The 115,343-nt window shown below is 62.6% G+C and carries 94 protein-coding genes (2 of these 94 cut by a window edge); 34 read left to right on the top strand and 60 right to left on the bottom strand.

Annotated elements, in window-relative coordinates; genetic code table 11:
• From JM946_RS22135 to JM946_RS22060, 16 genes are all read right to left on the bottom strand, one after another.
• Positions 1-609, bottom strand: partial view of a histidine kinase dimerization/phosphoacceptor domain -containing protein gene (locus tag JM946_RS22135; RefSeq protein WP_203169554.1) — the 5' portion only. Its footprint begins 444 nt before the window's first position; only the first 609 of its 1,053 coding nucleotides appear in the window; it begins with the start codon at positions 607-609; its stop codon lies off the left edge, out of view.
• A 6-nt stretch (positions 610-615) separates the two neighbouring features.
• Entirely contained in the window at positions 616-2,385 is a 1,770-nt protein-coding gene (locus JM946_RS22130; RefSeq protein WP_203169553.1) for an ATP-binding protein, read from the bottom strand.
• Entirely contained in the window at positions 2,382-3,377 is a 996-nt protein-coding gene (locus JM946_RS22125) for an ATP-binding SpoIIE family protein phosphatase (RefSeq protein ID WP_203169552.1), read from the bottom strand. Before JM946_RS22125 ends, JM946_RS22130 begins: the two co-directional genes overlap by 4 nt.
• Positions 3,378-3,782: an ATP-binding protein gene (locus JM946_RS22120; protein ID WP_203169551.1), complete on the bottom strand. Its 405-nt coding sequence runs from the start codon at positions 3,780-3,782 to the stop codon at positions 3,378-3,380.
• On the bottom strand, positions 3,772-4,155 hold the full coding sequence (locus JM946_RS22115; RefSeq protein ID WP_203169550.1) for an STAS domain-containing protein: 384 nt from the start codon (positions 4,153-4,155) through the stop codon (positions 3,772-3,774). Before JM946_RS22115 ends, JM946_RS22120 begins: the two co-directional genes overlap by 11 nt.
• Before the next feature lie 4 nt (positions 4,156-4,159).
• The gene (locus JM946_RS22110) at positions 4,160-5,032 is read right to left on the bottom strand and encodes an STAS domain-containing protein (protein ID WP_203169549.1); all 873 of its coding nucleotides are present in this window, start codon (positions 5,030-5,032) and stop codon (positions 4,160-4,162) included.
• Between the two features lie 198 nt (positions 5,033-5,230).
• On the bottom strand, positions 5,231-6,775 hold the full coding sequence (locus JM946_RS22105; protein ID WP_203169548.1) for a putative bifunctional diguanylate cyclase/phosphodiesterase: 1,545 nt from the start codon (positions 6,773-6,775) through the stop codon (positions 5,231-5,233).
• Positions 6,776-6,921: 146 nt separating this feature from the next.
• Positions 6,922-7,566 (bottom strand): biliverdin-producing heme oxygenase, encoded by a 645-nt coding sequence (locus JM946_RS22100; RefSeq protein WP_203169547.1) that lies wholly within the window; start codon positions 7,564-7,566, stop codon positions 6,922-6,924.
• Positions 7,556-9,955: a hybrid sensor histidine kinase/response regulator gene (locus tag JM946_RS22095; RefSeq protein ID WP_203169546.1), complete on the bottom strand. Its 2,400-nt coding sequence runs from the start codon at positions 9,953-9,955 to the stop codon at positions 7,556-7,558. The genes JM946_RS22100 and JM946_RS22095 overlap by 11 nt, the downstream gene beginning before the upstream one ends.
• 2 nt (positions 9,956-9,957) lie before the next feature.
• Positions 9,958-10,428, bottom strand: a complete 471-nt coding sequence (locus JM946_RS22090; protein ID WP_203169545.1) for a response regulator — start codon at positions 10,426-10,428, stop codon at positions 9,958-9,960.
• Positions 10,421-12,652: an ATP-binding protein gene (locus JM946_RS22085; RefSeq protein ID WP_203169544.1), complete on the bottom strand. Its 2,232-nt coding sequence runs from the start codon at positions 12,650-12,652 to the stop codon at positions 10,421-10,423. The genes JM946_RS22090 and JM946_RS22085 overlap by 8 nt, the downstream gene beginning before the upstream one ends.
• A 95-nt stretch (positions 12,653-12,747) precedes the next feature.
• Complete coding sequence (locus JM946_RS22080) at positions 12,748-13,197, bottom strand: GNAT family N-acetyltransferase (protein ID WP_218043052.1); 450 nt, start codon at positions 13,195-13,197, stop codon at positions 12,748-12,750.
• Positions 13,198-13,266: 69 nt separating this feature from the next.
• Positions 13,267-13,620, bottom strand: a complete 354-nt coding sequence (locus JM946_RS22075) for a DUF2934 domain-containing protein (RefSeq protein WP_203169542.1) — start codon at positions 13,618-13,620, stop codon at positions 13,267-13,269.
• Positions 13,621-13,828: 208 nt separating this feature from the next.
• A complete protein-coding gene (locus JM946_RS22070; RefSeq protein WP_203169541.1) occupies positions 13,829-14,452 on the bottom strand; it encodes a hemerythrin domain-containing protein in 624 nt (207 codons plus the stop codon).
• 64 nt (positions 14,453-14,516) lie between these two features.
• Entirely contained in the window at positions 14,517-16,649 is a 2,133-nt protein-coding gene (gene mdoH, locus JM946_RS22065) for a glucans biosynthesis glucosyltransferase MdoH (RefSeq protein WP_203169540.1), read from the bottom strand.
• Entirely contained in the window at positions 16,634-18,154 is a 1,521-nt protein-coding gene (locus JM946_RS22060; protein WP_203169539.1) for a glucan biosynthesis protein, read from the bottom strand. Before JM946_RS22060 ends, mdoH begins: the two co-directional genes overlap by 16 nt.
• Before the next feature lie 367 nt (positions 18,155-18,521).
• Here JM946_RS22060 and JM946_RS22055 point away from each other — a divergent pair, with 367 nt between their 5' ends.
• From JM946_RS22055 to JM946_RS22035, 5 genes are all read left to right on the top strand, one after another.
• Positions 18,522-19,538: a sugar phosphate nucleotidyltransferase gene (locus JM946_RS22055; protein ID WP_203169538.1), complete on the top strand. Its 1,017-nt coding sequence runs from the start codon at positions 18,522-18,524 to the stop codon at positions 19,536-19,538.
• A gap of 39 nt (positions 19,539-19,577) precedes the next feature.
• Positions 19,578-21,371, top strand: coding sequence for a malto-oligosyltrehalose trehalohydrolase (treZ, locus tag JM946_RS22050; RefSeq protein ID WP_203169537.1), 1,794 nt, complete (start codon positions 19,578-19,580; stop codon positions 21,369-21,371).
• Positions 21,368-24,217, top strand: a complete 2,850-nt coding sequence (gene treY, locus JM946_RS22045; RefSeq protein WP_203169536.1) for a malto-oligosyltrehalose synthase — start codon at positions 21,368-21,370, stop codon at positions 24,215-24,217. Before treZ ends, treY begins: the two co-directional genes overlap by 4 nt.
• Positions 24,218-24,351: 134 nt before the next feature.
• Complete coding sequence (locus JM946_RS22040) at positions 24,352-24,738, top strand: hypothetical protein (RefSeq protein ID WP_203169535.1); 387 nt, start codon at positions 24,352-24,354, stop codon at positions 24,736-24,738.
• A gap of 133 nt (positions 24,739-24,871) precedes the next feature.
• The gene (locus tag JM946_RS22035) at positions 24,872-25,351 is read left to right on the top strand and encodes a pyridoxamine 5'-phosphate oxidase family protein (RefSeq protein ID WP_203169534.1); all 480 of its coding nucleotides are present in this window, start codon (positions 24,872-24,874) and stop codon (positions 25,349-25,351) included.
• Positions 25,352-25,379: 28 nt separating this feature from the next.
• Here JM946_RS22035 and JM946_RS22030 read toward each other — a convergent pair whose 3' ends face one another.
• Complete coding sequence (locus tag JM946_RS22030; protein WP_203169533.1) at positions 25,380-26,279, bottom strand: DUF4382 domain-containing protein; 900 nt, start codon at positions 26,277-26,279, stop codon at positions 25,380-25,382.
• Positions 26,280-26,646: 367 nt separating this feature from the next.
• Between JM946_RS22030 and JM946_RS30055 the strand changes: the two genes are divergently transcribed.
• The 3 genes from JM946_RS30055 to JM946_RS22020 all read left to right on the top strand — a co-directional run bounded on the left by JM946_RS30055 (position 26,647) and on the right by JM946_RS22020 (position 29,456).
• Positions 26,647-26,916 (top strand): hypothetical protein, encoded by a 270-nt coding sequence (locus JM946_RS30055; RefSeq protein WP_218043051.1) that lies wholly within the window; start codon positions 26,647-26,649, stop codon positions 26,914-26,916.
• 142 nt (positions 26,917-27,058) lie between these two features.
• Entirely contained in the window at positions 27,059-28,108 is a 1,050-nt protein-coding gene (locus JM946_RS22025) for an FAD:protein FMN transferase (RefSeq protein ID WP_218043050.1), read from the top strand.
• Positions 28,109-28,187: 79 nt separating this feature from the next.
• Positions 28,188-29,456 (top strand): amidohydrolase, encoded by a 1,269-nt coding sequence (locus JM946_RS22020; protein ID WP_407700590.1) that lies wholly within the window; start codon positions 28,188-28,190, stop codon positions 29,454-29,456.
• Here JM946_RS22020 and JM946_RS22015 read toward each other — a convergent pair whose 3' ends face one another.
• The 4 genes from JM946_RS22015 to JM946_RS22000 all read right to left on the bottom strand — a co-directional run bounded on the left by JM946_RS22015 (position 29,457) and on the right by JM946_RS22000 (position 32,906).
• Complete coding sequence (locus JM946_RS22015) at positions 29,457-30,197, bottom strand: SIR2 family NAD-dependent protein deacylase (RefSeq protein WP_203169530.1); 741 nt, start codon at positions 30,195-30,197, stop codon at positions 29,457-29,459. It lies immediately after the preceding gene.
• Between the two features lie 127 nt (positions 30,198-30,324).
• A complete protein-coding gene (locus tag JM946_RS22010; RefSeq protein WP_203169529.1) occupies positions 30,325-30,858 on the bottom strand; it encodes a glycine zipper 2TM domain-containing protein in 534 nt (177 codons plus the stop codon).
• A gap of 186 nt (positions 30,859-31,044) precedes the next feature.
• On the bottom strand, positions 31,045-31,977 hold the full coding sequence (locus tag JM946_RS22005) for a serine protease family protein (RefSeq protein ID WP_203169528.1): 933 nt from the start codon (positions 31,975-31,977) through the stop codon (positions 31,045-31,047).
• A gap of 308 nt (positions 31,978-32,285) precedes the next feature.
• Positions 32,286-32,906 (bottom strand): energy transducer TonB, encoded by a 621-nt coding sequence (locus tag JM946_RS22000; RefSeq protein WP_203169527.1) that lies wholly within the window; start codon positions 32,904-32,906, stop codon positions 32,286-32,288.
• 139 nt (positions 32,907-33,045) lie between these two features.
• Between JM946_RS22000 and glnE the strand changes: the two genes are divergently transcribed.
• The 4 genes from glnE to pap all read left to right on the top strand — a co-directional run bounded on the left by glnE (position 33,046) and on the right by pap (position 38,944).
• The gene (gene glnE, locus JM946_RS21995) at positions 33,046-35,949 is read left to right on the top strand and encodes a bifunctional [glutamate--ammonia ligase]-adenylyl-L-tyrosine phosphorylase/[glutamate--ammonia-ligase] adenylyltransferase (RefSeq protein WP_203169526.1); all 2,904 of its coding nucleotides are present in this window, start codon (positions 33,046-33,048) and stop codon (positions 35,947-35,949) included.
• Positions 35,950-35,980: 31 nt separating this feature from the next.
• Complete coding sequence (locus tag JM946_RS21990) at positions 35,981-36,181, top strand: zinc-finger domain-containing protein (RefSeq protein ID WP_116809467.1); 201 nt, start codon at positions 35,981-35,983, stop codon at positions 36,179-36,181.
• Between the two features lie 181 nt (positions 36,182-36,362).
• Entirely contained in the window at positions 36,363-37,496 is a 1,134-nt protein-coding gene (gene aguA, locus JM946_RS21985; protein ID WP_203169525.1) for an agmatine deiminase, read from the top strand.
• 2 nt (positions 37,497-37,498) lie between these two features.
• Positions 37,499-38,944, top strand: a complete 1,446-nt coding sequence (gene pap / locus JM946_RS21980; RefSeq protein ID WP_203169524.1) for a polyphosphate:AMP phosphotransferase — start codon at positions 37,499-37,501, stop codon at positions 38,942-38,944.
• 11 nt (positions 38,945-38,955) lie between these two features.
• Here the strand turns inward: pap and JM946_RS21975 are convergent, their stop codons facing one another.
• From JM946_RS21975 to JM946_RS21945, 7 genes are read right to left on the bottom strand one after another with little or no spacing between them, the layout of a single operon-like run.
• Complete coding sequence (locus tag JM946_RS21975) at positions 38,956-39,990, bottom strand: DUF3187 family protein (protein WP_203169523.1); 1,035 nt, start codon at positions 39,988-39,990, stop codon at positions 38,956-38,958.
• Positions 39,990-41,171 carry a DUF3570 domain-containing protein gene (locus JM946_RS21970; protein ID WP_203169522.1) on the bottom strand — a complete coding sequence of 394 codons (1,182 nt, stop codon included), beginning with the start codon at positions 41,169-41,171 and terminating at the stop codon, positions 39,990-39,992. The genes JM946_RS21975 and JM946_RS21970 overlap by 1 nt, the downstream gene beginning before the upstream one ends.
• An 8-nt stretch (positions 41,172-41,179) precedes the next feature.
• The gene (locus JM946_RS31020; RefSeq protein WP_203169521.1) at positions 41,180-41,416 is read right to left on the bottom strand and encodes a DUF4266 domain-containing protein; all 237 of its coding nucleotides are present in this window, start codon (positions 41,414-41,416) and stop codon (positions 41,180-41,182) included.
• A 12-nt stretch (positions 41,417-41,428) separates the two neighbouring features.
• A complete protein-coding gene (locus tag JM946_RS21960; RefSeq protein ID WP_218043049.1) occupies positions 41,429-41,923 on the bottom strand; it encodes a TlpA disulfide reductase family protein in 495 nt (164 codons plus the stop codon).
• A 57-nt stretch (positions 41,924-41,980) separates the two neighbouring features.
• Positions 41,981-42,688, bottom strand: coding sequence for an outer membrane beta-barrel domain-containing protein (locus JM946_RS21955; RefSeq protein WP_203169520.1), 708 nt, complete (start codon positions 42,686-42,688; stop codon positions 41,981-41,983).
• Entirely contained in the window at positions 42,655-43,440 is a 786-nt protein-coding gene (locus JM946_RS21950; RefSeq protein WP_203169519.1) for an outer membrane beta-barrel protein, read from the bottom strand. The genes JM946_RS21955 and JM946_RS21950 overlap by 34 nt, the downstream gene beginning before the upstream one ends.
• Complete coding sequence (locus JM946_RS21945; protein WP_203169518.1) at positions 43,440-46,226, bottom strand: HzsA-related protein; 2,787 nt, start codon at positions 46,224-46,226, stop codon at positions 43,440-43,442. The genes JM946_RS21950 and JM946_RS21945 overlap by 1 nt, the downstream gene beginning before the upstream one ends.
• Before the next feature lie 480 nt (positions 46,227-46,706).
• Between JM946_RS21945 and JM946_RS21940 the strand changes: the two genes are divergently transcribed.
• The 4 genes from JM946_RS21940 (at position 46,707) to JM946_RS21925 (ending at position 52,829) form a co-directional block, all read left to right on the top strand.
• Complete coding sequence (locus tag JM946_RS21940; RefSeq protein WP_203169517.1) at positions 46,707-47,915, top strand: hypothetical protein; 1,209 nt, start codon at positions 46,707-46,709, stop codon at positions 47,913-47,915.
• 59 nt (positions 47,916-47,974) lie between these two features.
• The gene (locus JM946_RS21935; RefSeq protein ID WP_203169516.1) at positions 47,975-50,470 is read left to right on the top strand and encodes a LamG domain-containing protein; all 2,496 of its coding nucleotides are present in this window, start codon (positions 47,975-47,977) and stop codon (positions 50,468-50,470) included.
• An 11-nt stretch (positions 50,471-50,481) separates the two neighbouring features.
• Positions 50,482-52,023: a hypothetical protein gene (locus JM946_RS21930; RefSeq protein ID WP_203169515.1), complete on the top strand. Its 1,542-nt coding sequence runs from the start codon at positions 50,482-50,484 to the stop codon at positions 52,021-52,023.
• Positions 52,024-52,232: 209 nt separating this feature from the next.
• Entirely contained in the window at positions 52,233-52,829 is a 597-nt protein-coding gene (locus JM946_RS21925) for a Uma2 family endonuclease (protein ID WP_203169514.1), read from the top strand.
• Here the strand turns inward: JM946_RS21925 and JM946_RS21920 are convergent.
• Both JM946_RS21920 and JM946_RS21915 read right to left on the bottom strand, forming a co-directional pair.
• Positions 52,814-54,910 carry a TonB-dependent receptor gene (locus JM946_RS21920; RefSeq protein WP_203169513.1) on the bottom strand — a complete coding sequence of 699 codons (2,097 nt, stop codon included), beginning with the start codon at positions 54,908-54,910 and terminating at the stop codon, positions 52,814-52,816. The two genes, JM946_RS21925 and JM946_RS21920, sit on opposite strands and share 16 nt — an antisense overlap.
• Before the next feature lie 25 nt (positions 54,911-54,935).
• Positions 54,936-56,945: a pyrroloquinoline quinone-dependent dehydrogenase gene (locus JM946_RS21915; protein WP_203169512.1), complete on the bottom strand. Its 2,010-nt coding sequence runs from the start codon at positions 56,943-56,945 to the stop codon at positions 54,936-54,938.
• A 56-nt stretch (positions 56,946-57,001) separates the two neighbouring features.
• On the opposite strand from JM946_RS21915, the gene JM946_RS21910 reads away from it, so the two are divergent.
• Positions 57,002-59,251, top strand: coding sequence for a patatin-like phospholipase family protein (locus tag JM946_RS21910; protein ID WP_218043047.1), 2,250 nt, complete (start codon positions 57,002-57,004; stop codon positions 59,249-59,251).
• A gap of 8 nt (positions 59,252-59,259) precedes the next feature.
• Here JM946_RS21910 and JM946_RS21905 read toward each other — a convergent pair whose 3' ends face one another.
• The gene (locus JM946_RS21905; protein WP_203169510.1) at positions 59,260-59,502 is read right to left on the bottom strand and encodes a hypothetical protein; all 243 of its coding nucleotides are present in this window, start codon (positions 59,500-59,502) and stop codon (positions 59,260-59,262) included.
• 521 nt (positions 59,503-60,023) lie between these two features.
• Between JM946_RS21905 and JM946_RS21900 the strand changes: the two genes are divergently transcribed.
• Positions 60,024-60,971 carry a helix-turn-helix domain-containing protein gene (locus tag JM946_RS21900; RefSeq protein ID WP_203169509.1) on the top strand — a complete coding sequence of 316 codons (948 nt, stop codon included), beginning with the start codon at positions 60,024-60,026 and terminating at the stop codon, positions 60,969-60,971.
• Positions 60,972-61,035: 64 nt separating this feature from the next.
• Here the strand turns inward: JM946_RS21900 and JM946_RS21895 are convergent, their stop codons facing one another.
• Positions 61,036-62,046, bottom strand: a complete 1,011-nt coding sequence (locus JM946_RS21895; RefSeq protein WP_203169508.1) for an NADP-dependent oxidoreductase — start codon at positions 62,044-62,046, stop codon at positions 61,036-61,038.
• A gap of 231 nt (positions 62,047-62,277) precedes the next feature.
• Between JM946_RS21895 and JM946_RS21890 the strand changes: the two genes are divergently transcribed.
• A complete protein-coding gene (locus JM946_RS21890) occupies positions 62,278-62,769 on the top strand; it encodes a Rid family hydrolase (RefSeq protein ID WP_203169507.1) in 492 nt (163 codons plus the stop codon).
• Positions 62,770-62,804: 35 nt separating this feature from the next.
• On the opposite strand, the gene JM946_RS21885 is transcribed toward JM946_RS21890, so the two are convergent.
• Positions 62,805-65,177 carry a DUF11 domain-containing protein gene (locus JM946_RS21885; RefSeq protein WP_203169506.1) on the bottom strand — a complete coding sequence of 791 codons (2,373 nt, stop codon included), beginning with the start codon at positions 65,175-65,177 and terminating at the stop codon, positions 62,805-62,807.
• On the opposite strand from JM946_RS21885, the gene JM946_RS21880 reads away from it, so the two are divergent.
• The 3 genes from JM946_RS21880 to JM946_RS21870 all read left to right on the top strand — a co-directional run bounded on the left by JM946_RS21880 (position 65,176) and on the right by JM946_RS21870 (position 66,815).
• Entirely contained in the window at positions 65,176-65,412 is a 237-nt protein-coding gene (locus tag JM946_RS21880; protein WP_203169505.1) for a hypothetical protein, read from the top strand. The two genes, JM946_RS21885 and JM946_RS21880, sit on opposite strands and share 2 nt — an antisense overlap.
• 24 nt (positions 65,413-65,436) lie before the next feature.
• Positions 65,437-66,069, top strand: coding sequence for a peptide-methionine (S)-S-oxide reductase MsrA (gene msrA, locus JM946_RS21875; RefSeq protein WP_203169504.1), 633 nt, complete (start codon positions 65,437-65,439; stop codon positions 66,067-66,069).
• A gap of 62 nt (positions 66,070-66,131) precedes the next feature.
• A complete protein-coding gene (locus JM946_RS21870) occupies positions 66,132-66,815 on the top strand; it encodes a hypothetical protein (protein ID WP_203169503.1) in 684 nt (227 codons plus the stop codon).
• Between the two features lie 354 nt (positions 66,816-67,169).
• On the opposite strand, the gene JM946_RS21865 is transcribed toward JM946_RS21870, so the two are convergent.
• From JM946_RS21865 to JM946_RS21835, 7 genes are all read right to left on the bottom strand, one after another.
• The gene (locus JM946_RS21865) at positions 67,170-67,976 is read right to left on the bottom strand and encodes a sulfite exporter TauE/SafE family protein (protein ID WP_230979935.1); all 807 of its coding nucleotides are present in this window, start codon (positions 67,974-67,976) and stop codon (positions 67,170-67,172) included.
• 83 nt (positions 67,977-68,059) lie between these two features.
• The gene (locus JM946_RS21860) at positions 68,060-68,263 is read right to left on the bottom strand and encodes a tyrosine-type recombinase/integrase (RefSeq protein ID WP_203169860.1); all 204 of its coding nucleotides are present in this window, start codon (positions 68,261-68,263) and stop codon (positions 68,060-68,062) included.
• 366 nt (positions 68,264-68,629) lie between these two features.
• Positions 68,630-70,231 (bottom strand): ATP-binding protein, encoded by a 1,602-nt coding sequence (locus JM946_RS21855; protein ID WP_203169501.1) that lies wholly within the window; start codon positions 70,229-70,231, stop codon positions 68,630-68,632.
• A complete protein-coding gene (locus JM946_RS21850) occupies positions 70,231-72,153 on the bottom strand; it encodes a TonB-dependent receptor plug domain-containing protein (RefSeq protein WP_203169500.1) in 1,923 nt (640 codons plus the stop codon). Before JM946_RS21850 ends, JM946_RS21855 begins: the two co-directional genes overlap by 1 nt.
• 221 nt (positions 72,154-72,374) lie before the next feature.
• Positions 72,375-73,106, bottom strand: a complete 732-nt coding sequence (locus JM946_RS21845) for a response regulator (RefSeq protein WP_203169499.1) — start codon at positions 73,104-73,106, stop codon at positions 72,375-72,377.
• Positions 73,107-73,820: 714 nt separating this feature from the next.
• Positions 73,821-74,306, bottom strand: a complete 486-nt coding sequence (locus JM946_RS21840; protein ID WP_203169498.1) for a hypothetical protein — start codon at positions 74,304-74,306, stop codon at positions 73,821-73,823.
• Between the two features lie 350 nt (positions 74,307-74,656).
• Complete coding sequence (locus tag JM946_RS21835; protein ID WP_203169497.1) at positions 74,657-76,663, bottom strand: hypothetical protein; 2,007 nt, start codon at positions 76,661-76,663, stop codon at positions 74,657-74,659.
• 398 nt (positions 76,664-77,061) lie between these two features.
• Between JM946_RS21835 and JM946_RS21830 the strand changes: the two genes are divergently transcribed.
• The 3 genes from JM946_RS21830 (at position 77,062) to JM946_RS21820 (ending at position 79,689) form a co-directional block, all read left to right on the top strand.
• Positions 77,062-77,625 (top strand): hypothetical protein, encoded by a 564-nt coding sequence (locus JM946_RS21830; RefSeq protein ID WP_203169496.1) that lies wholly within the window; start codon positions 77,062-77,064, stop codon positions 77,623-77,625.
• A 119-nt stretch (positions 77,626-77,744) separates the two neighbouring features.
• Positions 77,745-79,088 (top strand): NADP-specific glutamate dehydrogenase, encoded by a 1,344-nt coding sequence (gdhA, locus tag JM946_RS21825; protein ID WP_203169495.1) that lies wholly within the window; start codon positions 77,745-77,747, stop codon positions 79,086-79,088.
• A 130-nt stretch (positions 79,089-79,218) separates the two neighbouring features.
• The gene (locus tag JM946_RS21820; RefSeq protein ID WP_203169494.1) at positions 79,219-79,689 is read left to right on the top strand and encodes a hypothetical protein; all 471 of its coding nucleotides are present in this window, start codon (positions 79,219-79,221) and stop codon (positions 79,687-79,689) included.
• Positions 79,690-79,697: 8 nt separating this feature from the next.
• On the opposite strand, the gene JM946_RS21815 is transcribed toward JM946_RS21820, so the two are convergent.
• The 7 genes from JM946_RS21815 to JM946_RS21785 form a co-directional block, all read right to left on the bottom strand.
• A complete protein-coding gene (locus tag JM946_RS21815) occupies positions 79,698-80,330 on the bottom strand; it encodes a hypothetical protein (RefSeq protein ID WP_203169493.1) in 633 nt (210 codons plus the stop codon).
• Positions 80,331-80,349: 19 nt separating this feature from the next.
• The gene (locus JM946_RS21810; RefSeq protein ID WP_203169492.1) at positions 80,350-80,934 is read right to left on the bottom strand and encodes a hypothetical protein; all 585 of its coding nucleotides are present in this window, start codon (positions 80,932-80,934) and stop codon (positions 80,350-80,352) included.
• Between the two features lie 936 nt (positions 80,935-81,870).
• The gene (locus JM946_RS21805; protein ID WP_203169491.1) at positions 81,871-84,546 is read right to left on the bottom strand and encodes a kelch repeat-containing protein; all 2,676 of its coding nucleotides are present in this window, start codon (positions 84,544-84,546) and stop codon (positions 81,871-81,873) included.
• Between the two features lie 131 nt (positions 84,547-84,677).
• Positions 84,678-88,334 carry an AAA domain-containing protein gene (locus JM946_RS21800; RefSeq protein ID WP_203169490.1) on the bottom strand — a complete coding sequence of 1,219 codons (3,657 nt, stop codon included), beginning with the start codon at positions 88,332-88,334 and terminating at the stop codon, positions 84,678-84,680.
• Positions 88,335-88,441: 107 nt separating this feature from the next.
• Positions 88,442-89,254, bottom strand: coding sequence for an endonuclease/exonuclease/phosphatase family protein (locus JM946_RS21795; protein ID WP_203169489.1), 813 nt, complete (start codon positions 89,252-89,254; stop codon positions 88,442-88,444).
• A gap of 114 nt (positions 89,255-89,368) precedes the next feature.
• Complete coding sequence (locus JM946_RS21790; protein WP_203169488.1) at positions 89,369-89,848, bottom strand: YbhB/YbcL family Raf kinase inhibitor-like protein; 480 nt, start codon at positions 89,846-89,848, stop codon at positions 89,369-89,371.
• A 108-nt stretch (positions 89,849-89,956) separates the two neighbouring features.
• A complete protein-coding gene (locus JM946_RS21785) occupies positions 89,957-91,171 on the bottom strand; it encodes a nitrate/nitrite transporter (protein WP_203169487.1) in 1,215 nt (404 codons plus the stop codon).
• 31 nt (positions 91,172-91,202) lie between these two features.
• On the opposite strand from JM946_RS21785, the gene JM946_RS21780 reads away from it, so the two are divergent.
• Entirely contained in the window at positions 91,203-92,993 is a 1,791-nt protein-coding gene (locus JM946_RS21780; RefSeq protein WP_203169486.1) for a bifunctional protein-serine/threonine kinase/phosphatase, read from the top strand.
• Positions 92,994-93,157: 164 nt separating this feature from the next.
• Positions 93,158-93,742 (top strand): mechanosensitive ion channel family protein, encoded by a 585-nt coding sequence (locus JM946_RS21775; protein WP_203169485.1) that lies wholly within the window; start codon positions 93,158-93,160, stop codon positions 93,740-93,742.
• 2 nt (positions 93,743-93,744) lie between these two features.
• Here the strand turns inward: JM946_RS21775 and JM946_RS21770 are convergent, their stop codons facing one another.
• Entirely contained in the window at positions 93,745-94,566 is an 822-nt protein-coding gene (locus JM946_RS21770; RefSeq protein WP_203169484.1) for a helix-turn-helix transcriptional regulator, read from the bottom strand.
• A gap of 111 nt (positions 94,567-94,677) precedes the next feature.
• On the opposite strand from JM946_RS21770, the gene JM946_RS21765 reads away from it, so the two are divergent.
• Positions 94,678-95,652 (top strand): alpha/beta fold hydrolase, encoded by a 975-nt coding sequence (locus JM946_RS21765; protein WP_203169483.1) that lies wholly within the window; start codon positions 94,678-94,680, stop codon positions 95,650-95,652.
• A 24-nt stretch (positions 95,653-95,676) separates the two neighbouring features.
• On the opposite strand, the gene JM946_RS21760 is transcribed toward JM946_RS21765, so the two are convergent.
• From JM946_RS21760 to JM946_RS21730, 7 genes are all read right to left on the bottom strand, one after another.
• Positions 95,677-96,279, bottom strand: coding sequence for a cell wall hydrolase (locus JM946_RS21760; RefSeq protein WP_203169482.1), 603 nt, complete (start codon positions 96,277-96,279; stop codon positions 95,677-95,679).
• Positions 96,280-96,332: 53 nt separating this feature from the next.
• Positions 96,333-96,971 (bottom strand): VWA domain-containing protein, encoded by a 639-nt coding sequence (locus JM946_RS21755; RefSeq protein ID WP_407700589.1) that lies wholly within the window; start codon positions 96,969-96,971, stop codon positions 96,333-96,335.
• A 5-nt stretch (positions 96,972-96,976) separates the two neighbouring features.
• On the bottom strand, positions 96,977-98,410 hold the full coding sequence (locus JM946_RS21750) for a hypothetical protein (RefSeq protein WP_203169480.1): 1,434 nt from the start codon (positions 98,408-98,410) through the stop codon (positions 96,977-96,979).
• Between the two features lie 177 nt (positions 98,411-98,587).
• Positions 98,588-99,985 (bottom strand): hypothetical protein, encoded by a 1,398-nt coding sequence (locus JM946_RS21745; protein WP_203169479.1) that lies wholly within the window; start codon positions 99,983-99,985, stop codon positions 98,588-98,590.
• A gap of 89 nt (positions 99,986-100,074) precedes the next feature.
• A complete protein-coding gene (locus tag JM946_RS21740) occupies positions 100,075-101,103 on the bottom strand; it encodes a hypothetical protein (RefSeq protein ID WP_203169478.1) in 1,029 nt (342 codons plus the stop codon).
• Positions 101,104-101,205: 102 nt separating this feature from the next.
• The gene (locus tag JM946_RS21735) at positions 101,206-101,943 is read right to left on the bottom strand and encodes an SDR family NAD(P)-dependent oxidoreductase (protein WP_203169477.1); all 738 of its coding nucleotides are present in this window, start codon (positions 101,941-101,943) and stop codon (positions 101,206-101,208) included.
• 105 nt (positions 101,944-102,048) lie between these two features.
• The gene (locus JM946_RS21730; protein ID WP_203169476.1) at positions 102,049-102,966 is read right to left on the bottom strand and encodes a LysR substrate-binding domain-containing protein; all 918 of its coding nucleotides are present in this window, start codon (positions 102,964-102,966) and stop codon (positions 102,049-102,051) included.
• Between the two features lie 79 nt (positions 102,967-103,045).
• Here JM946_RS21730 and JM946_RS21725 point away from each other — a divergent pair, with 79 nt between their 5' ends.
• Positions 103,046-104,413 carry an MFS transporter gene (locus JM946_RS21725; protein ID WP_269141068.1) on the top strand — a complete coding sequence of 456 codons (1,368 nt, stop codon included), beginning with the start codon at positions 103,046-103,048 and terminating at the stop codon, positions 104,411-104,413.
• On the opposite strand, the gene JM946_RS21720 is transcribed toward JM946_RS21725, so the two are convergent.
• Complete coding sequence (locus JM946_RS21720; protein ID WP_203169474.1) at positions 104,352-104,849, bottom strand: putative toxin-antitoxin system toxin component, PIN family; 498 nt, start codon at positions 104,847-104,849, stop codon at positions 104,352-104,354. The two genes, JM946_RS21725 and JM946_RS21720, sit on opposite strands and share 62 nt — an antisense overlap.
• 124 nt (positions 104,850-104,973) lie before the next feature.
• Here JM946_RS21720 and JM946_RS21715 point away from each other — a divergent pair, with 124 nt between their 5' ends.
• On the top strand, positions 104,974-105,606 hold the full coding sequence (locus JM946_RS21715) for an HD domain-containing protein (protein WP_203169473.1): 633 nt from the start codon (positions 104,974-104,976) through the stop codon (positions 105,604-105,606).
• Between the two features lie 93 nt (positions 105,607-105,699).
• Positions 105,700-106,440, top strand: a complete 741-nt coding sequence (locus tag JM946_RS21710) for a carbon-nitrogen hydrolase family protein (protein ID WP_203169472.1) — start codon at positions 105,700-105,702, stop codon at positions 106,438-106,440.
• A gap of 236 nt (positions 106,441-106,676) precedes the next feature.
• Here the strand turns inward: JM946_RS21710 and JM946_RS21705 are convergent, their stop codons facing one another.
• Positions 106,677-108,704, bottom strand: coding sequence for an alpha-amylase family glycosyl hydrolase (locus JM946_RS21705; RefSeq protein ID WP_218043045.1), 2,028 nt, complete (start codon positions 108,702-108,704; stop codon positions 106,677-106,679).
• A gap of 62 nt (positions 108,705-108,766) precedes the next feature.
• The gene (locus JM946_RS21700; RefSeq protein WP_203169470.1) at positions 108,767-109,978 is read right to left on the bottom strand and encodes a multidrug effflux MFS transporter; all 1,212 of its coding nucleotides are present in this window, start codon (positions 109,976-109,978) and stop codon (positions 108,767-108,769) included.
• Between the two features lie 177 nt (positions 109,979-110,155).
• On the opposite strand from JM946_RS21700, the gene JM946_RS21695 reads away from it, so the two are divergent.
• Together JM946_RS21695 and JM946_RS21690 are read left to right on the top strand one after the other, a co-directional pair.
• Positions 110,156-111,013 carry a helix-turn-helix transcriptional regulator gene (locus JM946_RS21695; RefSeq protein ID WP_203169469.1) on the top strand — a complete coding sequence of 286 codons (858 nt, stop codon included), beginning with the start codon at positions 110,156-110,158 and terminating at the stop codon, positions 111,011-111,013.
• 54 nt (positions 111,014-111,067) lie between these two features.
• The gene (locus JM946_RS21690) at positions 111,068-111,541 is read left to right on the top strand and encodes a VOC family protein (RefSeq protein ID WP_203169468.1); all 474 of its coding nucleotides are present in this window, start codon (positions 111,068-111,070) and stop codon (positions 111,539-111,541) included.
• Positions 111,542-111,575: 34 nt separating this feature from the next.
• On the opposite strand, the gene JM946_RS21685 is transcribed toward JM946_RS21690, so the two are convergent.
• Complete coding sequence (locus JM946_RS21685; RefSeq protein ID WP_203169467.1) at positions 111,576-112,004, bottom strand: organic hydroperoxide resistance protein; 429 nt, start codon at positions 112,002-112,004, stop codon at positions 111,576-111,578.
• A 107-nt stretch (positions 112,005-112,111) separates the two neighbouring features.
• Between JM946_RS21685 and JM946_RS21680 the strand changes: the two genes are divergently transcribed.
• On the top strand, positions 112,112-112,942 hold the full coding sequence (locus tag JM946_RS21680) for an AraC family transcriptional regulator (protein ID WP_203169466.1): 831 nt from the start codon (positions 112,112-112,114) through the stop codon (positions 112,940-112,942).
• Positions 112,943-113,035: 93 nt separating this feature from the next.
• Here the strand turns inward: JM946_RS21680 and JM946_RS21675 are convergent, their stop codons facing one another.
• Positions 113,036-115,343 carry the 3' portion of a LysM peptidoglycan-binding domain-containing protein gene (locus JM946_RS21675; protein WP_203169465.1) on the bottom strand. Its footprint extends 1,220 nt past the window's final position, so the window shows 2,308 of its 3,528 coding nt (coding positions 1,221-3,528); the start codon falls outside the window, past its right edge — the gene reads right to left on this strand; the stop codon is at positions 113,036-113,038.

The raw sequence follows: 115,343 nt of genomic DNA, 5'->3' as shown, positions 1-115,343 counted from the left end.
GATGCTGAGCGGATCGTTGTCTTGATAAAGCCGCTCGTGAATCGAAGCGATGGCGGTCACGCGCGCAATGGCTTTGGCGAAGATTTCTCTGGCGCCGGCCTCTCGAAATTCGTTGCCTTGCAGGCTCAACATGCTGAGCACCAGCTGCAAGCTGTTCTTCACGCGATGATTGACTTCGCGCAATAACAGTTCGCGTTCGGCCAATGAGCGACGCAGCTGCGCCTCAGTGCGATGCAGACGAAGCAGTGCGCGCGCCACGGCTTCCAACTCCTCGGGCTCGACCGGTTCGATCAGGAAGCTGTCGGCGCCGGCCTGTAACGAAGACACCCGATCCAGCAAAGCGACATTGGTGGCGGAGACCTGCAGCACCATGATGCTCGCCGTATGGGGATCGGTCTTCAGCTGCCGGCAGACTTCGATGCCGTTCATATCGGGCAGGTTCACGTCCAGGATCACCAGCTGCGGCGAGGCGCTGCGCGCCAGACGCAATGCTTCCGAGCCGGTGCCCGCTTCGATCACCTGAAAGCCGGCGCGACTCAGGATGCGCGTGGTCGCGTACCGCCCCGGTTCGTTGTCGTCGACGTTCAGTATGATTTCAGTGTTTGACATGCTGGCTTACTCCCGACTGCCGACGCGCCGGATCACGGCCGCGACCGACTCGCGTGACATCTCGCTCTTCAACAGTAATGCGCTGGCCGCAGTCGCCGATTCTGCGGGGATATCGTCCGCGCGTTGCGAGGTGAACAGGATCACCGGAATGTTTCGAGTCTCCTCGATGGCCTTGAGCATCTTGAGCACTTCCAGGCCGTGCACGTCGGGCATGGCCAGATCGAGGAAGATCAGATCGGGGTGCGATTGCCGCGCCAGCCGCAGGCCCTCGTAACCGCCGCTGGCCTCGATGACTTCGAAGGTACGGCTCGGCAGGAACTGGCGCAACGCATAGCGCTCGATTTCGCTGTCGTCGACGATCAGCACGCGCTGCGCTTCGCGGGCATGGGGCGTTGACGGCACGCCAAGCGGCGCCGAAGTGGCCAGGCGCAGAGGAATGGCCAGGGAGAACACCGAACCTTTGCCCAGCTCGCTGGCGACATCGATACTGCCGCCGAGCAGCCCGGCCAGCCGCTGCGACAGGGGCAGGCCCAGACCGGTGCCTTTCGCATGCTTTTGCAGCGGGTTCTCGACCTGTGTGAACTCGTCGAAAATGCGCCGATGATTTTCCGGCGCGACGCCGATGCCGGTATCCGCCACCGAGAACACGATCATATCGGTGTCGGCGGCCAGTCGTGCGGTCACGCGCACCGAGCCGGCTTCGGTGAACTTCAGCGCGTTGGAAATCAGATTGCGCAGAATCTGCGAAACCTTGCCCTGATCGGTATGCAGCTCGGGCAACGCGCCATTTTCCTCGAACGTGAGCGAGACGGTGTCCTTGATGCTGAGCGGCTTGAACATGCCGCGCAGCGCGCCGAACAGATCGGTGACAGTGAACGGTTCGACGCGCAGCTGCAGCTTGCCCGATTCGACTTTGCGCAGGTCGAGCAGGTCGTCGACCATGGTCGAGAGTTGCTCGGCGGCCTGACGGATGTACGTGACCTGTCTTTCCTGCTCGGCTGTAAGATCGCCGTCCAGCCGATGCAACAGGATCTTGGACAACGCCAGGATGGAGTTCACCGGCGTGCGGAACTCGTGACTCGCGGCCGACAGGAAGCGGGTCTTGGTTTCATCGGCCAGCCGCAGGTGTGCGGCTCGCTCTTCGAGCTCCGCATACAACGCCATTACGCCGCGGTTGGTGTCTTCGAGCTCGGCGTTCAAGCGCGCCAATTCTTCTTTGCGCAAGCGCAGCTCTTCCAGGCTGCGCAACAGCTCGCGATTCTGATATTGAATCTCGGTGGTCGGATCGGTGGGCCCGTCCGCCGCCAGCTGCGCGACGATGGCGGCGGTGCGCGCGGCAGTAAAGCCCTCGGTGCGGCGAGGCACGAACTTGCCAAGCGTGATGGTCGTGCCGCGTCCTTTGCCGGAATAAACATCGAAGGTATCCATGAGGCGCCGGGCCGCCACCAGTCCCAATTTCACTTCACCGTTGCCGGACTCGTTGATCGCGTCGTCCAGATTGGAGATGCCCGGTCCGTGGTCGCTGATAACGATCTGCAGCTGCGGGTTGCTGATATGCAGGGAAGCGCGCGCCGGCGCTTCCGCCAGGATGAATTCGATGGCCCCGCCGCCGGCGTGGCGCATGGCGTTGCGCGCCAGCTCCGAAACGGCAGTGGCGATGCGAACTTGATCCTGAGAGTCGAAACCGAGCAGGGCGCTGACCTGGCGCGCACGTTGCCGGGCCGTGACGATGTCGCGATCCTGGGCGAGCTCCAGTCGCAGCAGAGAACGATTCATGACGGCGTGCGTCGGATGACAACGACCAGACTGTCGTCGCGGCCACGCCGGAAGTCCCGATGTAACACGCCCGCGATCAGCGCCGGATGATGCTGCGTCAGGCCAGGGTAGCGATCCAGCTGCCAGCTCGAGGTCAGGCCGTCCGAATGCAATATCAGCAGTGAGTCGGGCTTACAGGGATGCTGCAGCTCGCGGGGCCGCGCAATCACATGACCGACAATGCCGTTGTCGGACGCGATCCTTTTGACTTCGCCGTCATTGACCAGCGCGGCAGTCACATTGCCCACCGCCACGCTAGTGGCGCGGCCGGCATCCCAATCCACTTCCACCAAGGTGATGGCGGCTCCACGCGTCGGGCGCAGCGCTTCGTGCAGCATCTGCATGAGACGTAGCACCGGGCGATGGTTCTCGGCGTCGAATACGCGACAAGCTTCGATGGCGGCCTGCTGAGCGGCGAAGCCATGACCCAGCCCGTCGATGCCCACTACCAGAACCCCTTCGACGCGCTCGTGATAGCACCACGAATCGCCGCAGGAGGTCTCGCCCGGCTTGGGCACCACGAGTGAACCGATCTGCACGCGCGGCTCGGCCGGCGCACGTGAGTCCGGCCACAATTGCGCCAGCACCGCGGTGCCTTGGCCAGGCCGGGAATAGATTTCGAAACGCTCCGACATGCGCTCCATCGCACCCAGTCCGGTGCCCGGACTGCCGCTGGTGGAATAGCCGTCGCGCAAACACTTGGCCACGTCGTCGATGCCGGGCCCCTTGTCCAGCCCCAGCAGTTCCAGACCGCTGCGGCCGGCGTGCGAAATCCGTTGCGCGATCAGTTCGCCGCCGCCGCCGTGCTTGACCAGGTTGGTGCCGATCTCGGTCGCAACCAGCGCTGCACGGCCGGTGTCTTCGGCATCGAAACCCAGCGAGCCGGCAAGCGTATTGATGCCGCGCCGGGCAGGCGCGACGGCGCTGGGGTCGCCAATGGAGAACTGTTGCATCTACTTCCAGCGAGTAATGGTCACACGCGTGCCGACGCCGGGCTGTGACCATATATCGAATTCATGGGAAAGCTTCCTTGCGCCGTTGAGCCCCAGGCCGAGACCGGTGCCGGTGGTGTAACCATCGGTCAGGGCCAGCTCGATATTGGCGATGCCGGGGCCGCGATCCTCGAACGTGAGGCGCACGCCGCTGCGCTTCGGGCCCTGGTTCAAACGTTCGATGCGGACTTCGCCGCCGCCGCCATAGGTCAGCGTGTTGCGCGCCAACTCGCTTGCTGCGGTGATGACTTTGGTCTGATCCACGAGGCTGAAGCCCAGATCCATGGCCAAGGTGCGAACAGCTTGACGGACCTTGACCACGTCTTCGCCGGAACGCACGGGCAGCGTCGTTGGTTCAATCGACATAGCCGCCTTCGTCGCCCCGGTCGAGCGCACGCCGCAGCAACGCGAGGCCTGCGTCGACATTCAATGCGGTGCGAATGCCAGGCAGCGACAATCCAAGCTCGACCAAAGTGATGGCGACCGCGGGCTGCATGCCGACCACCACGGTTTGCGCATCGAGGATGCGCGACATGGAGGCGATGTTGCCCAGCATGCGGCCGATGAACGAGTCGACCATCTCCAGCGCGGAAATGTCGATCAGCACGCCGCGGGCCTTGGTTGCGACGATTTTGTTGGTCAGATCGTCCTGCAGGCTCATGGCCAGCTCGTCGTGCATGTCGACTTGCACCGTGACCAGCAGACAATCGCCCAGGCGCAGAATCGGGACGCGATCCACCGCGTTATCCTCGAGCCGCGGCGGTGCTGGAAGTCACCGCCAGGCCGCGCCGCTTGAGTGCGAGCGCGAACGCGTCCGACAGGCTGGCTTTGGTGGCGACCGCCGACAGGTCGATGCCGAGGTGCACGATGGTTTGCGCGATCTGCGGACGGATGCCGCTGATGATGCAGTCCGCGCCCATGAGCTGCGCGGCCGAGACGGTCTTGAGCAAGTGTTGTGCAACCAGTGTGTCGACGGTCGGCACGCCGGTGATGTCGATCACCGCGATGCTCGACCCGGTGGCGACCAGCCGCTGCAGCAACGTTTCCATCACCACCTGGGTGCGCTCGCTATCCAGCGTACCGATCAGCGGCAGCGCCAGGATGCCGGGCCACAGCTCGACCACCGGTGTGGACAGCTCGATGAGTTCCTCCTGCTGGCGGGAAATCACCGCTTCACGCGCCTGCTGATACACCTCGGTGGTGTACAGGCCGAGCGCATCCAGCAGCGTGTTGATCTCCCACATGGCGTCCGCCAGCGCCTCGGGCTCCTTGGCCAGGGCGAGGCGCAGGCGTCCGAAGATCGGCTGCTTCAGCGAGAACACGAAGGTAGCCACTTGCGAGGGCGAGAAGCCCTGGGTGGCGCGGCTGCGGGACAGCTCGCTCAGAAACTCGCGAAGCTCCGCCCACTGCGCGTTGCGCGCGTCGAATTGAACTGTGTTCTGAAGGGTGCCGGCGAGCAGGCCGATGAACTTTTGCGACTCGTCCCGGAGCTGCGATTCCTGTAACCGGCCGGCGCGCCAGTTACCGGATTCCAACTGAAGTCTGACCCATTCGGCGAGAATTTCTCGTTGATGCTGCTCGACAATGGCCGGCAGTCGACTTGCCAGTCGGTTCATCCGCGACTCCTGTGTGTGGCCCGCGCGAGGCCCGATCGAAAGTAGCTTGAGAGTGGCTCGCTCGCGGAGCCTTCATTGCAACGGGGGTGAGGGACGTCTACCGCTGGCGACGCCCGACGAGGCGATACGCACGGCGCGTTTCGACGGTTCCCGGTTCTTTGAAAAATTTTCTTTCGAGGCAGGACCGCGTTCGGGCGACTAGGCGCTCACCGCTTTGAGCGGCTCGGCGTCGAAGTCCGCCTGGGCGAGCGGGCTGCCCTCCAGGAATTCCCGGCACCGTTCCGCCGGCGCCGCTTCGGCGAACAGGTAACCCTGGGCGTAGCGGCAGCCCAGTTGGCGCAGCGTTGCCAGCTGCGACCAGCTTTCTACGCCCTCGGCGATCACCTTGATGCTCAAGTGCTGGGCCATCGCTACCATGGCCGCGACGATGGCGTGATGGTTGCGGTCGGTGGCGAGGTCCTGGATGAAACTGCGATCGATCTTCAAGGAGTCGACGCGCCAGCGCAGCAGAGAGCTCAGCGACGAATAGCCGGTGCCGAAGTCGTCGATGGCCACGCGCACGCCGAGCGCCCGCAACGCCTCGATCGCCTCGGCGCCCACCCGGTCGAACATTGCGCCCTCGGTGAGCTCGATCTGCAGCAGCGCCGGGCTCAGCCGGTTGGCCTGGGTCAGCTCGGCGATGCGTCCACGCAGGTCGCAGCGGGCCAGCTGACCGGCGGAGACATTGATAGCCACCGGCGCCAGCGCCGCGTGTCCGGCTTTGCGCCAGCGGGCCATGTCGGCGACCACCCGCTGCAGTACAAAGTCGCCCAGTTCGCCGATCAGGCCGGTCTCCTCGGCAATGGGAATGAAACGTAGCGGTGAGACATGGCCCTCGCTGGGATGTTTCCATCGCACTAGCGCTTCCAGCGCAACCACGCGACGCGTCTCGAGATCCACCAGCGGCTGATAGTGCACATCCAGCTGCGTCTGAGTTGCCAGCGCCGTGCGCAGACTGGTTTCGATGGCGAGGCGCTCCTTCAGCTGCCGGTCCATCACCGGGCTGAAGACCTGGAAATTGTTCCGGCCACATCCCTTGGCTCGATACATCGCTGTGTCGGAGTGGCGCAGCAGGGCGCCCACGTCCTCGCCATCGCGCGGGAACATGCTCGCGCCGACGCTCGCCGTGGTGACGAGCGGCTTGCCATCTATCTGCAATGGGGCGCCGAGTGCAGCGGTGATGCGTGCAGCAGTCTCGTGAACCTGGTTGTTGCTCCTGACGGAATTGAGCACGACCACGAACTCATCGCCACCCATGCGCACCACGAGGTCTTCGCTGCGCACCGCGTCGGTGATTCGTTGCGCCACCGATTGCAATAGCCTGTCGCCGACCTCGTGGCCGTGCGTGTCGTTGACATGCTTGAAACGATCCAGATCGACGAACAGCACGGCCAGCGCGACTTTATTGCGGCGGGCATCGGCGATGGCTGCGGGCAGATGCGCGGCAAGAAACAAACGATTGGGCAGGCCGGTCAGCTGGTCATGATGTGCGAGCCGGTCGAGTCGTTGTTGGTTCTCCAACAGCTGCGCTTCGATCTTGCGTCGGACCATGCCGCCATGTTCCACCTGCTCGATGAATTCCCGATGCTGCGCTTCGGCTTCGACGATTCGTGCATCCAGTTCGCGCAACCGGCGCTGGAGCGAGAATGCCCAGGCTGCAACCGCACACAGCGCGACCCAAACACAAACGACGAGATAAGACATTGATCCACGTACTCACCAGGACGTGGCCGCAGTGTCGCCAACTGCCGTCACAGGACACGCGATGTGGCGCACAGTTCCAGTGCGCCGAACGCGTTGGCGCGCAAAACCTGCGACGCAGGACCGTGTGAGTTAACGTTTGCTGCGGCTCAGGCCGCTGGTGCAGTGCGCAAACTCAGCTCGTTGGCCGCTCGGCCGAACGAGCGAATAAACATCGTGAACGCATAGACGGCGCCCGATACGCTCTGTGTCTGATCGTCGGCCGCTTCGTTGGATTCCAGCTGCTCCAGGAAGCTGCGCCACAAGCCGACGCTTTGCACTCCGTCCTGGCCGAGCGTCGGCTGGCCATGACGCAGATAAGTAGATGCGTTACGAACCCTCTCGTCGCTGCTGGTCATGACTTGCTCCAGCTGTACGCGCGCGCCGAGACGTGAGCCTTCCAATACATACAGAACACCGAACATTTCCGGCGGCGTCGGCGCCGCCCGCCGCAACGCGAACGGTTGCACGTCGGAGCCGAGGCTGTGCAGATCGGCAAGGATGGCCGAGCGCCGCGAACGTTGCGGCCAGTCGGGCAGCAGTTGCGCGACGCCCGCGCTCTCGAGCAACTGCTCGATGGCGATCAGCGCGGTGGCGTTGGCCTGCAGGAAACGCCGGTAATGCGTGATATCCGCCAGATTGAAAGCGGCCGCCAGTCGATCGAGGTCGCGATGCAGATGATCGGTGGCTCCACGCAGGGAATTGCGGCGATTGGTGGAGGCGAGCAGAGTGTCGGGCGTAGCTTCAATTGGCATGTCGTGCTGAGTCCTGACCCTCCAGCACGCTACGAATGCGCGCCGCCAGGTCATCGAAGGCAAAAGGTTTGGTGATCAACTGCACGCCCGGATCGAGCCTTCCATGATGCACGATCACATCGCGCGCATAACCGGTCGCGAACAGAACTTTCAAGCGGGGATGGAGCAACAGGGCCTGCTGAGCCAGTTGCTGGCCATTCAAGCCTCCCGGCAACACCACGTCGCTGAACAACAGATCGATGTCGCCGGCAGGCGTCTGACGCAGCAGGTTGAGCGCAGTGACGCCATCGCGCGCTTCCAGAACATCGTAGCCAAGCTCACCCACGGTCTCGACGGTAAAAGCGCGTACGTCGGGATCGTCTTCGACCACCAGAATGGTTTTTCGTTCGACCGCCAGTGGCGGCTCGCGTGCGTCGTCTTCATCGGGCAGCTGCGCGTCCGGCCGGGCCGCAGGCAAATAGATGCGAATGGCAGTGCCTGCACCATCCGTCGAAGCGATCCGCACCTGTCCGCCGGATTGGTGAACGAAGCCATACACCTGCGACAGGCCCAGGCCGGTGCCTTGGCCGACGCTCTTGGTGGTGAAGAAAGGTTCGAAAGCGCGCGCCAGCACTTCGGGCGGCATGCCCGTGCCGGTGTCGCGAACATTGAGCACAACGTACTCGTTGCGGGGCAGACCTTCCGCATCGGCGAGCAGGTCCTCGCGCAGATCCAGATTGAATGTTTCGATGCGCAGCTTGCCCCCGTCCGGCATCGCGTCGCGCGCATTGACGGCAAGATTCAACAGCGCGATTTCCAGCTGATTGCTGTCAATCTCGACGTGACGCAGCTCGGGCGACAGGACCGTCTCGACTTCGATCAGCTCGCCCAGCGTCCGTTGCAACATCTCCGACATGCCGGCGACCAGTCGATTGACGGCCACCGGGCGCGGATTCAACGGCTGTCTGCGTGAAAACGCGAGCAGGTGTTGAGTGAGATTGGTCGCGCGCTGCGCGCCGGCCATGGCGTGATCCGCGGCGCGTCGCAAGCGATCCAGATTGGGCGGCAGCTTACGTTGCAAGGTTTCTATGTTGCCGACCACGATCTGCAACAGGTTGTTGAAGTCGTGCGCCAGGCCGCCGGTGAGCTGGCCGACCGCCTCCATCTTCTGCGCCTGCCGCAGAGCTTCCTGCGCGTGCTCCAGTTTGAGCTGCGCAGCTTTGTCCTCGCTCACGTCGCGGCCCACCGCGTAGATGCAGCCGTGCCCGAGCGCCGTCGACCACGAGATCCAGCGAGGCTGACCGTCGCGACACAGGAATCTGCATTCGAACGGCCGCTGACTTTCCAGCGCGGCGTGCGTGACCGCCTGTTGCACGATGGCGGCGTCGTCCGGATGAGCAAACCTTGCCAGATGCTCGCCGACCACTTCGCTGGTGCCGTGGCCGAGCGCTGCCTGCCATGCCGGATTGACTTCTATCAGCGCGCCTGCCGGCGTCATCACCGCCATCAGATCTTTCGACAACTGCCACAGATGATCGCGCTCGGCGGTCTTGTGAGCGACGCGCAAGGTCAAGGTCTGATTCAGATCATGCAAAGCCGTCTCGGTTTGTTTGCGCTCGGTGATGTCGTTGACGATGCCGATCAGTCGCGTGCAGGCGCCGCGGTCGTGAAATGCCCGTCCGGTCAGAGCAATCCAGCGTTCCTGTGCGTCGCCCGGGCGAACGATCCGGAATTCGGTCGAGACGTTTGCGTTGGGAGCTTGCAGTGCCGTGCGCAACAGGGTTTCGATGCGCTCGCGGTCGCCGCTGTGACAACATCTCAGGAACGCTTCCTGGTTGGCGCTGGCGTCGACCGTCAGGCCGAACAACTCCCGGCAACGCGCATCGAGATCGAGGATGCCGGTGACCGGGTCGAGCTCCCAACGACCGAGACCCGCGGTTTCGATGGCGAGTTGCGCGCTGGTCTCGCTGATCCGCAGCGCCTGCTCGGCTCGCACGCGATCCTGCCGCTCGCGCGCTTCGGCGACCGCGCGATCCACCGCCGCGGGCAATCGACTCAGGCCACGCTTCATCACGTAGTCGGTGGCGCCCCGGCGCAATGCATTGATGGCGAACTCTTCGCCGACCACGCCGGAGACGAAGATGAAAGGCATGTCCGGCCAGAGTTCGCGCACCATGTCCAGCGCCGCCAGTCCGTCGAAGTCCGGCAGCGAATAATCCGCGAGCACCACGTCGTAGCCGCCGCTGCCGAGCTCGCGCACGAAATCGTCGCGACTGGCGACCCGCTCGATGCTGCTGCGAGTTTCCGCCTTCGACAAATGGGTGATGGCGAGCTCGGCGTCGATCTCGCTGTCCTCGAGCAGCAGGATGCGCGCGTGCGTGTTCGAGCGGGGTGCAAGCTCGGCGGCCATGACTAGGTCTTTCTCTCCAGGCGGGGCGCCGGCACGCTGCGCGGCGGGGTCTCGTTCAGAACGCCCCAGAACATCCCCAGGCCCTGAATGGCTTCGAAAAACGCGTTGAAGTCCACCGGCTTGACCACGAAGGCGTTGACGCCCAGCTCGTAACTGCGCACCAGATCGCTTTCTTCGCGCGAGGAGGTGAGCATGACCACTGGCACGGCGCGTGTGAGTCCATCGGTTTTGAGTTTGGCGAGCACTTCCAGGCCGTCGACCTTCGGCAGCTTCAGGTCCAGCAGCACCACCGCCGGATCGCCCGGCGGGCGGTCCTGGTATTGGCCGCGGCAATACAGGTAGTCGAGCGCCTCGGCGCCATCGCGCGCCACCACGATGTCGTTGGCGAGCTGACATTTCGCCAGCGCCGCCAGAGTCAGCTCGATATCTTTCAGATTGTCTTCGACCAGCAGAATGGGCCGCAGATCAGCCATCGACATTGTCTCCTTGGCGAGGAATGCCAAAACGGAATTCGGCGCCGCGGTCGATGGCGCCACGCGCCTCGATCCAGCCGCCATGCCGTTCGACGATTCGCTGAGTCAATGCCAGGCCGATGCCGGTGCCGGCGAAATCTTCCATGCGATGCAGCCGCTGAAACACGCCGAACAGCTTGTGCGCGTACGCCATGTCGAAGCCGACGCCGTTGTCGCGCACGATGTAGATACTTTCGTTCGGCCGCTGCTCGCCGACGATCTCGATCACCGCCGGCGAGCGGTCGCGACTGTACTTGAGTGCGTTGTCGATGATGTTGAACAGCGCCTGGCGCAATAGCGCGGCATCGCCGGTGGCCGGCGGCAACGATTGGATGCGCCATTCGATCTGGCGATTGCGCACGTCGGGCTCGACCGAGCGCACGATTTCCTGCACCACCTTGTGCATGTCGACCGGGCCCATCGATAGGGCCGTGCGGCCGAGTTGCGAGAAGGCGAGCAGATCGTCGACCAGCTGGCCGGCCGAGGCGGCGGCCTCGTTGATGCTGTCGAGATAATGTTGCGACTGTTCGCTCAACGACCTCTCGCGATCGCGTAACAACTGCGTGTAGCCGACGATGTGACGAAACGGCGCGCGCAAGTCGTGGCTCACCGAGTAAGAGAAGGACTCCAGCTCGCGGTTGGAACGTTGCAATTGGCTGGTGAGCTCGGCTCGTTCCTCGGCGCGACGGAGCACGAAGTTGATGATGGCGTTACGAAACTCGAGCGCACCGTCGAGCTCCGCCTGCGACCAGGGCAGGGCCCGATTCTTCACTCGTTCCTTCCAGCTCGCGAACGAGTGGCGTGGCGTGAGGCGCTCGTTCTCCTCTTGCCTGGCTGCGCTGGGATCGCCGGCCCACAACACGGTTCGTTGCACTTCCGGACGAAACCACAGGATATAACTGGGATGCAGCTGGGAGATGGAGATGGCCAGCACGCCGCTCGCCACGTCGACGATGTCCTCGAACTCGGGCCACTGTCGCACCAGGCTGTCGGTGACGAAGTGATCGGCGGTTCGCTGCTGCAGTTGTTCGGCCAGCGCGCGCAGGCGATCGGGGGCGGGCGTTACTCCGGCGGTGAACAACGTGTCGTCATGCAGGACCGCTGCGCCGGTGGCGTCGGCGATCTTCAACCAGATGTTCGCGTTGGCGGCCAGCCCGCTTTGAAACGAATCGTTGGCGGCGATCCTGGCGAGCAGCTCGCTTTCGATCCGTTTCACATCGATGCGCCGGGCCGCATAGGCGCCGCGGTCGCGAGCGCCGATGTGTTGTGACAAAACCTTGCCCAGCAGATCGCATGCGGTACGCGCCTGCGCATTCACCCGGCGCGGCGTGGCGTTGTGACAGGACACCAGGCCCCACAGCCGATCGTCCACCAGCACCGAGATCGACATGGACGCGAGCGTGCCCATGTTCCGCATGTATTGCAGATGGACCGGCGACACGCTGCGAAGCGCGGCGAAACTCAGGTCCAGCGGTTTGCCATCGGCGGGATGCAGTGACGGCTCCATCGGCACAGGCGTGTAGTTCGCATCCGGGATCACGCGAAGCCGGTTGAGGCGATATAACTCTCGGGCCTGCGCCGGGATGTCGGTGGCGGGAAAACGCAGCCCGGCGTAGGACGGCAGCACGCCGTCGCCATCCTCGGCCAGCACTTCGCCGTTCCACTGCTCGTCGAAGCGATAGATCAGAACTCGATTGAAGCCGCTGATCTGGCGAAACTCGCGCGCCGCCGCTGAACAGAGCTCGGCGACGTTCTCGTACGCCGGCAGGTCTTCCATGAAACGGCCGACGCGCGGGTAATAGGCTTCGAGCGTTTCACCTTCGGACGCCGGTGGCTGCTCGAATTCGAGAATGATCCCCTGAGGCGTTTGATGGCGAAGCACCTGCAGGCGTCGACCGTTCACGTCCAAAGTACGCAAATAGCTGCTGTCGGGATTGGCCAGCCAGCCGTGGATTTGATCTTCCGCCGATTCACCGACCAGCTCGGCCAGCGATAAGCCGAGCACGCTCGAACCACGGTCGCGGCCGAGCAGCGCCTTTGCATTGGCGCTTGCCTGCACGATACACCGATTGAGGGGATCCACCACCACGAGCATGCCATGCGGCTGAATGCTGCCCGGGGTCCGGATAGGTTCTTGCGCGCATAAGTCGAGGTTGAGATCGGATGTTAAAGCCGCTGACACCATCCGCAACTCGTCGAGCTTTGTTTCCAGCGCGACTCAATGCCCCACCGCCGTAAAAAGTTCCGGACGAAATTACCGGACGCTTTGTGCCGGATCGTTCAGGGGCGGCGGCGAAATTGCAGAAACGGCGTCAGGTAACCGACTTGGTTGTACAGAATCTGCGCACGGGCGTTGGTGTTCTCCGTGTGCCAGTACACGCGCGTCGCACCTCGTTCATCGGCGGCCCGGTACACCGCTTCGATCAGTGCGCGGCCGACGTGACGACCGCGACTTTGCGGATCGACGAACAGATCCTCCAGATAGCAATAGCCGGCGGGCGACCAGGTCGACACATGAAACTGGTAGTGCGCGAAGCCGACCATCCGGCCCGTGTCATCGAGCCCGGCGAGGCCCCATAGCTCGTGACCTTCCATCAAGCGCTGCCAGGTGAGGTCGGTGGTCGATTGCGGCAGGGTCTGCTGATAAAAGGCGAGGAACTGCGACCACAACTGGTCCCAGCGTGGCCGATCTTCAGCAGTGAGTGCGCGAGTGCGCGCCAGAGTCGTCATGCCCATCCCCATACTTCCTGTGTGAGCAGGAAGTATAAGGGTGGGCCAAGGGGTGACTAGTGAGATCGACTACTTGCGCTGCTCGCTTTGATCGATTTCGCGCTCGGCGCTCAACCAGTCTTCCAGCTCGTGACCCGGCGCAAACCCCCGGCGCTCGGCGCGCCAGTAGGCGGCTTCAGCAATGCGCGCCTCACGACTGTCCGAGAACGATGGAATCTCTCGCTGCTCGAGCTTGCTTTCAGTGATCTTCACATCGTGCGGGGCCGCCTCGCCTACGACGCCGTCGGCGGCGCGATTCTCCACGGCATCGGTGTCGGCATCGGCCAGCTTCTGCTCCTCGTTACTGACGGTGGTCACCGGCGGCAAAGTACGGGTCGATGACTTCTTGGAGCGGGGGGTCGTACCTGAGGGGCGGCTCGCCATGTGGATCTCCGATCGGCGGTGGAAAGGCAGTGACGGATTCAAATTGACGACGCCGCAAATTGTTCCAAGAACTACACGCTGCATGCGAACGCCGAGCGTAGTCGCTCGTCGGACTCACTCCCCTGGCCCGGCAATTCACCGACGAAAAAACTGACGGCGACGGCTCGCGAAGAGTCGCCGCCGTGTTTCAGCGTGTCATTTACAAAGGTTAGTGACGGGCGCGACTGCCGCTGCTGCGTGCGGATTTGCTCCGGCTGCCGGCGCGAGCCTGGCCACGCTTGCTCGCCGAGGTGCGGCTCGATTTCGATCCCGAAGCGCGCTTGCGCCGGGGCGCAGGCGGCTCTTCGGCCTCGATGCCCATCTGCTCCATCAGCTCCATCTTCCGATGCGCCAGCTGGCGGCCCAGCTCCTTCAAGTCCAGCTCGGTCTCCTTGAGCGAAGGGAACATCTCCTTCTCTTCTTCCTTGACGTGATGTTTGACGTACTCGCTGAGCACTTTGACCAGCGGCTTGAATTCCGGATCCTCCGGGGTGCCGGCTTCGATCTTGGCGATCAGCTCCTTGGCGGAGCCGTGCTCGATCTCGGCCTCGTACACCTTCTCGTCATCCTCTTCGCCGAAAGCTTCCTTGGCCTGCGGGTATAACAGCTCTTCCTCGATCTGCGTGTGCACCGTCAGCATCTGACAGATGCGAGTGGCGAGCTCGGACTGTTCGCTCTCGTCCGCCTCTTCGAATTCCTCGAACAGCGCCTCGACGGTGCGATGGTCCTGTTTGAGCAATGCGATCGCGTCCTGGGGCGCGTCCATCGAACGGGTGGGGGTGGCTCGTGCCATATGCTTGCTCCTCGAATGTGGCTGGCTCCAGGAGCAATGGGCTGCATGGAAACGAAGTTCCTGGTCAGCTCTCGGGCAGCTCCGCCAGCCGTTCGAGCAGGCGAGGGTCGCCGGCCACGTGAACTTTCTCCGCCGGTCCGAGCCAGGACATGGCTTCGTTGAGGGTGCTAGCGTCCCGCACCTTTTGCTCCGCAGTGAGGCGATGCGGATCGGGATGACCGCGCGATTCCGCCGGCCGCGGCAGGTTGCCAGTGATATGCGCGTAACGCGCCTGACGATCGGCGGCGAGCAATCGCAAAGCGTCCTTCGCGGGCTGCTGAGCCTGCGCGAGCAGTTCGTCCCGACGACGTATCACCGCCGGCGCATGCTTTTCTTCCGGCGTGCGCAACAGGCCCAGCGAATGCAACACGCGCCCGGCGAGTACGCTGCCGCTCATCTTGGACAGGGGGATCGCCAGCAACAGGCCCGCCAGGGTCGGTGTGAGCCAGGCCAGCAGGGTGGGCGAGATCAGATACGCAATCACGCCGGTGAACACGCCGATGACCATGTGCCCCCAATGCATGCGGGCCGCTTCGCTCCAGGCCGTGGCGTCGGCGCGTCGGCGCTGCGCATTCCAGCCCGAATCGCGACCGGTGAATATTTCGATGACGTGCTGGGTCTGCACCAGCATCATCACGGGCGCATACAAAGCCGACAGCAAGGTTTCGAACAGGGTGCTGAAGATCACGCCGAGCACGCCGCCGCAGCCCTTGCGAACCTTGTTGTTGAACAACGAGCGCAACATGCCCAGCAGCTTGGGGATGAACAGCACCGCCATGGTGAAAATGAACAGCGCGGTCATGCGCTGGGCGTCGAACTTCGGCCAATCCGGGAACAGCTGGAAGCTGCGGCTGAAATATTCGGGACGGATCAGGGTGGCTTGCAGGGTCAGGGCAAAGCCGACCATCAGCAGCAGCAGCCACAGCGGCGAGGACAGATAGCTCATGATGCCGATGAAAAAGTGACCTCGGCTCACCGTGGACAGGCCGTCCGCGCCGATGATCTTGGAGTGTTGCAGATTGCCTTGCGCCCAGCGCCGGTCGCGCACGGCGACGTCGATCAGCGACGGCGGACTTTCTTCCCACGAGCCATCCAGGTCCGGAGCCATTCGCACTTTCCATCCGGCCCGACGCATCAGCGCGGCTTCCACGAAATCGTGCGACAGGACGTGGCCGCCGAACGGCTTGCGTCCCGGCAGCTGCGGCATACCGCAGGCTTCGGCGAACGCCGCGACCCGGATGATCGCGTTGTGACCCCAATAGTTGCCTTCGTTACCGGACCACGCCGCGACACCGCGCGCGATCACGCCGCCGTACACACGGCCGGCGAACTGTTGGATACGTGAAAACAAACTGTAATGACCGTGCAACATCGGCACGGTCTGCAGAATGCCCAGATGCGCATCGCCCTGCATGCGACGGACCAGCTCGATCAATGTTTCCGCCGACATCAGGCTGTCGGCATCGAGCACGATCATATAGTCGTAACGTCCGCCCCAGCGCTTGACGAATTCCTCGACATTGCCGGCTTTGCGGCCGGTGTTGTGCCAGCGCCGGCGATACCACACCGGCATCACGTCGCGCAGTTCGCGTCGCAGACGATCGATGGCCAGCGACTCATTGATCCAGGGATCGACCTGGGTCGAGTCCGAAATGATGACGATCTCGAAGTGTTGCGCGGCCCCGGCCTGAGCCAGAGCTTCCGCCATCGCCTGCAACGCCGAGGTCGTGTGCGTCGGGTCCTCGTTATATATAGGCATCAACAACGCGGTGCGCGAGCCGGCCAGCGTCGCGTTGGTTTTCGGTTTATGCAGGGGCACCAGCAGCCCGGCGACGGCCGACGCGGCGGAGAAGGCGATCCATCCCAGCGTGATGCTGAAGAAAAAGATCATCACGCCTTGCAACACCGTCATTTTCGAGAATTCGACGATGCCCAGCATCTCGTACACGCCATAGCCGGTGATGCCGAGCGTGCCGAGGATCACGATCGCGCGCGCCAGAATCGCTCTGGCCGGCGCTGGGCCCAACGCGCGTACCACTTGCGGCGCGTTGCGCAGATCCTGCACTGGCATGTCGATCGGCCGTTCGAACGGCATGGCGCCGCGAACTACATCGCGGCCTTCGGGAGACGAAGTCGGGGATTTCAGCTGGCCGTCCATCGATAAAGCCAGGTTTCGGTAATGGGACGATTGGCGCGCAGCAGGCGTAACCGCAACTCGACCAGACTGGCGCCGGCGGGATCCAGTTCGAAGCTCGCGCGCACGCCCTTGGTCAGGGGATTGCGATGCAGGACGGGGTGCGACACCTTGCCGGCGGACGCGCCGACATCGAGCGTCAGCCCCTCGATGTTACGCCCGGCGCCGAAGAAGTCGATCACGAAGATGCGACGCTTGCCGTCGATGGTCGGGCCGGTGCGCGTGGCGGTGACCCGGCCCAGCGACGGCGTCAGCCGCGGCATGTTGTTCCAACGCATGCGATACGAGCCATGCCAGGGCTTGCCGGCAGGAATCACGTAATGCGGTCGGAAGAACGCGACGATGTTGTCGTTGGTCTCGTTCTCGGTGGGGATTTCGACCAGATCGACCGAGCCCTTGCCCCAGTCGCTGGTCGGCTCGATCCAGACGCTCGGGCGCAACTCGTACTTGGCTTCGAAATCGCGATAGTCGCTGATGCGCCGGGACCGCTGCACCAGGCCGAAGCCCCGCGGCGCTTCGGCCGTGAAGGCCGACACTTGCAGATCGGTAGGATTGCGCAGTGGTCGCCATAGGCGCTCGCCCGAGGCGGTGACCACTTGCAGGCCGTCGGAGTCGTGCACCTCGTCGCGGAAGTCGTCGATACGAGTGCGTTCGGATTCATCGAACAGAAACATCGAGGTGAGCGGTCCGAGACCGATGTTGTCCAGATCGACGCGCGGGAACAGCGTCATGTCCACGTCCATGACGGTCTCGGTGCCCGGCTGGATCGAAAAGCGATACCCGCCGGTCACCGAAGGGCTGTCGAGCAGGGCGTGCACCACGATGCCCGACGCATTGGCGCCGGGACGCTCCACCCAGAACTGGGTGAACGCCGGGAACTCTTCTCCGGAGGGATGCGCGGTTCGAATCGCCAGGCCACGCGCCGATATTCCGTACTGGCCGCCGCGAGGCACGGCGCGAAAGTAGGTCGCACCCTGGAACACCATGAATTCGTCCCACACCGAGCGCGAATTGAGCAGCGTGCGCACACGAAAGCCCGACAGCGGCAACGTTTGGTTGGCGAGCAGCTTGGCCACGTGCGGCCCGAGCGCAAACAGATTCGGCGTGCCGACCAGGTCGCTGGCCATGCCGCTTTCGACCATCGACACCTTTACCGGTGTTTGAAACAAAAAGCCGGCCGGCAACAGCTCGACCCGGAACGGCACTTGCTCGTTACGCCATAGCGCCATTTCGGGTTTGAAACGAATGTCGCGATATTGATCGTAGCTGAGCTGCTGAAGCGCGGGGTTGCCTTCCAGGCGGCGCGGCGTATACGCCGATGCGGCGGTCCGCCTGGCGAGCTCCACCACGGTGGCGGGCGTGAATTTGTAACGTGACGGGCCAGCGGTTTCCGGCGCCGATTTGGTCGATGCGGCGCCAGCCACGCATGAAAACGTAATGGCCAGCATGACCAGCCAGTAACGACGCATGGTTTTCTGGGACGACCGCTGCGGCGGCAGGGGTGGTCTGGATCGGGGTGGGGACGAGGCGCCGACGCCCCGTGGATTTGCTGACTCGCCTGAATTCATCCGAATCGATCGTTCCTGGTTCAAAAGCCGCTGCGGGTGCTCGTGCGTAGCGGAAGCGACCCGATTCGCTGCGCATCATGGCGCGAGGAAGCTTTCAGGTCTCAGGTCTACGCATGTCACAACGCCGCAGTTCCAGATTTCATCACTGTCGCGGAACCGCGTCGCTTCGCCGCGTATTAGGCGCAGCGATGTTCGATCGTGGCATCACCACAACATCGTCACTCTACCAGCCTACACCGTTCTCACTGCATTCTTGTTGGAGACCAGCATGATCGACGTGTCGCATAGCCAGCCGCATCAATGGGCATTGGTTCTGGCGGCAGGCGAGGGTAGTCGTTTGCGGGCGTTGACTACCCAGCCATGCGGCACGCCCGTCCCCAAACAATATTGTTCGTTGAGCGGCGGTCCGTCGTTGCTCGAAGACGCCCTGGGCCGTGCCCGTGCGCGGGTCGCCCCGGAACGGGTCTGCGCCATCGTGGCCCAACAGCATCATCGCTGGTGGTCGAACATCGACACGCTGACCTGTCTGCCGCAGCCCAATCTGATCGTTCAGCCACGCAACCGAGGCACCGCCATCGGCATCCTGTATTCGCTGGTGCATATTTTAAGCCAGGATCCCGAGGCGCAGGTGTTGATGTTGCCCTCCGATCACTATGTGGCGCAGGAAAGCGTTCTGCAACGCTCGCTGGCGGCTGCCATGGAGCATGTCGCGCGCTGTCCTGATCGCCCGGTGTTGCTCGGTCTGCGTCCGGATGAACCGGACAGCGAGTTGGGTTACGTGGTCCCGGGTAACGGCGACGGCTTCGGCGGCCAGACTGTGGCGCGGTTCGTGGAAAAGCCCGAGCTCACCGTGGCAGCCCAGATCGTGCGCACTGGCGGTCTGTGGAACACATTTATTATTGCGGCCTCCGCGCGCGCCCTGCTGCATCTGTTTCTGCCGCGCTTCGCGTCCATCGTCATGGAGATGCAGGTCATTGTCGGCAACGCGCTCCAGCAGCGTCCGGCGCTCGGCTGGCCGGCCATCGTGGATATGTATACACGTCTGCCCGATCTGGATTTTTCACGCGACGTGCTGGAAGGTCGCGAAGCCTCCTTGAGCGTGCTGCCGGTGCCGCCGTGCGGCTGGAGCGATCTGGGCACGCCGCATCGGGTCGGCGAGACGCTGCGCAAGCTGCCCGGCGAGCGGATTTCGCGTTCCGGCGCTCTGTCCGGTCAGATCGATCTGGTCAATCTCGCCGCACAGCATGCTCATTTCGAGCGCGCCATGTCCGGCGTGAGTCTGTAACCTGTTTCCGCGTGCCGCCGAGCAGGGAAGGTGAGTGTTGTGAGCATCGATGTCTCGTCGCATTTCGGTCCGCAGCTCACCGCCGACGGCACTCAGTTTCGTTTCTGGGCCCCGTCCGCGCGGCGCGTCGAGCTGCTCGTCACGGCGCGGGACGGGCGATCGCTACGGCAGGAGTTCACTGCGACGCGTGACGGCTGGTATGAAACGTTCGCGCGCGGCATCGGGCCTGGAGCGAGATACCGCTTTCGAATCGATGACGAGCTCGACGTGCCCGACCCGGCGTCGCGTTTTCAACCCAAAGGCGTCGCCGGGCCGTGCGAAGTGCTCGATCGTCGCGGCTTTGCCTGGCCGCATTCCGAATGGCGCGGTCGTGAATGGTCCGAAGCGGTGCTGTATGAATTGCACGTTGGCGCGTTCACGCGCGAAGGCACCTATGCCGCCGCAATCTCCCGCCTGGACGAGCTCGCCCGCATCGGCATCACCGCCATCGAGCTGTTGCCGCTGAATACGTTTCCGGGGCGCTGGGGCTGGGGTTACGACGGTGTCTTGCTGTATGCGCCGCATCCCGCCTATGGCCGACCTGAGGATCTGAAACGTTTCGTGCACGAGGCGCACCGGCGCGGTCTGATGGTGCTGCTCGACGTGGTCTATAACCACTTCGGGCCGGAAGGCAATTATCTGCACCGTTATGCCGCGGACTTTTTCACTTCCGCGCATCACACTCCCTGGGGCAGCGCCATTAACTTCGCGCATCCAGTGGTGCGGCAGTTTTTCATCCAGAACGCGCTGTACTGGCTGAACGAATACCGCTTCGACGGTCTGCGCATCGACGCCGTGCACGCCATGTTCGACGATGGCGAAACGCATTTCATCGACGAGCTGGTGGACGAGGTGCAGCGCGGCCCCGGAAGCCAGCGGCACGTGCATGTGGTGCTGGAGAATCATCACAACGAAGCGCGACGCCTGGGCATCAAGGGTCGCTCGATGGTGGCGCAATGGAACGACGATGCGCACCATGCGCTGCACGTGCTGCTCACCGACGAGACCGACGGCTACTATCGCAACTATGCCGAGCGGCCGGTCGAGCATCTGGGGCGCGTGCTCGCGGAAGGTTTTGCATATCAGGGCGAGGTGTATCCCACCGACGAACACGAGCGCGGCGAGCCCAGCAAGCACCTGCATCCCACCGCGTTCGTCAGCTTTCTGCAGAATCACGATCAGATCGGCAATCGCGCCTGCGGGGACCGGCTCACCCAGCTGGCCGCACCGGAGCGCATGCGAGCGGGACTTGCGATTCTGTTGCTGTCGCCACAGATCCCGATGCTGTTCATGGGTGAGGAATACGGCGCAGTCCAGCCGTTCCTGTATTTTTGTGACTACCAGGGCGAACTGGCCGAGGCCATCAGGGAAGGTCGTCGCAACGAGTTCGCGGGATTCGGTGCATTCGCAGGCGAGCGGCGCGAACAGATTCCCGATCCCAATGCCCCGGATACGTTCCGCGCAAGTCAATTGCACGAGTCGGATCGCGAACGCTCGCCTCATCGCGAATGGCTGGCATATACCAGTGAGCTGCTGAGCCTGCGTGCACAGAAGATCGTGCCGCTGCTGGCGGGTATCAGTGCCGGCGCCGCCAGCTATCAGACCGACGATCGTCTGCTCACGGTGAAATGGCCGATGACGGGCGGCAAGGCGCTGGTGTTGCAAGCCAATCTCGGCGACCGGCCGAAAGCGGCGCCGTCGGCCGGCGAGCTTTGGTATTCCAGCGCCAGCGCGGAGGCGCGCGGCGAACAACTAGGCGCTTGGGAAGTTCGCTGGTCAGTGGACATGCCATGACCGCGTTGGTACCGACCGAAGCGGGCTCGAAATTCAACATCCCTCGCGCCACGTATCGGCTGCAGTTCAACAAGGATTTCACATTCAACGATGCCGCGCGCATCGCTCCTTACCTGGCGCGGCTCGGCATCAGTCACGTCTATGCCTCGCCCATTCTGAAGGCGCGCCCGGGCAGCATGCACGGCTACGACGTGGTCGATCATTCTCAGCTCAATCCCGAACTGGGCACGCGCGAGGATTTCGATCGTCTGGTGCAGATCCTGCACGAGCACGGTCTCGGCCTGATCGTGGATATCGTGCCCAATCATCTCGGCGTGATGGGCGACGACAACGAGCGCTGGCTGGACGTGCTGGAGAACGGCCCGGCGGCGCGCTATGCCTGTCACTTCGATATCGACTGGCGGCCGGAGCGTCGCTCGATGCGAGATCGCATCCTGGTGCCGGTGCTTGGCGACTCCTACGGCAAGGTGTTGGAGCGCGGCGAGCTGCAGATCGAGTTCGATGCCGTCAATGGCAGCTTCTCGGTGCGCTACTTCAACCATCGGATGCCGATCGATCCTCGCGAATACGCGCGCATCTTCGCCGAGCCGATGCCTGAAGAGCTGTTGCCCATGGACGACGCGCATCGCGCCGATTTCGAAAGTCTGCTCAACAGCTTCAGCAACCTGCCACCGCGCGACGATATTTCAGCCGAGGCGGTCGCCGTTCGCTATCGCGACAAGGAGGCGCACAAACGCCGCCTGGCGCGGTTGATCGAGCGTAGTCCGGAGGTCATGCGGCACATCAACGACAGTGTCGCGAGACTCAATGGGAACCCCGAGCAGCCGGAGAGCTTCGACGCGCTCGATGCATTGCTGGAGGCCCAGGCCTATCGACTATCGTTCTGGCGAGTGGCGGTCGATGAAATCAACTATCGCCGCTTCTTCGACGTGAACGATCTGGCGGCGCTGCGCATGAACGAGCGCAGTGTGTTCGAGGGCACGCATCAGCTGATTTTCGAGCTGATCGACGCCGGCAGCATCGACGGCCTGCGCATCGATCATTCCGACGGCCTGTACGATCCGGAGGAATATTTCCAATGGCTGCAGGAGCGTTTCGGCGGCGGGCAGGGGCGACGACCCTTGTATGTAGTCACCGAAAAGATCCTGGCCGCGCACGAGCGCTTGCCGGAAAGCTGGCTGGTTCACGGCACCACCGGTTACGACTACGCGGCCCTGCAGACCACCTGGCTGGTGTGCGGCGACGAAGAGTCGCGCATGACCCGGCGCTATCGGCATTTCACCGAGAACGAAGCGTCGTTCGAAACGCTGATGTACGAGAGCAAGCGGCTGGTGATGCGTTCGTCGCTGGCGGCGGAAGTGGAAGTGCTGGCGACGCAGCTGGATCGTATCGCGCATCTCGATCGGCACACGGCCGATTTCACCCGGGCGGCGTTGCGCGAGGCCATCCGGGAAGTCATCGCATGCTTCCCTGTTTATCGCACCTATATCTCGCCGCGCGGCATCGGCGAAGAAGATCGCAGGATCATCCACTGGGCGACCGGGCTGGCGCGACGGCGGAGCACGGGCGCTGAAGTGAGCGTGTTCGATTTCCTTCGTGACGTGCTGCTCGGCACGGCCGCAGAAGGGCGCTCACCGTCGCATCGCCAGGCCATGCTCGAGTTCGCCATGAAATTTCAGCAGGTCACCGCCCCGGTCACGGCCAAGGGGGTCGAGGATACGGCGTTCTACCGTTACAACCGGCTGATCTGCTTGAACGAAGTGGGCGGAGATCCGAATCGGTTCGGAGTGTCGTCGACGGCCTTGCATCAGGCCAATCTGGAGCGCGCCAAGTTGTGGCCGCACTCCATGCTGGCCACCTCGACGCACGACACCAAGCGCAGCGAGGATGTTCGTGCGCGCATCGCGGTTCTGAGCGAGTTGCCGGAGCTGTGGAAGCAGCACCTCTCGCGCTGGTCTCAGCTCAATCGCAACAAACGTCGGCAGGTGGAGGATGCGGCCGCGCCGAATCGCGAAGACGAATATTTGCTGTATCAGACGCTGGCCGGGTTGTGGTCGCCGGAGCTTGCCACCGAGCAGTTGATCGAGCGCTTGCAGGCGTACATGGTCAAAGCCGGGCGCGAAGCGAAACGCTCCACGTCCTGGATCGATCCCAATGCCGACTATGAAACCGCAGTCGGCGAGTTTATCGCGCAACTGCTGAACAATCCGGAGCGCAATGCTTTCCTGCGTGACCTCTCCGCGTTCGTCCCCACAGTGGCGTTCTTCGGTCGCATCAATTCTCTGGTGACGACTGCATTGAAAATCACTTCGCCGGGCGTGCCGGATTTTTATCAAGGCACGGAGCTGCCGGCCTTTACGCTGGTCGACCCCGACAATCGCGCACCCGTGAATTTTGCAGCTGCCGCGGTGCAACTCGAAGCCCTTGCAGATGTGAACGACCTGGGCACGTTGCTAACGGACGGCAACGGCGCATCGGCCAAGTTGTTTGTGACCGCGAAGCTGTTGCGCCTTCGGGCGGACGATGCTTCGTTGTTCGCGTTGGGCGGCTATCAGCCACTACAAGTCGAGGGGGAGAAGAAGGATCACGTGTTCGCCTTCGCGAGGAGCCACGAAGGTCGCCAATGTGTGGTGATCGTGCCGCGCTGGCCGGCGAGGCTCATGGGAGGCGTCTCTGAATTGCCGTTGGGCGATGTCTGGGGCGACACGCGAGTGCAGCTCGGCGAAGCAGCTGCGACAGAGCTGCGTGATGTGTTCACGGACGAGCGTCCGCGTGTGCAAGGCGAGGAGATGCGGCTCGCGGACGTATTGTCGCGATTCCCGCTCGCGGTACTTCGCTCCGCGTGACTGCGCGCGCGATGGCGCGCGGAGCGCAGTCAAAATAAAAATGTGCGATCGTGGCTGTTTATATATACAGCCGCGAAATCTCTGCGTAGCATGGGCTCACTCGATTCAAGTCCGACCCAACGCAGGAGAATGTCATGGCTCCAGACGAACCCTCCGTTCCACGCCGTCGCCGCCGTTCCTCACCCGCGCCGCTCGCCGAGCCGACCGACACGGCGATCACATCATCCTCGCTGGCCGATCTGATCGAGCAGGAGCGCAGCGAGCTCATGCAGATTCACGCCATGCTTCGGTGTTTGCGGGGCGTGCTGCTGTATGCGGACGACGGTGATTCGCCGCTGCATGCGGATGTGGCGCAAGTGATCGCGCGTTTGTTAGATGAGTCGCTCACACGCCTGGAAGCGCTGCGCATGCGCGTGGCGCAGTTGGAAGCAGCCTTCGAGGAGCGCGCGGCGGAGATGGCTTCCCCACCGTGTCAAGTTCGGGAGCCGCGCGTAACGTATATGCGCCTGGCGCTCAATTGATGTCCGCAACTGGACGACGCGCGTACGGCTGCGGCCGACAATGGCCCGTCAAGCCGCAGCCGTATGCGCCGTGTCGGAACCTTGGCTTAGCATGCGCGATTGCTTGGATGTTGTGCGGACAGGAGAGCGACCCATGCAAGCCGAGTTCGAAAAATTGGGAGAGCTGATCAAGGATATCCGGATCGCCATGGTGACCACGGTCGAGCCGGATGGAACGTTGCACACCCGGCCGCTGGCGTCGCTGGCTTATGAGAACGATGGGCAGCTGTGGTTCTACACCGCCATCGACTCCGCCAAGGTGAGCGAAGTCATGCACGACGTGCGCGCCAGCGTGGCGTTCTCCGACACGAGCAAGGATGCGTATGTAGCGGTGTCCGGCACCGCGGATATCGTCCAGGATCGGCAGCGTATACAGGAGCTGTGGACGCCGTTCGCGAAGCCCTGGTTTCCCAATGGTCCGGACGATCCCAATCTCGCGCTGCTGAGAGTGCATGTCGAGCGCGGCGAGTACTGGACGTCCGCCGGCAAGGCGGCCTATCTGTTCGGCGTGGCCAAGGCCGCTATGACCGGCAAACGCACGGAGATGGGCGAGAACCGTAAGCTGCGTATGTAACTTGCCGCGCGGCCGTGCCGTCGCCTGCCTACGGCAGGTCGAGCCTGATGGTTTCTGCTTCGTCCAGATCTATGTTGACGATATTGCGGAATTCCAAATCGTCGTCCACCGCCGGGTCTTCATCGTTGCCGATGCATGTGACCGCGAGCGTGTAGTCGCCGGCAGGTAAATAGCGCAGCGAGTAAAAGAGCGAAGCGCCGCCCTGGCTCGTAAACACCGGGGTGGTGGCGAACGGCTCCACGCCTGCGCCATCGATATCGTCCGGCGTGACATCCCGGCCGGTGAACAAATAGATGGCCCCTTCACCCAGGTCGTCACCGGCGGGGCAGGTGATACTGATATCGCCGTCGATGCGGCTCATATCTTCCGTGTCCACGGCGCGTATCGTGGGGGTAAGCGTGTATTCGCGCCGGTCGTCATCGAAGCGCAGCGCCTTGCGCAGATCCAGCAGCAACGTGAACGAATCGGAGCTGCTGTCGTTGTCGTCGATGCTGAAGCTCAACGGCGCATAGTCGCTCTCGGCAAGAATCAGCGGAAACTCTCTGCCGTCCGAGGTGGTGACGAATGCGTCGTCGGCGCGATCTTCATCGAACAGCAGGCGCACGCCGGTGTAATTGCCCTCGGACAACTCCTCGCCGGTGAACAGCCGCATAACGCCGTTATCGGTGGCCAGAGCGATGAAGTCGACGGGCTCGCTATCCCGAAACTCCAGCGTCTCGGTGCCGCCGCCGCTGGTGGTGAATTCCACGCCGCGGACGTCGGCGACCACCTGGGTGATGGCCGGATCGGAAGGCAGTTCGGTGGCGAGATCCATGGTGACTTCGCCCTCGCAGCCGGCGAGGAGTCCCACTGAAGCCAGCAGCGCCGCGCGCGCCGGGCCGCGGCCGAAGATGAATCGCGACCAAGCTGAAAGTTGCGTTGAAGCCATGAAGTGCACCGAAGTCCCTGCGCAGTTGCGGCAGCGTCCCGCCATCCCGAGCTTGGGCACGGGCACTGCGGGTAAAGTTCCGGCGCTATGTTCTCATGAATCGCGAGCCTGGGTGGGCGCGGGTGCCTCGTCGTGGTGACTCCACGTCGCCGCGAGCCGCGCGAATGCCGGTGCACGGACGTACGGCGGGCTGCCGCTCCAGGGACGGCTGGTTGAGATGTTCTGCTAGTGGGTTCCCGCAATTCGCGGCGGCCGGGGCCGTGGCTGCCCGAAAGGACACATCACAGCTGCATGACCCGCCCCTACTCTGCGCACGGACGAGTGCGGTCGACAGAGCGTTGCCCCCGCCCGTCAGCGAGGGAGCATTGTGGAGCGAGGTGTCGTCGTCGGCGGGCTGATGATCTGCGGCAGTTTTCTGCTGGCGGCGATGCTCAACCGTTCCGCAATGGAAGAGGTGCCCGCGCCCGCCGCAACACCTTCCGCCGTCGTTCCGCCCGTCGTGGCGCCGGCGGCCGCCGCGACTCCCGTCGACTGCACCGATGCAGCAGGTTCGACCCACCCCGATGTTCCGCCCGAACCCACGCCAGCGACGGATTCTGACCTTATGGTCAATGGGACCGAGCGCTGCCCGCGCTGACAATCGATTCCATTTCCGCGATTACGTCGAATCGATTTGAAGCCGCGGCTGGTGGCATGCCACCGCAAATGCGCGCGGTCCGTTCTCCTCCCGTTCGGACGCTCGTCGCCGCCGGCCGCGGCTTCTCCTGCCTGCTGCTACCATGCGCGCCTGTTCATCCTCGGGGCGGCGTGTGGTTGGAGCGAACCGGGCATTCATCACCCTGCTGGCGCTGCTGGCCGCCGGCTGTGCGCGCGCTCCGCAAGAGCTCGCTATCAGCGGCCCGACCATGGGCACGACTTACTCCATCAAAGTCGTGTCGGCTCCCGACGACCTCGATGCAAATGCCTTGCGGCGGGCGGCCGATGAAGTGCTCGCGCGCATCGATCGAAGCATGTCGGGATACCGTCCCGATTCGGAGATCTCGCGATTCAATGCTTCGCTCTCGACGGACTGGTATGAGGTGTCCGCCGACCTCGCTATCGTCGTGGACTATGCGCTCCAGGTGAGTCGTCAGTCAGGCGGCGCGTTCGACATCACGGTCGGGCCGCTGGTGGCGGCTTGGGGTTTTGGCGACGAAGGAGAGCCCGTCGATCTGCCTGATGACGCGCAGCTCGCCGAGCTGAAGGCGCGGGTGGGTTACGACAAGCTGCAGGCGCGGCTCGATCCGCCGGCGCTGCGGAAATCCAAAGCAACCTTGAGCGTGAATCTCAATGGCGTCGCGCCGGGATATGCGGTGGACTTGATGGCGCAGCGGCTGCGCGACCTGCACGTGAGCCATTTCATGATCGATATCGGCGGCGAAGTGCTCGCTCGAGGCGACAACGCTCGTGGCGAGCCTTGGCGGATCGCGGTGGAGCAACCAGTCGATGCGGAGCCCGAGCCGTACGCAATCGTGCAGCTCAAAGATGCGGCGGTGACGACTTCGGGGGAGTACCGCCATTACTATGATCGCGATGGGCATCGCTACTCGCACACTATCGACCCGCGCACCGGGCGACCGGTGGAGCACAGCCTTGCATCGGTCGTTGTCATCGGTCCCACATCGATGCATACCGACGCTTGGGCGACGGCGCTCAACGTGTTGGGCGTCGAGGCTGGACGCGAGCTCGCCGTTCGGCTCGCCATGCCCGTAATGTTCATCGAGGCGCGCGGCGCCGAGTTGCACTCGGTTGTCACGCCGCAGTTCGAGCCCTACGTGGTCGTTCCCTGACCGCGGCCTTGTCATCGTTCATACCGACGGGAAACAAACTATGAAGTGGATGATTCCGACCAGCCTCGCCGCCACCGCCATGCTCGGCGCCGCCACCGCCGGCGCTCAAATCTCACCCGCGCAACTCGACGGTGCTGCCAGCAAAGTGCAGTCGAAGGTGATCGACTGGCGGCGGGACATCCATCAGCATCCCGAGCTCAGCAATCGCGAGACCCGCACCTCGAAGCTGGTGGCCGATCACCTCAAGAAACTGGGACTGCCGGTGCGCACCGGCATCGCGCATACGGGTGTGACTGCCGTTCTCAAGGGCGGCAAGCCGGGCCCGGTGATCGCCTTGCGCGCCGACATGGATGCGCTGCCGGTGACCGAGCAGGTGGACGTGCCGTTCAAGTCGACCGTGACGACTGAATTCCTGGGCAAGAAAGTTGGCGTCATGCATGCCTGCGGCCACGACGCGCACGTCGCCAACTTGATGGGCGTGGCCGAGATGCTGGTCGGCATGAAACAGGATCTGCCGGGCACGGTGCTGTTCATTTTCCAGCCGGCGGAAGAGGGCGCGCCGGAAGGCGAGCAGGGCGGCGCATCGCTGATGATCAAGGAAGGCGTGTTCGACCAGGTCAAGCCTGAGGCAGTGTTCGGCCTGCATGTGACTTCGACGCTCAATAGCGGGGTGCTGGGCTATCGCTCGGGGCCCTTCATGGCAGCCTCCGATTCGTTCCGCATCGAGGTGCTCGGCCGGCAATCGCACGGTTCGCGGCCGTGGTCCGGAGTGGATCCCATCGTCGCGGCTTCGCAGATCGTGATGGGGTTGCAGACCATCGTCAGCCGTCAGATCGATATCACGGAGCTGCCGGCGGTGGTGACCATCGGCAAGTTCGATGGCGGCGTTCGTCACAACATCATTCCCGATAAGGTCGAGATGCTGGGCACGTTGCGCACGTTCGACAAGGACATGCGCGCCGACATCATGAAGCGCATCGAGCACACCGCGACCAGCGTGGCTGCTTCCAGCGGCGCGCAGGCCAAGGTTGCGTTCAGCCCCGGCAACAATCCGGTGGTGATGAACAACCCGCAGCTCACGCAGCGCGTGCTGCCGTCGCTGAAGCGCGTTGCTGGCGACGACCGCGTGGTGGTGCTGCCGTTGATCACCGGCTCGGAAGATTTCGCTTATTACGCCGACATGATTCCCAGCGTGTTCTTCTACGTCGGCGTCACCCCTCCCGGCCAGGACGCCCTAGCCGCTCCCAGCAACCACTCGCCGTTGTTCTACATCGACGAGCCCAGCCTCAGCTTCGCCACCCGCGCCCTGGCGTCAGTCGCGGTGGATTATCTGCAGGGCGCGAAGTAGTCAGCGCAGGTCCGCCAGGGCGGCTTCCATGGTGTCGCCGATCCCGTCGTGGATGACGAGGTCGGCGATGCCGTCCAGCGGCGTGGGGTCGCGGTTGATGATGACGAGAGTGGCGCCCCGTTGTTTGGCGCGGACCGGGAAGTCGGCGGCCGGGAAGACGGACAGCGAGGAGCCCAGCACAAGGAACAAATCGCACGCCTGGGTTTCCGCGTGCGCGCGCCGCATGGGCAGCTCGGGCATCTGCTGGCCGAAGGAAATGGTGGCGGACTTGACGATGCCGCCGCAATGCTTGCACGGCCCCACCGTGCCGGACTCCTGAAACTCGCGTTCGATGTCGACCAGCTCAAGGCGAGTCTGGCACTTCAAACATTTGGCGTACGTCGAATTGCCGTGCAGTTCGATGACTTGCTCTTCGGGCACGCCAGACTCTTGATGCAGGTTGTCGACATTTTGCGTTACCACCGCCCGGGCGCGACCGGATCGAATCAGCTCGGCGACGGCGTAGTGGCCGCGATTGGGCCTGGCGCCGACCCAGCCATCGGCATTGCTGAAGCGTCGACGCCAGGCTTCACGTCGCACCGATTCGGAAGCGACGAAGTCCTGGAAATAGATGGGTTGCATCTTGCTCCACACGCCGCCCGGGCTGCGGAAGTCGGGGATGCCGGATTCGGTGCTGATGCCCGCACCGCTGAAGACGAGAATGCGCTCGCTGGCGCGAAACAACTCGGTGAGCTGGGTCATGGGGTCAGCGGTGAGACGGTGGAACGACCGGTTAAGAGGTGGGAGGAAAGGATCTCCTCTTTATACTCTCACCTGCCATTCGTTCCGCCTACCGCCAACGCCGATAAATAAACGTCCTGGAACGGCTTTAGTTCGCCGCCAGTTGCAACTGTCCGTTTTCCACCGGGATACGCGGTCCCGGGTCGCGGTCCATACGGATGGTGTCTTCCCGATCGCCTAAGCGATAGCGCACATCGTAGCCGACAATCTTTTCGTTGCTGTCGTACACAGTCTCACAACGTTTTTCGGTGGTGGTGTACGTGTTCCCGTTCTGCATACGCTGCTGGACCTTGTTTCCGGCATAGCCGCCCGCTGCGGCGCCAGCGGCGGTCGCGATCTTCCGCCCGCTGCCATCGCCGACCTGATTGCCGAGCACGCCGCCGACTACCGCACCGATGACGGTGCCAGCAATGCGCTTCTCGTCCTTGACCGGCGCGGTATGCGTGACGACGTGATCGCTGCAAACCTCCCGCGGAGTGCGAAACGTTTCTTTCACGGCGTCCACTTTGAGCACTTCGGCAAACTTCGGGCTGCGATCGAAGATATCCAGATTGGCAACTGCCGCACCGGTCGTTACGACCGCCGCGCCGATGACCAGACCTGTCACCAACGATTTGTTCATTGATCTCTCCTGTCGTTCTGCGCCGACAATCACGCGCAGTGTGTAGGACAAAGCTTAAACGAAAGGACTACACGGTCGGTTCCCGTCGCCATCCGGCGTCACTTCCGATCCTGCGGCGCTGCCGGAAATAAAAAGGGGCGCCCACGAGAATTCGCGCGGCGCCCCGGCAAAAGGTTGAAGCGGTGATTAGTTTGCGCGCGCTTCTCGCTGCTGTTCAGGCTCGCTCGGCTGTTTCATTTCGCTGCGCAGAGTCGACTCCAGCCAGTCGTTCATGGTGATCATGGTGTTGCGCGCCGAGTGCGCGTGAATGCCGATGATCACACCGGTGGACTCGTCGATTACCGGGGCGCCAGGCGCGATGTCTCGCGAGTCCATGTCGTGAGTGAAGCCGCCTGCGCTGGCGCTGACGATGCCGTTCGCATCTCGCTCATACACCATGCCGCGCGCCTTCCGTTTGACGCTGTCGGAGTCGATGTCGCTCTTGTAACCGACCAGCATGGCCGACACAGCGGCGCCCGAGAAGCGGCCCAGTGGCAGCGTCCGCTGCGCGTATCGCGAAGGCTTGCTCAGACGCACCACGGCCAGGTCCTTGCTGAGCTGACCGGCCGCGCCCGCTTCATCCCACTGCGATTTCACATACGACACCGGGATGCGCTCACGCACCTGGCCGAGCGAGTCGAGACTGTTGTAGGTGCAGTCGGTGGGCTCCTCGCCGCTGGAGGTCCGTTGGAAGGTGTGGGCCACCGTGACACCGAGATCGAAAGCGCCGACCAGGAACGCGGTCGAGGTGCGCTGCTTGCCGCCGACGTTACAGGAGATCACGCCGACGCCGCTGAACGAAGGATAGTCCTTGGGCGACACTTCAGTCCGACGCAACGACATTTCGTGTTGAGCGGCCTGGTCGTGCGCTATGGAGAAGCGGAAGAAGTGCTGATCCGACGCGGGCGAGGAAAGATGCGGGCCGCATTTGGCGCCGGTGCCGCACAGGGCCGAGTCGGCCTCGGCGCGTTGACTGCCGATCAGTGCCGCCGCCGACATTGCGCCCGCCAGCAGCGCCAGCTTGAGAGCGCTCTTAGGGAAGTTGCTGGCAGCAGGCAAAGAGGCAGTTTGCACGCGCATGGTCACCCTCGACTTCGATGCTTGAGAAGGTCGCATGCCCGGGCGGGATAGGCTTTAGGGCGAAGCCTGAAGCTTCAATCGCCAGGGCCTGTCCGCTGTCTGCGGACTTGGAAAGCTTGTCGACCCGCTCTCCTTGCGACCGAGACTAGGCAGATGAGTTCGCGGCCGGTGTGACGAGGCTCAAATATTCGCGTAGGAAAATGCCGCGAGTCCGAAGGTCCGAGATTCAGGTTTCGAAACTCGCGCCCAATAAGAAGCAGGCCGGCATGGCGCCGGCCTGCGATGCTGTTACTGAACCGACTTCGCGCTCAGCCCGTCGTCAGACGGAAGGTAATGGCGACGTGCGTCCAGGCGCTGATCGGATTGGTGCCATCGGTCGCGGCAACGAAGCGCCACTTCCGCACGGCTTCCATTGCGGCCTGGTCGAGCCGAGCGAAGCCGCTGCTGGTGGCGACCGCCACGTCACGCGGACGACCCTTCTCGTCCACCAGCACCTTTAAGCGCACCGTACCTTCCTCGCCCGCGCGTCGCGAAGACGAAGGATAGGTCGGCTCGACTCGATTGCTGGTCTTGAGGTCCTGCGCCACTGCACCGGTCGCCGCCGTCGCGGCGATCGCATTCTCGGAAGCTGGCATCGGCGTTTCCGTCGGCGGCGCCACAGGTTCATCGAACTGGATCTCCGGCATCGGCTGCTCGGTCGGCACCACCTGATCGATTTCCGGCTTCACCGGCACCGGCGGTTCCGGTTCGCTCTCGGTCTGTTCCGGAATGAACACCGCTTCGATCGGCGCGGCGAACTGAGGAACCTTCACTACGCCCATGGTGGCAGCGAGGCCGTAAATGATCAGGATGTGAATACCGATCACGGCCAGCGCCGGGCCGCTTCGAGACAGAATGCCGTCCTTGCTCGCAGTACCTGGTGCGTACATTCTTACCTCCACTTCTACACAGGCATGACCTGCTTCACTTACATATAAACGTGCGGAATGACGGGAGGGTTCATGTCCAAATGCGGAGGGAGTGTCGGCGAATGACAGCAATCCCGAAAAGTTCCGTACACTTGCCGCCATGACAACAGCGATATCCGACACGGCCCAGCAGCTTCTCGCCAGGACCGAAGCACGTCTGGCCGCCGCGCGTGAGGACAATCCCGAGATCTGGGGTCCCATTCTCGAAGACAAGCGCGTGGTCGAATCATTGCCGCGCGTGTGGACTTGCAGCGAGTTTGTCGCGACGAGTTGCATTCGCTCGCCGGCGCTGCTGTCGGATCTGATCGCGAATGGACAACTGTTCGAGCGCGCGCCCGCCGATTGGCTCGCGCAAGAAATCGAAGCTCGCGTTGGCGCCGAGCTCGGTAGCGATTCGGAAGCCGACCTGATGGAGTTCCTGCGCCGCTTCCGCAGACGAAACATGGTTCGGATCGCGTGGCGAGACATCGCCGGCTGGGCCACCCTCGATGAGACGTTGCACGATCTATCGAAGCTGGCGGATGTTTGTATCGATCTGGTGTATCGACGCATGTACGCCGCGCTGGTCGCTCGCTACGGCACGCCGCGCGGCGCGGAGAGCGGCGAAGCGCAGCCGATGATGATCCTGGGCATGGGCAAGCTCGGCGGCGGCGAGCTGAACTTTTCCTCCGACATCGACTTGATCCTGCTGTATCCGGAGGACGGCGAGACCGACGGCGCCCGCGCCATCGACAACGCCGAGTTCTTTCTGCGCCTCGGCCAGAAAATCGTGCAACAGCTGGCGACGCCGACCGTCGAAGGCTTCGTTTACCGCGTCGATCTGCGTCTGCGACCGTTCGGCGATAGCGGCCGTCTGGCATTGAGCTTCGCCTCGTTCGAACACTATCTGCAGCAACACGGCCGCGATTGGGAGCGTTACGCGTATGTCAAAGCGCGCGCCCTCACATCAACCGAGCAGTTCCCGTCGCTATATGACGAGGTGCTGCGACCGTTCGTCTACCGGCGCTATCTGGACTTCAGCGTATTCGAGTCGTTGCGCGACATGAAGGCGATGATCGCGCGTGAAGTCGAACGGCGCGAGTTGAAGGACAACATCAAGCTTGGCCCTGGCGGCATACGCGAGATCGAATTCATCGTGCAGGCGTTTCAGCTGATTCGCGGCGGCAGCGATCGCCGGCTGCAGGGCAAGGAGCTCCGAATCATTCTGCCACAGCTGGTGGGCCAGCGACTGCTGCGTGAGGGCGCCGTGCAGGAACTGCAAGCCGCGTATGAGTATCTGCGCGTGCTGGAGAATCGGTTGCAGCAATGGAACGATGAACAGACCCATCAACTGCCCGAGGATGCCGAAGCGCGCCAGCGACTGGCGTTCGCGATGAATGTTGGCAGCTGGGACGAGCTGGTTGCGATCACCGGCGCTCACCGGCAGCGGGTCGAACGCTATTTCACCCAGACGGTGTTCGGTCCCGCCGAGCGTACCGATGGCCTCGGTCATGCCGTGGAAACATTCGATGTGGACGCTGACGCGACCGAGCGTGCCCGCATGCTGGAGAGCTGCGGCGTAGCAGAGTCGGAGGCGATCAATGCGCGGCTCGAGGAACTGCGCACCAGCGCCTACTACCGCCGCTTGGATGAAACGGGTCGCCGGCGGCTGCGCGAGCTGCTGGCTCGCATTCTGCCGATGCTGTCGTCGACTGGCGTAGCCACTGCGACGCTCGCTCGCATCCTGCGCATCTTTGAAATGATCGGCGGGCGCACCGTCTATCTCGCCTTGCTCACCGAGAATGCCGCGGCCTTGCGGCGCTTGGTGGAGTTGTGTGCTCGAAGCCAGTTCCTTGCCGATCAGATCGCGGCTCAACCGCTGCTGCTCGATGAGTTGATCGACGAGCGTTTCGTGGAAGAAGCGCCGTCCCGAGCGCAATTCGCCATCGATCTTGCCGCCTCGCGCGGCCGTATGCAGCAGGAGGACCCGGAACGACAGGTCGAAATCCTTCGGCAGTTTCAAGGCGCGGCCACGTTCCGAGTCGCCGTGGCGGACCTGACCGCCGGCCTGCCGCTGATGAAGGTGAGTGATCGGTTGACGGACATCGCCGAGCTCATCGTTCAAGAGGCGTTGTCGCTGGCCTGGGCGCAGATCACGCACAAACACGGTGTGCCGCGTTATGTGGACGAGCAGGGCGAGTCCCGCACGGCCAGCATGATCGTGGTCGCATACGGCAAGCTGGGGGGACTGGAGCTGGGCTATGGCTCCGATCTGGATCTGGTGTTCCTGCACGATTCGAGCGGCGAATCGCAAAAGACCGATGGCGCGCAATCGGTGGAGAACACCGTGTTCTTCCAGCGTCTAGGTCAACGACTGGTGCATCTATTGACTGTGCACACCGCCTCGGGTCGGTTGTATGAAGTCGACACGCGCTTGCGACCCAGCGGGAATCGCGGCTTGCTGGTGCAGTCGCTCGCTGCATTTCGCGAATATGAATTTCACGAGGCCTGGACCTGGGAGCATCAATCGCTGCTGCGTGCTCGAGCGATCGCCGGCGATCGGCGTGTCTGCGAACAATTCGAACAGGCGCGTATCGATGTGCTGCGCAAGGCCGTCAAGCGCGAAGGCCTGAAGGACGAAGTGCGCAAGATGCGCCAGCGCATGCGGGACAATCTGTCCAAGGCGCGGCCGGGGCAGGTCGATCTCAAGCAGGACGCCGGCGGCGTCGCCGACCTGGAATTCCTGGTGCAGTACTGGATGTTGGAATGGGCGGACCGCTATCCGGAGATCGTCACGTTCTCGGATAACATCCGGCAGCTGGAAAGCCTGGGCTCGGGCAATCTGGTGCCGCAGGCGAGGGTGGACTTCCTGGTGGATACCTACCGCAAATACCGCCAGCGGCTGCATCGGCTGGCCCTGGACGGCGCCAAAAACGTGGTCGGCGACACGGAATTCGTGGAGGAGCGGCGCGGCGTCGTGGAAGTTTGGCAAGAGGTCATGCGCGAGGCGGGCGATCTGCGATAATCCGCCCTCTGACGTGTTTGCGATGTTTGCCATGACGACAGAACCCGCCGCCAAACTGATCCAGCCCAACGCCCAGAACCAGTACACCGTGACCGCGGCCGACCTGCCCCTGTCGTGCCCGATGCCCGGCATGCACCTGTGGAACTCGCATCCCAAGGTGTTCCTGCCCATCGAAAAGACCGGCTGGGCCAAGTGCCCCTACTGCTCGGCCGAGTACACCTTGAGCCGTTGATAGCTCGCCGGCCGCGACGCCGCGGATGACAACAATGCGATCCAATGCCTGGGTACATGGATGTACCCCGCCGCCACAGGCGGCGGCGAGAGGCAAAAGTCACGCCTTTCGACTCGCGCGAGGGTCGTGGCAGGATGCCCGATCCCGGGTTTTGTAAGCGCGCATTGGTTACCATGGTCGGATGACAAGAACTCTGGACACCACGCCGGCGGCCGACGGCTTCCATATGCCGGCCGAATTCGAGGCTCACGACGGCTGCTGGATGCTGTGGCCGGAGCGGCCGAGCAATTGGCGGCTGGGCGCCAAGCCGGCGCAAAAGGCCTTCGCCGCCGTTGCCACTGCAATCGCCACCGCCGAGCCCGTTACGGTCGGCGCCTCTCGCGCGCAGTTCGTACAGGCCCGGTCCATGCTGCCCGATGCGATCCGGGTGGTGGAGCTCTCCAGCGACGACGCCTGGATGCGCGATGTCGGCCCGACCTTCGTCGTGAACAAGCGCGGCGAGCTGCGAGGGGTGGACTGGGTGTTCAACGCCTGGGGCGGCATCGCAGGCGGTTTATATTTTCCATGGGATCAGGACGATCTGGTCGCCCGCAAGGTGCTGGAGATCGAAGGCTGCGATCGCTATCGCGCGCCACTGGTGCTCGAAGGCGGCGCCATCCACGTCGACGGCGAAGGCACTTTGATCACCACCGAAGAATGCCTGCTCAGCCCACACCGCAATCCGCAGCTCGACAAGGGCCAGATCGAGATCCTGCTGCACGAATATCTCGGCGTCACCAGCGTCATCTGGCTCGGCAAGGGCGTGATCGACGACGAGACCAGCGGCCACGTCGACAATCTTTGTTGTTTCGCGCGCCCGGGCGAGGTCGTGCTCACGTGGACCGACAACAAACGCGACCCGCAATATCAGGTCTCGCAGGATGCCTTCGAGCGCTTGATGGAAGCGCGAGATGCGCAAGGCCGGCGCCTGAAAGTGCACAAGCTGCACCAGCCGGGGCCGCTCAAGCGCACGCATCAGGAGTCGCTCGACGTCGATGTGGCGGAGAGCGGCGGCGCGACTCGCAAAACCGGCGAGCGGCTGGCGGCGTCGTATGTCAACTTCTACATGGGCAATTCAACCATCGTGATGCCGCTGCTCGATCCCAAGCAGGATGGCGCCGCGACTCGCACGTTGCAGAAGATATTTCCTGACCGCCGCATCATCGGCGTGCAGGCGCGCGAGATTCTGCTCGGCGGCGGAAACATCCACTGCATCACGCAACAAGTGCCGGCTCGCAAAGCAGCGGCACGCGGCAAGGCTCGGCCGAGGAAATAAACATGGCAGCACCCCGCGTCAGCAAGGCCGCGTTCGCTCGAACTCTGCCGAGACTGCGGGACGAGCTGCTGGACCTGCAACTGAAGTTGCACTCGTCCAAAGACTGCGCGGTTGCGATCATCATCGCGGGCACACCCGCGGCGGGCCGCAGCGAGACCGTCAACGAGCTGCTCGAGTGGCTCGATCCCAAGCACATCGGCGTGCATGCGCTCGGCGCTCCCGGCAGCGAAGATCGCAGCTTTCCTGCACTCTGGCGTTATTGGCAGAAGTTGCCGGCGCGCGGCCGGATGACATTCTTTTTCGCCGGCTGGTACGGCGAGTATCTGGGCGGCGTCATCAAGCAGGCCCGCAAGTCCAAACGTCACGACGAGCGCTCGGTCGAGCGGATCCTGCAATTGGAGAAGATGCTGGTGCGCGACCGCGTGCGCGTCATCAAGATCTATCTGCATACCGACGAAGAGACTCAGCAGCGACGTCTCGAGCAGTTGCAAGCCGACAAGCTCACGCGCTGGCGTGTAACCAAAGAGGATCGCTGGCAGGCCCGACATTTCGATCGCGTCAAGCGCGTCTCGGAGCAATGTCTGAAGGCCACCGATCACTCGGCCGCGCGCTGGCATCGAATCGATGGCACGGATGAGGAATATCGGTTGCTGACCGTGGGCAAGCTGCTGCGTGACGAGATCGCAGCGGGATTGAAAGCTTACGGCTCGAACAAAACCAAAAAGCCGCCGAAGCCGGCCAGGGTACATCGGCTTGCGGTGTCGCAGCCGCAGCAGACTCTGGATGGCGACGAGTACGAGCGTCAGCGGGAAACGTTGCAAGGGCGCCTGGCGCGACTGGTGCGCAAGTCGCGGTTTGCCAAGCATGGGCTGGTGCTGGCATTCGAAGGGATGGACGCAGCTGGCAAAGGCGGCGCGATTCGACGCATCACACACGCGCTCGATGCGCGACAGTATCAAGTGGTGCCGGTGTCCGCGCCGACACCTGAAGAGTTGTTATATCCCTATCTGTGGCGCTTCTGGCGTCACATTCCTCCCAAGGGCACGATCGCCATTTTCGATCGCTCCTGGTATGGGCGTGTGCTGGTAGAGCGCGTTCGCGGTATCACGCCCGAAGCGGACTGGCAGCGCGCTTATGCGGAGATCGTCGAGTTCGAGCGCCAGCTCACCGAGCATGGTTTGCTCGTGGCGAAGTTTTGGCTGTCCGTGAGCAAGGAAGAACAGTTGCGCCGCTTCAAGGCTCGCGACGAAGATCCGTTGAAACGTTTCAAAGTGGATCGCGAGGATTGGACGAACCGTCGCTATTACGACGCCTATCAATCAGCCGCCGCGGAAATGATACAGCGCACCGACGCGGACGATGCGAGGTGGACCATTGTCGGCGCGGACGACAAGAAACAAGCGCGACTGACGGTGTTGAAAGCGGTGTGCGAGACGCTGGAGCGCTGAGCGCGCTCCGCCTACCAAGCCTGCTTGAGGCCGATCAGGAACACGACATCGGGCGAGTGCTCGACCGCGAGATCCTCGCTGACGCCCAGATCGAGCTGGCCAAAGGGAAACCGGATGTGACCTCCCACGGTCAGCACCACGGCCTCATTCAGAATGTCCAGCTTGCTGTCATAAGCCGCCGTATGGGCATCGAGCTGCGCCTTCAGCGATAAACCTCCCCAGGTCCGCACGCTCACGCCGGCCATCGCGCTCCATACAACGTCGCGTTGCTCGATCGGCAGCAGGTCGCTCTCGCCGAGCCAGCTTCCCGCCACCTGGCCGAACGCCACCCAGCGCTGGCCGAGGCGACGTTGGGCCGCCAGCACCAACGAAACATCCGTGGCATCGTTGCCGGTGAGCTTGTATTCGTCGCCGGTGGGCAGTTCGACCGCGAGCCAGGTCATGACGTGGGTGTCGGACGAATCGAGAACGGAATAACCAAGCGCCGCCTGAATATCCGCCACGCCGCTCGCCGACGATCGCATGTCGAGCTGCCGCGCGCCCAAGCGTGCGTACACGATGTTTGTTTGATCTCTCGGCAGCAGCGGGCGAGCGCCTTCGGCAAGTCCGAAGAAGTCGTGCCAGCTGTCGATGAAGCTGTCGAGATTGCCGCCGCCAGTGTATCGATAGGGAAGTTGCAGCTGCCAGGCGAAGCGATCCGAAAGCGGGCCTTGCAGCGTCACGCGCGCTTCGCGCGTTTCGGCATCGAGGAGGACGGCCTCATCGCCGACTTCCTGCGTCAGCGCCGTGCTGCCCCAGGAAATATCCAGGCTCGCGCCGAATTCGCGCCCCCTGCGCGAAGGCATGGCGACTGGCAGGCCGAAGCCGGCAAGCAGTGGATTCTGGTCGCGAACCGAGAACGGCGGATCGACGTTCGGCCCGCGCGGCACCGGGTTTGCGACCTCTCCGATATCGAACTCGTCAGCGGCGAGGACAGCCGCCGAGCCCAGCAACGAGCCGATGCTGGCGACAGCTGTGACTACCGACAGGCGCGACTTCGGGCGCACTAGAACCAGATCGACACGAACGCCTGGATCACGTTGGCGCCGAACTCGTACAGCGGTTCGCTGCCCGCGGGACGGAAATTGGGATCGCTCGACGGCAGGCGCGAAAAGCGCGCGTCGCGGAAGTCGTCGTATTTGAACTCGATGCGATCGTAGAACAGGTTCAACGAGCCCCTCTTCACGAAGCGCCAGCCGCTCTGAGCGAACTCGTAGCTCGCGCCGATACGGAACGCGACGCTGTTGAAGGTCGACAGCTCCTTGTCGCGCGCCAGGAAGTTCTGCTGGTTCACGCGGTCGAACAGGTCGGAATAAAAATCCGCGTTGTCCTGCTGGTAGTAACGAACCCGCGCTTCCAAAGTCCACTGCGGCTGGATCGGATGGATGTACCCCAGCTCGAACGTGTCGGCCCGAATGCCCCAGGTGTCGGTGAAGAAGCGGTAGCCGCCATACACCGCCGCGCGATAGGGCAGGAAGTAGCGCGCATTGAGCGCGGCCGCGTTGCTCGTGCGCGTGCGCGGATAGATCTCCTGCTCCAGCACGAACAAACGAGGGTCGGTCGGGTTCACGTACCGATACGAGCGATAGGGATTGTTCAGGAACCCTTCGTCGGTAATCACTTCGAAGTTCAACGAGCTGATCAGCGATTTGGTCAGGATCTGCGACACGCCGACCCGATAGCTCCAGCGATCGATGTCCTCCTCGAAGCTCGGATCGGTGGAGTTGCGCACCTTGTCCGAGCCGCGCGAGAACCCCATGGTGATGGTGGTCAGATCGCCAAACAGATCCTGGCTGAGGCCGAAGCTGGCAGTGTTGGCTTCGTAGTCGTTTTCTTCGCTGTTGGTGTAGCCGAGGTTGTATGTGGTCTTGCCGCGCAGATACTCGAAGCCCAGGCTGTATTGATCGCGCTCTTCCTTATATTCACTCGCGCCGCTCACTTCGACGTCGATGGAGGCGCTGGTGATCATGTCTTGGTAGTAGTTGGCGCTGACGGCGTACTTCTCCGCCATCTTCTTGCGCACCAGCACCGACGGACCTTGAATGGTCACGCCGCCGCCTTCGTAGCGGTGATACAGCGCGTCGGCGCGATCGTCCGGCAGCACGGCAGCCACTGCGCCGACCGGCAGTGCGAACACGGCGGCCGCGCTCAGCACACGCATCGAGAACTTTGCGAACAGCGAGGTCATGCGTCGTCTCAGTTACAACCGCAACCGCCGCCGCCACCGCCGAGCGCGCCACGCGCGCCCTCACGAGCTTCCCAAACGTGATCGATATAGGCGGACGAGATGGGATGAGGATTCGCGACCATGATGGGATCGGCCAGCTGCTGACGCTCGTAGGGCTTCACCCACGGCTCGATGTTGCCGCAGGCGGAGAGGCCAGACACCAGCGCTATTGCCAGCGCCAACTTGACCGCGATTCCTTTTGCCACGGGGGACCTCTACTACTCTTTCAGCAAGGCGCGGATCTGATTCAGATACTCGCCTTCGTCGCCGGGCTTGTAGCCCTTGTGCAGATAACGGATGTTGCCCTTGCGATCGATGAACACCGTGCTCGGCATGGCGTTCACGTCGTACAGCTTGCTGACCTTGCTGTCGCGATCGAACAGCACCGGGAAGGACACCGGCGTGTCCTGCAACCAGCGTTCAGCGTCGGCCGTGTTCGCTTCCACGTTCACGCCCACCAGGGTGAAGCCGAGCGCACTGTAGCGCTTGTGCATCTGTTCGAGAAGCGGCATCTCGGTGCGGCACGGACCGCACCAGCTGGCCCAGAAGTTCAGCATCACCACTTTGCCCTTGAGCTGTTCCAGCGACACATTGTCGCCAGCTCGCGACGGCAGGGTGAAGTTGGGAGCGACGCTGGAGCTGGCGCTCACCAGCGAAGACGCGACCAGCGCGCCGCACAGCGCCGCCGCGCGAATCCATTTGCCCATCGACATCAGTGACGATCCTCTATGACAGCTGTGACAAAACAATGTCCCAGGAGATATCGTCGCTCAGAAGAAAATCGACAAACCGAGATGCGCTTCTAGATTATTGACGATCTTTTTTTCGCCCAGGATGTCGATGTCGTAGATGTGGTCGCGCACGTCGAAGTGCACCGCTATCCAGTCCGCCGGCAGCACGCGGTAGCCGAAGCCGCCGTTCACGGTGAAGCGATCGTCGCCGGCGAACGTGGTGCTGCCGATGCCGGCGATCAGATAAAACGCACTGTTGTACGCGCGGTTCTTGCCGACGAAGATTTCGCCGGGCAGGGCGTTCCAGCCCATCGACAGCGCGTAGTAGGTGTAGTCGCGATCGTCGTCGTCGAGCAGATCGGCCGAGCCGGACAGATTCTCGTAGCTGGTGCGTCCGGCCCGCGATTGGCCGAGCGTACCTTCCAGAAAGAAATCTTCGGTGAGGTGATACGCGAGCCGCGCGCCGTAGACCACGTTGCTTTCGAAATCTTCGATGCTCAGCACGCCGACGTAGGCGCCGAGCTCGAAATCTTCCGTATCGATGCGCGCGCGTCGGATCTCACGACGCTCCACTTGTGGATCGATGATGGGCCGCTGATCCGGCTCGCCGGTGACCGGCTGGGCATTCGCGGCGGGCGCAACGGCTTCGGGGCGGTCATCATCGCGACCACCCATCATGGAGCACCCTGGCAGTACCGTGACGGCCAGCAGGCTCAGAAAAAGAACGCGAAACCGAGATACTTCCATTCGTCCACTTCCTCGTTATCGTTGCGGCTCGTGAACACGATGTTGTGGCGATATTCCGAGCGCAACATGAAACGACGCGTCAAATAAAACTGCAGGCCGCCGCCGACGTAGCCGATCTGGTCGTCGCGATCGATGGACTGCACCAGGTTCGACTTCGGCTCGGTGTACAGAATGCCCGTGCCGAGCGTGAAGTAAGGCGACAGCCGCCACTCCGGCGCGAACAGATGCATCAGCCCGAGGGTGGCGCTGTAGCCGTTGGAGAACTCGCCGAGAATGTGCGTGAGGGTGAGCTCGATCGACAGGTTGTCGCTGAACGCGTAACCGCCGAACAGGGCCACCTCGCTCGCGCCGTCGAAATCGCCGCCCATGATGCCGCCTTGCCAGCGGCGGCTCATATAGTTCTCGCGCGCCGGTTCCTGCAGATCGAGCGGCTCGCCGGTGGGCTCGAGGGTCGCGATCATCTGCTCGCGCGGCGCCCAGCCTTCGACGCCCTGATCGGTGCGCAGCTGAAACCAGTCGGTGCGGCGCTTCACCAGTTGCACTTCGCGGCCGCGCTCTACGACATGAAACACCGGATAGCCGCGACCCGGACCGGTGTGCAGCTCGATGAACGGGTCGGCGATCAGGATCTTGTGCGCATCGGGCTCGAACCGATCGTCGGTCGAGTCCTTGCTCTGGTCATCCGCGTGGGCCCCCGCCGCGAACAGCAACAGAATCCATAGGCACGTAAGCGGCGTGAGCGACCGAGACATCAATTCTCCGGGGCGGTGAACGGGTCGTTGAAATACTGCGCGCCGATGTCCAACCATTCGGACAGCAAGCGTAACTCACTTGGTGACATAAAGTCGCTATGGTCGATCGTGCCACCGGTGCTTTGCATCTTGTCGAAGAAGCGTGAGGACGCACGCGCGCCGCCGGCGCTCATGGTCGGCGGCACCTGACGGAAGGCGACGCAGGTTTCCACCATGGTCACCGGATCCACCTGGAACTGATCGCAGATGTCCTCGAGCGCCGTATTGGCGTCGTTCGCTCGCTGCGCGCGGTGCGCGAACAGCAGCTGACGATAGGAATTGAAATGCAGCGGCTGCGCTTCGGACGGACCGTCGGCGAGATTCAACTGGCCCGCCGCCGGGGCCACCATGCCAGCCGTGGTTACCGGCGCATGACAGCTGTTGCACTTGTTGTTGATGGGCTGGTTGGTCACCGGGTCCAGATCCGGTCCGGCGACACCATCGCGATCGACGAACCGGTCCACTCCCCACAGCGGATGAATGTGCTGTTCATAGTGGATGGTGATGCGGCACAGGCTGGTGAGATTGGCGCGGCAGGCCAGATTGACCGGAGCGGCTGCGCCGGTTGGCAATGTGTTAGCGCAAGTGAAGCGCGCCGTGGTGTCCGCCGGGTTGATCAGTACGTTGTTCGGCCCGGACGCATAACACGCATCCACTTCATTGTTCGCCGGCGGGGCCGCCAGCCAGTAATCCCTGAAGGCGAGGTCGACGCTGAGCGAGCAGGCGCCGCCGCACATGACGCGGGCGCGTGTTTCGGCCATCGTTTCGCCGGCGTCGGCGAACAGGGCCGGATTGGTGTTCGGGAAAGGGCTGCCGGTGGTGGGCGCGCCGGGGTTCACCGAATCCGTCATGCCTTTGCGACCATGCGCCACTGGCGGCGTCGGGTTGCCGTTGTGGCAGCCGTTGCAAGTCACTTGCTCACCCGACTTCAGTTGCAGCCAGTTGGTGTGACGTCCGCCCAGCGCGCCGCCAAGACGACGGCCAGCCGCATCCAGCACGCTGATCGAAAACGCTACATCGGCGGGGACTTTGACCTTCACCGAGCCGTCCGGCTCGATGGGCGCATAACCCAGGATCTCGCGCATGCCGAGCGAGCGGTTCGGACCGAAGGCCGTCGCTGAGAAGTTGCGCGTGTCGTTGTCTGGAATCGAAACCACTTTCTCGACCCGCAGGAAACGCGCAGGCCGCGTGGCATAGCCCGGGTTCAGCGGATCACGCACTGTCTGAATGCCACCGGGGGCGGTGTCCACGCCATCGATGTCATAGACGCTGCGAATGTTCAGCACGCCGACGCCTTCATCCTCCAGTTGCTGCGGATAGTCCACGCCGGCCACGCGGTCGAGGATGACCGGTGGCAGCGTGCGTTGCGAGCCGGAGACCACTTCGGTGTAGATAAAGCCTTCCTGCGGTACGACGATGGGCCGTTGAGTGTTTTCGCGCGTGTCGTACACGTAGATGCCATACAGCGGCGGCGCTTCGACGGCGTTGGGGTTCTGCAAGCGTTCGCTGGTGCAGGGAACGATGCGGTTGTCTTCGATCAGGCGGCATTGCGACCAGCTGACCAGCAGCCGTCCGGTGCCATCGAACAATGGCTGAGCCGTGCGATACCGGCCGCCAGGCGAAGGTCCTGGAATCGTGCGCACATCGGTAGGCAGTGCGCGTGTCTGCGCCGGGCCGGTCATTCCGATGTTGGCGGCTGTGGCGGCGCGCGTGTTGTCGACGTAGGTATTGGTGTCGATCAACACCAGATCGCCGCCTTCACCCGTGCCTTGAAACGGGCGGATCAGCGCCAGCGTCCGGCCGTCCTGCAGCGGGCGTGGACTCAGAAACTGAATGACGCTTGGCGTGCTGTTTGGCGGCGGCGTGGGAGAGCCGGTCTGATGACTGTTGGCGCCGTACAGCAGCTGCAGATCCGAGCCGTCGGGATTGACGGTGTACAGATCGAACTGGTTGTCGTCGATGTGATGTTCCCAGCGCGTGAACACGATCCTGCCGTCGGCGAGCACCGCCGGATCCAGGTCGTGGCTCTGGTTGAACGAGATCTGCTGAATGTTGGTGCCGTCCTCGTCCATCACGTGCAGCACGAACGCGGGCTCGTTGTCGTTCTCGTCCTGCGCCGCGAACTGCGGCTTGTTCTCATCGAGCAGGATGGCGCGCGAGCGCTGCTGACGGGTGGAGCTGAACACGATCCTGCCGTCGGGCAGGTAGTGCGGCATGATGTCGTGGCCTTCTTCCTCCACGATATCGGACTGGATGATCCGGCGCAGCTGGCGGCTGGGCACGTCGTATTCCCAGATGTTCCAGGTGGGTTGATCTTCCTCGTCGGCGTTTTCGATGAACTGCGCGCGCATCGAGAACACCACCTTGGTGCCGTCGTAATTCACGTCGACGTCGCGGATGTCGCCCAGGCCCTCGGTGAGCTCGCCCGTCAGGTTCACTTCCGGCGCGGAAGTGGAAGCACGATCGCGCATGAACAGATCGGCGCCGATCTCGAAGCGCAGCAGCTCGCGCGCGTCGGCGTTCGCCAGTTCGTCGTCTTCAGGATCGGGCACCGGCCGCTTCACATAGAACACCGGGAAATCCAGTGTCACGGGATCCATGTTCTGGCCACTGCCGATGGTCACATCGGTGCCGCCGCTGCCGCTGTCGCAGCCGCTCAGCAAAGCCGCAATGGCGCTCATGAGGAGCACCGCGGCGCCGTTGCGCACGGTGGCTCGATTCGACGCGTCTTGCGCCTGATGACTCATTGAAGCGTTACTCCGGATTGGTCGCATCGATCGACAAAAATGATTGCAGGCGATGCGCTGCGGTCGGCGGGCGCCATCTTCGACGCGACATATTTCGCGATCCGTTAAGCGAGTCACAAGCGAGCGCGATATTCCCTGATTCTGCTGACACATTGGCAGAGCATCGCGGCATTGCGTGAAGCGCCTCACATTCCCGCTGTGATCGAGTCGATATCAATGGCGCCCTGGACGAACGGTGGCCGACGGACTGCGCATCGTGGCGGCGAGACTACACGCGCGCGCGAAGCGCGCGGCAGTGTCTCCGCCGCGCGACGTATGGCGATTGAGACAGTTAACCGCCTGAAAAGGCGACCGTATAGTCCGCCACCACTGTCAGAGGACCGCTGACTTTGAAGGCATACGGCGGGCGGTCTCCAGGCAATCCAATTTCAGTAATCGTGGGCGATGCCGAGAGTAGATCTCCTGCCCCGGATGAGCTGCATGAGCAACATGAAACGAAGCAACGGAACCTCGCCGCTCGCTCGAGCAGTCGCATTGGCTGCGGCGGTGACGAGCTTGGCGTGGGGACAACAGGCGCTCGCCGGTCCAACCGAACGCGCCCAGGCGCGGCGCATGTACGAGCGGCTCACCGGTACGCCGCCGTCCGAGGGGCTGCTCACTCAGCTGGAAGACATGATCGAGGACAGCGGCCTCACGGCCACTGCCCATTTCATCATCGACCCGGGGCAGCTGCATTCGCGGAACTTCTACAGCGTCACGCTGAAGAACTTCGCCGCGCCGTGGACCAATCGCGATCAAAGCGTGTTCGCGCCGCTCAATGATTACACCGCCACGGTGATCGGCCTGGTCAAGGACGACGCCGACTTCCGCCAGGTGTTGTTCGACGACGTGGTGTATATCGGCACTGGCGTGACGCCGTATTCACCCACCAGCAATGCTCATTACGAAGCGCTGGAAAGTAACAACGTCGACCTGCGCACCCTGCAACGTACCGCGCAGTCTTCGCTGAACGGCCTGCCCTCCAGCGCGACCGCCGGCGTGATCACATCGCGCGCCGGCGCCGAGGCGTTCTTCATCGACGGCACCAACCGCGCGATGTTTCGCTTCACCATGCTGAACCACCTGTGCCGCGACATGGAACAGATCGCGGATATCACCAAGCCACCCGATCGCATCCGCCAGGACGTGACTCGCAGCCCGGGCGGCGACAGCAGCGTGTTCAACAACAATTGCATCGGCTGCCACTCGGTCATGGACTCCATGGCGCAGGCATTCGCGTACTACGACTTCGACGAGACGCTCGGGCGGCTGGTGTACACGCCTGGACAGGTGCAGCCGAAGTACCTGATCAATCAGGACAACTTCAAGCCCGGCTACGTCACGCCGAACGACGCCTGGGAGAACCGCATGCGCCTGCCCGGTCGCAACGACGTGAACGTGCTCGGGTGGGCCGATCTGCCGGGCAGCGGCAACGGCGCCAAGAGCATGGGACAGGAGCTCGCCTATAGCGGCGCGTTCGCTCAGTGCCAGGCGGAGAAAGTGTTCCGCAAGGTCTGCTTCCGCTCGCCAGCGAGCACACAGGAAGCCACGGCGGTCGAGGACATCGCCGAGCGCTTCACCAACGGCGGCGGCAGTCTGCGCACTGTCTTCGCCGAGACGGCCGCGTTCTGCGCGAGCCCGCAGCCCTAATGGATTACATGAGCATCAAGAAACAAATGCGCGCTCACTCATTCAGCGGGACTCTCGGCATGCGTCACAGGCTGACCCGGTTCGCCGCGCTGGCGACGTTAGGCATGGTTGCTCTGGCGGGTTGCGGTGGCGGCTCGGGCACGGCCACCAATCCGATCACCGATGGTCCCAGTGCAGGCCCGACCTATAACGGTCCGCCGCCCGCCACTTCGGACATTCAGGCATTCCGCGTCGCGTTCTGGGAAAACGTGCGGGCCGGCGATCGTTGCGGCAGCTGTCACAACGCCGGCGGCCAGGCGCCGACGTTCGCGCGCTCGGACGATGTGAATCAGGCTTATCAACAGGCCAGCGGCGTGGTCAATCGCGAGATGCCGGCGCAGTCGCCCCTCGTCACCAAGGTCGCTGGCGGTCACAACTGCTGGCTGCCGGATCCGGGCGCGTGCGCCGCCATTCTGACGCGCTGGATCGGCGACTGGGTCGGTGCGAGCGGCACCGGTGGTCGACAGATCCAGTTGGAAGAGCCGCCGGTCGTCACGCCGGGCGGTAGCAAGCGCTTCCCCGCGCCGGACGATCCGAATGTCAACGTGCCCGCGTTGTTCGGGCCGGTGTACGCCAAGCTCGACCAGTGGTGCTCGGGTTGCCATCAGGCGAACTCGGCCACCGCGCAGACGCCTTACTTCGCCCAGGGCACGGCCCCGACCGATGCGAACAACAACTCGGATGCGTTCAAAGAGGCGTATCTCGCCTCCATTCCCAAGATCAATCTGGAGAATCCGGCGGCGTCGCGCTTCGTGATTCGTCTGCGCAACGAGCAGCACAACTGCTTCAACGATTGCGCAGCCGACGCGCGCGAGCTCGAGGATCTGATCCGGGCGATGGCCGATCAGATCGACACCGAGGACACGCCTCCGGGCATGCTGAGCAACGCGGTCACTTTGTATGACGGCACGCTCGCAAGCGGTGGCAACCGTTACGAGAGTGCGCTGATCGCGCTGTATGAGTTCAAGACCGGCCAGGGCGCGGTCGCTTACGACACCAGCGGCGTCGCGCCCGCCGCCGATCTGAATCTGTCCGGCGACGTGACCTGGGTGGGCGGCTACGGCATCAACATCCGCGGCGGCAAGGCGCAGGCCTCGACCACCACCAGCCGCAAATTCCATCAGCTGATCACCGCGACCGGCGAATATTCGCTCGAGGCGTGGGTCGTGCCTGGTAACGTGACGCAGGAAGACGCTCGCATCATCAGCTATTCCGGCAGCACCACGGCGCGCAACTTCACCCTCGGCCAGAACCTGTACAACTACGAGTTCTTCAATCGCAGCAGCGAGACGAACGGCAACGGCGAGATCAAGCTGGCCACCGCCGACGCCGCCGAGCGCTTGCAGGCTTCGTTGCAGCACGTGGTCATGACGTTCGATCCGGTGAACGGCCGCCGCATCTATGTGAACGGCGAGTTCACGGGTGACATGGACGGCGCCGGTGGCGGCACTCTCGACTCGTGGGACAACAGCTTCGCCTTCGTGCTCGGCAACGAGGTGAGCGGCGACCGTCAATGGCAGGGCGTGGTGCGCCTGGTGGCGATTCACAATCGCGCGCTGAACCTGCAGCAGATCCAGCAGAATTTCGAGGCCGGCGTCGGGCAGAAGTTCTTCCTGCTGTTCGGCGTGTCCCATCTCATCGACGTGCCGCGCGCGTACATCATGTTCGAGGCCACGCAGTACGACAGCTTCGGCTATCTGTTCACCAGTCCGAAGTTCATCAGCCTCGACGCGCAAGCGAGGCCGGGCAGCATCCCGCTGCGTAGCATGCGCATCGGCGTCAACGGCGTGGAAGCGGCGGTGGGTCAGGCTTATCGTCCGCTCGAAACTGTGATCAGCGACGATCAGTACTCGCCGGAGACCGGCCAGCTGCTGTCCTCGATCGGCACCATCGTGCCGCTGGAGCGCGGCCCCGAGTTCGACCAGTTCTTCCTGTGCTTCGATCAGCTGGGCACGGCGCTGGACCAATGCACCAAGTACACCGCCGGTACGCGACAGCCGCCGGTGCTGGCAGCTCCGAGCTCCGACATCGGCGTGAAGCTGTTCGACGCGATCAACGCGACCATGGCTTCGATCACGGGTGTGGATCCCAACCAGGCCGATGTGAAGCGCTCATATAACAACGTGCGTCAGTCGCTGCCGGCGGTGCATGACGTGCAAGGCTACCTGTCGTCGCATCAAACCGCGGTGGCGCAGCTGGCGCTGACTTATTGCAACGTCATGGTGAACAACGTGTCGCTGCGCGACGCGTTCTTCGGGCCAAGCGTGAACTTCTCGGGCGCTCTCACCAGCGGCGCGTCGCTGAACGCGAACGGCGAGGCGTTGATCGCGCGGCTGCACGAAAAGGCGATCGGCAGCGGCACCGCTCAGCCGACCGACGCGGAATTCAACGATGCCGTGGGCGGTCTGGTCATGACCTTGTGTAGCTCGAGTGCCTGCAGCGACACGCGCACGGCCGATGTGATCAAGGCGGCGTGCGGCGCCGCGCTCGGCAGCGCCGCGACCCTGGTTCAGTAAGAGGCAGTTGCATGTTCATCATCAAATCACGACGCAAACGTGCTCTGGGCCTGAACGAGCCGTTGAAGCACGGTGCGCACAAGCGTCCGGTAACTCGTCGCGACTTTCTGGCGCAGGGCTTCACGACCGGCGCCGCGACGGTGGTCGTGCCGTCGGCGCTGGGCCTGTTGCCCCGCCGGGCCAGGGCGGAGCTCGATCCCAATCTGGACCCCGACGCCGTGGAGTGCGGTTTGACCGGCCTCGGCGATCAGAAGATTCCGTTCATCTGTTTCGACCTGGCGGGCGGCGCGAACATCGCCGGCTCGAACGTGCTGGTGGGACAGCAGGGCGGACAGCTCGACTTTCTGAGCACGCAGGGTTATGCGAAGCAAGGCCTGCCCGGCAACATGTTGCCGAACAACTCGCAAACCAATTTCATCGACACGCAGTTCGGCCTGGCGTTTCACACCGACAGCGCGTTCCTGCGCGGCATGATCGAGATGACCACCCAGACCACGCGCGATCGGGTCAACGGCGCGGTGATCGCCGCCCGTTCGGAGAACGACACCGGCAACAACCCGCACAATCCGATGTACGCCCTGGCCCGGTATGGCGTCAAAGGCAAGTTGCTCAATTTGATCGGCTCGCAGAATTCCGAGTCCGGCGGCAACTCCATGGCGCCGGCCCTGCACATCGACCCGCAGTTCCGACCCACCAAGATCGATCGCGCCAGCGACGTGACCGGCCTGGTCGACACCGGCGATGTCGCCACCATTCTCAGCAAGGACGACACCGTCCGTACGCTCGAGGCCATGTATCGACTCACCGAGCACAAGCTCGGTCGCGTCGATACCCGCTTGAGCGAGGATGCCGAGGTGAAAAGGCTGTTCCGCTGCGCGTATCTCAAGACCGCCGACACCGTCGATCAGTTCAGCGGCCCCGGCGATCTCGACCCGCGCGAAGACACGATCATCACCGAGTTGTTCGGCGCCAATTTCGGCGGCGACGGCGAGTTTCAGAAGACCGCGTCGGTGATGAAACTGGTGGTCAGAGGCAATGCCGGCGCCGGCACCATCACCATGGGCGGCTTCGACTATCACACGGGCGAGCGGGCCACGGGTGAAGCGCGCGATCTGCGTGCTGGCCGTTGCATCGGTGCGTGCCTGGAGTACGCGGCACGGCTCGATGTGCCTTTGATGATCTACGTTTTCAGCGACGGCTCGGTGTCATCGAATGGTCGAGTCGACGATTCGATGGGCGGCCGTGGCAAGGGCGAATGGACCGGCGACAATCAGCAAACCGCCGCTTCCTTCTTCCTCGTGTTCAGCCCCACCGGCCGCGCCACGTTGCTCGAGGCCGGTACCCCACGAGCCGCGCGTCATCAGCAGCTTGGTTATTACACTGCGGGTGGCGACGTGGTCACCAGCAGCAGCCCTGCGGCCAACAATGTCAACCTGCTGGTGGAGACCGTGCTGCTCAATTACATGGCATTGCATGGCGACAAGGGATCGTACGCCGGGCCGCTCGGCTCCGCGAATCTGGACGGCTCGATCGCCTTCGAAAGCATTCTTTGATTTTTCTTGCGCTGTTGATTTGTCAGGCCCGGCTTCGCCGGGCCTCTTTGTTTCCGCGCGCAACGCGCGGAGAGCGATGCGCGGAAAGGCCGCGGATCGAAATCCGCCTCCTACACTGTTCCGTGCTGAATAGTTGTTGCATTTCCAGGTGAATCGCCAAAACATCGGCCCGTTTCGCGCCATAGCGCCGCTGCTAAGGTCTTTCCCACATGGTTACCAACGCAATCAGCGACAGCGTGCACTGCCCACACCGGTTTTCGGTCGAGCAGTACTACCGCATGGCCGAGGTCGGCTTGCTCGAGCCGGATGCGCGGACCGAGCTGATCGAAGGAGAGATCTACCATATGCCTCCGATGGGATGTCGGCACGCGGCCACGGTCGCATGGCTGCGTGATCAGCTGATGAAAGTGGTGGGCGAGGGTGCGCTGGTCCTGGAACAATATCCCCTTCGGCTGAATCGCCACACGGAGCCGCAGCCCGATCTCATTCTGGCGCGGCCGCGGCGCGGACGTTATCGGGATGCCCACCCGACCGCGCGCGACGTGCTGTTGGTGATCGAGGTGAGTGACAGCACCTGGCTGTACGATCGTGAAGTCAAGATGCCACTGTATGCTGCGTACGGCGTGCAGGATGCGTGGCTGGTGGATCTCGGCGTGACACAGCTCGACTGCTACAGCGCACCGCATGGCGGAGCATTCGTGGAGCAGGTGTCCACGCGAGCGCCGGGAACGTTGGTCGTGCCCTCGCTGGACGTGAGCGTCGACCTGGCTGAGCTCTTCAGCTTTGGCGATCAGTCCGTTTCGTAGCGCAGTTCGACGAACAGCGTGCGGCCGCGGCCGGGGAAGTAACGATAGTTGCCGAAGGCGAAGTCGGCGCGATCGGCATAGGCGCGGTCGGTCACGTTGTTCAGACGAGCGATGGCGCGCCAGTTCTCGGTGGCGCGCCAACTCACGCGCAGGTTCAGCAGGTCGTGGCCGCCGTACTTGTTGTTATTCGATGCGTCGACGAAGTAACTGCCGACCGAAACCCATTCCAGCTCCGCCGCGGCCGCCGGCAGGAAACTCCAGTTGAGTCGCGCCGTGTTGATATGACGAGGCGCGGTGTCCACATCGCGACCGGCAACGATGGTCTCGCCCTGCTCGACGACGCGATCGAAGTCGTAGGTGTGCTTGGCGTAAGTGCCTGCCAGCGCCAGTGACAGGGACTCGATGGGCTGCCATGCGAACTCGTATTCGACGCCTTCGTGCTCGGTGCGGCCGTCACTGACGTTGAAAGCGTTCGCGTCCCGGAAGATCACATTCTCCTTGTCCATCTGGAAGCCGGCCAGCGAATAGCTCAACAGCCCGAACGCGCCGCGCGCGCCCAGCTCGAAGCTGTCCAGACGTTCCGAATCCAGATCCGCCACCGATTGTTGTCGCTGCAGTCGATACAGCTCGCTCGTGTCGGGCGCGCGATAACCGCGCGTGGCGGTCAGATATAAGGTGTGATCCGGGGCCACTTCATAGCTCAGCCCCAGCTTGGATGTCACATTGTCGAAGTTGTCGCTGCGATCCGCCGGGCGATTGAACAAACAGCCAGCAGCGCCGCAGGGCGTACCGTTGTCGGCGGTGTTGCCGCTGATCATCCGATTGTCATAGTCGTAATCGACATACTCGTAACGCACGCCGCCAATGGCTTTCCACCGCTGCGCGAACGGTTGCTCGATCTGTCCGTACATCGCCGCCACCCGGCTGTCGACTTGATAATCGTAGTGCTTGCCCGCCGGACGGATGGCGTTGGCCGCGGGCGCGCCATCGGTCGCGGGGCCGGGCTGTGTTTCTTTCAGGAAGCCTTGTGCAAATTCGACATCGACACCGGTCAGCAGGCGCGTGTTGTTGAAGGCAGTGATGTCCAGCGCCGTCAACACGCCCATCGATTCCTGACCGTTCTCTTCGAACGGCTTGCCGATCAAAAAGTGCTGTATGAAATCCATGCGTGAATAGCGAGCGTAGGGACGCACGGACAGCTGCACTCGCTCGCTCAACGGTTGTTCATAACTGCCCGTGAGCCGCACCGCATACGCATCTCGATAGGCCTCCGGATTGGGATTGGATTCGGCGATCGTCTCGTTGCGATACGCGTTGAAGCCCTGGATGAATCCCGCGGTTTCCTGTTCCAGGTTGGTGGCCGCCAGGTTCAAACCAAGCAGCGCGTCGCCGCGACGATGCACGAGGCCGATATTCAACTTCTGCTCGTCGATTCCCGAGCTGGCGCGCCAGCCGCCGTCATGAGTCGCAACCACGACGCCGCCGATGTCGGTCGCCTGGCCCGTGTGACTCAGGCCGAGCTTGCCGCGATAGTACTCGTCCGGCCCGCCTTCGAGCGCCAGGCTGCGCGCTGGCAGATCAGCCGGCGCGGCGGTGATGATATTGATCGCGCCATGCATCGCGCCCGAACCGTAGAGCACACCGGCGGGTCCGCGCAGCACTTCGATGGAGCCGGCCTGTTCGCTGTTCACCTCGAACAGCTCGTTCACATTGCAAAAGCCGGTAGGGCGGATCGGCACGCTGTTCTCGAGAAACAGGAACACGCCGCACGAGCCCGGGCCGCTCAAAACCGGCGAACGAATCGCCGTGAGACTTTCCTGGCCGCTGTTGCGCTGGATCATCGCGCCCGGCGCGCGATTCAGGATTTCGTTGTGATGAGTGGAGCCGACCAGGGTCACGTCCTCGGCCTTGACCAGCGAGATGCTGCCGGCGAAGTCGCGCAGCTGTTCCGGCTGGCGCAGGCCCGTGACCACGACTTCCTCGACTCGTTTTGCCGGATCTCGCTCTGCGGCCTGAACCGTGACCAGACCCAGCGCCGTGCAGCTCAGCAGGGCCGTCGAACCGAAGCGCAATCCACGCATGATGAAACCCGTTGTTGAAGCGTCGTCAATCGGCCGGCGGCAGTGCGAAGGCGATGACGTAGTCGCCCTGCTTGGTTTTCAGCCCGCCATGTCCCCCGGCCGCAATCACTACAAACTGACGCCCGGCAAGCTCGTAAGTCATGGGAGTTGCCTGGCCGCCCGCCGGTAATCGACCCTTCCAAAGCTCGCGACCGGTCTCGATATCGAAAGCGCGCAGATAATTGTCGGTGGCCGCGGCGATAAACACCAGTCCGCCCGCCGTGACGATCGGCCCCCCCATATTGGGCATGCCGATGGTCCGCGACGGCACGAACCAGGGCGTGCGATCGCGCGTCGAGCCCAACGTGACCTGCCAGCGGATCTCATTGCGCCGCAGATCGACCGCGGCCAGGGTTCCCCAGGGCGGCGCCGTGCAGGGCAGGCCAAACGGCGAGGCCAGCATTTCGCGACGCATGCCGTATGCAGCGCCGGCCTGATTGGCGAACTCGGAATCAAGGAAACTGCCGGAGTCGCGCATGGGTTTGAGCTCGTCGCGCGCCACCAATGTCACCACCATGGGGACGTGGTTGACCGGAGCCAGGACGAGCTGCCGCTCGGGATCGAACGCCAGACCGCCCCAGTTCACGCCGCCGACGAAGCTCGGCGACAGAATCGTTCCTTGCAGACTCGGCGGCGTGAACAACCCTTCCGAGCGATATTTGCCGATGAGATCGCGGCAGCGGGCACGATCGAACATCGTCAGGCCCCACGCATCCTGGGGCGTGACCGCAGCGTGCGAGAGCAGCGGCGGCGTGGCGGGGAACGGTTGCGTCGGCGACGCTGTCTCGCCTGCAACATCCGACACTGGCACCGGACGTTCGACGATTTCGAACACCGGCTCGCCGGTCTCGCGATCGAACACGAACAGCATGCCGGTCTTGGTCGCCTGCACCACCGCGGCAATGGCTTTGCCCTCACGATCGATGTCGATCAGCATGGGCTGCGCGGCCAGGTCGTAATCCCACAGATCGTGATGGACCAGCTGGCGCTGCCAGACCAGCTCACCGGTGCTGGCTCGCAAGGCGACGAGAGAGTTGGCGTAGTTGTTGTCGCCGAGACGTTCGCCGCCGAAAAAGTCCGGGCTTGCGCTGCCCGTGGGAATGAACAGCAGCCCGCGGCCGACATCGACGGAAAGCATGGACCAGGCGTTCGCCCCGCCGGTTTTGCGCGCGGATTCTTCGGTCCAGCCGCGTGCTTTTGCTTCGTCAGTGTTGGTTGGAATCGGATCCCATGACCAGCGTTGCAGACCGGTGCGGGCGTCGAACGCGCGGATAATGCCGCGCTCCAGTTCGACGGCGCGATTGTCACCGATGGCCGAGCCTACGATGATCAGATCGCGATAAACAGCCGGCGGCGATGTCACCAGATATTCGCCAGGTTTCGTGGGGCGAGCCGCAGCTGCCAGATCGACGCTGCCGCCGTTCCCAAAGTCCGCGCATGGCACGCCAGTGCGCGCATCCACGGCAATCAATCTTGCATCCAAAGTGCCGATGAAAATGCGTTGTGAACAAGGAGTGTTCGGCGTGGCGAGCTCATCGGTCCACCACGAAACGCCGCGCGACGTGGCTTCGGCATAGTGCAGATGACGGGGGATTTTTGGATCGTAACGCCAGCGAAATTTGCCGGTGGTGGCGGCGAGCGCGATCACGATGTTGGTGGGCGTGCTGAGATACAGCGTGTCGCTCACCAGAATCGGCGTCGCTTCGAAGGATAATTTGTCGGCGCGCACGAACCCGACACCGAGTTCGCCGGTGCGATAGGTCCAGGCGATTTCCAGTTGATCGACGTTTGCTCGCGTGATCTGTTTGGCGGCGCTGTGGCGCATGCCGCCGGCATCGCCTCCGTAGTACTGCCATTGAGCGTTGGCATCGTTGAGCCGGCGACGCGGCGGATCGGCGTGTACCGGGCCGGCGCTGAGCGCCGCCAGCTCGCCAATGACCGGGATGGCTAGCGCGAGCCAAAGCGGCGTTGCAAATGGGCGACGGGCGGACGACATGCAAAAAGCCTATCGGCCACGGTTCGACCTCACAAGCTCTGCCCTATACTTTCCGGATGAAGGCCCCACTCGCATGCCGCGCGCGGCGCTTCCCTGCGTCGTTGACCGCAATGTTCATCGCGCTGGTCCTCGGCGCGTCGTCGATATCAGCGTCGTTGGCTGCTAGCGCTGAACAGGCTCGCCCCCGTGTCGGCCTGGTCCTGAGTGGAGGAGGCGCGCGTGGCGCCGCGCACGTCGGCGTGTTGAAAGTGCTCGATGAGATGCGCATTCCCATCGACGCCATCGCCGGCACCAGCATGGGCGCGGTGGTCGGCGGGCTGTACGCCTCGGGTATGCCGGTGGCGGAGATCGAAAAGCTGCTGCGCTCGGTGAATTGGGAAGACGCGTTTCGCGATCGGCCGCCACGCGAGGAGCTCGGCTACCGTCGCAAGCAGGACGATAGGGAATTTCTGGTGCGTTATGCGTTGGGCTTGACCGACCAGGGCTTTGCGCTACCCCGCGGGCTCGTTCAGGGGCAGAAGCTGGAGCAGGTGCTGCGTGGCGCGTCGCTGCCGGTGGCGGCGATTTCGAATTTCGATCGCTTGCCCATCCCGTTTCGCGCGGTCGCGACGGACCTCGAGACCGGCGAGGCCGTGATCATGGATTCCGGCGATCTGGTCACGGCAATGCGCGCCAGCATGTCCGCGCCCGGTGTATTCGCGCCCGCCGAACGCGACGGCCGGCTGCTGGTGGATGGCGGGCTGGTGGAGAACCTGCCCGTAGAAATTGCGCGCTCGATGCAGGTCGACGTGCTGATCGTGGTCGATGTGAGTTTCCCGCTGTACGCCAGCGAAGATCTGAAATCGCCCATCGAAATCACCAACCAGGCGTTCGCCATCCTGATTCGCGGCCGCACACGCCAACAACGCGCGCTGCTCGGGCCGAGCGACATCATCATCGAGCCGCCGCTGGGTCGATTTCCCTCAGCGGACTTCGGGCGGGTGATGCAGGCAGTGCGCGCCGGCGAGGCCGGCGCGAGAGAGGAGATTCCATCGCTGAAAAGGCTGGCGCTCAGCGAAGAGGGTTATCTGCGATACCTCGCGACCCGCAATCCACGGGACAGCAGTCTGCCGACCGTCGAGTTCGTGCGCGCCGATCCGCGCTCGATGGAATATGACCCGCTGGTCAAGGCGACCATGAGCAACCTGATCGGCAAGGCCATGGATTCTGATCGCGTGCGCAAGCAGTTGCAGTCGCTGTATGCGCTGGATCGCTTCGAGTCCATCGATTACAACCTGATCGAAGAGGACGGCCGCGCCGGGCTCGAGCTGGACCTGCGGCGCAAGAGCTGGGGCCCGAATTACGTGCGGTTCGGCTTGAATCTCGAAGACAACTTCGAGGGCACCAGCCGCTACAACGCGGCGCTGCGCTTGATTTCCACCGAGTTGAACGGCCTCGGCGCCGAATGGCTCACCGACTTGCAGATCGGCGACAACCCCAAGGTGTTCACCGAGTTCTATCAGCCGCTGTCGCTGGCCAGCCGTTATTTCATCGCGCCCAGCATCGATTTCGAAGAGCGCAGCGTGTTCCAACTGCAAGGGCGCGACCTGCTCGCCGAGTATCGCGTGCGTACCTTGCAAGGCGGCCTGGACTTCGGGCGCGAGATTTCCAATTGGGGCGAAGTGCGGCTCGGCATGCGTCGTGGCACCGGTCGCGCTCGTGTGTTGATCGGCGATCCCACGCTGCCGGTGGACGAGTTCGATCGCGGCGGCTACTTCGCTCGCTTCTCCTACGACAAGCTGGACAGCATTTTCTTTCCACGCCACGGTCAGCAGTTCGAATTCCAGTGGCGGGGCGAGCGCTCCAACATCGGCTCGGAAGAAAATCTCGATGCGTTCGAAACGTCCTGGCTGGTGGCGCGCTCGTTCGATCGCCACACGTTGATCATGTGGCTGGAGGGCGGCACCACGGCCGACGCCGAGTTCGCGCGACCGGAGAATTTTTACTCGCTGGGTGGCTTCTTGCGGCTGTCCGGCTTGCCGCCGGGTTACCTGGCCGGGCCGCACTATGGCATCGGCCGGCTCATTTATCAGCGGCGCATCGGCCGCGGTGGCGAAGGAGTGTTGGACTTTCCCGCTTATGCGGGGCTGTCGTTCGAAGCAGGCAATACCTGGCTCGACAGCGGCGACGCCAGCTTCGGCGACCTGCGTAAGAACGCCAGCCTGTTCCTGGGCGTGGACTCACCGCTCGGGCCCGTCTATCTGGCGACGGGCTACGATCAGGAAGGGGAGAAGGCCTTTTACCTGTTCCTCGGCAGGACCTTCTAAGCCTCGACTCAGCGGTCGATCTTTTCGAATTCCAGCGTCGGGCGGTCGCCCGGGCGGAAGTAGATGTAGCGGCCGCTCATTTCCTTGAGCATGCGATCGCGCTCCTCGCGCGTGGCGTACCAATGCTCGCGCGTCCAGTCGCCGCCGACCAGGTTCTTGAACGGATCGGTGGAGCGCAATTTGACACGGATGCCGAACTGGCAGTCGCGCGGCACGGGGTGCGCAAGGTTGTGTTCGTGAGCAATGGGCATGATGCGTCTGGACAAATTCTAAACGGGCGCGATTTTACCCGCGCGACGCCGCTTGCGCCTAGCCGCATCTATCGCAACCGACGCTGGCTGAATTCTTTTTGCGCGCCGGTGTCTTTCCCGAGGCCCCTGACTCGTCTTTAGCCCGAAGCGGCCAGAAATGCGCCGCGCGTATCTGATCGTGGCGTTGCTGCAACGTTGAGCTCGCTGCCGGCATCAAGTCTTGCTGTGAACTGGCTTGACTGGATGCGCGGACCCGTCTCATTCATTGCGTAATTCACTCGACGCCTGACTGAAGTGACTGGCCAACTGCAACCTTTCACCGCATGCCGCAATCAGATCATCGTAAACCGCTTGTAGACGACGCCATTTGGCGCGGAAATGGTAACAACTCAACCGATTTCCAGGATGTGTCACGTTTTAGGGCGGGATCGCGACGAGCGCCCATCGGGCTCGGTCGCGGTTCCGGTGAAGCCGGTGTTGCCGCCGGTGTTGACTGCTAAGCAACGGGGAGGGGTAACGGGATGATTCTCCGTCGAACCCATGAGATGGTGAGTGGTGATCTCAGTGCGGCGTTGGCGCGACAGCCCAGCACCGAAAATACCGTGGTGAGCCTGCATACGCAGGTCGCCGATTACTCGCTGGACGGTGAGCGCTTTGCGCTGTTGAGCGCATGGGGCGGGCGTCAGGAAGTCACGCTGGACAACCGGCGCATTGCAGTCGACGACGACACCTGGTTACCGATCCCCGCAGGTCCGGCCACGGTCCGTATTCGCGGTTCCGAGCCGGTCAACGTGTTGACGGTGCTGTTTCGCCGGGGCATGCCGGAAGAAGTGCTCGGCGCATTGATCACGCCGGACGACCGTCTGCTGGACGAGGGGGAAGCGCAGGTCTCGGCCGCGCTGCCTTTCATCCCTCATCTGCAGACCCACGACCGGGGGGTCACGCCTGTGCTGCTGTTCATCCGCCGTCATTGCGAGATGGGCTTGAACGACCCGTTGTGGTTCGAGGAACAGTTTGCGTTCCTGCTGGAGCGCATGCTGGCCCGGCATCGGGATGTCTTGCAGCGGGCGCGCGGCGTGCCGGTGCGTCGTGCCGCCACACGTCGCGAGATCCTGCGTCGGGTGTCGCTGGCCACCGATTTCATTCACTCCAACTTCGACAAGCCGTTGATGCTGGGTGACATGGCTCGCGCCGCGTTCCTGTCGCGGCATCACTTCCTGCGATTGTTCAAGCACATTCACGAAGTGACGCCGCACGAGTATCTGCAGCGTAAGCGCACGACGGTCGCCGGTCGGTTGTTGCGTGGAAGTGAAATGGCGGTGGAAGACATCGTGAAGGTGGTCGGCTTCGACTCCCGCTCGACGCTGTTCCGCGCGTTACGTCGCTTCCATGGCGTGACTCCGCGCGAGTGCCGTCGCGCTGCCGACTCGCTGACCTTCATGGGAGGCGTAGGAGCGGCCGCCGCGTGATCCCAAAAGCTTGAAAGCTCCAGCAGGGTGTCCTGCTGGAGCTTTTTTTTGCCCGCTGCTCGCGTCAATCGACCACGACCACGATGATCTTGCCGCGAGCGTGGCCGCCCTCGCTCAACTCCAACGCCTTGGTCGCTTGCTCGAGCGGAAACCTGGCATCCAAGTTCATCTTCAATGTGCCCTGGTCGAACAGCTTGCCGAGTTCGGCGAGCTCCTCTCCAGGCTGTGCACGCGTCGCCGTGCTTGGACTGGGACAGCGCAGCTTTCGTTCGCTGCAGGCTTCGGCGGGCGGCCGCCCGACGATGGTCAACAGCGTGCCGCCCTGTCGCAACACCGCCGGCGACCGTTGCAGCGTCTCGCCGCCGACCGTGTCGAGCACCACGTCCACGTTCTTCACCACGTCCTCGAACCGAGTGGTGCGGTAGTCGATGACTTCGTCGGCGCCGAGCGCTTTGAGATATTCGTGATTGCGTTCCGATGCGGTAGTGATGACGTGCGCACCACGCCAGTGTGCCAGCTGGACTGCCGTGCTGCCTACGCCACCTGCGCCCCCGTGAATCAGAACGCGCTGACCCTGTTTGATATCGGCGTTCACGATCAACGTGCGCCAGGCCGCGAGCGACGCGGTTGGAATGCCCGCCGCTTCCTCGAAGCTCAGCTTGGCCGGCTTGGGGGCGACGTTCTCGACGGGAACATTCACGTACTCAGCGAACCCGCCGCCGTCTAGCACCGCGATCACGCTGTCGCCTACTTTCCAGCGCGTCACGCCCGGGCCCACCGAGCGAATGATTCCGGCCACATCGCGGCCGGGAATGTAGGGCAGGGTGACGGGCGAGGTTCGTTGCAGCCTTCCTGCCCGAATTTTCCAGTCGACCGGATTCACGCCGGCGGCGTGAATGCGAATCTGCACTTCTCCACTCGATGGCATCGGCACCGATGCTTCCCCGATACGCAGCACTTCCGAGCCGCCGTAGTCCGTCATGAGCAGCGCACGCATCTTCGTGGGCGACGACGCCAGCGCTCCGGGTGGCGCGAACAAAACAAACAAAAGGCTGAGTACCAGAGTGGGTTGCATGATGGCGTGGGTTTCCTGATGCGAAAACGGAGTGATCCGAACGTTTCATTGACGAGACGTTTCGGACCGCGAACCGGCGGGATTTCGCCGGCGTGCGCGACCAACCGTGCGCCGGGCGCGACGAACGCTGCAAGGAAAGCCGCAATGGATGACATAGCATGCCGGTCCTTTCCAGCGCCGTTTCATCCACTGAACAAAAGGGAGCTTGCAATGGTTCGAGCAACGATCGCAATGACTTTGTTAGCCGTGGGCGGGGCCCAGGCCGCCGAAACCCAGTGGCCCGTGGTGATTCCGGCGCCCCACGGTGCGGTGATTCTTGCCTCAGAGGGCGAGAAGTCGGGGTACGACGAGTACCGTTACGCCGCGGTCCGTCGCGTCGACAACATGCTCTATCTATCCGGCGTCGTGATCGGTCCCCGCGAGAACGAGAGTACCGACGTGGCCGCGTTCAAACTCCAGGTACGACGCGGCTTCGAACGCCTGAAAGCGAGCCTGGAAGCCTCCGGCGCGAGCTTCGCCGACGTGGTGATGGTCAACAGCTTCCACGACTGGGAGACGGCCAACTTCAAGGGCACCGTCGATGAACACTGGGACGCGTTCTACGAAGTGGCGGGTGAATATATCAAGGCGCCCTATCCAGCCTGGACGGCCGTGGGCACGTCCGCCTTGCTCGCGCGCCGTGGTGTGGTCGAGGTGCAGATGATTGCGCGTCTGCCGAAGTAAGCGTCATTCAGGAGCGCGGTGTCAGTATCCGCGCTTCACTTCGAGCGTCGCGCGTTTCGGCTGATGAGTCCGAGCGCGGCGAGCAGCAGCCACCCGATTGACCCTCCGCCGCCGCCGCCGCTGCTGCCACCGCCGCCATTGCTGCCGCCGCCGCTGCTGCCACCGCCCCCACCTTCGCCGCCGGTGTTGCCTCCGCCGCCCGGACCTGGCGCGGGCGGGTCGACTCGCTGCTGTGTCGGAATGGAAACAGAGTTGTTATCTGTCGCTGGATCTGTTTCGTGCGCGCTCACCGACGCAGTCAGCGACGAGCCCGCTGCGGAGGGCGTGAATGCCACTGTCACATCCGCCACCGAATCTTTTTGCAGAGCTCCGAGTTCGCACGTCGCCTGTTGATTCATAACGGCACAGCTCCCTTTGCTCGCTTGTACCGAGTACTCGCCATCGGCGGCTGGTAGTGTGGCCACGAAGCGCACGCGCGAAGCCGCATAGGGTCCGGCGTTTTGCACGCTCAGCAGGACTGATTGCTGTGTCTTCGCGGTGAGTATCGGTAAGCTGCTGCTAAGGCGCAGATCCGGCGCCACTTCTGTTTCATACAAACCGTCTGGAATGATGGCCGCGATGATCACGTTAGGGCGACTTGGCAACAGCGCCAGCGAAGAGCCGCGAGTGCCGTTTTCGAGCAACGGACGAAAGATGACTTCCCACGTCGTTCCTGCATCGACGGAGCGCAGCACGCGACCCTGTGCGCCATCGATCGCATGGACATTGCTGGGTACGATCGGATCGATCGCGATATCGACCACGCCGCCCGCCAGCTCCGTGTACGAATTCACCCAGGAACCGCCAGCGTTCACGCTCTTGAAGACGCCGGTGCCAGTGGCGGCGTACAGCACTGCGGGATTGCCCGGCTCGAACACCATCGAAAACACCGCCTGCGTTTCGATGCCGGTATTGGCCGGCGCCCAATGCTCGCCGCCGTCGGTGCTCTTGAACACGCCCATGAAGTCAAAGCGGCTGGCGGCGTACAAAACATTCGAGTCCGTCGGATCGATCAGCACCTCGCTGATGGAAGTCGCCGTCAAACCCGTGTTGATGGTCGCCCAGAACGCGCCACCGTCGGTCGTCTTGTGAATGCCCGAGGAATAGCTGGCCGCGTAGCCAATTTGCGGATCCTGTGGATCGAAGCTCAGCGAGTCTGCGTTGACCGAGGCGAGCTGAGTCCAAGTTACTCCGGCGTCGTCGGAACGACCGATACGTCCGTTGCGCGCCATGTACACGACATTCGCATCGCCGGGTACAGCTGTGATGGCGTAGTGCAACGGCCCCGGCTCGCGGACCGCTTGTGCCGAAGCGCGGGCCACACCGAGCCATTGTCCGGTCGCTGGATCGCGTCGGTACACCGCCTCCGCGTCATACCCCGGTGCGTAAATGAGATCGGAGCCGTCTTGCGCGACCACCAGGTTCAGGAACGTTGCTTCCTTGATGCCCGCGGTACTCTCGCTATAGGTGACGCCGCGGTCGAAGGTTCCCTGAATGCCTAGCTGGGAGCCGATCAGAAAGCGAGCTGTATCGCCGGGCTGAATGGCGATCACCGAACCGCTTTGGATCGGCAATCCACCGCCGCTGTTGATCCACATGAAGCCGCCGTCGAAGGTCCTGCTCACGTGGTTGCCTTGGAACAACGCCACCGCGACACCCGGCGTGTCGGGCGAGTACTCAATTTCATAGAAGCGCGGCAGGCCGATTTGCCGCCACGTGTCACCGTAATCGGCCGACTTGAACGGATATTCCACACTCGTCGCCAGCAACGCTCCTGGCGTCACCGGGGATGCGGTGAGTTCCCAATACGTTCCCGGGAGTGGCGCCCAGGTCGCGCCGCCATCGGTCGTTCGATACGACACCCGATCGGTGAACGTGGCGTAGGCCACGTTCGGATCCGCGGCATCGACTTGGATACCCGAGACCCGATTCACTGGCATCGTGCGCAAGCCATTGTTACGCGCTTCCCAGCTACCGCCTGCATCGGTGCTGCGAAAGATTTCGCCCGCATCGGTGCCTAACCATGCAACGCCGCCATCACGTGAAAACGCGATACTGGTCGGCGTGCCTCGCGGCGGACTGCGAGTGGGCGCGAAATCCCAAGTGTTGCCGCCGTCCGAGCTGCGAAAGATGTTCGACGAGATCATCAGCACCTGCTGCGGATTCGCCGGGTTGACGGCGATCGCTATCGGAGCGACGCCGTTGTGCGTGTGCGGATACGCAAATACGCGCCGCCAGCTCTGTGCATTGTCTTCGCTGCGATAGATGCCTCGCCCGGTGGCTGCGAGAACCACGCTGTCGCTGCTGCCGAGATACTCGAGGCTGTGTATCGAGCCTCCGTCGGGACCCACGCGCGTCCAGACATTCATGTCGGCGCTCGCTGTTTCAAATGCCAACAGCATTCCGAGCGCCACCCTGGCGCAGTTCCTGTTCAACATGGCGTTCCCGCTCGAGCCGATTATTGTTTACTGCCGCCGGTGGCCGGCGCTGTCACGCCGCCAACATAGCAGTGGCGCATACGCCGCGCGAGTGAAGTTCGGCATGGCCTTGTTTCGGGGCGCCCTGGCCGCATCTATACGGCTCCTCCCGTCCGATGCAACATAGCGTCCAGCCATTGCCGAGGTGCTTATGTATTCCTTCCGTAAAAAGGCCGTGATGCCCGACCCCGCCGACATCCTCCCGGGCCGCGCCACTCCCCTGACCGTCCCCGAAAAGCACTTCGTGAACGGCAACCGCATCGTCCCGCCGTTCCCGGCCGGCACCCGGCTGGCGCTATTCGGCCTGGGTTGCTTCTGGGGCGCCGAGCGCAAGTTCTGGCAACTGCCCGGCGTCTACAGCACCTCCGTCGGCTACGCCGCCGGCACCACTCCCAACCCCACCTATGAAGAAGTGTGCTCCGGCTACACCGGCCACAACGAGGTCGTCCGCGTCGTGTACGACCCCACCCAGGTCAGCTACGAGACCTTGCTGAAAACCTTCTGGGAAAACCACGACCCGACCCAGGGCATGCGTCAGGGCAACGACGTCGGCACTCAGTACCGCTCCGGCATCTATGTCCACGACGCCGAGCAGCGCGCTGCCGCTGAGAAGAGCCTGGCTGCTTATCAGGAGCGCTTGACGAAGGCCGGCTATGGCGAGATCACGACGGAGATTTTGGATGCGCCGGAGTTTTATTACGCGGAGGACTATCACCAGCAGTATCTGGCGAAGAATCCACAGGGATACTGCGGGATTGGAGGCTGCGGGGTTTCCTTCGGATAATACGCGCGGAAGCGCGTGCTGCGGATTTCTGCAGGTTTGTGCGGCATCAGTCTGCAAAAACCGTGGCTGAACCGACCGAATTCCTACTGGCTTTTCGGCTCGCGGGTAGTATCCGGCGAAGCAATCACGCCGAATCAACCGCAGGGGCGCTCAAAGACCAACGCATGGGCTGTCGATTGACGATTCCCGAAACAGATGGTGTTACCCGCATGCGAATTGAAACGAGCGCTGGCCTGGTTGAAGTCTTGAACGAGCCCACGTATCGCTTCGGCTCCACAGATAACGCTCGCTCCTACAGCTTCGCCAGGAATCTCGCGGACGAGTCGAGGCCGTCATCTATTCACGGTCTCATTCTCGATGGATCTCCGATTGCGGTCTTCGGTCGAGGCGGCGGCGCTTCCGGCGTACACGAACGTTCTCTTGTCTATGTCGAAGGCTTGCTGTACTTGGCGGTCGGCGATTGCGTGGTTTGCATTGACCCCAAGCCTTTCTCCTTCAAGTGGATGCTGCAGACAGATTCGGCTACGTGTTTCGGCGTCCATTTCGACGAGCGGCATCGCGCGCTCATTTCACATGGGGAGCTGGAGATCAGTCGATTCTCCAGTGATGGCAACCTGATGTGGTCCGTCTCAGGTGAAGATATCTTCACCGGTAGATTCTCTTTGCATCCGGAATACGTCGAAGCAATAGATTGGAACGACAGGGTTTATCGCTTCAGCTACGACAACGGCAATTTGTGCGCCTGAGCGAACGAGTGATCTGAGGCACGGCGATCGAGTCCCGACCGATTGACCCTGCGGCGCCCCGACTGAAATCCTACCGGCTGATCCTAAGAAGCGGCGTTCTCCATCGTATTTCCGCAGAGGTTCCAAGGCTCGCGCCGACTCTCACCAGCAATACCTCGCCAAAAATCCTCAAGGCTATTGCGGCATTGGAGGGTGCGGGGTTTCCTTTGAAATTCCGGAAGGAGCGTAGTGATCATTTGAGCTGCGGATTTGTGCGATAAAACCACGGTGGTTTCGGTGTGCAACCCGACTGATTTCCTACCCTGGGTTTCGGCTGCGGGATAGTATCCCGCGGAAAGCGTTGGTCGTGTTCGCTCATTTATGGCGCCAGACTTTGAAAGCCGAAATGAGCAGAATGGCGGAGAGCAAAGGCAAAAGGACATTGCTTGGAACGATACCAAGCAGCAGGCCGCCCACGAATGCACCGAATATGGAGCCTACGGCCATCGCAAGAACGAACCGTGGATACTTTGCGAGTGCCTTGAAGCTCTGATCTTTGCTGTAACGTGAAAATCCAACCAGCATCGTCGGTAAGCTGACAGCTAACGAAAGACTGCCTGCGACTTTGAGGTCAAGACCAAATAGCAGAACGAGAGTTGGGATGATTAGCTCGCCGCCGGCGACCCCGAGAAAAGATGCGACTACGCCAATAACAAACCCTGCAATCACTCCAAGCATTATTTGAGTTGTAGGCGCAAAGCTGGCGGCGTTCGATGGATGATCGTGAGCGACCAGTAGGACGAAGGCGATCCCGACCAGCATGGCGGCGATGACGTTGTACAGTGTTCTACTGTGTAGGCGTGTTGCTAAGTCGGCTCCGAACCATGCACCAATAAGACTTCCTGTCAGCAAGGTTGCCACCGCTGAGATGTGGTTCAGGACCGCGTCAATAGGAACAGCTCGGATGCGGAAAATTAGCGCGGCGACCACGACAACCAAGCTAGTCGCCTTATTGATGATTACGGCCTCCAGCGCGACGAAGCCGAACAACCCGATTAGAACAGGCAGGCGGAACTCTGCGCCGCCGAGGCCAATCAAGCCACCTAGTACGCCGATGGCTGCCCCAGCGAGCAATGCGGATACGAGGCCGCGAGGGGCTGCATCTAAGTCGCTTGTGTTCATCAATGGGAAACGCCGATCATCCCCCACTAGGGTAGCACGCTGTATCTGTTGGGCCGGTCGCGATGTGCTCCGCTGCTATGTAACTAGGCCGCCTTCTTCACCTTCCGGCGAGCAGCGTTCTGCTCGTTGAAGATTCGTACCGCTTCCGGTGACACGTCCGACGCTTCAAGATGGCCGTAGCGCATCATCGTCTTGATGTCGTTGTGGCTGAGCAATTCCTTGAGAGCCTTCAGCGTCATTCCGTTCTTCAACAGCTTCGTGGCGAACCCATGGCGGATGTGGTGCAGGGTGTGTGGATGCCCATGCTGTGGAGCACGCTGTGAAGGTACGTAGTATCGAAGTTGCGGTGCTTGTCACGCTTCCAGTTCGTGAAGACTCATCGAGGGTGCATCTTCATTCTGGAGCGACGTAGCAGCACGTCGTACACGTAATCGGTCATGTTGATGTACGACTAGGTGGTGACGACTGGGTGCTCGACTGGAAGTCGACTGAGGTGGTTTCCTTGGCCGGCGATGCAAAAACGTCAGGGCGCCCCCCTCCAGAAGCGCCTTGACGTGTCCCGTCTGAACCGATGCGTGACCGATAGAAGGGCTGCACATCATTCTGCGAGTCAGGGCTTTCGAAATCGAAGCGGGATCGGGCCGAGCCCGGTGCTACTGCACCCCGTCAGACACCGGTGCGATGTCCCTTGTGATCCAGCGCAACCTGAACAGCGCGCCGCCCAGAAAAGAATCCGCGACACTGATTTCCGCGTTCGTCCATTCGCAGATCCGTTGCACGATCGCGAGCCCCAGCCCGTGACCGCCGGATCCGCGCTGGCGGCTGTTGTCGATGCGATAGAACGGCTCGAAGATGGCCGCGCGCTGCTCGGCGGGGATGCCCGGTCCGTCGTCCTCCACCGTGAATGTCGTGTGCAGGGCGTCCTGGCGGATCACGACCTTGACCGTGGTGCGCGCATGACGCAAGGCATTGCGCACGATGTTCTTGAGCGCGCGCGCGACGAGTTTCGCATCCATATGAGCCCTTGCGTCTCCGGGATGCACTTCGCTGCTCAAGCGAACCTCGCCGGCGAACGGATGGGCATCGTCGATGATCTCCGCCAGCCAGCGGGCGAGATCGATCGTCTGCGGCGACAGCCGCCGTGCCGCGCCGGTCAAACGGGAATAAGTGAGCGACTCATCAACGAGCGCTTCGAGTTCATCGAGCGAATTGTGCATCGCTTGCAGATAACGCTCGCGGTCGCCGGGGACCGTCGTGCGTTCGAGCATTTCCACGCCGAAGCGCATGCGTGAAATCGGCGTCCGCAGTTCGTGCGAGACCGCATCGGTCATCTCCTTCTGGGCCCTGAGCAGCTCCTGCACGCGCTGCGCCATGCCGTTGAACGTCTCGGCCACACCACGGATCGCCGAGCGCGTAGCGACCTCCACTCGCGTATCGAGCTTGCCTTGTCCGATGGCCTGCGCGCCTCGCTCCAATGCCAGCATGTCTCGCCACAGCGGCCGCACCCAGAGGTACAGGGCGAAACCCACGGCGAGGGCAAAGGCGAGCAACATCCCGTATTCGAGGTTCCGCTCTAGAAAGTAGCGTGGAAACGGGCCGATCTGCAGCGCCCGATCCTCTCCAGGCAGCAACTTGTAGAAGCGCTCTTCCGGAAGATCGAAGTCAACCGCAATGATTTCGCCCGCGCGCACCCGGTTGCGATCGGTCTCTTCCGGAATGTCGCTCAGCGGCACGCTGCGGATCGGGTACTCGAACTGCTGTTCGACGGCTTGCAGCCAATCGATGCGCTGCTGCGGCGACGCGTCCGCAAGCTGCCGCTCGAGCAAGTAGTAGAAGCCCTGAATGCTGCGCGCGGCGTCTTCATCCTCCTGCTGGACGATGTAGACGCGAACGACGTAATCCGAGCCACGCAGCGGCAACAGCATGTACTTGATCTCGGCTCCTTCATCCAGCGCGGGCAGGCCTTGGCGCAGACGTTGCAGGTTGCGATCAGACCCCGCAATCTCAGCCAGCCTCAACAGCGTGACTTCGTAGCCGAAATGTCTGCGCACCTCCTCGATACGCTCCGGCCATTCGGTGACGGGCACGCCACGCAGCTCGAGCTCGAGCATGAACTGCGCGCCGAGCGCCGTCTGCTCGGCGCTGCGGACCAGCTCGGTCCGCAGGCCGTGATCCCACAACCAGGCGAAGCTCAGCGCCGACGCGACGGGTACGGCGACGATCACGACATACAGCGACAGCAGCAATCGGCGCATCAAAACGTGATCTTCACGCCGAACGAGGGAAAGAACGGCAAACCTTCTTCCTCTTCCAGGCGGTAGTTGGATGAACCCTCGGTCGCTTCGTATCTCACGGCACCGCCGTTCTTGCGAGCATAGGCGTTGATGATGTCCAGATAGTAGCTGCCTTCGACGCGGCCGTAGTCAAATGTGTGCTCGATGCGCAGGTCGAGGCGGTGATAGGGCTTGGCTCGTTCGCTGTTGAGCTCTCCGTAGACCGGCAGGTAATAGCCGGGGTAGTCGGGATTCGGCTTGTTGCCGATGATCGGCGAGTACGGCATGCCACTGCGCAGGTTCCAGCGCAGGCCTGCTTCCCAGCGCGAGCTGATGCGATAGTTCAGCACCAGGTTCGCGACGACGGGCACGTCGTAATCGAACGGAATCGATTCTCCCGTGAGCTCGTTGCGCCGCTCGGTCTTGGATGCGCTGACCGACAGCCAGCCGTACCAGCGCTCGCCCGCATCGCGATTCACCAGCAGCTCGGCGCCATACGCCTTGCCCGTCGCCGCATTCACATACATCGTGGGCTCCGGAACGTCCACCACGACGTTGCGCAGATCCTTGTAGTAGACATCGGCGGTGATCGACCACAGCTCGTCGGGCCGGATCGTGCCGCCGAACACATAGTGCATGGCCTCGGGCGATGCCAGCGTGGGATTGCCGAAGACCGGCACGATCTGCTCGATTTCCGGCAGCTGGTGATATCTGCCCCAGGAGGCGTGCAGCTCCAGCGCCGGACTGAGTTGCCAGCGAGCGGCGATGCGTGGCTCCGCGTGCGACTCGTCGAGGTACTCGTTGCGCGCGAAGTGGACGCCGCTCGTGAGCGTGACTCCGGGTGCGAGGGTCCAAATGTCTTCGACATACGCGTCCGCGGTTTCAATCTCCTGCTCATCGTCGAGCTCGGTCATCTCACCCTTGTCGGTCTCGCACTCCGGAGAGAAGCTGGTGCAGCTGCGATAGCGCAGCCGCAGTCCGTAGTCATGGGTGGAGCGGCGGTACTCCACGCCCGCACTCAGCGTGTGCGCGCTGGACAAGCGATAGTCGTACTGCGACCGGAACGTCCACTCGTCGGTGTCGATGTCGAGAAACTCGGCGCCGTTGCCTTGCTTGTTCAGCCGAGACTCGCCGAGATGGCCCAGCGCCGTCTGCAGGCGATGCGCGCCGCCGTCGAAAATCCAGCGCACCGCCTGGCTGCTAAATTCGCGATCGATCGACGCGCGGCCGACGGTTCCCGGGTCGAGCAACGCATCGTCCGAGCGGGCGCCGAACGTCGCTGCCGCCTCGTCGCGCGCGCCGATCGCGGACGCTTCGAGGCGATGCCGGGAGCCCAGGCGCCACAGATACTTCATCTGATAATCGTGATCCTTCGGAAACTGGTCGAAAGACAGGTCGTCCTCCTCGTCGGGCTCGTAGTCCGAGGCATCGAGCAGCTTGTCGATCACGCTGCTGCGCGCGGCAACGTAGAACGACTGATTCTTGCCTACGCCCCCCTCGATCATCGCGCCGGCTCGAAGGATGCTGGCATCGATCGTCGTCCTGAGCGGCTGAATGCGCGGGTCGCGCAAGCTGACGTCGAACACAGCGCCCGTGGCACGACCGTAGCGCGAGCCGAATCCCGCGGCCTTCAGCCCGAAATCCCGGATCAGGTTCTCGTTGAAGATGCTGTGGCCGAAATCGTGGAATATGTAGCTCGCCGGCAGGAAGTCGACGATGAACGCATTGTCTTGTGGGCCCGAGCCACGAACCGCGGGAGCGCCGCCTGCCTCGTCCGTGGCGACCACGCCCGGCAGGCTGTAGATGGCCTGCAGCGGGTCGCCGAACCCGCCGGGCACTTTGAGAAGCTTCATCGTTTGTTCGGTGGGCTCGCTGGTGCGAGTGATGCGCTTTGAAGTCACCATGACTTCCTCGAGCATCTCCTCTTGTGGCCCGGCGTACGTTGCAGAGGTTGCTGTTCCGAATGCCCATACACTCGCAATCACGGGTCTTGCTAGGCCGACCTGACGCATCTTCATCCTCGATCAATAGCCGCACGTGCGGCGAATGTGATCAGCGTAGGTCAGGATCGGGCCCGGCTCAGTGAGCTCTGCGTATCTGTCTGTAACGGTTTGTAACGAAACGGCTACCAGGCGTCCGGCACGAACAGGTAGCCTTTGCCGCGCACGGTCTTGATCCGCGTCGGCGGCGTCGTCGTGTCGCGCAGCTTGGCGCGCAGCCGTGAGATGCCGATATCGATCGAGCGGTCGAGCCCATCGTAGTCGATGCCACGCAGGCTCGCGAGAATCACGTCGCGACTGAGCACGGCGCCGGCGGCGCTGGCGAGCAGCCAAAGCAGGTCGAACTCGCCTGTAGTGAGATCGATGGACTCGCCGCTCAGCGTCACGCGGCGCGCCGCCTGGTCGATGCTGAACGCGCCGAACGACAAGCATCTCGGCTCCGTGCCGAGTGTGACGGAACTGTGACCGGCGCGCCGGAGCAGCGCGCGAATGCGCGCGAGCAGCAGGCGTGGCTCGACGGGCTTTGTGACGTAGTCGTCGGCGCCCAACTCGAGACTGATGATCTCGTCCACCTCATCGTCACGGGCCGTGAGCATGAGAATCGGCCCGGCATACCGGCCTCGCACATGACGGCACACCTCCATGCCGTTCAAACCGGGCAGCAGCACGTCCAGCACGACCAGATCCGGTGCGTCACGCAAAATGCGTTCGAGCCCGGTGTCACCGCGATGCTCGACATGCGCCTGGAATTCATGCTCCCGAAGGTAGTCGACGATCAGCGACGCGAGCTGCACATCGTCTTCGATGAGCAGGATGCGGGTAGGCTCGGGTGTGAGGCGGGCGGCGGAAGCGGACATGCAGTGGTCGCGCCGTAGGGGCGGCATCGATGGGCGGCGTAAGGGCGCCGTTTAAAGGCAAGCAGGCGGCGTAATCGTACACCACTGCGATCGACGCGATCGCATGGAAAGTAGAACTCGCGCATGAGAATCGTACTGCTTGCGTACTCGCAGGTCGACGGAGCAAACGTCCGTTCACGAGAGTGTCACAAATTTGCGTGTGTGAGCCGTTGCTGAAATCACAAGAGCCCGCCAGCGACGCCGTTGCGTTCTCCTACGACCTGAGATATCCGGGGCAGTACTACGATGCGGAAACGGGGCTGCACTACAAGTACCCCTCAGGGACTACGATCCGCAGGCGGGAAAGTATCTGCAGGGCGACAGATTGGACGAATGGGCAACCGTCCCTCGTACACCCCGGTACGGGGACGGAGCTGCAACCCTGGGTCGTGACGATCAACACGATCAGCCGTCCGGAGGGTCCCCTGCTGGGTCCGTGTATCTCACGTCAATCGGCGCCACATTTCGGATCGGACTCGCCCGGCGACGCGGAGCAGACATCCGTGTCCGACTCCGGGCCACCGGCTTTCTTAACTCATTACGGATTGGCGTTCGCGACCGCTTGAGCCATCGTCCAGGGGCCTGATCTGCGAACCGTCGCCCGTTCCAGTGGCGAAACCGTTCACCAATTTGTTCGCGCGTGCCAACAGCATTCGCTTCTGCCACTGGTACCTGTCAGAGAACGTTGAGGACTTCAGCGCGGTAATCCGGGATGCTTCGGCCATCGCCGAAGACATGGCTCGATTCGCCGGCTCGGAGGCCGAGCAAAGATCCGCCGTATCCGAAGTTTCCCGCGCCGATATGTATTTCATGTCCCTTGTAAGTGAGCCGGGTCTGCGGGACGCCAGTGACGATCAGGATCCAGGTTTCGGTGGACGGGAGTCCTGCAGGTTCAAAGCGTGCTTTGACCAGGGCGCCCTCGGAGATGGGTTCTTGCGGGCCGAGCGGGCGGAACTCTTCCGCCTGAACGTGATGCAGCTGATCTCGCAAATCTTGAATGCTCTTGTTCATGGATTCTTCATAGACGCGCCGATTCGATGTGGTTAGCGTCGGTCCTACTTGAGCAACCTGCGACGCGATTGTGTCGATCTTCTTTTCGAGCTCGCGAACGAGCGCGTCCTTGATGGCCTTTTTGTCGGCCGCCGTCAGTTCTTGCGCCAAGCCGGGTCTCCTTTGTGCTGGATGAGAAGTCAATCGAATTTGTCGGGCGCACGGGCGGCGGCATCGGACTGCGCGTCGCGTGCGCCGGCGGCCGACTGTTACGGCCACCGAAGCGTTCGACAGGACAGTGCTGGACACCTCCTCGACGCTTCATCGATTGTACAGCCCGCGCGGTGTTTGATGGACAGGAACATTCACCGCTGTCGATTGCGGCGCGCGCGTTATACGGTCGAGAGCTTCAAGAGACAGCGCCGTGGCCAAGCTGTACGAAGCCACGGCGGTGCGGAGCAGACGTCCCTGTCCGACTCCGCGCCGCCGTAACGTCAAAGACTCACACCGTCGTCATCCCATTACGGTGCAAGGATCAGCGGCACGGCAATGATCGCGTTGTCGCCGAATGTTTCGGCGGCTTGCCATTGCATCGTCACCGAAGAAGCGCCCGGCCGCTCTGAAATGCCGACCGCCACAAAACCCATGACGTCGTAGTCGCTCATGAGAATGCGCACGGTTTGTCCCGTGGCCGGTTGGATTTCGGTGTTGATCATCATGGCGAAGTCGACGACCAACTCGCCGATTGCGGACGGAACATTCACGCTGACCGTGGTTTGCTCGTTACTGTTGCCGCTGACAGCGGTGCCGACGCCGACGACCCCAGGGCGGGAAACCACCAGCAGCGCCTGGTTGACGATGCCGGTCGCGCTCGTCACCGAGACCGTCTGTTGGCCGGTGGGCGGGTTCAACAGGCTGTACAAATGTAGCGAGCCTTCACTTCGCAGCAGCGTCGGCGTCTGAGAGCCGTAGGTGATGGACGCCGGCACGGTGCCATCATTCTTCACGCCGATCAGCACGTGCCGATTCGCTCCAACAGCGACGTGTGGGACAGAGATCGTTTCGAAGAGTCCCGCGGCCTGGCTCGTTTGCACGCCGGTGGGCAACGCTCGAACGCCAATCTGATCCGACATGTCGGCGGTGATGAAACAACCCCGGTTGATGGAAGCCTCCGTGCCACCGTTCTGCAAATCCAGCACGTCGATGCCGGCGTTGCGCTCGTTGGAGGTGATCTGCAGCTTGCCGAAATCCGGACTGCCCCAGGTCGTGGACACGAGCAGCGGATCGCGAATGGCCGAGCTCAGGTCCCGGCCGGTGCGCTCCTGCAGCTCGCTCAAGGTTTCCCGCCCGATGGTGGGCGTCGCGTCGCCCACGTCGGAGTACGACACGTCGAGTTGATACGCAGTGTTGTGATCGCGAGACTGCACGGAACGATCGCCGCCGGAGTACGGGAACACATAGAACTTCGGTCCTGTGTGCAGGATGTTGTTGTGAATGCGCCAGGTCGCGACGTCCAGATTGCCCGAGGCATAGGCGTAAAGAAAACCATCTTCGTTGGTTTCGGAGACGATATTCAGCGCCGTGTTGTTGACGAGATAGACGCCTTTCACCGGACCAATTCCGGTGTGAGTGGTGCGAACGAACGAGTGACCGCCGTAGGCGAGGTTCTGCACGAACACGTTGGGCCCGTACGTCTCCGCGGTATCCGAAAGGTTGTAATGAAACAGATCCGGGCTCTGGCCGATCGCGCTCACGCGGCTCAGGTTGCGACGGAAGATCAATCCACCTTTCACCGGCCGCAGCGGGTTCGAACCCTTGATGTACACGGCGACGTTGACGTTGTCGAACGTGTTGTTCTCGAAAGTGATGTTGTGGCAAAAGCGCGTTGGATTGGAGAACAGGTTGATGGCTTTGCAGCCGTAACCTACGTCGCTCGGAGCGGTGTAGTTCGTGAACAGATTGTCCGCGATCTGGACGTCGAACAGGTCATCTGCCTGGCCGGGTTCGATGAACACGCCCGCCATGTTGGTCGGGACCGCGGCGTTCGGGCGCGTCGGATTGGTGTACTCGGACCATTGCGCCTGGCCGCGATCCAGATGGCAGTAGCACAGCTTCACATGCGGCTGGCTGATGATGATCGCGCCGCTGTCTTCACCGGGCACGGCGTCCGGCTCGTAGACATGAATGCCGTAAAGATAGTTGTACGGGGCATACAAGCCGATGACCGGATTGCCTGGCACGGTGCCGGGATGCGTGAATGTCGTGCGATTCGTGCTGTTCACCGCTGCATAGTTTTCGGCGACCCAGAGGATGGGCGCGCACGGCGTGCCAGGGCGATTGATCTGGAAACTTGCATCCATACGATTGCCGGTAGCGGCGCCCACAATGGTGCCAGCATTGAGCTGGATGACATCGCCTGGATTGGCGCTGGCCAGGGCTTGCGCCATGGTCCACGGGTTCGTCTGCGATCCATCGCCGGTGCCGGTTGCAGATCCGTCGACCCACTTGGTCGGGTTGAACAATGACATGACTACTCCTTTGCAAATCGCCGTGGACGGGGAAGGCCGCCGCGTGCGTTGGAAATAAACATTCGCCTCTTCCAGAGGGCGGCGAGCACCATCCGCTCGCTCGCTGGTCACTGGATGGAAATACAGTATCGGCGGCAGTGTGAGGGTGCAATACGACGCACGCGAAAATAAAAATAAAGTCGCTGAAATAGAAAACCAGACTTCGAATGTCCACTTTGATCGCTAGGGCTGGAACTTGGCCGAGAGTCTCGCGCCGGACCGCGACGCTGACTGACTTCCGGTTGCACAATCCGAGCCTTCGAGTAGTGGGATCTGACACTTCGCGGCGTGCGGTTGCCCGACCACAGTGAGGGCACCTAACGTTTGCAGCAGGTCAGACGCATACTGAAAGGAGTCCAATGCGCACCACGCTTATCGCTGTGACTTTGTTGTCCGCGTTCGGTCTGGAAACTGCCAGGGCGGGCGAAGATGAATGGCAGATTACGCCGCGAGGTTTTTCCGGCGACTTGGATATCAAGCGACCGTACACCGGCGTGAATGGCAGTCGCACCGATGCCGACCTGGCGGGCATCGGCTGCGGCATCGGCTATCTCACACCCGTAGGAATCGTCGCCGCGATCGGCGCCGACGGCGGCGCCGAGTTCGATCTGTTCGGCGCCTTCGACTCGTATAGCTTCGATCAGCAATTCGTCGCGGTCGGTTATCAGTTCGAGTTGGGGAACGGCTGGCGCTTCGTGCCCATGGTCGGTCGCACACGTTGGCGGCTGGAAAGCGAAGAAGGTCTGTTCCTCAATCCCGGACCGGAAGCAAGCGAGGTGGTCAGAGGATACGACTACTACTGGGAAGCAAGCGTGTCTCGGCGCATCTCTGAAGCCGTGGCGCTAGGCATCAGCTACAAACAGGGGGACTACAGGTTCGGCCAATCCCGCGCCACTGCCTTCATGGTCACCGTCGGCCTGTAGTCCGCAGGCTGGCAGCATCCGGGTCCTATTTCTATTTCCGCGCCGGGTTTGATATGTTCGCCGCCCCTTTCAACGGCGAGAGGGCGGCTCTCGCAACGTCGCGAGCGAACGTGGAGTGAATGGTGACCCCGAGCGAGCAGATCGAGCACATCTATCAGCAAGTGGTACGGCGCAATCCTGGCGAGGCAGAGTTCCACCAGGCCGTGCGCGAGGTTTTGGATTGTCTGGGCCCGGTGCTCGCCAAGCACCCGGAGTACGCCGAGCAGAAGATCATCGAACGCATTTGCGAGCCGGAGCGCCAGCTGATTTTCAGGGTGCCCTGGCAGGACGATCGTGGCGTCGTGCAGATCGCGCGTGGCTTTCGCGTGCAATTCAACAGCGCGCTCGGTCCGTACAAAGGCGGCCTGCGTTTTCATCCTTCGGTGTATCTCGGAATCATCAAATTCCTGGGCTTCGAGCAGATCTTCAAGAACGCGCTCACCGGGCTGCCGATCGGCGGCGCCAAGGGCGGTTCGGATTTCGATCCGAAAGGACGCTCGGACAACGAGATCATGCGTTTCTGCCAGAGCTTCATGACGGCGCTGTCGCCGCATCTCGGCGAATACACCGATGTACCGGCGGGCGACATCGGAGTCGGCGCACGCGAGATCGGCTATCTGTTCGGTCAATACAAGCGCATCACCAATCGCTATGAATCGGGCGTGCTGACCGGCAAGAGCCCGGAGTGGGGCGGTGCGCTGGTGCGCCGTGAAGCCACCGGCTATGGCACGGTCTATTTCGTTGAAGAGATGCTCAAAGCGCGCGGCGATGGCATCGAAGGCAAGCGCTGCACCGTCTCCGGCTCCGGCAACGTGGCGATCTACGCGATCGAGAAACTTCAACAGCTCGGAGCAAAGGTCATCGCCTGCTCGGACTCCAACGGCGTCGTTCACGACCCGCGCGGCATCGACCTGAACCTGTTGAAGCAATTGAAAGAGGTCGAGCGGCGCAGGCTCAGCGAATACACCGCGCACCGCGATGCCGACTACATTCCGGGCGGAGTGATCTGGGACATCCCCTGCCAGGTGGCGCTGCCTTGCGCGACTCAGAACGAACTGGACGAAGCGTCAGCGAAAACGCTGGTCCGTAACGGCTGTATCGCCGTCGGCGAAGGCGCGAACATGCCGACCACGCCGGGCGGCGTGCGCACGTTCATCGGTGCGGGCGTGGCCTACGGTCCGGGCAAGGCTGCCAATGCGGGTGGTGTCGCGACCTCGGCGCTGGAAATGCAGCAGAATGCGAGCCGCGATGCGTGGACGTTCGAGTACACCGAGAGTCGCCTGCACGAGATCATGAAGAACATCCATCTCGATTGCTTCGAAACGGCGCAAGAGTTCGGCAGCCCTGGCAACTATTTGATCGGTGCGAACATCGTCGGCTTCCGGCGTGTCGCCCAAGCCATGCTGGCCTTCGGCGTCATTTGAAGTAGTGCAAACCAGAGTCATCGGGCTCGAGTTCGGAGCCCGAAGGCAGGGGGACTTTCTCGCTCGATACATTTAGAGTAAGCGCATAGAGAACGACAAGCCGCCGGCAGCACGGCAAGGCAGGGACAAGATGTCGAAACTCATCGCCGCTGGGGTCAGCATCCTCGGTCTTTTGCTCGCATCTTCGGCACGGGCGAGCGATGCGCCCTGTACGCCGCCCGTAGCCTCGGCCGAGAGCGCGAGCGTTTGCGTTTATAACGCGGGCAAGATGCCCGCGTTCGGCGGGTTCAAGGTGGTCGTGAACGGTACGGTGGCAGGCAAGCTTGTGAAGAAGCAGCCTTGGGTGCTGGTGAACGTCCGACCCGGCGCCAATGTCGTGGGTATCGATATCGGCAATGCGCCGCATGTGCGGCAGAAGGTGGAAACCGTCGCCGGGCAGGTGACGTACTTGCGCTATGTCTCCTCAACCAGCATCAGAGTCGGTTTCTTCGACACGTCGAGCGAGGCGCAGGCGCTGCTACAGGAGGTGACCGCAAGCGACGCGCTCGCCGATTTCGATCAGCTGCGCGGCAAACGACATTCCAAACGCAGCCGGACGTGAGGAGCGCGCTACTTCTTTTTCTTATCCCACTGTGATCCTTTCAGGGTCACGATCAGGGTGCCGGCATCCACATAGTTCACCAGCTGCTTGGACTCGGTTCCCGACATCCAGTAACCGGTGGCGATATACGTTGTCTGCATGCCCATCGAGCTGCGCGACTCGCCGCGCCCGAGCGCCTCGGGATCGGGATACAGCACCAGATAACGCTCTTCGGCATTCTCCTGGTTCATGAAAACATCGATGGACAACGAGTCGCCGCGGCTCTTGACGTCGGCAAGCCCAAGGCTGCGACGATGCGCCTTCGCGGCATCGAGCGCGTCTACGCGCGGCGCCAATACAGTTCCGCCGAGCAGGCTCTGAATGTTCACCACGTAAGGCTCGACGAACGGCGGCAGCTCGACCAGAACGGCCGGCAGATTGATGCCGTCGCTGGTGACCAGGCATTCGCTCTTTTTGCCGAGGACGAACTTGCCTTTCTTTTTCTTGACGTGTTCTTCGAGCGAGACGACCTTCAGTTCGGCGGTGCTGGCCGCGCATACGCGCGGCTCTTCCTTCTTGCCAGCATGCGAGGCATGACTCGCCAGACATGCAGCTACCGCCAGAGCGACAGTGCGAACCAGGGAGCGTTCCAATGCAGCCACGGTGATGCCCCCCGAAACGTTACTGGAACTGCTTGGCCAGTTCGTTGGTCACCGCCCGCACTGCCTGCTGGATTCCCGCGGTCACCCGCTGCGGGTCAGCCTTCATCGCGTCTCGATCCTTGAATCGATACTCTTCTGCCGGCTGTACGACGATCGCCTTGGAGCCCGCCAGGGCGTTGTAATGCACCTGATCCTGGAACAGCGTCGCACGGTCGCTGAGGCGCACCAGTTTCGCCGTCATATGGATCGTCGGGACGTAATCGGTGGTCGCCCCGGCCGACATGTACCCGAAGTACGTCAAGAACACGTCAAGGCAAGCATCGGCATCCGGCGTCGCCGCCGGGCAGCTGGTCAGGAACTTCAGCTGCTCCTTCTCGGGCCGCTCGCCGGAGGCGGCGTTGATGGGCAGCGAGATTTCCGAGAACGACAGGGCCAGCGAATCCTGCAGGTCCTTGCGATAGTCGTAGTTGGACTGGGCGAAGATCTCCTGCAGCTCCTTGCTGGCGGCGGCCGCGCGGCTCTCTTCGATGGCCGCGCCGATCAAGCCGAAATTCGCGCCGACGGAGGCAAGGATGCGCACGGCAGGCTTCTCGGGGATGCCCATGGGCGCGAGACTGACCGACTTAACGTTGCTTTCGGCCTTGTTATAAGCAGTGGTCTGAAAGGTTTGGCACGCTGACAACAGCAATGCGGACGCCAGGAAAGCCAGAACCCGAAAAACGCGAGCCATGCGAACACCTCCCAGTGTTACGGGACAATCTGCTTATGTCTTGTGATATCTGCCGCGCTTGTCTTAATCGTTGGCGCCCGGCATCGACAGATACAGTCTCGCGCACATCATGCAAAATTTGCAACTACCCGGACTGGAAGATCACAAAATTTTCTGCGCGGCCTGCATCCGTCCGCACGGATCAGGCCGGCTCTGTTCTTATCCGACCAGTAGAGGTCACATTCGATAGCTCATCTGCCCGCTCTCGTTGCTCCATGCATGAGCAGGCGAGCGGCATGGGCGTGCGCATCCTCATGCGCCGATTTCGAGGATGAGGATGGATTGGCGCTGCTTGCACCTGTCGTCAGCGCACCGCTGAGCAGGGCAGCCGCATGCTGGTGCGCGTCGCCTGCAGTTGGCGATGAGTTCGATCGCATCTGCGTACCCGCGCTTGACGACGTTCGCACCCCGCTTAGCAAAGCAGAGGCCTGCGCCTGCGCGTCCGGTGACCGAGTGGAAGTGGTGGTTGCGGCCGCAGGACCGCTGGCGATTGCGGCCGCCGCCACAAACATCGATATGGAAAGTAAACGTGATTTCATCAGTCGCCCCTTACCCGAAGTGGTTTGGAGAACGCGCGGCGCAAAAGGCGCCGCCGTTCGATGGGAGGGCAGACTAGGGGGCGACCGCCGGCGTAGCCAATCGATTGTCCAATGGCGGCCGATCGCTAACGTCTATGGAGAACAGTTCGCGGCGCCGAGGCTTTCGTGCCGCTTCGTGGGGTTCCGGCCAGTTCGAATCGATCGAACTGGCCGAAGTGCCCTCAACGAGAGGTCACCAATACCACTGCGCCCAAGGCTGAGGCTGCAGGTTGACGTAGTGCCCTCCGATCAGCAGCACCACATCATTCGGAAGTAGCACAGCGGTGTGTGCGTACAGGCGATTCCCGTTGGCCAAATTGCCGTGCGCGGAAATGCCGTTGGTGCCGGGGTCGTACACCAAAGATTGGAAAGAATAAACGTTGTTTGGCGTCCACCGTCCGCCCGTCAGCAACACCCTGCCATCCGACCGCAACGTTGCTGTGTGCTCGGTGAGGGCGAGGGTGCCTCCGGTGGCGGTCCAGGTGTCGCTCACCGGATCGTAGATTTCTACATTGAGGCTGGTTAGTGCCCAGGGATCTGTGATGTCACGTCCGCCAGCCACCAGCACTCGGCCATCGAGCAACCGAGTCGCCGTATGTGAGCCTCGCGCTTGGGGGATGCTCGCCGCAGCCGACCAGCTGTCGGTTGCAGGATCGTAGAGCTCCGCTGTGGCGATCGGCGAGTCGGACTGCGATGTGCCAGACGCTCCGCCAACGATCAGCACGCGGCCATCTTGCAAGACAGTTGCAGTATGCCACGCGCGAGCGGTCGCCAAACTGTCTGCTGCGGACCAGGTGTTGGTTGCGGGGTCGTAGAGCGCGGCACTGGCCAGCACTCCCGAATTCGATTGACCGCCGACGATCAGTACCTTGCCATTCGACAAGAGATTCATCGTCGGGAACTTGCGCGCGTCGGAGAAAGTGCCGGCGCTAGACCAGGTATCCGTCACCGGATCGTAGACTTCGGCACTGTTCGACACGGAATTGACGGAATCGCCGCCACCCGCAACGAGCACGCGGCCGTCACCCAGCAGAACCGCAGCAGCGCCAAATCGGCCACTTGCGAGCGATGCTCCCGGCGACCAGGTTTGCGTCACGGGATCGAAGATCTCGGTGGCTGTGCTCCCGCTGCCGGCACCGTTCTGGCTGCCGGTCACGAGCACTTTACCGTTCGGCATCATAGTTGCCGTGACCTGACCCCGAAGGGTCGCCATGCTTTGGGTGGGAGTCCACAGGCCGGTGATGACCGACAAAGCCGTGCTGCCGGTCACCGAGCCGATGGTTGCCGAGATATTCGTAGTGCCGAGCGACACGCCTGTCACGAGTCCCGTGAGATCCACCGTCGCGACACCCGGTGCGCTCGAGTTCCACGTGACCAGGCTTGTGACATCGTCGGTGGTTCCGTCGGAAAAGTGCCCGGTGACCTTGGGCCGCACCGTCAAACCCACGCCGGTGCGCAATGGATCGGGCGTAAGCACCAGCGATTCCACGACTGCCGAAGTCACTGTGAAGGTTGCGGTGGTGAAAAGCCTTCCCAGCGTTGCAGTGATCGTCGCCGAGCCGGGCGCGTGCGTCTCCACCAGGCCAGTCGGCGTTATGGTAGCGATGCTGGAGGGGCTGGATGTCCATTGGACGCTGTTGCTCAGGTTCACGGTGCCGCCGTCGCTGAGATGACCCGTCGCAGTCAGTTGACGCTTCAGGCTAACGGCGGCCCCGGGCGCCGACGGGTCGATGGACAGGGAGATCACCCCGGAGATGAACGAGACGCGCGCCACTCGCTGGTTGTCTGCAAGCAGATAAACACGAAGCACTCCGCTCGGGAACGGGCCCGAAGTGGCAGGCGACAAGGCGACGGCGTCGTTCGCCTGCACGGTGGCGGAGCTCACTGGCGAGCCGTTCACCGACAGTTGGCCGCCGTCCGCGGTTATCGTCTTCCCAACCAATGGGGCGACGATCTCGGAGGGGAGGGTGAAGACTGATGAGGGATCCGCAGTGTGTACCTCGAACTCGGCTTTGCCGACGAGACCGTCGCCGTCTTGATCGAGCCAGTTGGAGATATCGGCGGCGGTGAGACTGACGCCGAGCGATGCATATTGCTGAGTGAGATTGGCCGCAACGGTGCTCGCGTTGAGACGTTGCGCCGCTTGCGCCAGGGCCATCCGGGTCGTCACGTCGGACAGTTGTCCGTCAGTGGCGATATCGCTCTGAAAAGCGCTCATCAGGGCGCTGAGCGCCCCAGCCTGGTTGCCATCCACGAACAGGCTCGAAATCGCGGCGAGCAGGTGATCGCCGTCGCTGTCTCCGGCAAGATCGAATGTGCTGAACATGCCGTAGTTGCCAGCCGGAATGTTCAACGCCGCGAGCACTTCGTTCTCCGCCTGGGTTCGGGCCGCGGCGAACGATAGATTGGAGTTCACGACCAGATGCCGGATGCGCTGGTAGGCCAGCGTCGTCAGGATGTTGACGTTCAATTGGCCGTTGGTCGAGAGATCGTTGTAACTGTTGAGCGTCACGGTGCCGGAGGACACCGCGCCCAGCACCTCATCGAAATAATAGCCGGTGGCGTTGACGCCGATGTATTGGCTGTTGAAGGTCGAGGTGGGCTCGAACGTGCCCAGATCGGTCGTCACTTGATATGAAAACTGCCGGCCGGTAGGGGACAGAGCGGCGTCCAGCTCTTGCGCGGTGACGGTGCTGCCCCGGATCAGCGGACCTTTTTCCGCGACGCCGCCGGTCGCTCTGAAAGTGGCTCCCTGGGGAGGTGGTGTAGTACCGGACGAGTCGCCGCCGCCCCCGCCCCCGCCGCAGGCCCCAAGCAACAAGGCCGTTAGCAACACCAGCGCGCGTCTTATTCCAGTCGCAGTTTCCATCTGTGCTTTCCTCCCCGATGGTTCTTCCAGCACAGTATATGAACGACTTGGTTATAACCAGCTCGGTTGTATGAAATCGGCGAACCAAAACATTGAATTTATGTCAAATTGAAATCGCGCGACGCTGTCGTCTATCGCCCAAATTTCGCGGCTCGATTTTGCAGGCTTAGCTTCATCACGGTGATCTCTTCTTTCAAGTGCGGGCCCCGGTAGACGAGTGAGGTCTCGTGGCGTGCGCCGTTCGTGTCGCGCCGGGCGCTGAACCAGTTGAACGATCCCACGCAGTAGATGTTCTCGTCGCCGATCACGACTTTGCTATGCACCTTGCGAACCAGAACGGCGCGAATCTTTTCTGCGCCGAGCGCGGCCACGGTGTCTTGCAGGTCGCGAACCTTTCTTTGCTCAACGGACCGGTCGCGGTCCCAGGTGTTGGATCCCACGTCCGTATAGATGCGAACATCGACTCCGCGCCGTACTGCATCCGACATGGCGGTGAGAGCGCCGGTTTGGCGGATGCAGTCGAGTCTGATCCAGGGGCTGACGATGTGGACTTCGCGTGCGGCGACGGTGAGCACATCACGCAGGAAATCATCGTGCTCCCGGGCGTCTCTCAGTTGAGCGATGCTGGCCTGTGCCGATTGCAGGTCGCGGCGCACTGGCCGGTGGAACTGCAGTTCCTGCGCATCGTCGCGGAATAACGATGCCGCAAGCTTGCCGCGTGGGCTCGAGCTCGACACCAGCTCGAACACATCCATGTCGCCAAACACGAGGAAAGTATTCTTGGCGCGCGATACGGCAACGTTCAGCATGCTCGCGCTCTTGTCGATGAACTGGCCGTCCGAGTGTTTGGTGTAGACGGGTGAGAAGATCATCACGAGTCGTTCTGCGCCCTGCAGTGAATGCACAGTGCCGACGGTCAGCTCGCCTTCGTCGGAGCCGACCTGAAGTCCCAGCTTGCGGCATGCGCGCGCGATCGCCTGCACTTGCGAGATGAACGGTGTGACCACGCCGACGATATCGCCGAGTGGTTTTCGGTATATCGCTTCCAGCTCGACTTTGTGTTGCGCCAGCCAGGTGGCGATCACTTCGGCCTCGAGCTGGTTGAATCGACTGCCTCCGCCGCGAGACTGGCAGATGCCGTCGATGTGCAGATAACTCATCGCAGGCAATCGGTCGCAGCAGGCGCCGTCTTCCTGCAGCGCGTCGGCCTTGGTGCCGCGCACTGGAACCAACTTCCCTCGATAACAAAGCTCGTTGCAATAACGAATGATCTCGTTGAAGCAGCGCCGGTGTTCGAACAGGAACAGGCCGCGAGGCAGCTCCGGCACCTGGTGATACCGTGTGGCGCACTGAGCGATACGCATGACGCTGCCGGCGGATGCCGTCTTGCCGATTTCGCACAGTCGCTGGAATGGCTCGTAAGAAGCATTGTCCGGGAGCAATTTCTCGCGCAACAGATTGCCGATATCCACCTGGCGTGGCTGCGACCACATGGGCTCGATCTGCAAGGTGTCGCCGATCACCAGGGCTCGTTTCGCCAGCGCGAAAGAAGCGCCCGCGACCTCGGGCAACACCTGACCTGCCTCGTCGACGATCAGCAGGTCCGCGAAGTTGTACATGTAGTCATCGACGTATGTGTTGTTCCCTTCGTAGCGCGAGACCTCCAGCAAACTGGGCAGCATGTGGAAGGTCGAGACGATGCACGGCGTGAGTTTCATCCAGCGACGCCAGCGCCTGGTTCGAGCGCTCGCTCCGGTCTTTTTCCTTTCCTCCTCGAGCTGATTCAGCAGCGATCCCATCTCGAGCAGCCATCGACCTTCCCAGTAGTGCGTGGCGAGCAAAAAGATCTGAAACCGAATCCGCTGATCGGCAAGCGCATCCGCTTGCGCCAGATCGAGAGGCGCAGTGAGTGGGGCGGTCAGGAGCGGCTCGACGGCGCGGTCCCATCGCTGCTCGCATTGACGTAGCTCGTCGAGCAACGACTCCGCCCTCCAAACCATTTGCTGCTGTCGAACGAGATCTGCACGCAATCCAGCGCCAATCTCCTCGATCGCCGGTTCGATCTGCTCGAACCGGGTCCATGGTTGCTGCGCGAAACCCGCCGGCCACGCGTCCTTGAGAAACAGGCGTGCCACGCGCAATCGTTTCCTGGCCACCGGCGGTAGCCACGCGAACAGCGCATAGAAGATCGATTCGCGCGCGCAGTATTCTTCCCATCGTCCGCGAAGCACATCGAAATCGCGCATCAGAGCCTCGAGCCGCTCCGATTCGTGCAGTCGCGCCGCCCTGGCAGCGGCGGGATCCTCGCCCAATTCAGCAAGCACCGATTCACGTGCCTGTACCACATCCTTCCAAGCCGACTCTATCGTGCGGAGTTTCTCGATCTCGGCGCTGAGCTGAGCGTGAAGCCGGTCCACGACTCGTTGGATCAGCGGACGGATCATTGTTTCTCTAAAGCGCTCGTCGAACGTGTTCCGCGACGGCGATGCGGCCGTATGTCGGTGCTGTTCGCAGAACGACGCCCACTCCTTTTCGGCGAGTACAGCGAGGTCTGGCAGCTGAAGCTCAGGGAAGGCAGTTGCCGCAGCGTGCAGGTACTCTCGCTCTGCTTGCTGGAGGTTGCTCTCGGATTCGAAGTCGAGGAAGAAGTCTCGCGTCTGATAGCGCCTGGCCGCCCTCTGTTCGCGCCGGCGCGACGGGAAGTAGGCGCCGAAGCTCGTGATCCGCGACGGCCAGCGTCCGGCCAGTGGGCCGGAGCCCGACGCGAAATCTCTGCCGAACGCGTCGATGATATTGGTGACCGCCTGGTTGTTGGTGGAGGCGGCCACGATGAATGGCGGTTCGCCTTTTTCAAGCGCCGCTTGCGCCCAAAGCGTGGCCACAACGGACAGCAGCAGGGTGGTTTTTCCTGTGCCCGGTGGGCCATTGATCGCCAGAATCTCGCTTTCGCGCGCCGCCAGGAGATGGTTCAACGCGTCGCGTTGGAGTGCTGCCAGCGCGAACGCGTCGCTGGCATGGCCGAGCCGTGTCGAAAACAGCGCGTGCGCAGGCAAACATGGCTCGATGGGATCGATCGCTTCGGAGGCATACCGATCGAACAATGGCGTGCTGCGCCGGTGGTTGCGCATGTGATCGTAAAGCGCCAGGATGCGCCGAGCGGCTCCTTGCACCGAATCTTTCTTGACCAGGAATGCATGGTCGACAAGTTCGAGGAGCAGGTTGTCGACGAGCCTGCCCGCGCAGACAGCTTCCAGCAACCGTTGACAAGCCTTGCGGTAGTTCAACCAACGCTCTTCGAAGCCTTGCGCATCGAGCGCTTCATTGGCGTCGGCGTTCCACTCGATGCCGGGAACGGCATCGGTGGTAAGAAATGTATCCAGATCGTCGACGTTGCCAATGGCAAACGAGCCATGCTCCAGCGGCTCCAGCAGATCTCGCGGGATGGTCGTGCCGGCGGCCGGATACAGTCGCCCATCACGCGCGAGCAGACCGGGTGTGACCAGTGGGGTGAGATATTCCGGAACGCCGTTGTTCGGTCGCTGACCGTGCTCGGTGCGAGCCACATGCACTTGCGGCCGGATCATCACTTCGACTGTCTTGACGTGCTCCGGCTCCTCCGCAAACCACGCTCGGACGAGGTCTGCAGGCGTTACCCCTTTGAATAGTTGCTGACGCGGGATCCGCGTCAACCCGGTGACGTCCCGCCGTTTCAGCGCTCCCCGGCCCAGCTCGGCGTCGGCAAGGCTATTGCGCCAGTAGCTCGCGTAGGCAAGCGATCTGTGATCCATCTTGTTCTACTTCGATCCGTCGCCACGACCCTCGCCTTAACTAGCCGAATCCGGCATCTATTGGAAGTAGGGAGTGGCGTAGCCGCGGAACCGGCCGGCGCGGAGGCTCAATCCAAAGAGATCTTCGCCACGACCGGGTGGTGATCCGAGGGATAGCGTTGCCGATCGATGGAATCGCTGAGCACGGCGTAGCGAAGCACCTTTACGCTGCGGCTCACAAAGATGTAGTCGATGCGATCGCCCATCGGCGCATTCAGCTGGAAACCGTTGTAGGTTCCGGTTGGGCCGTACGGCGGGGCGATGCTGGCGTCGTGGGCATCGCGCAGTACGCTTCGCATGGTGGCAATGGGCTCGGATGCCGGGGCGGCATTGAAATCGCCCACACAGATCACGGCGCTCTCACCGGCGATGGCCTTGATCTTTTCGGTCAGCAACTTCGCGGACTCGCGACGCGCGACGATGCCTTCATGATCGAAGTGGGCGGAGAAGACGAAGAACGATTTACCGCTGTATTTGTCTCGTAACTGCACCCACGATGTCACTCGGTTGCAACATTTCGCGTCCCAGCCCAAGGACGGTCGGTCGGGAGTTTCGCTCAGCCAGAAGTCCCCGTGCTGGACTGCCGAGAAACGGCTGGTCCTGAAAAAAATCGCCGAATGTTCGCCCGCGCTCTTGCCGTCGTCCCGACCGGCACCGACATGCGCGTACTCGCTCATCTGCGCCAGATCCGCGATCTGGTCCGCCAGTCCTTCCTGCGTGCCGAACACGTCGAAGTCGTGGTAGCGGATCAAGGCTTTGACGGCTTCACGGCGATTCGGCCAGGCGTTAGCGCCATCCTGAGGATTGTTGTAGCGGATGTTGTAGCTCGCGACTGTGATGACGCCGCTTTGAGGGGTGTCGGCTTCCGCTCGGAGGAGCAAGCAGCAAAGGATGAAGCCGCAGAGTAAACGTACATGTGAAAGCATCATTGCATAAGAATAGCGCGCCCGGCGCGCGACGGGGCATCAGCGGAGCACGGCAGCCGTCGATGTTGATCAGGGATTCTTTTTCTTATACGTCCCGATGAGCTGCGCCTCCGCAAGCACGTGGCCTTTCATCGCATCGAGCAATTGCGTCTTGGTAGGGCGACCGAGATCGGGCAGCACGGTATCGAGTGCGTAGAGCTTGAAAAAGTAGCGATGGGTGCCGATCGGCGGACACGGGCCGCCGTAACCGCCGCGCTTCCAGTCGTTCGCGCCATCTTTGCCTGCGGCCAGCGCACCCTCTCTGCCAGCATTTTCCGCGAGCGAGTGCACGTCGGCGGGGATGTTGTACGCCACCCAGTGCACCCAGGTCAGTTTGGGTGCTTTAGGATCGGGCGCGTCGGGATCGTCGACGATCAAGGCGAAGCTCCTGGTGCCCGCCGGCTCGCCCGTCCACTCCAGCGCCGGTGAGATATCCTCGCCTTCGCAGGTGTAGCGCGCGTCCATCGGTCCACCGTCGGCAAAAGCCGGTGAGGTGATAGCAAGTGCCATGAGCAGCTCCAACACGCTGATCGTCCTCCGTGCTGGAGTCTACGCGCACGAATCAGCGTTTCAAGCTTCCGCCCGACCCCGACCAAGTGCTGGTCGCGGGACTTGTGACTAGATGCGAGCGCCGGCCACGCCTACTGCGCCCCAGGTCGTGCGCCAGCGGTGTTTGATGCTGGTCAGTCCTGCCAGCGCCAGGATGGCGAGCGAAGCGAACGCGAGCAGGCCGGCCTGATAGCTGCCGGTGAGTTGTTTAGAAATGCCCAGGCTCGAGGCGAGAAAGAAGCCACCGATGCCGCCCGTCATCCCGACCAGGCCGGTCATGATGCCGATCTCGTGACGAAACCGCTGCGGCACCAGCTGAAACACCGAGCCATTGCCCATGCCGAACGCCAGCATGCCGGCAACGAACAGCGACAGCGCGGTATAAACACTGTCAGGTCGGAAGCTGACCACGATCAGCATCAGCGCGGCGACCGCATACATGATGGTCAACGTTCTGATGCCGCCGATGCGATCCGCGAGCGCGCCGCCGATCGGGCGCACGAGCGAGCCGACGAAGACGCAGCCGGCCGTGAAGAAGCCCGCCGTCACCGCATCGAGACCGTATTCGCTGTTGAAATAGATCGCCAGGGAAGAGGCCAGGCCCACGAATCCGCCGAACGTGACGGCATAGAAAAACATGAACCACCACGCATCGCTCATGCGGAACGTGGCGAGGTACTCCGACCACTGCTTCGGCGGCGGAGTAGTGGGGCTGTCCTTGGCCGCAAAGAAATAAAACGCGAACGCGACGGCCAGCGGCAGCACGGCGAGGCCGAGCACATTGTTCCAGCCGACCATGGCAGCCAGGCCAGGAGCAAACAGCGACGCGAACACAGTCCCCGAATTGCCCGCGCCCGCGATGCCCAAGGCGGTGCCTTGATACTGCGGTGGATACCATCGAGACGCGAGCGGCAGCGCCACTGCGAAAGATGCTCCGGCCACGCCCAGCACCAGGCCGACAGCCAGCGTGCCCATATAACTATCGACTCCGATGAGCCAGGCCAGAGTCAGCCCGCCGATCACGATGAGTTGTCCGATCAGGCCAGCGCGCCGGGGCTTCAATCGATCGACCAGCACACCGAACACGACTCTGAGCAGCGCGCCGGCGAGCACAGGCAACGCCACCATGAAGCCTTTCTGCGCGGCGTTCAGGCCGATTTCCGCCGACATTTGCACGGCCAGCGCGCCAAGCAGCACCCAGACCATGAAGCTCATGTCAAAGTAGAAGAACGCGGCCAGCAGCGTGGGAAAATGCCCCGCCTTGAAAAAATCGCGGCTGATCAAAATGCCCCCTCAATACCCTGGAACATCGTCGGTGAATGAAGCCGTACCGGCAGTGCAAGTCTCGGGCCCGGAGCAGCACCCAAGCGCGACGGGCCTGCCGCCGCCGCCGCAACGATCAGCTGCACCAGATGTGGGCCTCCGCGTCGGCATCGGCAGTTGCACGCACCAAGGCGGACGGGCGCGGAACGAAGATTTCGCCGCTTGTTACATCGCAGAGCAGACGCGGCAGCCAGCGCTTGGTGTGGTTGCGGCGCTAGCGGACGGCATGGGCGGCGCCAAAGGCGGGCGAACCGCGGCGGAGATCGCCGTTCGCGGCTTCATAGAAGGTTGCGTCGGGCAGCCGATCACCGTGGGCGTGCCGCGCATCAGTGCCCGATCGGCGGACGCAGTGAATCGTTGGATTCACTCGATGGGCCGCTCGGATCCGAATCTCAACGGCATGGCGTGCACGTTGAGCGCACTGGTTCTGTGCGGCCGCCGCGCTCATCTGCTCCATCTTGGGGACTCGCGAATTTACCGCCTGCGCGATCGTGAGCTGTCCTTGCTCACTACCGATCACACGCTCGGCGCGCCAGGCACCAGCAGCGTACTGACTCGCGCGATGGGAGTGGAAGATCGGTTGTGCGCCGACCACGCCATCGACGGCCTGCAAGTTCATGATCGTTACCTTATCTGCAGTGATGGAGTGCACGGCCGACTTTCGCACGCAGAAATATTGGCTACGCTTGCGATGCGAGCGGCGCCGGAGGAAACAGCGATTCAGCTGGTCGAACAGGCAGTGAGCAATTCGGGGGCGGACAACGCGACCGCGCTGGTGCTCGATGTGCTCTCGCTGCCTGAAACGCAGATCGCCGATCTGGAAATTGCCCATTCGACCTGGCCTTTGCGAAACGCTCCGAACACGGGCGAGATCATCGACGACTATGAGCTCGGCGAATTGCTGGCCGATGGCCCATACATGCGAGTGTTCCGCGCTACCGATCGGCGGGAGCACCGTCGTGTGATCATGAAGTTCCCCAAGCCGCGTCCCGGTCTCGATGCTGTGCTTCGATCAGCGCTGCTGCGCGAGTTGTGGATCGCGAGCCATGTCAGAAGTCCGTTTGTCACCGAGGTGCTCGAGCCCACGGACGAGCGGCGCACCTGTTTCTATGGCGTCCTGCCGTACTACGAAGGCGAGACGCTGGAGCGGCGTTTGCTGCGTCGTCCGCAGATGCCGCTCGCGGCCGGACTCGAGGTATCGATCAAGCTCACCAAGGCGCTCGCGACTCTGCATCGCGCGGGCATCGTGCATCGGGACGTGAAGCCGGAGAACGTGATCCTTGAAACCAACGGTGGCTTGAAGCTCATCGATCTCGGCGTGGCGAGGCTGCGTCAATTCGACGAGCCCGAATCGTTCGAGTCGCCAGGAACGCGCAGTTACATGGCGCCCGAGCTGTTCACTGGAGCACAGGCGGAAGAAAGCTCCGACATCTTTGCGCTCGGTGTCACCATCTATCGAATGTTTTCTGGCGGCGCCTATCCCTACGGCGAAGTGGAGGCATTCGCGCATCCGAGATTCGGGTCGCCGACGCCGCTGAGCAAACATCGACCGGATCTGCCCGCATGGCTCGACCACTGCCTGGCGCGCGCATTCGCTGTGGATCGTCGAGACAGATATGCAGACGCAGTGGAGTTCGCATTCGAGCTCGAGCACGGCTCGCTGCGCGCGGTGCCCCAGTCGCTTGCCAAGCTGTCGCTCTATGAGCGCAATCCCGTGCGCTTCTGGCAGATGGTGAGCTCAATCTTGCTGATCGCCTTGCTGGTCGCGCTGGCGCACATTTGAATGAGCGCGCGGCTGCTTGTCCATCTCCCGGACGGCTGGGAACCCTGTGGCGCTTCGATCGAAGCTTTCACCTGATGTCAATGCTGCTCGCCCTGTCGTATCCTGCGCGCCCCGCATCCTGGTGCGGGTCTCAGTGTACGGGTAATCAAGGGCATCGCTGACTGATGAGAGAACTTTGGCCGTCGTGGGGCCAGCAATGGCTGGATCTGGTTGTGCCGGTGGTGCAGGTGTTGTTGATCGTGCTGGCTGCCTGGTTGTTGCAGCGGCTGGCGCGACGGGTGATGCGTCGCCTGGGGCAGCACAACTTGCCGCCGGACCTGCTCGCGGTGGCGCGGCGAATGTCCGGTTTTCTGATCTATGGAGCCGCGCTGTTGCTGGTGCTGGAGCGGCTCGGTGTGTCCGCGGCGGTGCTGTGGACGGCATTCACCGGCTTCGCAGCGGTGGCCGCCGTGGCGTTCTTCGCCGTGTGGAGCGTGCTTTCCAATATCTTCTGTTCAGTGTTGATTTTCACGACGCGACCGTTCCGGCTGTATGAGCACATCGAAGTGCTGGAGAGCGGCGACAAGCCGGGCCTGAAGGGCAGGGTGGTCGATATCAACCTGATTTACACCACGCTCGAGGAAGACAGCACCGAGGAAGGTCAGCCCGCGAACACGCTGCAGATTCCGAACAGCCTGTTCTTCCAACGCGCGGTGCGACGTTTCCGCGGAAATGGTGGCCGAACCGCGGCCAACGGCTTGGCGCAGTAGAATCAGTCGGCGGCGATCGAGCGACAGATCTCCGCGGTCTCTTCATCCGCGGGGAACATGCTCTCGATCCGCAGCTCCTCGATCGTCACATTCCAGGTCGTCCCGAACGTGGTGAAGGTCGAGAGGAACCGCAGTTCCATAGCTTCATTGCGGAACGTCGTCGTGAGCAGCGGCGAGGGCGACATACCCGGTTCCCTCGTGCGCCATTCGGCAGGCACTTCCGGGTACTTCAGTACCTCGTTGAGCAAACTTCGCGCTTTGATGTCCGACGGCGCAGCCGCGATCTGATGATGTAGATGACGAATCACATCACTGGCCACATCGGCCCAGTTGGCGACCACCGGCCGCATGTCGTTCGGATCGAATATCTGATGCAGGATATTGCCGTGCAGGGGCGCGCGGCCACGCACTTTGCCGAAGATGCGCGGCAAAGCGTTGTTGGTCATCAACACATTCCAGTAGCGATCCATCACGAACGCTGGATACGGTTCCTGCTGCCGCAGGATGAACTCAATCGCGCGCCGCGCCGGGGCCAGCTCCTGAGTGGTCAACGACGTCTCGGCATACTTGGGCGCATATCCGGCCGCCATCAGGAGCGCGTTGTGTTCTCGAAGCGGCATGGCCAGCGCGTTGGCCAGCTTCGATATCATCTCCCGACTCGGCTGCGCCTTGCCCGTCTCGATGCAGCTCAGATGGCGCGCGGACACTCCGACCTCGAGGGACAAATCCAGCTGGCTCAGACGGCGCAGGTTGCGCCAATCGCGCAGCAGGAGGCCGGCGTGGGATGCAGCGTCGGATGCAATGGCACGAGGAGTAGAGCTCACGGCTGGATCATACAAGCTGCTCTTCCGTTTTCCATGACCTCCGAGGTCATTGTCTCCATGAGGAGGTGCGAGGCACCTTGAGCGCCATCAACGACCCATCGGGAGACGAGCATGCGACGACGAGACTTCATGACCATGGCTGCGGGCGCAATGACTGGAACACTGGCCGGGCGCGCGAGTCCCGCATTTAGCGCTCCGGAGGCAGGACTGCAGCTGCTGGACGCAAAGGCCTACCAACAACAGCGACGCTTCGCCCGAACGCCGATGGGACGCATCGCATACATGGATCGGGGTGCCGGTCCGGCCGCGCTGTTCCTGCACGGGTTTCCTTTGAACAGCTTCCAATGGCGCGGGGCCATCGATCGGCTCTCGATGCATCGGCGCTGCCTGGCTCCCGATTTTCTGGGGCTCGGCTACACGGAGAATGCCAACGGGCAGAGTTGCGCGCCGGCCGCGCAGGTCGAATTGCTGGCCACGCTGCTCGATGCGCTGTCGATTCAACAAGCGGATCTCGTCGCCAACGACAGTGGCGGCGCCGTCGCTCAGCTGTTCATGCTGAAGTATCCTAAGCGAGTCAAAACATTGCTCCTGACCAACTGCGACGTCGAACCGGACAGCCCACCGCCAGCGCTCAAGCCCGTGATCGAGCTCGCACGGGCCGGCAAGTTCGCCGACGAATGGATCGCGCCTTGGGTTGCGGACAAAGCGCTCGCGCGCTCGGCCCAGGGGCTGGGTGGCATGACCTATACATTCCCAGAGCGCTTGAGCGACGACACGATCGACTACTATCTCGCGCCACTCGTTAGCTCGCCCGAGCGCAAGGCGCAATTGCACGCCTACGCCGCCGCTCTCGATCCCAATCCGCTGGCAGGCATCGAATCGGCGTTGCGTCGTTGCAAGACGCCCACTCGAATCGTGTGGGGCACCGGCGACGACATTTTCTCTGCAGAAAGCCCGGGCTATCTGGATCGGGTGCTCCCGAATTCGCAGGGCGTTCGTCGCGTGCCCGGGGCGAAGCTGTTTTTTCCAGAGGAATATCCAGAGCTGATCGCGGAGGAACTGCGGGCGCTCTGGGGGATCGCCTGAGCGCGTGCTCGACCCACGCCCGGATCAGCGATAGAAAATGTGATTGCCGATCCGGGCGACCTCGCGCTTCGATCTGGCCCAGTAGGGAGTGACGTAGGTGGCGTGATAAAACAAGGCGCCATCGACGAGAGGTGTGTTGCGGCCGTCGTAGACGAGGGTCGCAATATCCATCGCCTGTTTCCATTCCTTGCTGCCCGACTCGAGGCGCAGCTTGAAAGGCGTCCATGAAAAGTGGGCGACCAGCCGTTGACGTGCGGAGTCCCAGCGGGTGTCGTGGACGACGTCGCAAACCGTATCGGGGAAGTGCGGCGAAGCCAGACGATTCATGGTGACTTCTGCGACCGCATACTGGCCCCGCAACGACTCGCCGCGCGCCTCATGATAGATGTTCTCGGCCAGGCATCGTATCTCGCGGGCGCGCACGCGAGCGGCATCGATGCGCGAGCCATCGATGGTCGAGCGCGCGGCGTAGGCGAAATAGACGAAAAGGCCCACGACCAGGAACGGCACGCCGAGCAGCGCAAAGAATGCCAGGTCGCCTTTTTCTTTGAGCTGCCAGGACAAGGCCAGCCGGCGCCGCCGGAGTACGGCCCAGGCGCGTACTTCATAGAGCACGGATCGGAACATGATGCTGCTTCAGCCGTCGCGACCACGCTCCATGTGTGAGTGGAATCGTGCGGTCACAACAATCCGTCCAGACGTTCCAGATCGTTGATCATCCGCCAGCGGCCGCCGTTCTTTTCGACACGCTCGCGCCACGCTTCGACTCGCGCCAGATACTCGCGCGGATCGTAGTTATCCGAGCGCAGCTTGCTCACGTTCAGCGCGACGACCTCGAAGCCTTTCAGATCGAGCGGCACGTTGTCGCGCACATAGCCCTTGGCGAGGTCCTCCTGCAGATCCGAGAAGATCAGGATCGCCTTGCGGCCCGAGCCTTTTTCGTTCAGAAACTCGATGGCCTGCAACACGCCGCCGGTGATGTCGGTGTGGGTTGCCGGCTGCGAGGTGTCGACGAAGGATTTGATCGCCTCGGCGAACGCACGCTTCTGGGTGTTGGCGGCGCTCGGTCGATCGTCGAACGTGGCCTTGGCGATGATGTCTTTCTCGCTGAAGCTGCCGGTGTCGATGCGGGCAACCGCGAAAGAGTCGGTCGGCTGCAGCTTCGACAGCGTGTACAGAATAATGCCCTGAGCTTTTTTCAGCTCCTCGCTGTAGGTACCCGACGTGTCGAGCAGCAGATAGACGCCGGTGTTGCGAGGCGCGCTGGGTGAGCAGCCGCCGAGCACCACCGCAGCGATCGTCAGAATGAGCGCCTTCATTGCTTTCATATCTGGGCCTCCTGCACCGTCCCAACTTCGCGGGCGCGGTCGGCGTTCGCCGCTGCCGCGGCTCGCGCTTCGAGCCACAGCGGGATGAACAGCGGCAGATCGTAGAGTCGCTCCAGCAGCTTGCCGATATGATGGAACGAGTTGCTGAGCACTCGGAGCAGCAGCGCGACGGCGCGCAGCACAGCGATGCCGCAAATGCCCAGCACCGTGCGCGAGGAGTGAACGAACGTTTCAAACGGAATCGCGACGAATGTCAGCGCGAACGGCAGGATGAAGCCCATGCCCATCTGCGCGGCTGTCGTGATCCACAGGAATTCGTTCTGCAATCCACCGCTGTCTTCACCACGCAGTAGAGCGCCGGTCGCCAGTTCGTCCTGCAGCAACACCTCGCGCATGTATGCAAGGCCGGCTTCGACGCTCGCGAGCAGCGCGAGCAGGCTGAAGGTGATCCAGATCATTCGCACGCGCATCTTGTCGGGCAGCGCGGCGATGACGGGAAACAAACGAGTGATGCGCAACGACTCCATCAGGAACAGGCCCATGGAGATTTCGACCATGATGATGACCAGCGCCGCGATATCGGCGGTACGGAACGAGCCGATGTAACTGGTGCCGCCGACCATCTCCGACATCGGTCGCGCGATCAGCGAAAAGTTGATGGCCGCGCCGCCGATCGCAATCAGCAACACCAGGCCAGAGACAAAGAACTGCACCACCGAGGAGGAAGACAGCGTCGACACGGCCCGGTCGTGGCCGCGCACGATGTCCTGATATTCCTGCATGTGCCGATCGATGGCGACCGAGCGGGTGAGCAGGCTTTCGACCGAGTTCTGCACTCGGTCCAGCGTCTCTTTGATCACACGCCATTCCGGCATCATCCGGCGCAGCAGCGTGTGCCGCTCGGCGCTGGCGTCCCGATAAGCGTCCATGGCTTCTTTGTGAGCTTTGACCAGCGACTTGTGGATGTCGGCCAGAATGTTGGCTGCGCCGTTGCGAGCTTCCATCTGCGCCACTGCATCCACGGCGCGAACCCAACCCGGCGCCTCGGGCGGCACGTCCACCGCGTTCTGATGATCTTCCTCGATGCGGCGGATCGATTCGCTGAGCGCACGATGCAAGGTCGGATAGTTGGTCAGGTCCTTGCGAACGCTTTCGCTGACTCGCTCGAACTCGCGCTCGATGATCCGTTCCTTTGCTTCGCGACCCGCGGCCAGGAGCACGTCACGGTTCCGCGCAGCGAGTCGAGCCTCCAGATGAGTCACTGAATGCGAGCCCAGCCGCAGCCCGCGCGCAATCGCGCTCGTGGCGGTTCGAATCGCCTGATGAGCGGTGTGGCGAGCCAGGAACAACACGATCACCGCAAGAGCAAACAGGATCAACACCGAAAGCGTGGGCCAGGGCGTGATCTCGAGTATCGCTGCTAAGGACATAAGCCTCCCCTTGTATGGGCTGTCCGCCGCGGCTTAACTGAACGAACGCCGCGGATGAATCTGAATTCGGTTCGGAGGGGAGGATTGGATGCCGGCTGAACGGGCCGGACCCACGAAGCTTGACGCAGTTCTCAGCCGCGGGCGGGCGCATCGAGCGCCCGCCTGCGCTGTTCATATTCAATACCTGAACGTGTGCTGGCCGCGCTCGCCCGGCACCAGGCCGATGAATTGCACGGCACGTTCTTTCGCATTCCAGATGAACGGCGCCCCGCTGTACGGCGTTCGAATGTCACTTTCCGCAAGCTCCGCGGCCATGGCGTGCTCGTTTATCTTCTGGGCTCGCAATTGTGCCGTCAGCACGGCCGCGCGCCGGACGCCTTCCAGATCCGTGATCCGGACGGGATATGACCCATAGCCTGCAGTCATGATCCCGAGCAGGGTGGTTCCCACTGGGTTGTACGGACTCGCCAGCCAGCTGCGCTCGGCGCTGGGCTCCTGAAACATCGCCCTGGCTCGCTCGAGGCCGGCGGGCAGTTGTTCGATGGGCACATCGAGCGCCTCGGTGGCCTTGATCAATACTTCGGCATATCGATTGGCGAGATCCTGCGGCTGAAACAGAACGCTGGTGGCGTATTGCACCGTCCCGATCGAGAGGCGCTCCCACGCGGAATCGCTGAACGAGTTCGGCGCCATGGGTTGTTTGACGAGTTCCTGATTGAAAATCCACTCGCCGGTCAGACATCGGAACAATGACAACTCGGCAACGCTGAATGGCTCGATCCACTCTGCCGGCATCGCGCTCAGTTGCGACTCGGCCGGCAGGCGCCGCAGGATCAGATTTCCCATTGCAAACGTATGAGTCAGCGCTGCCGTCGCCATCATCTTGGTGATGAGCAGGTCGGCCGAAATCAGCACTCCACGCCAGAAGCGCGCATCGTCGGCGAGCAGTTGCCTTACCCCGGCAACGTCATTTTCGCTCGCCAGCAGATAAGCCTGTGCCAGTTGCAATCGCTGGCCTTCCAACATGGGACTGTATGCCGCGAACGGCGCTCGTATATCGAGCGGCACATCTTCGCGCCAGCCGGGGTGACGCAACAGGGTGCGATATCGTTCGACCAGCCATTGTTCGGAAGCGAGCCAAGCGCGGAGCGTGCCTTCGCCGTTCTCCAATGCGCCGGCGCACTCTGGAGTGAGCCGCCTGCAAGCCTTGACGATTCTCTGGACCTCGGCCGAGCGCGACGAGCGGTACTCGTCGTATACAGCAACGGGATCGGGACTCGCGGAATCGTTCAGGTCTCCTGGCAATGAGCGCGACCATTCGATGCGACGGATGCCGGCTGCGCGCGGATCGCCGTCCGGCGCCACCACGAGTCCCATTGCATAAACATACGCATTGTCGGAATCGGAGAGCGGCGGTCGATCGCGAAACGCTGCCGCCAAACGCTCCGCCGCTGCGGAGGGTGGTCGGTCACTCCAGTTGATCGCCAGTAAACCGAGAACTCCGAGAATCGTCAGCGCCAGCGCGCCACCCAAAGACCATGCGATCCCTTTGAGGATCCGTTTCCATACAACCATCGTGCAAGCATCCATTCCCGTGGCTGGTGCCGGGAATGATACTTAAGATGGCGCCTGATCCGGCCCTGGTCTGGTAAAACTGTGAGCCACTACTCCGGCGTGTGTGCGACGTCTCCGCGCCATTTCTCCGGGTCGGGACGCCAACCGTCCGCGCTCGCTTGTTCGAAGATCGCGGCGAGCGATTCGCCAAGGTCGATTCCCATGTGTTCACTTGCCGCCGATGCGCCGCCGTCTTGGTAGCTGGCCGCGGTGGCAAACGCGCGAAACTGAGGCCAGTGACCGGCGAGGATTTCCACCAGGATCTGCGCGAGATCGTATGAGAGCATGCAACCATCGTCGGGACGGCCGAACGAGTGGCCGGACCAGAATTCCTGAATGGTGTCCCGGCTCCAGAAGGCGAGGTGTTTGCGTCTCATGTCCGGCGGGTCGAACAGCTTGGGCTGCTTGCCCATGAGCCGGTCCTCGGCATTGACGGCCAATCCTTCGTTCAACCATAGCGGGATGCGCAGATGCGCCACGCTCGCGTGTGTCATCTCGTGTGTGATGACGCGTTCGACGGTGTGATGCTCGTCTCGCATGGTGACGAAGTGCGGGCACCCGGCGTGCAGGAACATGCCGCTGCTGAACGCGAACTCGCCGTCTTCCGGATAGGCGTGCGACACGTACCGATAATAACTGTCTGGATCGTCGAAGATGATCAGGATCTCGCGATCGTCATCGCGGAACGTCGCCACCCCTTCGAGCGTGACCGCGATACGGCGTCGCGTGCGCTCGATGAAATCCAGCATTGCAGCGGCATAGCGCTCATCGCCGGTCGAGAGCACGGCCGCGTGTGCGGATTCTCGTAAGTCATAGCCCTGGCCAAGCGCGTCACGCAGATGAAGCAGCCAGCCGCGCTTGCAATCGATGAGCGCACTCGCCGGGTTAGAGGCCCGCGCTGACCAGTCCACCGCCGCTTGCCAGTCGAGAATCGGCAGCTCCTCGTGCGAGTACAAGTGCTCCTGAAACGCGAAAGGCTGGCTTGCTCCCTCGCAGAGGATCTCCAGCGGCGCGGGTTCTGTTTGGCGAACAGCCGGCGCACCTGCCTTCTTACCGAACATGTTGGCCAGAAACTTCATGCGCGGGACCTGTCATCCAAGGTGGGCTCTTCGAGCAGTCCCGAGCATATAGGAAGGAGGCCATCCGATGTATTGATCGGATGGCTCGCCTCGTGACCGAGGTCACATACGACCGCCATCCGTCAGCAGCGTGCGTCCCGTGATCCAGCGGGCATCGTGCGACGCTACAAAGGCAACCACGTCGGCGATGTCGTCGGGCTCTGCCAGGCGGCCGAGGGGCGTCAATGAGCGCTCGTGATCCAGATGAGGCTGCGGGATGTCAGCAGTCATGTCGGTGCGGGTGATGGCGGGAGCTACCGCGTTCACGCGGATGTTCCGAGCGCCGAGCTCAGTGGCAAAACCGAGAGTGAGCGTCTCCAGTGCGGCTTTGCTCGCCGAATATACAGCGGTCCCGGCGCGCGGCTCGTGAACCAGGCTGGTAGAAACGTTGATGATGCTGCCGCCCTCCGGTGCGAAGTGGCCGAGAGTAGCCTGAGTCGTGGTGATCACGCTCCAGGTATTGATCAAGAACTGTCGATCGAACAGATCGCGGGTGATCTCTCCAACGCCGGCCGCATCGAAGACGCCGGCGATATGAGCCAGAACGTTGACGGGCCCGAACTCCGCCGCAATCTGCGCCACTGCCGCCTTCACCGCATGTTCATCAGTGACATCCGCCTGGAAAGTTGCAGCGCGCCCGCCGTGTCTGCCAATGTCGGCAGCGACCTGAGTGGCCGCTTCCACGTTCGATTGATAGATAAGTGCGACCGCGGCGCCGTCCCTTGCCAGCCTGCGCGCTACAGCAGCGCCGATGCCCCGTGAGCCACCCGTAACGATTGCGACTTGTCCTCTGAGTTTCATGCCTTGTGCCCTTGGTGATTCGGATGGGGCAAAGTTAGGCACGGCACACTCGGGCTGGTAGCTCCAGGATTGAGACCGCGGCGTTCCAGGGCTGCAACGCAAGCCTCAGAAGATGGAGCGAAAGCGCTCTTCGAGGAAGTCGACCAGCGTGCGCGCGGCGGCGGGCATGCCGATCCGGCTCGGATATAAACAGTAAACTCCGGTGTCGATCGACCGGTACTGTTCCAGCACGACACGCAGCTCACCGCGCTGGATCGCGGACTGGCATGCATCCCAAGGCAGTTGAATGACGCCCGCGCCGTGAATCGCGGCCTCGCGAAGCGCGACGATATTCTCGATGACCAGGCGCGGCTCGGGGCGATGTAAAACCACGCCGCCGTCCGGGGCTTTGAACAACCAGGGTCGCACCGACTCGAGCGTGCCCTGGCCGAGGGCGGGCAATCTCGAGAGATCGGCAAGCGTTGCCGGCGGGGAATGTTTCTCCAGCAGTCGCGGGCTGGCCACCAACACCATCCGCGACATCCCCATGGGCCGCGCTACGATGTCCGCCGACGCTAACGGCTCGCTGGAGAAGCGAATCGCGACATCGATGCGCTCGGCGAGCAGGTCGACGAACCGGTTCGACAGCTCCAGCGACACGCGGACTTTGGGATAGCGGCTCATGAACTCGCCGAGCCAGCCGGCCAGATACAGCTCCGCGGTGAGTATCGACGAGCTCACGCGCACCAGTCCGCTGGGCTCGTTTAGCGAATCGGCTACTGCCGCGATCGCTGATTGCGCCTGATCCGTCATCGCGCGTGCATGCTTGTACACGCTCTGGCCGACGTCCGTCACATTGAATACATGAGCCGATCGGTGGATCAATCGCACGCCGAGCTGTTTCTCCAGTGCGGCGATCCTGCGGCTGAGGCGCGATTTGGGAATGCCCGTATCCCGCTCCGCCGCCGCGAAGCCGCCCGCTTCCACGACGCGTGCAAACAGGTACAGGTCGTTCAGATCTTCAAGCGTCTCATCGAGAGTCATGGCTCGTCCTGATTTCGGAACCTGGCGTTGCATTCGCGACATCGATGCAACACGGTGGGTTCGCTAGGCTGCAGAGCCTATGACATTTCCAGCTTGCCCAGAAACCGCGGTCGAGGCTGACGGAGATTGCGACCCGGTTCGGGCAACCTCCGCGACGCTGCTCGCAGTCTGTGCCACCACTGGCGGCATCGCCATGACCATCACGTCCGCCAGCATCGCGCTCGCCGACGTGCAAGGCGAACTGCAACTGGGCATCACACAGCTGCAATGGGTTCTGAACAGCTTCATCGTCAGCATCGCGGTGCTGCTGTTGCCCTTCGGCGCCTGGTCCGATCGAATCGGTCAACGGCCATTGTTCCTGTGGGGCGCCGCGGTATTCGTGGCGGGCGCCATTGCGGCCGTACTGGCGCGAGATGTCGTCGTGCTGATGGCCGGGCGAGTGATCCAAGGCGTCGGGGCAGCGCTTTCAATCGCAACCGGGCCCGCTGCACTAGCTTTGGCATTCCCGCACGAAGCGCATCGCCGGCGCGCCTTTGGATACTTAGGTTCCAGCGGCGGCGTCGGGCTTGCACTCGGCGCTCTGCTGGCGGGCGTAGCCGCTCAATGGGCAGGTTGGCGCGCTGCTCTCGCCTTACCTGTGCCGGTGATGCTGACGGCGCTTGTTGTGGTTCTTAGATCACCAACGGCAATGCGTGCGCCACCAAGGGTTCGGCTGGGTGCAAACGAGCCAGCCACCTCGCTGCTGAGCAATCGACAGTTCGTGCTGAGCTGCCTGATCTGCGTACTGTTCACGACGGTGTGGGTGGCTTTGTTTATCTATGCGCCACTGCATATGCAAACGGTCGACGGCCTGGACGCGGGAACCACAGGCACGCTGATGCTGGCATTGTTGCTGCCGGCATTGGCGATGCCGGTCGCGGTGAGCCGGCTTGTGCGCGTCCTACCTCCGGCTGCGGTGATCGTCGCCGGCTTCCTCATTATCGCCCTGGGCCTGGCGTGCATGGATCTGGCGTGGTCGGGCGCAACCTCGCGCTCATGGGAGATCGTCGGGCTCGGGCTTTGCGGCTGCGGTGCGGGCGCGCTCTATGGACTGGTTGACTACATCGGGCTTTCATCCGTGCCGCCCGAACAAGCTGGTCTGGCTTCCGGTGCATTCAACGTGGTGCGGTTGGTGGGTGACATCCTGGCCGCGATCGTTCCGGGAACGGTCGTTCTGCAGGTTGTGGCTGGCACGCTCGATCCGCTTGTCGGAGTGAGCATCGGCTCCGACGTATTGAATGAGATCGCGGCCGGCGATCTGCGCAATGTCGAGCCGCACCTGATAACCCAAGCGCGTGCTGCACTCGTCAGTGGCATGGAGCGCGCGCTGTGGGCGCTCCTGGCGCTCACTGCGTTGGGAGTGGCGGTGTCTGTGCGTCTTCGTGCCTTGGAGCCTGTGCGCCGTTGAGCATGCTGGCCAGCTGGCGCGGGTCGAGAATAGTCACGTTGAATCTGCGAGCCCGCTTGCGGAGTTTGAGAACTGCGCGATCCTTGCTGACGAGGGCGTCGGCGCGTTCGTGATAGGCGAGCGCAAGGAAGTGTTGATCGTCACAATCCCGGCAGCGCGGAAAGGCGGCGGGCAATTTCAGATCGTCCAGATCGAAGCCTTCGGGCAACGCGCCCGATCGAGTCTGCGAGAGGTACTGCTCCAATATTTGTTGCTGTCGGTGCGGCGGGAGCTTGAGGTGAGTGTAGGTCAGCACCCGGCGCAGCTCGTCGATGGCCGGCGCATGGGTGATGAGCTCGACGCGTCCGGCGTCGAGCGGGGGCAGCAGGTCGGCGACGCTGGCGTCGCGAAACACGAGCCAATCGAGCACGACGTTGGTGTCGAGGACCAGTTTCAAACGCGGTGCAACCACTGATACACGGCGTCATCGTATATGAATTTATGGCCCGTGACGCAGGGCTCATTGAGTAACATGGCCGCGTCTAACAGGGTGGGGATGGGCTGCACAGCGGGGCAGTGAGATGGCGAGAGCGACTCTTCTGAACCAGGACAGGTGGGCCGGGCTGCTGGACGCGTTCGGCATCGAAGGGGAGGGGGCAACCTTTGACGCACTGGTGGCCGCGTACTCGCAGAAACATCGCCACTATCATACCGTGAAGCACATCGAGCACTGCCTGCGGGAGTTCGAGTCCGTCAAGGAGCTGGCCGGCGAGCCTGCGGAAGTGGAGCTGGCGCTGTGGTTCCACGACGCCGTTTATGACACTCGAGCGTCCAACAACGAAGCGCGCAGCGCCGATTGGGCTTGCGAGCTGCTGGATCGCCATGGCGTCGATCCGGAGCGGGTCGAGCGCGTTAGCATGCTGATCATGGCGACACGTCACGAAGCGCCGGCTGCTACGCCCGATTCGCACTTGCTGGTGGATGTCGATCTCGCCATCCTCGGTGCGGACGAGGTGACGTACGCGGAGTTCGAGAAGAACGTGCGACACGAATACTGCTGGGTGCCTTCCATCCTGTTTCGTCGCAAACGGGCGGAGATTTTGGAATCGTTTCTCGCCCGGCCACAGATCTACAACACACCGCCGTTCCATGCCCGCCTCGAACAAGCGGCTCGGCGCAACCTGGCCGCGGCCATCTCCGGGCTGCGTCGCTGAGTCGGGTCCGGAATCGCCCCACGCACTGACGGGGGAACAAATTTGCGGGCCGGCTCGTCCCTTGCTGATGCGGGAATGACAGGGGAGGCGGCCATGAAGATCACCGTTTGTGAGTTGCCTGACGAGCGCAAAGCTTTCGCCGCGGCCTGGGACGACCTGGTGGAACACGTGCATGACGCGAACAGCGGCCTCGTGGTGCTGCCGGAGATGCCGTTCAGTCCTTGGTTTGCTCATTCGGATCGCTTCGATCGAAGTGTCTGGGCGGCAGCGGTGCGCGCTCACGACGAGTGGGAGCATCGATTGCGAGAGCTGAGCCCGGCGGTGGTGCTCGCCACGCGGCCCGTTGACTTCGGCAATGAGCGGTACGATGAAGGGTTTCTGTGGGAGGAGCCCGTGGGTGTGCTCTCGATGCATGCGAAATCCCATCTGCCGGACGATGAAGGCGATCGCGAGGCATCGTGGTTCGATAGTGCGACTGCGGAGTTCATTCCCATCGAGGTCAGAGGGCTGCGGATGGCCATGCTCATCGGTTGCGAGATGTGGGCGCCCCGCGGTTACGACGCGGAGACCGTCGACGTGCTCGCCATGCCTCGTTCCGGTGACCGCGTGGGTTTCGAAAATTGTTTGCAACGAGCGAGGACGCTTGCTCAGCAGGCGCATGCATATGCGCTTTCCTCGAATCGGTCAGGGGATTTTGGCGGGCAGGCTTGGATTATTTCTCCGGAAGGCAACGTGTTGGGGATGAGCAATGCGTCGCAGCCGTTTCTAACGATGGACATCGCTTTGCGCGCCACCAAGGTGGAGTGTCGACACTTCGACGTGTTTGCGTACTAGTTGACTGAAGAAGCCCCTCACCCTGGTCCCTCTCCCGTTGGGAGATGCTTTTTTTTCGCTGCGGCGATTGGAAGAAGATATGCATGTGGCAACGAAAGTGATCTTCCTGGTTGCGAGAGCAGAGATTTGGATCCTCATTCTCTGAGTCCGATCTTCGTTGAGACCACGGCTTTGTTTTTCCACGGCAGGGAGAAGAGGGACCCTGGCGCCTCCCGTGGGGAGAAGAGGGTTGTATCTCATCTGCCTGCAGGGCTGGAATTGGGGTGGAGGAGGTCGTTCGGGCTGGTGAGGAGGCGAGCGGCGAAGGGCTTCAGGTGCAGCAGGTCGGTTGCGGGGATGTCCTGGCCGGTGAGGAGGTCATGGGCTGTTCCGCCCTTGAGAATCGTGTTGGCAGAGGGGAGGCGAAGATCGATGGAGCGATCGCTGAAGTTCAGCAGTACCAACACCTGCTGAGCGTCGGGCGCCGGAGTGTTGGTGGTGCGCGCCGTGCGAATGTACGCGAGCACCGCGTCGTCGTGATTCGTTGGGATCAGTTCAATATCCGGCGAAGTGAGCGCGGGCACTTGCTTACGTAGCTCGATCAAGCGTTGGTAGAAGGGTGTGAGCAAATGGCGGTCCGCCCACGAGATCGGCGTCTCGTCATAAGGCAGAAACTCGGCGCCGACTTCATCTCCGTTATAGACGAGCGGCAGGCCAGGCAAGGTCAGCAGCATGGTTGCGGCGACGCGCGTGCGGGCGGCGCCATGGCGTGTGATGAAGCGCGCCCCAGTATCGTTGTTGTTGAGAAAGCGCAGCACGATGCCCGGCTCGGGCAGCTTATCGGTGCTGGCCCGGAGGGCGTGCTGAAGTGCATCGAGGTTTGGCGCCTTGCCGGAGAACGCGTCATGCCAGGCCCACTCACCCAGCTTCTCCGTCCAGTCGTAGGCGACATCGAAGCCGTGCTGGAAGTAATACACGTCGCGCGCCGAAGCTTCGGCGATCAATAGCAAATCAGGATCGATGCGTTTCAATTCCTCGCGCCAGCGTGGCCAGAATTCCGGAGCGCGCTCGCGCACGCCCCAACTGACATCGACTCGAAAGCCGTCGATGTCGAACTCCCGGACCCAATAGGAGAAGGCCTCCAGCATGTACCGCTGAACTTCAGGATGGTCGTACTCGAGATTCTTCAAGTGCGGCCAATCGAAGTAATGAGTGGCCTCGCCCTCGACATCGCGTTCAAACCAACCGAAGTAAGGTGACTTCCGTCCATGATCCTCGGCGTGCACGTGATACGAGTGCACCGCTGCGAGATGATTGGGAACGAAATCCATCAGCACTCGCAGGCCACGAGCGTGCGCCGCTGCGATCAGCGCCTTCAACTGCAGCGCCGTGCCGAACTCTGCGCGCGATTGGAAGTGATCGGTCACTGCATAGCCGAAGTCCTCCGAAGGCGCGCCAGTAATGGGCGAGAGCCAAATGGCAGTCACACCCAGCGCCGCAATCTCAGGCAGCCGCTTGCGAATGTCGTCGTAACCATTCTGGCCGAACGCGAACGGTGCGACGCCGTACAGCACGCTTCGGTCGATCCACTTCGGATGATGGCGCTCCGGATCGATCTCACGCGGCGACCCATCGACGACTTCGAACACTGTCGTGCTTACGTCATCGCGCCCGAGCGCGTCGATAACTCGCAGGGTGACGTAGTATTCGCCGTCTACATCCGGCGCGCGGATCTCGATGGCGCGAGTCGAAGCAGGCGTCGTATCGAGCAGAGATTGGGACGTGAGCACCAATGGCGCCGCATTCCCGCGCCGCGCTTGCCACTCGTAGCGTTCGATCGGCACAGGAACGCCCTCGGCCATCTGGCTGCCCCCAGCATCGAGCACAACGTTCTTATCTGTTACACGGGTACGGATCAACGCTCGCGGACGATCTTCGATCCGAGTCCGCCATCGCTGAGTGGTAGAGCGCGCGACCTCTCGGCCATCCCGAGTACAACGAGCACTGATCGCGTTCTCGCCTTCGAGCAAAGGTGTGCTGGCGGTGAAACGATCATTGACGATCGCCGCGCGAACCGATCCCGCCGGCCCCTCGACCATCACTTCAGCGCAAGCTGACGGCGAGACGCGCCCTGTGATGAGTTTGTCGAACGTCCAGGCGTCGCCACCGGACGTATCCAGTTCTATGGGGGCGCTGGCCGCATGCGATGCAGACACGCTCGCAAAGGCCCACCAGGTGGTCAGCCAGAGCGCCACCAACAGATTTCGAACGCGGCGCATCTGCATGCGTGCAGAATAACGATCGCCGACGCCGGCTTGTATCCTCGGAAATCCGAGGTTGGCGGATTTCAACCGGAGGCGCGCTCGCCGGCGTTCGCTTCGTTCGTTGCATGCGCCGATGTCATCAGAATCACCCAGCCGGTGGCGGAGCAGATTGCCATGACGAAGGCCATGGGCAACGGTCCCGTCAAATCCAGCACACCCACCAGCGCCGCCGCGACCGCGCCGAATCCCAGCTGCAGGAAGCCGAGCAAAGAAGAGGCGCTACCGATGTTCTTGGTGAACGGCTTGAGAGCGAGCGCCGCCGCGTTGGGGTAGGTGATGCCGGCACAGTGCAGGAACGCGAACAGCAGCGCCACCGTCTCCCATTTGCCCAGCTGGAAAGTCAGCGACAGCAACAGGAACGCCGCGCCGCTGAGCACCTGGATCAGCAATGCGCGTCGAAACACCAGTTCGCTCGGGAAGTATCTCAACAGCAGATGATTGAGCTGTCCGCCGAGAATCATGCCGCCGGCGAGGATCGCAAAGATCGCACCGAACCCACCGGGCCCCACGCCGAAGCCGTCCATGAAGACCGCGGGCGAGCCGGAAACAAACACAAACAAACCCGCGAACGACAGCGAGCCGGCCAGCGTGTAGATTCTGAACTGAGGCTGCGCCAGCGCGTCGCGAAACGTGCGCATGATGGGCGCAAGACGCAGGCTGACCGAGGGATCCGGCGAATAGGTCCGAGGGATCGCGAACACCACCAGCGCAAGATCGATGATGGCGAGCGCGGCCAACGCAGCGAAGATTGCGCGCCAGCTGGCAGCCGTAGCGATCACGCTGCCGATGCTCGGTGCGAGCAGCGGTGACACGCTGAGGACGAGCATCAGCATCGCGAACGCCCTTGCTGCGCGGTCTGCTGGGACGTGATCTCGAACCAACGCGACGGCGCCCACAGAAGCCGCGCTGCCGCCGAGCGCCGAGATAAACCGAAACACCAGCAACCCTTCGAACGACGTGGTCGTCATGCAGCCCAGCGTGGCCAGGATGTAGATCGCCAGCCCGGCGTAGATCGGGCGCTGGCGACCGAAGCGGTCCAGCAGCGGGCCGTAAATGACCTGGCCGAGTGCGAAGCCGATGAAATACACGGACACGCTGAGCGACATGCGTGACACGGCGACGTCCAGATCGGCTGCGATCTGCGGGAACGCCGGCAGATACAGGTCGATGGTGAACGGCGTCAGCGCGTTCAAGAAGCCGAGCACGACGATCAGAAAAGTAGGATGTCTTAGCATGGTCAAAGATCGAAACAACGGGTCGTCGCCACCCGCGACCGGCGGGCAGGGACATGCATTCACATGGATTCGGATGAAGTCAGGGAAAGGTGAGCTCGAATGCTCCGGACAGAGCGCTCACAAGGTGCGTGGAGTATAAATAGGGACCAGGGCAATGCGCCAGTGAAAGGAGGCGGCATGTTCATCCGATACTGTCCGGGTCCGCCGCTGGACGCCGCCATCGATTGCATCTGGCTGACGCGGCGGACGGTGCATGCCCCCGCGTGCGAGCACATGCTGCCTTCCGGTCAGGCTCAACTGGTGATGACGTTGCATGACTTGCCCATTCAATGGGCCGAGCCCGGCAACAACGTCGCATGGAGCTCCTGGACGCGGGGAGTCATTCACGGTCCTCAGTCGCGCTACTACATGGCCGGTCCCAAGCCGCCGGGTATCGTGGTCGGCGCGTCGTTCCGGCCGGGGATGGGCGCGGCCATCCTCGGCGCGTCTTTGCATGAGCTGCGCGATCGTCATGTTTCCATCGAAGATCTGTGGGGCTATCGGGGACTCGACCTGCACCAGCGGCTGGCGTCGATCCGCGATCCGCACGATATCTGCCGGGCGCTGGAAGCCGAGCTGATCGCGAGGATCCATCGGCCGCTGCTGATTCATCCAGCGGTCGCGTATGCATTGCGCCCGAATGGAACCAGTCCGTCGCCTCGCCGCGTCGATGAGATCCAGCAGCACAGCGGCTACAGTGCGCGACATTTCATCGAGCTGTTTCAAGCGGCCGTCGGCTTGACGCCGAAGCATTACTATCGCATCCGGCGCTTTTCGGGCGCGTTGCTCCGCCTGGCTGCGGGCGATGCGCGGCTCGCAGATATCGCACTGGCGGCCGGCTATTCGGATCAGGCGCACTTCTCCAGAGAGTTTCGCGACCTGGGCGGGGTGACACCTGCGCGCTATCGCCCGAGCGCCCCCGGGAGCGAGCATCATCATGTGGTCGACCCAGCGCGCGGGGCAGCAAGCCCGGGTAAAAAACTTTCAAGACGCTAGCCACGGCCGACTGTGACACTTGCAGAAGTGCCACAGCGTTCGGGAGATTCGGTGATGAGCAAGCAGACCCGCCAAGACGGCGAGCTGACCATTCACGATGTGTATGCTTATCTGCGTCTGCATGACACAGCGGCAGCCATCGACTTTTATGCGCGGGCCTTCGGCGCGAAGGAGTTGTTCCGGCTGGTCGAGCCCAGTGGTCGCGTCGGCCACGCCGAGATCAAGATCGGTGCGGTCACCCTCATGTTGTCGGATGAGTATCCGGAGTACGGCATTCGCGGGCCGCGCACGATCGGTGGAACCAGCGTGTCGATCCATATCCACGTCAGCGACGTCGATCGACTGTTCGAGCAGGCAGTCGCGGCCGGCGCCACTGTCGTGCGCCCTCTACAGGATCAGTTCTACGGCGAGCGCTCCGGTACGGTCCGCGACCCGTTCGGTCACGAGTGGCTGCTTGGCGGTCACATCGAAGATGTGACTCCGGAGGAAATGCAGCGACGCTACACCGCGCTGTTCAGCGAGGATTGACTCGCTGAACAGCCGGTCCGAGTCACGGAGGAACTTATTCCTCGACGACCAGCGTCACATCGATGTTGCCGCGGGTCGCATTCGAATACGGGCACACGATGTGCGCCTTATCGACCAGCGCTTGCACCTGGTCACGCGGCAGGCCAGGCGCTTTGATCCGCAGCTCGGCCTGGATGGCAAAACCGGTCGGGACGGGGCCGATGCCCACCTTGCCGGTGATGCTGGTATCCGCCGGCAGCGCGACCTTTTCCTTACCAGCCACAAACTTCAGCGCGCCGAGAAAGCAGGCCGAATAACCGGCGGCGAACAGCTGCTCCGGGTTGGTGCCCGGGCCGCCCGCACCGCCCAGCTCGCGCGGGGTGGAAAGTTGGACATTGAGTACGCCGTCCGAGGACGCGGCGCGGCCGTCGCGGCCGCCGGTGGCTGTGGCTTGTGCGGTATAAAGGACTTTCTCGATCGACATTGACGTGCTCCTTTGAGGTGTTGCGTCATTGGGTGAGGAGCACTGTACGCGCGCCGGCCGGTTCCGGGCTCACCTAAAATCTGGAAAACTTGATCAGGAATCTCGGAATGCCCGATCGTCTGGAGTCCTTGCTCTCGCACTTCGCGGTGCACGCCCGCATGTTTCACTCGGGAGCGCTGTGCGGGCTCAACGAAGTGCCGATGGTGCCGGAAGCGGGACAGTTGCACCTCATCAAGATGGGGCCGGTCGAGGTCACCCACGAAGGCGAAGCTCCGCTGCACATCACGGCACCGAGTCTGTTGCTGTATCCGCGCCCCTTGAAGCACCGGTTCGTCACCGATGCGACTCGCGGCGCCGACCTGGCCTGCGCGAATTTACATTTCGACGGCGGGATCGCCAATCCGGTGGCGGCGGCGTTACCGCCGGTCATCTGTATACCGCTGGTGGAAATCGAGGGCGCGGCAGGCGTGTTGGCCTTGTTGTTCGACGAGGCGTTCAACGAGCGTTGCGGTCGGCGGGCCCTGGTCAACCGGCTGTTCGAGGTGGTGCTCATCCAGGTGCTGCGTCACTTGATGGAAAGCGGACAGATTCGCAGCGGCATGCTGGCGGGCATGTCGCATCCGAAGCTGCGGCACGCGCTGGTCGCCATGCACGAGCGGCCCGCGCATGAATGGTCGCTGGATGAGCTCGCCGATACCGCAAGCATGTCGCGGAGTGTGTTTGCCAACGCGTTCCGGGAAACCGTGGGTGTTACGCCGGGGGCATATTTGCAAAATTGGCGTGTCAGCCTGGCTCAGCAGGCGCTGCGGCAGGGGCGACCACTCAAGATGATCGCGGTGGAAGTGGGGTACGGCAGCGAGGCCGCGCTGTCGCGGGCCTTCAAAGTGCAAAGCGGATTGACTCCGCGCGAGTGGAAACAAGCCCAGGCCAGCGGCTGACATCCCGTTCCGGGCTGCCGAAACCCGAGCGGCTGAAACAAAACCGCCCCGCCTTGCGGCGGGGCGCAGTTCGGTTCGCCCTCGAAACGTTTGTTATTCTTCGTTGATCGTGTAATCCAGCTGGCTTGGGATCGCCAACGTTTGACCGACCGTCAAGCTCGGTCGGCCTACGTAATTCCACAGTGCCGTCGCCGCTTCGCTACGATCGGTTCCATACAACGCCAGTGCGATGCCCTGCCACGTGTCGCCGCTCTGGACGATGTAATAAGTCGGCACTTCCGGCGTGACCACCAGCGTGGCCGGCGGTCCCTGCAGATGCAGGCCCGTGCTGAGCGTGGGTTGTCCCATGGCCGCTTCCAGCGCCTCGGCCGCGGCCTCGGAATCGACACCGTACAGAGTGGCGGCGAGCGATTGCCAGGTGGCGCCGGCCGGCACGAGGTAATACGGCGTGCTGTTCGAGCGGGAGTAGTAGATGGAAGGCGCCGCGTTGTCGGTCACCTGCCAGACCACGGTGGCATTGTTACTGCCGTCGATGGATGCGCTCACGTCGTCCGCGCCGCTCGGCATAGTTTCCATCAGAGTCGCCGCACCCCACACGCCATCCTGGTAGCGGGCCGCATAAACATCCACGCCGCCGCCCGAGCCATTGTCGGTCACCCAGCCAACCACGCCGCTGTCGCCCACCAGCGATACGGTGACCTTGACGGCGCCACCGCTGCCGATTGCCGTCGCCGGGCTCCACGTACCGGTAGAGGCATTGTAATGGCGAGCGTACATCGTGCTCACGCCGTCGACCGTTTCCGGCCAGGCAGCCAGCGCGTTGCCCGAAGGGGAAACTGACAGTTCGGCGAGGCCGGCCTCGGGGAAAGACGTCAGGATCTGCTGCGGGCCCCACTGATCTGTCGCGACGTCGTAGTGGCGCACCCTCACGCCAGCGCCACGCCATAGCAGAATGGCGTTGCCTTGGGCATCCTGGCCGATCTTGCCCTGGCGGTCGCCATCGACGCTCATGCGCATCACCGGACCGAGCGCCAACGCCGTGTTGTCCCAACGGCGAGTGGCGATATGTTCGCCGACAGCCGAATTCAATTGCCGCCACGACACAGTCACGTTGCCGTTGGCGTCGACCACGCCTTCGATCTGCATGCCGCCCTGCGTGCCGGTGTCGAGACGGACCGGCGTCGTCCACGTCCCTGCGACCAGGCGTGACAGATAAACATAGTCGATATCCGTATTGGGATCTGCATCGGAAGCCTGCAGCCAGGTCGCCATGCCATGTTCGCCGTTGATCGACACTGCAGGCGTCCAGACGGTGTTTAGGGGATTGTTACTATTTTCGAGCAGCATCGCGACACTCCACGTGTTGCTGCTCGCATCGAAGGTGCTCACATACATCGAATGGGCGCCGCCGTCGCTTTGTATCCAGGACACGATGGCGTTGCCGGTGGTGCGATCCATCGCGATGCGCGGCTTCTGGGTCGCGTTCGGGTTCGTGTCCAGCACGGTGGGCGCGCCCCAGCCCGAGCCGGCGATGTAACGACGGGCGATCACGTCGCTGCCCTGCGCCCACACCACGATGCCGTTGTCTTGCGCGTCGAAGGCGACTCGCGGCTGGGTCGCCGGCTGGTTACTCGTTTCGAGCGCCTGCTCTGCCGACCAGTCGTTCAGCGGCACCGTGAGCAGGCTCGAGTCGAGCGAGTAGTACTCGGTCGCCGTGGTGTTGACACGGCTCCAATCCAGCGGCGCACTGAAATTCGCCGAGGTGATGTATGTGAACGAGCTCGGCACGACGAGCTGCAGACCCGCGGCGAGCGTCGGGTTGCCAAGCGCGGCTCGCAGCTGGTTGATCGCCGCTACGTCGGTCACGCCATACACGGTGGCCGCGACGTGAGCCCACGTGTCCGTTGCGAGCACGGTATAGAAGCCAGGGACGGTGACCGTCACGGTCAGCGTGTCCGGGAAGCCACTCAGGATCATGCCTTCGCTGAGCTCGCCGCCACCCATGGCAGCTTGCAGGGCCAGGCCGGCTTCGACTGCATTCACTCCATACAGATCATTCGCGAGCGATTGCCAGGTATCGCCGGCGGCAACCACCAGGTTCGGGCTGAGATGGCGCGCTTCGAAGATGGAAAGATTCGAATCGTCCGACTGAGTCCACACCACTGCCGCATTGCCGGCGGAGTTGATGGTGGAGCTCAGCTGCGAGGCCGACCCGTTGCGCGTTTCGAGCAGTCGTACCTGTTCCCACACGCCGTCCGTCTGCTTGATCGAATAAACATCCTCGCGCCTGGACTCGTTGAGACGCAGCCAGCTCACCACCGCGTCGTCGCCGCTCATGCTCACCACCAGCGAGACCACATTGCTGGAGGTGTCGAGCAGTTCCGCATCGCCCCACGAGTTC

The organism is Steroidobacter gossypii, from assembly GCF_016801985.1.
GTDB classification, from domain to species: domain Bacteria; phylum Pseudomonadota; class Gammaproteobacteria; order Steroidobacterales; family Steroidobacteraceae; genus Steroidobacter; species Steroidobacter gossypii.
This window is presented reverse-complemented; position numbering and strand designations above follow the sequence as displayed.

Bases quoted from the DNA above. Each gene is read 5' to 3' on its own strand.
- JM946_RS22130 (WP_203169553.1), bottom strand. From the start codon at position 2,385: ATGAATCGTTCTCTGCTGCGACTGGAGCTCGCCCAGGATCGCGACATC.
- JM946_RS22125 (WP_203169552.1), bottom strand. From the start codon at position 3,377: ATGCAACAGTTCTCCATTGGCGACCCCAGCGCCGTCGCGCCTGCCCGG.
- JM946_RS22120 (WP_203169551.1), bottom strand. From the start codon at position 3,782: ATGTCGATTGAACCAACGACGCTGCCCGTGCGTTCCGGCGAAGACGTG.
- JM946_RS22110 (WP_203169549.1), bottom strand. From the start codon at position 5,032: ATGAACCGACTGGCAAGTCGACTGCCGGCCATTGTCGAGCAGCATCAA.
- JM946_RS22105 (WP_203169548.1), bottom strand. From the start codon at position 6,775: ATGTCTTATCTCGTCGTTTGTGTTTGGGTCGCGCTGTGTGCGGTTGCA.
- JM946_RS22100 (WP_203169547.1), bottom strand. From the start codon at position 7,566: ATGCCAATTGAAGCTACGCCCGACACTCTGCTCGCCTCCACCAATCGC.
- JM946_RS22095 (WP_203169546.1), bottom strand. From the start codon at position 9,955: ATGGCCGCCGAGCTTGCACCCCGCTCGAACACGCACGCGCGCATCCTG.
- JM946_RS22090 (WP_203169545.1), bottom strand. From the start codon at position 10,428: ATGGCTGATCTGCGGCCCATTCTGCTGGTCGAAGACAATCTGAAAGAT.
- JM946_RS22085 (WP_203169544.1), bottom strand. From the start codon at position 12,652: ATGGTGTCAGCGGCTTTAACATCCGATCTCAACCTCGACTTATGCGCG.
- JM946_RS22080 (WP_218043052.1), bottom strand. From the start codon at position 13,197: ATGACGACTCTGGCGCGCACTCGCGCACTCACTGCTGAAGATCGGCCA.
- JM946_RS22075 (WP_203169542.1), bottom strand. From the start codon at position 13,620: ATGGCGAGCCGCCCCTCAGGTACGACCCCCCGCTCCAAGAAGTCATCG.
- JM946_RS22070 (WP_203169541.1), bottom strand. From the start codon at position 14,452: ATGGCACGAGCCACCCCCACCCGTTCGATGGACGCGCCCCAGGACGCG.
- mdoH (WP_203169540.1), bottom strand. From the start codon at position 16,649: ATGGACGGCCAGCTGAAATCCCCGACTTCGTCTCCCGAAGGCCGCGAT.
- JM946_RS22060 (WP_203169539.1), bottom strand. From the start codon at position 18,154: ATGCGTCGTTACTGGCTGGTCATGCTGGCCATTACGTTTTCATGCGTG.
- JM946_RS22055 (WP_203169538.1), top strand. From the start codon at position 18,522: ATGATCGACGTGTCGCATAGCCAGCCGCATCAATGGGCATTGGTTCTG.
- treY (WP_203169536.1), top strand. From the start codon at position 21,368: ATGACCGCGTTGGTACCGACCGAAGCGGGCTCGAAATTCAACATCCCT.
- JM946_RS22040 (WP_203169535.1), top strand. From the start codon at position 24,352: ATGGCTCCAGACGAACCCTCCGTTCCACGCCGTCGCCGCCGTTCCTCA.
- JM946_RS22035 (WP_203169534.1), top strand. From the start codon at position 24,872: ATGCAAGCCGAGTTCGAAAAATTGGGAGAGCTGATCAAGGATATCCGG.
- JM946_RS22030 (WP_203169533.1), bottom strand. From the start codon at position 26,279: ATGGCTTCAACGCAACTTTCAGCTTGGTCGCGATTCATCTTCGGCCGC.
- JM946_RS22025 (WP_218043050.1), top strand. From the start codon at position 27,059: ATGCGCGCCTGTTCATCCTCGGGGCGGCGTGTGGTTGGAGCGAACCGG.
- JM946_RS22020 (WP_407700590.1), top strand. From the start codon at position 28,188: ATGCTCGGCGCCGCCACCGCCGGCGCTCAAATCTCACCCGCGCAACTC.
- JM946_RS22015 (WP_203169530.1), bottom strand. From the start codon at position 30,197: ATGACCCAGCTCACCGAGTTGTTTCGCGCCAGCGAGCGCATTCTCGTC.
- JM946_RS22010 (WP_203169529.1), bottom strand. From the start codon at position 30,858: ATGAACAAATCGTTGGTGACAGGTCTGGTCATCGGCGCGGCGGTCGTA.
- JM946_RS22005 (WP_203169528.1), bottom strand. From the start codon at position 31,977: ATGCGCGTGCAAACTGCCTCTTTGCCTGCTGCCAGCAACTTCCCTAAG.
- JM946_RS22000 (WP_203169527.1), bottom strand. From the start codon at position 32,906: ATGTACGCACCAGGTACTGCGAGCAAGGACGGCATTCTGTCTCGAAGC.
- glnE (WP_203169526.1), top strand. From the start codon at position 33,046: ATGACAACAGCGATATCCGACACGGCCCAGCAGCTTCTCGCCAGGACC.
- JM946_RS21990 (WP_116809467.1), top strand. From the start codon at position 35,981: ATGACGACAGAACCCGCCGCCAAACTGATCCAGCCCAACGCCCAGAAC.
- aguA (WP_203169525.1), top strand. From the start codon at position 36,363: ATGACAAGAACTCTGGACACCACGCCGGCGGCCGACGGCTTCCATATG.
- pap (WP_203169524.1), top strand. From the start codon at position 37,499: ATGGCAGCACCCCGCGTCAGCAAGGCCGCGTTCGCTCGAACTCTGCCG.
- JM946_RS21970 (WP_203169522.1), bottom strand. From the start codon at position 41,171: ATGACCTCGCTGTTCGCAAAGTTCTCGATGCGTGTGCTGAGCGCGGCC.
- JM946_RS21960 (WP_218043049.1), bottom strand. From the start codon at position 41,923: ATGTCGATGGGCAAATGGATTCGCGCGGCGGCGCTGTGCGGCGCGCTG.
- JM946_RS21955 (WP_203169520.1), bottom strand. From the start codon at position 42,688: ATGGAAGTATCTCGGTTTCGCGTTCTTTTTCTGAGCCTGCTGGCCGTC.
- JM946_RS21950 (WP_203169519.1), bottom strand. From the start codon at position 43,440: ATGTCTCGGTCGCTCACGCCGCTTACGTGCCTATGGATTCTGTTGCTG.
- JM946_RS21945 (WP_203169518.1), bottom strand. From the start codon at position 46,226: ATGAGTCATCAGGCGCAAGACGCGTCGAATCGAGCCACCGTGCGCAAC.
- JM946_RS21940 (WP_203169517.1), top strand. From the start codon at position 46,707: ATGAGCAACATGAAACGAAGCAACGGAACCTCGCCGCTCGCTCGAGCA.
- JM946_RS21935 (WP_203169516.1), top strand. From the start codon at position 47,975: ATGCGTCACAGGCTGACCCGGTTCGCCGCGCTGGCGACGTTAGGCATG.
- JM946_RS21930 (WP_203169515.1), top strand. From the start codon at position 50,482: ATGTTCATCATCAAATCACGACGCAAACGTGCTCTGGGCCTGAACGAG.
- JM946_RS21925 (WP_203169514.1), top strand. From the start codon at position 52,233: ATGGTTACCAACGCAATCAGCGACAGCGTGCACTGCCCACACCGGTTT.
- JM946_RS21920 (WP_203169513.1), bottom strand. From the start codon at position 54,910: ATGCGTGGATTGCGCTTCGGTTCGACGGCCCTGCTGAGCTGCACGGCG.
- JM946_RS21915 (WP_203169512.1), bottom strand. From the start codon at position 56,945: ATGTCGTCCGCCCGTCGCCCATTTGCAACGCCGCTTTGGCTCGCGCTA.
- JM946_RS21910 (WP_218043047.1), top strand. From the start codon at position 57,002: ATGAAGGCCCCACTCGCATGCCGCGCGCGGCGCTTCCCTGCGTCGTTG.
- JM946_RS21905 (WP_203169510.1), bottom strand. From the start codon at position 59,502: ATGCCCATTGCTCACGAACACAACCTTGCGCACCCCGTGCCGCGCGAC.
- JM946_RS21900 (WP_203169509.1), top strand. From the start codon at position 60,024: ATGATTCTCCGTCGAACCCATGAGATGGTGAGTGGTGATCTCAGTGCG.
- JM946_RS21895 (WP_203169508.1), bottom strand. From the start codon at position 62,046: ATGCAACCCACTCTGGTACTCAGCCTTTTGTTTGTTTTGTTCGCGCCA.
- JM946_RS21890 (WP_203169507.1), top strand. From the start codon at position 62,278: ATGACTTTGTTAGCCGTGGGCGGGGCCCAGGCCGCCGAAACCCAGTGG.
- JM946_RS21880 (WP_203169505.1), top strand. From the start codon at position 65,176: ATGTCGGCGCTCGCTGTTTCAAATGCCAACAGCATTCCGAGCGCCACC.
- JM946_RS21885 (WP_203169506.1), bottom strand. From the start codon at position 65,177: ATGAATGTCTGGACGCGCGTGGGTCCCGACGGAGGCTCGATACACAGC.
- msrA (WP_203169504.1), top strand. From the start codon at position 65,437: ATGTATTCCTTCCGTAAAAAGGCCGTGATGCCCGACCCCGCCGACATC.
- JM946_RS21865 (WP_230979935.1), bottom strand. From the start codon at position 67,976: ATGAACACAAGCGACTTAGATGCAGCCCCTCGCGGCCTCGTATCCGCA.
- JM946_RS21855 (WP_203169501.1), bottom strand. From the start codon at position 70,231: ATGCGCCGATTGCTGCTGTCGCTGTATGTCGTGATCGTCGCCGTACCC.
- JM946_RS21850 (WP_203169500.1), bottom strand. From the start codon at position 72,153: ATGGTGACTTCAAAGCGCATCACTCGCACCAGCGAGCCCACCGAACAA.
- JM946_RS21845 (WP_203169499.1), bottom strand. From the start codon at position 73,106: ATGTCCGCTTCCGCCGCCCGCCTCACACCCGAGCCTACCCGCATCCTG.
- JM946_RS21835 (WP_203169497.1), bottom strand. From the start codon at position 76,663: ATGTCATTGTTCAACCCGACCAAGTGGGTCGACGGATCTGCAACCGGC.
- JM946_RS21830 (WP_203169496.1), top strand. From the start codon at position 77,062: ATGCGCACCACGCTTATCGCTGTGACTTTGTTGTCCGCGTTCGGTCTG.
- gdhA (WP_203169495.1), top strand. From the start codon at position 77,745: ATGGTGACCCCGAGCGAGCAGATCGAGCACATCTATCAGCAAGTGGTA.
- JM946_RS21820 (WP_203169494.1), top strand. From the start codon at position 79,219: ATGTCGAAACTCATCGCCGCTGGGGTCAGCATCCTCGGTCTTTTGCTC.
- JM946_RS21810 (WP_203169492.1), bottom strand. From the start codon at position 80,934: ATGGGCATCCCCGAGAAGCCTGCCGTGCGCATCCTTGCCTCCGTCGGC.
- JM946_RS21805 (WP_203169491.1), bottom strand. From the start codon at position 84,546: ATGGAAACTGCGACTGGAATAAGACGCGCGCTGGTGTTGCTAACGGCC.
- JM946_RS21800 (WP_203169490.1), bottom strand. From the start codon at position 88,334: ATGGATCACAGATCGCTTGCCTACGCGAGCTACTGGCGCAATAGCCTT.
- JM946_RS21790 (WP_203169488.1), bottom strand. From the start codon at position 89,848: ATGGCACTTGCTATCACCTCACCGGCTTTTGCCGACGGTGGACCGATG.
- JM946_RS21775 (WP_203169485.1), top strand. From the start codon at position 93,158: ATGAGAGAACTTTGGCCGTCGTGGGGCCAGCAATGGCTGGATCTGGTT.
- JM946_RS21765 (WP_203169483.1), top strand. From the start codon at position 94,678: ATGCGACGACGAGACTTCATGACCATGGCTGCGGGCGCAATGACTGGA.
- JM946_RS21760 (WP_203169482.1), bottom strand. From the start codon at position 96,279: ATGTTCCGATCCGTGCTCTATGAAGTACGCGCCTGGGCCGTACTCCGG.
- JM946_RS21755 (WP_407700589.1), bottom strand. From the start codon at position 96,971: ATGAAGGCGCTCATTCTGACGATCGCTGCGGTGGTGCTCGGCGGCTGC.
- JM946_RS21750 (WP_203169480.1), bottom strand. From the start codon at position 98,410: ATGTCCTTAGCAGCGATACTCGAGATCACGCCCTGGCCCACGCTTTCG.
- JM946_RS21745 (WP_203169479.1), bottom strand. From the start codon at position 99,985: ATGGTTGTATGGAAACGGATCCTCAAAGGGATCGCATGGTCTTTGGGT.
- JM946_RS21740 (WP_203169478.1), bottom strand. From the start codon at position 101,103: ATGAAGTTTCTGGCCAACATGTTCGGTAAGAAGGCAGGTGCGCCGGCT.
- JM946_RS21735 (WP_203169477.1), bottom strand. From the start codon at position 101,943: ATGAAACTCAGAGGACAAGTCGCAATCGTTACGGGTGGCTCACGGGGC.
- JM946_RS21730 (WP_203169476.1), bottom strand. From the start codon at position 102,966: ATGACTCTCGATGAGACGCTTGAAGATCTGAACGACCTGTACCTGTTT.
- JM946_RS21725 (WP_269141068.1), top strand. From the start codon at position 103,046: ATGACATTTCCAGCTTGCCCAGAAACCGCGGTCGAGGCTGACGGAGAT.
- JM946_RS21715 (WP_203169473.1), top strand. From the start codon at position 104,974: ATGGCGAGAGCGACTCTTCTGAACCAGGACAGGTGGGCCGGGCTGCTG.
- JM946_RS21710 (WP_203169472.1), top strand. From the start codon at position 105,700: ATGAAGATCACCGTTTGTGAGTTGCCTGACGAGCGCAAAGCTTTCGCC.
- JM946_RS21705 (WP_218043045.1), bottom strand. From the start codon at position 108,704: ATGCAGATGCGCCGCGTTCGAAATCTGTTGGTGGCGCTCTGGCTGACC.
- JM946_RS21700 (WP_203169470.1), bottom strand. From the start codon at position 109,978: ATGCTAAGACATCCTACTTTTCTGATCGTCGTGCTCGGCTTCTTGAAC.
- JM946_RS21695 (WP_203169469.1), top strand. From the start codon at position 110,156: ATGTTCATCCGATACTGTCCGGGTCCGCCGCTGGACGCCGCCATCGAT.
- JM946_RS21690 (WP_203169468.1), top strand. From the start codon at position 111,068: ATGAGCAAGCAGACCCGCCAAGACGGCGAGCTGACCATTCACGATGTG.
- JM946_RS21685 (WP_203169467.1), bottom strand. From the start codon at position 112,004: ATGTCGATCGAGAAAGTCCTTTATACCGCACAAGCCACAGCCACCGGC.
- JM946_RS21680 (WP_203169466.1), top strand. From the start codon at position 112,112: ATGCCCGATCGTCTGGAGTCCTTGCTCTCGCACTTCGCGGTGCACGCC.